The sequence below is a fragment of the Pseudoroseicyclus sp. CXY001 genome (assembly GCF_041714655.1).
Lineage (GTDB): Bacteria > Pseudomonadota > Alphaproteobacteria > Rhodobacterales > Rhodobacteraceae > Pseudoroseicyclus_A.
On sequence record NZ_CP168219.1, the window covers coordinates 3,390,001 to 3,472,838 of the forward strand.

At 71.8% G+C, this 82,838-nt stretch carries 68 protein-coding genes and 4 tRNA genes; 38 read left to right on the forward strand and 34 right to left on the reverse strand.

Going from position 1 to position 82,838, the window contains the following annotated elements; translation table 11 throughout:
• Positions 1 to 138 precede the first annotated feature (138 nt).
• Positions 139 to 762, reverse strand: coding sequence for a protein-methionine-sulfoxide reductase heme-binding subunit MsrQ (gene msrQ, locus ACAZ03_RS16575; protein WP_373355217.1), 624 nt, complete (start codon positions 760 to 762; stop codon positions 139 to 141).
• Positions 762 to 1,661 (reverse strand): protein-methionine-sulfoxide reductase catalytic subunit MsrP, encoded by a 900-nt coding sequence (msrP, locus tag ACAZ03_RS16580; protein ID WP_373355218.1) that lies wholly within the window; start codon positions 1,659 to 1,661, stop codon positions 762 to 764. The genes msrQ and msrP overlap by 1 nt, the downstream gene beginning before the upstream one ends.
• A gap of 182 nt (positions 1,662 to 1,843) precedes the next feature.
• On the opposite strand from msrP, the gene ACAZ03_RS16585 reads away from it, so the two are divergent.
• Positions 1,844 to 2,734 (forward strand): SPFH domain-containing protein, encoded by an 891-nt coding sequence (locus ACAZ03_RS16585; protein ID WP_373355219.1) that lies wholly within the window; start codon positions 1,844 to 1,846, stop codon positions 2,732 to 2,734.
• Between the two features lie 4 nt (positions 2,735 to 2,738).
• Positions 2,739 to 3,026, forward strand: coding sequence for an NfeD family protein (locus ACAZ03_RS16590; RefSeq protein WP_373355220.1), 288 nt, complete (start codon positions 2,739 to 2,741; stop codon positions 3,024 to 3,026).
• Here the strand turns inward: ACAZ03_RS16590 and ACAZ03_RS16595 are convergent.
• On the reverse strand, positions 3,023 to 3,931 hold the full coding sequence (locus ACAZ03_RS16595; RefSeq protein WP_373355221.1) for a M23 family metallopeptidase: 909 nt from the start codon (positions 3,929 to 3,931) through the stop codon (positions 3,023 to 3,025). The two genes, ACAZ03_RS16590 and ACAZ03_RS16595, sit on opposite strands and share 4 nt — an antisense overlap.
• A 103-nt stretch (positions 3,932 to 4,034) precedes the next feature.
• On the opposite strand from ACAZ03_RS16595, the gene ACAZ03_RS16600 reads away from it, so the two are divergent.
• On the forward strand, positions 4,035 to 5,117 hold the full coding sequence (locus tag ACAZ03_RS16600) for an AbrB family transcriptional regulator (RefSeq protein WP_373355222.1): 1,083 nt from the start codon (positions 4,035 to 4,037) through the stop codon (positions 5,115 to 5,117).
• Here ACAZ03_RS16600 and ACAZ03_RS16605 read toward each other — a convergent pair.
• Positions 5,114 to 6,352 carry a UbiH/UbiF/VisC/COQ6 family ubiquinone biosynthesis hydroxylase gene (locus tag ACAZ03_RS16605; protein ID WP_373357099.1) on the reverse strand — a complete coding sequence of 413 codons (1,239 nt, stop codon included), beginning with the start codon at positions 6,350 to 6,352 and terminating at the stop codon, positions 5,114 to 5,116. The two genes, ACAZ03_RS16600 and ACAZ03_RS16605, sit on opposite strands and share 4 nt — an antisense overlap.
• Positions 6,353 to 6,396: 44 nt before the next feature.
• Between ACAZ03_RS16605 and ACAZ03_RS16610 the strand changes: the two genes are divergently transcribed.
• The 3 genes from ACAZ03_RS16610 (at position 6,397) to ACAZ03_RS16620 (ending at position 12,442) form a co-directional block, all read left to right on the forward strand.
• Complete coding sequence (locus ACAZ03_RS16610; protein WP_373355223.1) at positions 6,397 to 7,710, forward strand: amidase; 1,314 nt, start codon at positions 6,397 to 6,399, stop codon at positions 7,708 to 7,710.
• A gap of 394 nt (positions 7,711 to 8,104) precedes the next feature.
• A complete protein-coding gene (locus ACAZ03_RS16615; RefSeq protein WP_373355224.1) occupies positions 8,105 to 9,283 on the forward strand; it encodes an aminotransferase class I/II-fold pyridoxal phosphate-dependent enzyme in 1,179 nt (392 codons plus the stop codon).
• 18 nt (positions 9,284 to 9,301) lie between these two features.
• Positions 9,302 to 12,442 carry a DNA translocase FtsK gene (locus tag ACAZ03_RS16620; protein ID WP_373355225.1) on the forward strand — a complete coding sequence of 1,047 codons (3,141 nt, stop codon included), beginning with the start codon at positions 9,302 to 9,304 and terminating at the stop codon, positions 12,440 to 12,442.
• 250 nt (positions 12,443 to 12,692) lie between these two features.
• Here ACAZ03_RS16620 and ACAZ03_RS16625 read toward each other — a convergent pair whose 3' ends face one another.
• The 5 genes from ACAZ03_RS16625 to ACAZ03_RS16645 all read right to left on the reverse strand — a co-directional run bounded on the left by ACAZ03_RS16625 (position 12,693) and on the right by ACAZ03_RS16645 (position 22,024).
• The gene (locus ACAZ03_RS16625; protein ID WP_373355226.1) at positions 12,693 to 12,881 is read right to left on the reverse strand and encodes a Trm112 family protein; all 189 of its coding nucleotides are present in this window, start codon (positions 12,879 to 12,881) and stop codon (positions 12,693 to 12,695) included.
• Complete coding sequence (locus ACAZ03_RS16630; RefSeq protein ID WP_373355227.1) at positions 12,878 to 13,519, reverse strand: LON peptidase substrate-binding domain-containing protein; 642 nt, start codon at positions 13,517 to 13,519, stop codon at positions 12,878 to 12,880. Before ACAZ03_RS16630 ends, ACAZ03_RS16625 begins: the two co-directional genes overlap by 4 nt.
• 27 nt (positions 13,520 to 13,546) lie before the next feature.
• Complete coding sequence (locus ACAZ03_RS16635) at positions 13,547 to 14,461, reverse strand: tetratricopeptide repeat protein (protein WP_373355228.1); 915 nt, start codon at positions 14,459 to 14,461, stop codon at positions 13,547 to 13,549.
• A gap of 76 nt (positions 14,462 to 14,537) precedes the next feature.
• Positions 14,538 to 16,607, reverse strand: a complete 2,070-nt coding sequence (gene pbpC, locus ACAZ03_RS16640; RefSeq protein WP_373355229.1) for a penicillin-binding protein 1C — start codon at positions 16,605 to 16,607, stop codon at positions 14,538 to 14,540.
• A complete protein-coding gene (locus ACAZ03_RS16645) occupies positions 16,604 to 22,024 on the reverse strand; it encodes an alpha-2-macroglobulin family protein (RefSeq protein WP_373355230.1) in 5,421 nt (1,806 codons plus the stop codon). Before ACAZ03_RS16645 ends, pbpC begins: the two co-directional genes overlap by 4 nt.
• A 298-nt stretch (positions 22,025 to 22,322) precedes the next feature.
• Between ACAZ03_RS16645 and pcaH the strand changes: the two genes are divergently transcribed.
• The 4 genes from pcaH to ACAZ03_RS16665 are packed head-to-tail and all read left to right on the forward strand — an operon-like array spanning position 22,323 to position 25,780.
• Positions 22,323 to 23,057: a protocatechuate 3,4-dioxygenase subunit beta gene (gene pcaH / locus ACAZ03_RS16650; RefSeq protein WP_373355231.1), complete on the forward strand. Its 735-nt coding sequence runs from the start codon at positions 22,323 to 22,325 to the stop codon at positions 23,055 to 23,057.
• Positions 23,057 to 23,656: a protocatechuate 3,4-dioxygenase subunit alpha gene (pcaG, locus tag ACAZ03_RS16655; protein WP_373355232.1), complete on the forward strand. Its 600-nt coding sequence runs from the start codon at positions 23,057 to 23,059 to the stop codon at positions 23,654 to 23,656. Before pcaH ends, pcaG begins: the two co-directional genes overlap by 1 nt.
• A 13-nt stretch (positions 23,657 to 23,669) precedes the next feature.
• Positions 23,670 to 24,512, forward strand: a complete 843-nt coding sequence (locus ACAZ03_RS16660; RefSeq protein WP_373355233.1) for a 3-keto-5-aminohexanoate cleavage protein — start codon at positions 23,670 to 23,672, stop codon at positions 24,510 to 24,512.
• Positions 24,509 to 25,780 (forward strand): lyase family protein, encoded by a 1,272-nt coding sequence (locus ACAZ03_RS16665; RefSeq protein WP_373355234.1) that lies wholly within the window; start codon positions 24,509 to 24,511, stop codon positions 25,778 to 25,780. Before ACAZ03_RS16660 ends, ACAZ03_RS16665 begins: the two co-directional genes overlap by 4 nt.
• A gap of 73 nt (positions 25,781 to 25,853) precedes the next feature.
• Here the strand turns inward: ACAZ03_RS16665 and ACAZ03_RS16670 are convergent, their stop codons facing one another.
• The 4 genes from ACAZ03_RS16670 to ACAZ03_RS16685 all read right to left on the reverse strand — a co-directional run bounded on the left by ACAZ03_RS16670 (position 25,854) and on the right by ACAZ03_RS16685 (position 30,239).
• The gene (locus ACAZ03_RS16670; RefSeq protein ID WP_373355235.1) at positions 25,854 to 26,264 is read right to left on the reverse strand and encodes a VOC family protein; all 411 of its coding nucleotides are present in this window, start codon (positions 26,262 to 26,264) and stop codon (positions 25,854 to 25,856) included.
• Positions 26,207 to 26,980 (reverse strand): metallophosphoesterase, encoded by a 774-nt coding sequence (locus ACAZ03_RS16675; RefSeq protein WP_373355236.1) that lies wholly within the window; start codon positions 26,978 to 26,980, stop codon positions 26,207 to 26,209. The genes ACAZ03_RS16670 and ACAZ03_RS16675 overlap by 58 nt, the downstream gene beginning before the upstream one ends.
• Before the next feature lie 369 nt (positions 26,981 to 27,349).
• Positions 27,350 to 28,948 carry a phosphoglycerate dehydrogenase gene (serA, locus tag ACAZ03_RS16680; protein WP_373355237.1) on the reverse strand — a complete coding sequence of 533 codons (1,599 nt, stop codon included), beginning with the start codon at positions 28,946 to 28,948 and terminating at the stop codon, positions 27,350 to 27,352.
• A gap of 136 nt (positions 28,949 to 29,084) precedes the next feature.
• Positions 29,085 to 30,239: a phosphoserine transaminase gene (locus ACAZ03_RS16685; protein WP_373355238.1), complete on the reverse strand. Its 1,155-nt coding sequence runs from the start codon at positions 30,237 to 30,239 to the stop codon at positions 29,085 to 29,087.
• A 230-nt stretch (positions 30,240 to 30,469) separates the two neighbouring features.
• On the opposite strand from ACAZ03_RS16685, the gene serB reads away from it, so the two are divergent.
• Positions 30,470 to 31,339 (forward strand): phosphoserine phosphatase SerB, encoded by an 870-nt coding sequence (gene serB, locus ACAZ03_RS16690; protein WP_373355239.1) that lies wholly within the window; start codon positions 30,470 to 30,472, stop codon positions 31,337 to 31,339.
• A 136-nt stretch (positions 31,340 to 31,475) separates the two neighbouring features.
• On the opposite strand, the gene ACAZ03_RS16695 is transcribed toward serB, so the two are convergent.
• The 3 genes from ACAZ03_RS16695 to ACAZ03_RS16705 all read right to left on the reverse strand — a co-directional run bounded on the left by ACAZ03_RS16695 (position 31,476) and on the right by ACAZ03_RS16705 (position 34,134).
• Positions 31,476 to 32,573, reverse strand: coding sequence for a site-specific DNA-methyltransferase (locus ACAZ03_RS16695; protein ID WP_373355240.1), 1,098 nt, complete (start codon positions 32,571 to 32,573; stop codon positions 31,476 to 31,478).
• A gap of 122 nt (positions 32,574 to 32,695) precedes the next feature.
• Entirely contained in the window at positions 32,696 to 33,304 is a 609-nt protein-coding gene (locus ACAZ03_RS16700; protein ID WP_373355241.1) for a ribonuclease HII, read from the reverse strand.
• 155 nt (positions 33,305 to 33,459) lie between these two features.
• Entirely contained in the window at positions 33,460 to 34,134 is a 675-nt protein-coding gene (locus tag ACAZ03_RS16705; protein WP_373355242.1) for a hypothetical protein, read from the reverse strand.
• Positions 34,135 to 34,316: 182 nt separating this feature from the next.
• Between ACAZ03_RS16705 and ACAZ03_RS16710 the strand changes: the two genes are divergently transcribed.
• The 3 genes from ACAZ03_RS16710 (at position 34,317) to ACAZ03_RS16720 (ending at position 35,676) form a co-directional block, all read left to right on the forward strand.
• A complete protein-coding gene (locus ACAZ03_RS16710; protein WP_373355243.1) occupies positions 34,317 to 34,595 on the forward strand; it encodes a hypothetical protein in 279 nt (92 codons plus the stop codon).
• Positions 34,567 to 35,271, forward strand: coding sequence for a transcriptional regulator (locus tag ACAZ03_RS16715; RefSeq protein WP_373355244.1), 705 nt, complete (start codon positions 34,567 to 34,569; stop codon positions 35,269 to 35,271). Before ACAZ03_RS16710 ends, ACAZ03_RS16715 begins: the two co-directional genes overlap by 29 nt.
• A gap of 81 nt (positions 35,272 to 35,352) precedes the next feature.
• Entirely contained in the window at positions 35,353 to 35,676 is a 324-nt protein-coding gene (locus ACAZ03_RS16720; RefSeq protein ID WP_373355245.1) for a hypothetical protein, read from the forward strand.
• A gap of 68 nt (positions 35,677 to 35,744) precedes the next feature.
• On the opposite strand, the gene ACAZ03_RS16725 is transcribed toward ACAZ03_RS16720, so the two are convergent.
• Positions 35,745 to 36,401: a L,D-transpeptidase gene (locus ACAZ03_RS16725; protein ID WP_373355246.1), complete on the reverse strand. Its 657-nt coding sequence runs from the start codon at positions 36,399 to 36,401 to the stop codon at positions 35,745 to 35,747.
• Between the two features lie 112 nt (positions 36,402 to 36,513).
• Positions 36,514 to 36,590 (reverse strand) — tRNA-Arg (locus tag ACAZ03_RS16730).
• 170 nt (positions 36,591 to 36,760) lie between these two features.
• Between ACAZ03_RS16730 and ACAZ03_RS16735 the strand changes: the two genes are divergently transcribed.
• Both ACAZ03_RS16735 and ACAZ03_RS16740 read left to right on the forward strand, forming a co-directional pair.
• Complete coding sequence (locus tag ACAZ03_RS16735) at positions 36,761 to 37,792, forward strand: LacI family DNA-binding transcriptional regulator (protein ID WP_373355247.1); 1,032 nt, start codon at positions 36,761 to 36,763, stop codon at positions 37,790 to 37,792.
• Positions 37,793 to 37,887: 95 nt separating this feature from the next.
• Positions 37,888 to 39,234, forward strand: coding sequence for a methyl-accepting chemotaxis protein (locus tag ACAZ03_RS16740; protein WP_373355248.1), 1,347 nt, complete (start codon positions 37,888 to 37,890; stop codon positions 39,232 to 39,234).
• A gap of 168 nt (positions 39,235 to 39,402) precedes the next feature.
• Here ACAZ03_RS16740 and ACAZ03_RS16745 read toward each other — a convergent pair whose 3' ends face one another.
• A complete protein-coding gene (locus ACAZ03_RS16745; RefSeq protein ID WP_373355249.1) occupies positions 39,403 to 40,191 on the reverse strand; it encodes an SDR family NAD(P)-dependent oxidoreductase in 789 nt (262 codons plus the stop codon).
• 131 nt (positions 40,192 to 40,322) lie between these two features.
• Complete coding sequence (locus tag ACAZ03_RS16750) at positions 40,323 to 40,883, reverse strand: YdeI family protein (protein WP_373355250.1); 561 nt, start codon at positions 40,881 to 40,883, stop codon at positions 40,323 to 40,325.
• A 268-nt stretch (positions 40,884 to 41,151) separates the two neighbouring features.
• On the opposite strand from ACAZ03_RS16750, the gene ACAZ03_RS16755 reads away from it, so the two are divergent.
• Entirely contained in the window at positions 41,152 to 41,535 is a 384-nt protein-coding gene (locus ACAZ03_RS16755) for an MAPEG family protein (protein ID WP_373355251.1), read from the forward strand.
• A 104-nt stretch (positions 41,536 to 41,639) separates the two neighbouring features.
• Here ACAZ03_RS16755 and ACAZ03_RS16760 read toward each other — a convergent pair.
• Both ACAZ03_RS16760 and ACAZ03_RS16765 read right to left on the reverse strand, forming a co-directional pair.
• Positions 41,640 to 41,715 (reverse strand) — tRNA-Lys (locus tag ACAZ03_RS16760).
• Between the two features lie 30 nt (positions 41,716 to 41,745).
• Positions 41,746 to 41,821 (reverse strand) — tRNA-Lys (locus ACAZ03_RS16765).
• Between the two features lie 88 nt (positions 41,822 to 41,909).
• Here ACAZ03_RS16765 and dapF point away from each other — a divergent pair.
• The 4 genes from dapF to ACAZ03_RS16785 all read left to right on the forward strand — a co-directional run bounded on the left by dapF (position 41,910) and on the right by ACAZ03_RS16785 (position 45,620).
• On the forward strand, positions 41,910 to 42,758 hold the full coding sequence (gene dapF, locus ACAZ03_RS16770; protein ID WP_373355252.1) for a diaminopimelate epimerase: 849 nt from the start codon (positions 41,910 to 41,912) through the stop codon (positions 42,756 to 42,758).
• Positions 42,758 to 44,008: a tRNA (N(6)-L-threonylcarbamoyladenosine(37)-C(2))-methylthiotransferase MtaB gene (mtaB, locus tag ACAZ03_RS16775; protein WP_373355253.1), complete on the forward strand. Its 1,251-nt coding sequence runs from the start codon at positions 42,758 to 42,760 to the stop codon at positions 44,006 to 44,008. Before dapF ends, mtaB begins: the two co-directional genes overlap by 1 nt.
• A complete protein-coding gene (locus ACAZ03_RS16780) occupies positions 44,008 to 44,607 on the forward strand; it encodes an FMN-binding negative transcriptional regulator (protein ID WP_373355254.1) in 600 nt (199 codons plus the stop codon). Before mtaB ends, ACAZ03_RS16780 begins: the two co-directional genes overlap by 1 nt.
• Before the next feature lie 413 nt (positions 44,608 to 45,020).
• Positions 45,021 to 45,620: a glutathione S-transferase family protein gene (locus ACAZ03_RS16785; RefSeq protein ID WP_373357100.1), complete on the forward strand. Its 600-nt coding sequence runs from the start codon at positions 45,021 to 45,023 to the stop codon at positions 45,618 to 45,620.
• A gap of 8 nt (positions 45,621 to 45,628) precedes the next feature.
• On the opposite strand, the gene ACAZ03_RS16790 is transcribed toward ACAZ03_RS16785, so the two are convergent.
• Both ACAZ03_RS16790 and ACAZ03_RS16795 read right to left on the reverse strand, forming a co-directional pair.
• Positions 45,629 to 48,130 (reverse strand): glycosyltransferase, encoded by a 2,502-nt coding sequence (locus ACAZ03_RS16790; RefSeq protein WP_373355255.1) that lies wholly within the window; start codon positions 48,128 to 48,130, stop codon positions 45,629 to 45,631.
• Between the two features lie 96 nt (positions 48,131 to 48,226).
• Positions 48,227 to 49,402 (reverse strand): polysaccharide biosynthesis/export family protein, encoded by a 1,176-nt coding sequence (locus ACAZ03_RS16795; RefSeq protein ID WP_373355256.1) that lies wholly within the window; start codon positions 49,400 to 49,402, stop codon positions 48,227 to 48,229.
• 212 nt (positions 49,403 to 49,614) lie between these two features.
• On the opposite strand from ACAZ03_RS16795, the gene ACAZ03_RS16800 reads away from it, so the two are divergent.
• From ACAZ03_RS16800 to ACAZ03_RS16835, 8 genes are all read left to right on the forward strand, one after another.
• Positions 49,615 to 51,141, forward strand: coding sequence for a hypothetical protein (locus ACAZ03_RS16800; protein WP_373355257.1), 1,527 nt, complete (start codon positions 49,615 to 49,617; stop codon positions 51,139 to 51,141).
• Positions 51,138 to 53,501 (forward strand): glycosyltransferase, encoded by a 2,364-nt coding sequence (locus tag ACAZ03_RS16805; protein ID WP_373355258.1) that lies wholly within the window; start codon positions 51,138 to 51,140, stop codon positions 53,499 to 53,501. Before ACAZ03_RS16800 ends, ACAZ03_RS16805 begins: the two co-directional genes overlap by 4 nt.
• A 3-nt stretch (positions 53,502 to 53,504) precedes the next feature.
• A complete protein-coding gene (locus ACAZ03_RS16810; RefSeq protein WP_373355259.1) occupies positions 53,505 to 54,293 on the forward strand; it encodes a class I SAM-dependent methyltransferase in 789 nt (262 codons plus the stop codon).
• A complete protein-coding gene (locus tag ACAZ03_RS16815) occupies positions 54,290 to 55,213 on the forward strand; it encodes a GNAT family N-acetyltransferase (protein ID WP_373355260.1) in 924 nt (307 codons plus the stop codon). Before ACAZ03_RS16810 ends, ACAZ03_RS16815 begins: the two co-directional genes overlap by 4 nt.
• Positions 55,214 to 55,216: 3 nt before the next feature.
• Complete coding sequence (locus ACAZ03_RS16820; RefSeq protein ID WP_373355261.1) at positions 55,217 to 55,636, forward strand: FdtA/QdtA family cupin domain-containing protein; 420 nt, start codon at positions 55,217 to 55,219, stop codon at positions 55,634 to 55,636.
• An 86-nt stretch (positions 55,637 to 55,722) separates the two neighbouring features.
• On the forward strand, positions 55,723 to 56,949 hold the full coding sequence (locus ACAZ03_RS16825) for a glycosyltransferase 61 family protein (protein WP_373355262.1): 1,227 nt from the start codon (positions 55,723 to 55,725) through the stop codon (positions 56,947 to 56,949).
• Positions 56,942 to 58,225, forward strand: coding sequence for a hypothetical protein (locus ACAZ03_RS16830; RefSeq protein WP_373355263.1), 1,284 nt, complete (start codon positions 56,942 to 56,944; stop codon positions 58,223 to 58,225). The genes ACAZ03_RS16825 and ACAZ03_RS16830 overlap by 8 nt, the downstream gene beginning before the upstream one ends.
• Positions 58,222 to 59,310, forward strand: coding sequence for a DegT/DnrJ/EryC1/StrS family aminotransferase (locus ACAZ03_RS16835; protein WP_373355264.1), 1,089 nt, complete (start codon positions 58,222 to 58,224; stop codon positions 59,308 to 59,310). The genes ACAZ03_RS16830 and ACAZ03_RS16835 overlap by 4 nt, the downstream gene beginning before the upstream one ends.
• A 128-nt stretch (positions 59,311 to 59,438) precedes the next feature.
• Here the strand turns inward: ACAZ03_RS16835 and ACAZ03_RS16840 are convergent, their stop codons facing one another.
• The 9 genes from ACAZ03_RS16840 to ACAZ03_RS16880 all read right to left on the reverse strand — a co-directional run bounded on the left by ACAZ03_RS16840 (position 59,439) and on the right by ACAZ03_RS16880 (position 68,226).
• Positions 59,439 to 60,812 (reverse strand): phosphomannomutase, encoded by a 1,374-nt coding sequence (locus ACAZ03_RS16840; RefSeq protein ID WP_373355265.1) that lies wholly within the window; start codon positions 60,810 to 60,812, stop codon positions 59,439 to 59,441.
• Between the two features lie 158 nt (positions 60,813 to 60,970).
• Entirely contained in the window at positions 60,971 to 62,008 is a 1,038-nt protein-coding gene (locus ACAZ03_RS16845; RefSeq protein WP_373355266.1) for a DUF2793 domain-containing protein, read from the reverse strand.
• A 205-nt stretch (positions 62,009 to 62,213) separates the two neighbouring features.
• The gene (locus ACAZ03_RS16850; protein WP_373355267.1) at positions 62,214 to 63,155 is read right to left on the reverse strand and encodes a hypothetical protein; all 942 of its coding nucleotides are present in this window, start codon (positions 63,153 to 63,155) and stop codon (positions 62,214 to 62,216) included.
• Positions 63,156 to 63,231: 76 nt separating this feature from the next.
• Positions 63,232 to 63,894, reverse strand: coding sequence for an acetyltransferase (locus ACAZ03_RS16855; protein WP_373355268.1), 663 nt, complete (start codon positions 63,892 to 63,894; stop codon positions 63,232 to 63,234).
• On the reverse strand, positions 63,891 to 64,985 hold the full coding sequence (locus ACAZ03_RS16860) for a DegT/DnrJ/EryC1/StrS family aminotransferase (protein WP_373355269.1): 1,095 nt from the start codon (positions 64,983 to 64,985) through the stop codon (positions 63,891 to 63,893). The genes ACAZ03_RS16855 and ACAZ03_RS16860 overlap by 4 nt, the downstream gene beginning before the upstream one ends.
• Positions 64,982 to 65,626, reverse strand: coding sequence for a trans-aconitate 2-methyltransferase (locus ACAZ03_RS16865; RefSeq protein WP_373355270.1), 645 nt, complete (start codon positions 65,624 to 65,626; stop codon positions 64,982 to 64,984). The genes ACAZ03_RS16860 and ACAZ03_RS16865 overlap by 4 nt, the downstream gene beginning before the upstream one ends.
• Entirely contained in the window at positions 65,623 to 66,234 is a 612-nt protein-coding gene (locus ACAZ03_RS16870; protein WP_373355271.1) for a WbqC family protein, read from the reverse strand. Before ACAZ03_RS16870 ends, ACAZ03_RS16865 begins: the two co-directional genes overlap by 4 nt.
• Before the next feature lie 283 nt (positions 66,235 to 66,517).
• On the reverse strand, positions 66,518 to 67,381 hold the full coding sequence (locus ACAZ03_RS16875; RefSeq protein ID WP_373355272.1) for a hypothetical protein: 864 nt from the start codon (positions 67,379 to 67,381) through the stop codon (positions 66,518 to 66,520).
• Positions 67,382 to 67,485: 104 nt separating this feature from the next.
• Positions 67,486 to 68,226: a hypothetical protein gene (locus ACAZ03_RS16880; RefSeq protein WP_373355273.1), complete on the reverse strand. Its 741-nt coding sequence runs from the start codon at positions 68,224 to 68,226 to the stop codon at positions 67,486 to 67,488.
• 126 nt (positions 68,227 to 68,352) lie between these two features.
• On the opposite strand from ACAZ03_RS16880, the gene ACAZ03_RS16885 reads away from it, so the two are divergent.
• From ACAZ03_RS16885 to ACAZ03_RS16920, 8 genes are all read left to right on the forward strand, one after another.
• Positions 68,353 to 69,171, forward strand: a complete 819-nt coding sequence (locus ACAZ03_RS16885) for an ABC transporter permease (protein ID WP_373355274.1) — start codon at positions 68,353 to 68,355, stop codon at positions 69,169 to 69,171.
• A 376-nt stretch (positions 69,172 to 69,547) separates the two neighbouring features.
• Positions 69,548 to 71,338 carry an IlvD/Edd family dehydratase gene (locus ACAZ03_RS16890; RefSeq protein ID WP_373355275.1) on the forward strand — a complete coding sequence of 597 codons (1,791 nt, stop codon included), beginning with the start codon at positions 69,548 to 69,550 and terminating at the stop codon, positions 71,336 to 71,338.
• A gap of 52 nt (positions 71,339 to 71,390) precedes the next feature.
• On the forward strand, positions 71,391 to 72,140 hold the full coding sequence (locus ACAZ03_RS16895) for a FadR/GntR family transcriptional regulator (protein ID WP_373355276.1): 750 nt from the start codon (positions 71,391 to 71,393) through the stop codon (positions 72,138 to 72,140).
• A gap of 548 nt (positions 72,141 to 72,688) precedes the next feature.
• Positions 72,689 to 74,518 (forward strand): ABC transporter ATP-binding protein, encoded by a 1,830-nt coding sequence (locus ACAZ03_RS16900; RefSeq protein WP_373355277.1) that lies wholly within the window; start codon positions 72,689 to 72,691, stop codon positions 74,516 to 74,518.
• A gap of 253 nt (positions 74,519 to 74,771) precedes the next feature.
• Positions 74,772 to 76,520, forward strand: a complete 1,749-nt coding sequence (locus ACAZ03_RS16905; protein ID WP_373355278.1) for a hypothetical protein — start codon at positions 74,772 to 74,774, stop codon at positions 76,518 to 76,520.
• Complete coding sequence (locus ACAZ03_RS16910; RefSeq protein ID WP_373357101.1) at positions 76,520 to 78,061, forward strand: heme biosynthesis protein HemY; 1,542 nt, start codon at positions 76,520 to 76,522, stop codon at positions 78,059 to 78,061. The genes ACAZ03_RS16905 and ACAZ03_RS16910 overlap by 1 nt, the downstream gene beginning before the upstream one ends.
• Positions 78,062 to 78,232: 171 nt before the next feature.
• The gene (locus ACAZ03_RS16915; RefSeq protein ID WP_373355279.1) at positions 78,233 to 80,203 is read left to right on the forward strand and encodes a M10 family metallopeptidase C-terminal domain-containing protein; all 1,971 of its coding nucleotides are present in this window, start codon (positions 78,233 to 78,235) and stop codon (positions 80,201 to 80,203) included.
• Between the two features lie 214 nt (positions 80,204 to 80,417).
• Positions 80,418 to 80,493 (forward strand) — tRNA-Thr (locus ACAZ03_RS16920).
• Positions 80,494 to 80,589: 96 nt separating this feature from the next.
• On the opposite strand, the gene ACAZ03_RS16925 is transcribed toward ACAZ03_RS16920, so the two are convergent.
• Complete coding sequence (locus tag ACAZ03_RS16925; RefSeq protein ID WP_373355280.1) at positions 80,590 to 81,762, reverse strand: hypothetical protein; 1,173 nt, start codon at positions 81,760 to 81,762, stop codon at positions 80,590 to 80,592.
• A gap of 229 nt (positions 81,763 to 81,991) precedes the next feature.
• Here ACAZ03_RS16925 and ACAZ03_RS16930 point away from each other — a divergent pair, with 229 nt between their 5' ends.
• Complete coding sequence (locus ACAZ03_RS16930) at positions 81,992 to 82,831, forward strand: hypothetical protein (protein WP_373355281.1); 840 nt, start codon at positions 81,992 to 81,994, stop codon at positions 82,829 to 82,831.
• Positions 82,832 to 82,838: the final 7 nt, after the last annotated feature.

Here is an 82,838-nt window from a genome sequence, read left to right on the forward strand (position 1 = left end):
CTGCGGCAGTCTCCGCAGATCCGCCGAGTCACCCCTCTCCCCCTGGAATCGCCCCGGAATCAGCAAGGGGCGAGGCCGTCGCCCCGCCCCTTTCCAGGCAGCTCCTTCGCGCGCGCACGCGCGAGCTATACTATGCGCTTAACTCGCCACCTGCCGGGCCACCGGTTTCGGCCGCTTCCTGGGTACGAGCCGCAGCCCCAGCAGCACCGCGATGATCCCCGCGTAGATGAAGGGCTCCCAGGGGAATCCCTTCACCAGCCAGATGAAGTGCACCGCCGCGAGGATCGCCGCCGGGTAGACCAGCTTGTGGAGCTGCCGCCATTTCGGCCCGAGCTTGCGGATCGAGAGGTTGTTCGACGTCACCGCCAGCGGGAGGAGCAGCAGGAAGGCCCCCATGCCGATGGTGATGTAGGGCCGCTTGAGGATATCCGCCCAGACCCGGCCGAGCGCCTGCACGTCGAGCAGGGCCCAGACGCTCAGATGCGCCAGCACGAAGAAGAAGCAGGTCACCCCGATCGCGCGGCGGAAGCGCAGGAGGTTGATCCCGGCGAAGCGGCGAAGTGGCGTCACCGCCAGCCCGGCGATCAGCAGCTGGATCGCCGTTTGCCCGTATTCACGCTCGAGCGTGTTGATCGGCTCGGGGCCGAGGCCCCCCGTCAGCCCCAGCCAGAAATACCAGGCGGCATAGAGAAAGCCGGCCACGTAGATGGCCCAGGGCGGCACGCGGCGGAGCCAGCCGTTGATGCGGTCGGAAAGGGTCATCAGAAGTTGACGTCCAGATCCATGCCCTCGTAGAGCGGCGCGACCTCGTCATAGCCGTTCCACATCAGCGTATCCTGCCGCGAGGCGAAGAGCCCGCCGCCGATCCTGCGCTCCGTCGCCTGGCTCCAGCGCGGGTGGTCATGGGTCGGGTTCACGTTGGAATAGAAGCCGTATTCCCGCGGGTTGATGATGTTCCACGTCGCCGGCGGCTCGTTTTCGACGAAGGAGATCCGCACGATGCTCTTGATCGACTTGAAGCCGTACTTCCACGGCACGACCAGCCGGATCGGCGCGCCGTTCTGCTTGGGCATGGGCTCGCCGTAGATGCCGGTGGCCAAGAGCGTCAGCGGATGCATCGCCTCGTCCATCCGGAGCCCCTCGACATAGGGGAAGGGAATGACCCCCCGGCGGACGCCCGGCATGTTCTCTTCCTGCACCGCTGTCTCGAAGGCCACGTACTTGGCCTCCGGCTTCGGCCCGAGCTTGGCGAGGAGGTCGGCGAGCTCCACCCCGTTCCAGGGCACGACCATCGACCATGCCTCCACACAGCGGAAGCGGTAGATCCGCTCCTCGGTGGTGAGGCCCGACAGAAGGTCGTCCAGCATGTACTCGCCGGGGTTGTCGCAAAGCCCATCGACTGTGATCGACCAGGGCGAGATGACCATCTCGTCCGCGTTGCGGGAGGGGTCCTCCTTGCCCGTGCCGAATTCGTAGAAGTTGTTGTAGCTGGTGATGTCCTCGATCGGGTTGGGCTCCAGCGCATCCTGCGCGGCGGCCCGCCCGGCCAGCGCGGCGGCGCCGATGCCGGCCGTTCCGGCCATGATCTGCCGGCGATTCAGCCAGAGCTCCTTCGGGGTGACATCGGCCCGCGTCATGTCGTTGGTCCAGCGATGCGCCATGAGATCCTCCTTGGTTCATCCACCATTACTGACGCAGGAACGTAGATCGTTACGAAGAATGTGCAGCTCTCACGAGGGCTTGAAGCGGCTGAAACCTCCCGGCCTGTGGCCTTTGGCGGCATTTTCCCCTTCCGCGGGGGGCGCCGGCGCTGTCATATGACGCAAAGAAGAGGAGAGCGGCGATGGATGACTTTCTCAACGCGACCGGCCTGACGGGCGGCTCCATCGTGGCGCTGCTGCTGGCGGTCTTCGTCATCATCGCGATCTTCCGCGGCATCCGCATCGTGCCGCAGTCGGAGAAATACGTGGTGGAGCGCTTCGGGCGGCTCCATGCGGTGCTCGGCCCGGGGATCAACTTCACCGTGCCGTTTCTCGACCGGGTGGCGCATCGCATCTCGATCCTCGAGCGGCAGCTCCCCACGGCGAGCCAGGATGCCATCACCTCCGACAACGTGCTGGTGAAGGTGGATACCTCCGTCTTCTACCGGATCACCGAGCCGGAGAAGACCGTCTACCGCATCCGCGACATCGACGGCGCCATCGCCACGACCGTCGCCGGCATCGTCCGCTCCGAGATCGGGCAGATGGAGCTCGACCATGTGCAGTCCAACCGCTCCGAGCTGATCGCCAAGATCCGCGAGCAGGTGCGGGCGATGGTGGATGACTGGGGGATCGAGGTGACGCGGGCCGAGATCCTCGACGTGAACCTCGACGAGGCGACCCGCGCCGCCATGCTCCAGCAGCTCAACGCCGAGCGCGCCCGCCGCGCGCTCGTGACCGAGGCCGAGGGCAAGCGCCGCGCGGTGGAGCTTCAGGCCGACGGCCAGCTCTATGCGGCCGAGCAGGAGGCCAAGGCCAAGCGCATCTCGGCGGAGGCGGAGGCCTATGCGACGCAGGTCATCTCCGGCGCCATTCAGGAGAACGGGCTCGAGGCGATCCAGTATCAGGTGGCGATCAAGCAGGTCGACGCGCTGACCGCCATCGGCAACGGGCCGGGCAAGCAGCTCGTCGTCGTGCCGGCCACGGCGCTCGACAGCTTCGCCGATGCCTTCCGCATGTTCCGGAAGGAGTAGCCCGATGATCTGGACATTGCCCTGGGTCTGGTTCGCGGCCGCGGTGGGCCTGGGGATCCTCGAGATCCTCGCCCCCGGCTACGTCTTCCTCGGCTTCGCCATCGGCGCGGCGGTGATGGGCCTGCTCGTCTGGCCGGACTGGAGCCTTGCAGCCATGGCCGCCGATTCGCTGCCGCTGGCGCTGCTCGCCTTCGCGCTCCTCAGCCTCGCCGCCTGGGTGGCGCTCCGCGCATGGCTGGGGGTGCGGAAGGGCCAGACCAAGGTCTGGGAGAAGGACATCAACGAGAACTAGAAGCGGATCCGGTCGTTCCGGGCGAGGAAGCGGCCCTCGAGCGTGATCGCGAGCGGCGCGCCGTCCCGCTCGGCATGGATGTGCAGATGCGGCTCGGTGGTGTTGCCCGAATTGCCGAGCTCGCCGAGCGGGGCGCCGACCTCCACCGCATCGCCCGTGGCCACCGCCAGCGAGCCCTGCCGCAGATGGGCGAGCACCACGGAGGTGCCGCCGCAATCGAGCGTGACGCTGTTGCCCTCGGGATGCTCCGCATCGGCGAGGGGCACCGCCATGTCCGGCGCCGTGTCGGAGGCCGCCACGACCTCGCCCGCGCAGGGCGCGACGACCGGCGTGCCGAAGCCGAGGTAGCGCGACGGGTCGGCGGGGCGCCAGCCGTCGGTGCGCAGGCCCGAGGGCCGAATGCGAATGATATCAGCCGCATAGGCCTGCCCACGATCCGGCCCGGGTTCCGCCAGCAGATGCATGTGGCCGTTGACCGCCTGCCGGCTGCCGCCGTTCTCGACGATGTAGAGCCCCCCCGGCAGCGGCGCGGCGAGGTCCACTACCTCCACCCCCTCGGGCGGGCGCTGGCCGGGCACCGCCTCGGCGATCTGCCCCGCGCCGTAGATGCCGAGCGCGATGACCGGCGCGAGCGCGACGGAGACCACCGGCCCCTCCGGCCAGAGCCCGCGCCGCGAGCGGGCGAGGCCGCGGATCGACAGGAGCAGCCAGGCGGCGCCGTAGAGCCACGGCACCCAGTAGGGCGGCATGGCGAAGGGGGCGACCATGGCGATGGCGGCGAGCGCCACGCCCGTCGCCAGCACCTGCAGCACCAAGGGCAGCCCGCCCCGCATCGGCCGGAGCCAGAGCCAGAGGAGCAGCCCCACGGGCAGCGCCACCTGCATCACGAAGAGAAACGGATCCATCGGCTCACCCCTGCCCCAATGTCGCCCCGGCCTAGGCCGCGGCTGACTTTGGGTCAAGCCACCCGGCTTGCCGCTCCCGCCCGGCGGGGCTAATCGGGGGGCCATGCCGCGCCGTCCGATCTCGCCCCAACTCCTTGCAAGACAAGCGCTTGCCCTCCTGATCGGCTATGCCTCCGCGCGGGTGGCGCTCTGGCTCTACCTGCCGCTCCCCTGGATGCTCGGGCCGATGTTCGGCTGCACCGTCGCGGCGCTCGCGGGGGCGCCGATCTCGGGGCCGAACCAGCTCCGCATGATTGTCATCCCGATCATCGGCGTGCTCCTCGGCTCGGCCATCACCCTGCCGGTGCTGCTCTCGATGCCCGGCTGGTGGCCGGCCTTCCTGGTCTTGGCGCCATTCCTCCTCGCCGCGCTCGCCGGCTCCTACGTCGTCTTCCGCCGCCTCGGCGGTTTCGACAGGTCGACGGCCTTCTTCTCGGCGATGCCGGGCGGGCTCAACGACGCCATGCTCCTCGGCGCCGCGGCGGGCGGCGACGAGCGGCGCATCGCGCTCGCCCATGCAACGCGCATCCTCGTCGTCGTCTTCCTCATCCCGCTCTTCTTCTCGCTGGTCTACGGCGCCACAGGCTCGGCCGGCGGCGGCAATCCGGCGCGGAACGTGGCGCTCTCGGCGCTCAGCCTCTCGGACTGGGCGATCCTCACCGCCGCCGCGGCGCTCGGCTATTGGGGCGGCAAGAAGCTCGACCTGCCGGCCTATGCCGTCATGGGGCCGATGATCGTCTCCGGCGCCGCGCATGTGGCGGGCATCGTCCATGTCGCGCCGCCGACGCAGCTCGTGAACCTCGCGCAGCTCGTCATCGGCGTGGTCATCGGCTGCCGCTTCCTCGGCACGACCTTCCGGGAGGTGAGCCGCGAGATGGCGGTGGCCGGCGCCTCGGCGGCGGTGATGATCGTCATCGCGCTCGCCTTCGCCGTACCGGTGGCGGCGATCATGCAGATGCCGGCGACGCAGGCCTTCCTCGCCTTCTCGCCGGGCGGGCTGGCCGAGATGAGCCTTCTGGCGCTGTCGATGGGGGAGGATCTCGCCTTCGTCTCGGTCATGCATCTGACGCGCATCGCGCTGGTCGTGGCCATGGCCCGGCCGATCTGGCGCTGGGTGGCGCGGCGCGGAGAGAAGGACGGCGCCTAGCGCATCAGGGGCGGCAGGTCGCCCGTCAGCCCGGCGGCCTCGCGCATCAGCGACCGGCGGAGCCCCGGCACCGCCGAGACGAGGCCGAGACCCAGCCCCCGTGCCGCGCGGAGCAGCGGATTGTCGTTCGAGAACAGACGATTGAAGCCGTCCGTCGCCAGCGCCAGCGCCTGCGTGTCGAATCCCCGCCAGCTCTGGTAGCGCGCGAGCGTCGCGGCGGCGCCGATATCCTCGCCCCGCTGCGCGGCGGCGGAAAGCACCTCCGCCAGCGCCGCAACATCGCGGAGCCCGGCGTTCAGCCCCTGCCCCGCCAGCGGATGCAGCCCATGCGCCGCATCGCCAACCAGCGCCACGCGGGGCGCGATGAAGCGCTCGGCCAGCGACAGGCCGAGCGGATAGGCGAAGCGTTTCGAGGCGAGGGAGATCTTGCCGAGATGGTCCCCGAAGGCGGGGCGGAGCGCGGCGAGGAAGGCCGGCTCGTCCATCGCCATCAGCGCCTCGGCGCGGGCGGTCGTCTCGCTCCAGACGATGGAGCTGCGATTGCCGGCGAGCGGCAGGATCGCCAGCGGCCCGCCCGGCATGAAGAACTGATGCGCGACCCCCTCATGGGGGCGCTCATGGGCGACAGCGCAGGTCACCGCGCTCTGCCCGTAGTCGGTGACGCGGCGCTTCAGCCCCGCGCGCTCCGCCGTGCCGCTCCGCCGCCCGTCGGCGCCGACGATCAGCGTGCCGGTGAGCTCGGTGCCGTCCTCCAGCGTGACGCTGGCGGTGCCGGGGCCGGCCTGCTGCGCCACCACGCGCACGCCGGCGCGATGCTCGATGCCGGCCGCCTCGAGCCCGGCGAGCAGCGCAGGGCGGAGGTGGCGATCCTCCACCATCTGGCCCATCGGGCCTTCCTCCAGCGCGCCGCGCTCGAAATGCAGCCAGAAAGGCCCGGCGCCCTCGCCAGCGACGCCGTCGGTGACCTTGATCTCCTCGATCGGCTGGGCCTCCGCCGCGACCGCGCCCCAGATGCCCAGCGCCTTGAGGAGCCGGACCGAGGCATGGGCCAGCGCATAGGCACGGCCGTCGAAGCCGGGGGCGGCGCGCGTCTCGGCCGGCAGGGCGTCGAGCACGACGGGCTCCAGCCCCGCCTTTGCGAGGGCCAGGGCCAGGGCCGGGCCGTTGAGACCGCCGCCGATGATGAGCGCGCGCTGCATGAGGGCGTTGTCGCGCCGCGGGGCCGCATTGTCCATGGGGGCCGGGGGCGCTAGCGTCGCCCCGGCGAAGGAGGCAGGCGATGCAGGCATGGCGGCAGATCAGCGCGGGCGCGCTCGGGCGGGCAATCGGGCGGGGCGAGATCGACCCGGTGGCGCTGGCGGAGACATTCCTCGATGCCGCCGCCGAGAGCCGCGACATCTACGCCCGCCTGACCCCTGACCGCGCCCTGGCGGAGGCGGAGGCGGCCTCCGCCCGCGCGAAGGCCGGCACCCGCCGCGGCCCGCTCGACGGTGTGCCGATCTCCTGGAAGGACCTTTTCGACAGCGCCGGCGTGGCGACGGAGGCGGGCACCGCCCTGATGGCGGGCCGCGTGCCGGAGGCGGACGCACCGGTCCTCGCCCGCGCCTCCGCCGAGGGGCTCGTCTGCCTCGGCAAGACGCATATGAGCGAGATCGCCTTCTCGGGCCTCGGGCTCAACCCGATCACCGCCACGCCGCCCAATGTGCATGGGGCGGAGCTGGTGCCCGGCGGCTCCTCCTCCGGCGCCGCGACCTCGGTCGCCTTCGGGCTGGCCGCCGGCGCCATCGGGTCGGACACCGGCGGCTCCTGCCGCATCCCCGCGGCCTGGAACGACATCGTGGGCTTCAAACCCCGCCACGGCGCGCTGCCGCTCACCGGCTCCGTGCCGCTGGCGGCGCGGTTCGACACCATCGGCCCGCTCGCCCGGACGGTCGAGGATTGCGCGCTCCTCTACGCTGCGATGGGCGGGCCGGCGGTGGACCTGACCGGAGCCTCGCTCAAGGGCCGGCGGTTACTGCTGGTGGAGACGGTCGTCGGCGAGGACCTCTCCCCCGAGCCCGCCGCGGCCCTCGCCGCGTCGGTCGAGGCCCTGCGTGCCGCCGGCGCCGAGGTCACCTCCGCCGCGCTCCCCTGCCTGACGGAGGCCTATGCGCTCGCGGGGCCCCTCTACACGGGCGAGGCCTGGGGCGCCTGGGCGCCGTTCATCGAACCGGCGCCGGAGAAGATGTTCCCCCAGATCCTCAAGCGCGTCTCCGCCGGCCGCGACGTGCCGGCCCATGCCTTCGTCGCGGGCTGGGAGCGGCTCCACGCGCTCCGGGCGGATTTCCGTGCGGCGACAGCCGGTTACGACGCGGTGATCTGCGCCAGCGCCCCGATCCTGCCGCCGGTGAAGGCGCGGTTGCTGGCGGAGGACGACTACTATGTCGAATCCAACCTTCTGACGCTCCGCAACACGCGGATGGCCAATCTCATGGGCCTCGCCTCGATCTCGCTGCCGACCGGCGCGCCCTCCTGCGGGCTCCTCCTCAATGCGCTGCCAGAGCGGGAGGGCCTCCTCCTCCGCCTCGCGGCGGCGGTGGAAGGCCTGGCGTAGGGTGGGTTTGTAACCCACCTTCCCCCTCACAGCTGGGCAAGTCGCCGCCGCGCGGGGCGAGCGCCGGCCCGTGGGTTGGCGCTCCTGCCGGTTCCGCATGGCACTTTATGGTGCCGCCACATCCCCGCTCCGACCTCATGCCCAGCCCCACCAGAGCGCCACCGGCGCTCGCCCTGCGCCTTCGGCGCGTACCGGGCGGGGGCACCGCATTGGCGCCGGAAAAGGGCGCAAGGCCGTAGGGCGGGCTTGAGCCCGCCACCCCCACACCCTTGACCCAAAAGCCACAAGGCCCCTTCCCCAACCCCGCGGCTCCCTTGGGAAATCTGGACATTGCGGCGGCGCGGCGGCTAGTCTGGCCCAAACGGGGCGAAAACGACCCCGACCTGAGGCAGTTATGGCATTTCCCGAGCGCTTTTCGCAGCTCCCTCCCTACGCGTTCCCGCGTCTGCGGGCGCTTCTCGACGGCCATGAGCCGGGCGATGCGCCCGTCGCCATGTCCATCGGCGAGCCGACGCATGCCATGCCCGATTTCCTCGCCGAGGTGCTGACCGCCAACCTCTCCGGCTTCGCGAAATACCCGGCCAACGAGGGCACGCCGGAGCTCCTTTCCGCCATTCTCGGCTGGCTCGCCCGGCGCTACGGCGCCGAGGCGCTGACGCCGGACAACCTCATCGCCCTCAACGGCACGCGCGAGGGGCTCTTCGCCGCCGGTCTCGCCCTCTGCCCCGAGGAGAAGGCCGGCGCGAAACCCGTCGTGCTGACGCCCAACCCCTTCTACCAGGTTTATGCCGTCGCCGCGCTCGCCGCCTCGGCCGAGCCGGTCTATGTCTCCGCCACGGAGGAGACCGGCTTCCTGCCCGATTACGCCGCCCTCCCGAAGGAGATCCTCGACCGCACCGCGCTCGCCTATATCTGCTCGCCCTCGAACCCGCAGGGCGCCGTGGCGGGGCGCGATTACTGGCGCAGCCTCCTTCAGCTCGCCGAGGCGCATGATTTCATCATCCTCGCCGACGAATGCTATTCCGAGATCTACCGCGACGCGCCGCCGACGGGCCTCCTCGAGGTGGCGCGCGAGGAAGGGGCCGACCCCGAGCGGGTCGTGGCCTTCCATTCGCTCTCCAAGCGCTCGAACCTCCCCGGCCTCCGCTCCGGCTTCGCCGTCGGCGGGCGGCAGGCCATCGCGCGGATGCGGCAATTGCGGGCCTATGCCGGGGCACCCCTGCCCCTGCCTCTGCAGGCCGTCTCCGCCCGCGCCTGGGATGACGAGGCCCATGTCGAGGCGAACCGGGCGCTCTATGCCGAAAAGTACCGCATCGCCGACAGGATCCTCGGCAAGCTCCCGGGCTACCAGCCGCCGCAGGCGGGCTTCTTCCTCTGGCTGCCGGTCGAGGATGGCGAGGCGGCAGCGCTGAAGCTCTGGCAGGAAACCGGCGTGACGGTGCTCCCCGGCGCCTATCTCGGCCGCGAGACGGCGGTGGGCAATCCGGGGCAAGGATACATCAGGGTCGCCATGGTGGCCCCGAAAGACGACATGCAGCGCGGGCTCCAGCGGCTCCGCGACTGCCTGGCATAAGAAAAGAGGCGAGGGCACATGGCGTATCAGGCACGGGGGCGCGACCCGCTCTTCGACAGCAACATGCAGGCCGCGATCGAGAGACGGGGCCGCGAGCTCATCGGCATCCTCGTCGCCGGCCTCGGTCTGGCGGCGGCCCTGATGCTCTTCTCCTATTCGCCCGACGATCCCAACTGGCTCGTCGCCTCCGACGCGCCGGTGCAGAACATGATGGGCCGCGTCGGCGCCTCGCTGGCGCATCCGCTCATGATGATCTTCGGCCGCGGCGCCTTCGTCCTGCCGCTGTCGCTGATCGTCTGGGGCATCCGCCTTGCCGGCCACTGGCGCGGGGAATGGGCGCTCTGGGGCCTGGTCTTCACGCCCTTCGCGGTGGCCATGGCCTCCATCTACGCCTCGACCCTCGCGCCGCCGACCACCTGGCCGCACCAGTTCGGCCTCGGCGGGCTCTTCGGCGACACGATCGACGCGGTGCTGCTCACCGCCCTACCCATCGGCGCGGGCGTCGGGGTCAAGATGCTGTCGCTCGTGACCGGCGTCGGCCTTCTGGCGCTCGGCGGCTGGGTGCTGGGCCTGACGCTGAGCGAGCTGAAGCTCGCCTGGCGGCTGTTCCTTTGGGGCCTCGTCATGCTCTACGCGCTGATCCTGCGCATCGCCGGCCAGGGCGCCGCCCTCGGCGTGCGCGGCCTCGGCGCCGCCGGCAGCCGCGCCCGCGAGGCGATGGTCGAGCGCCGCGAGGCCGCCCGCGCCCGCGCCGCCGAATGGCAGGAAGAGGAAGAGGCCGAGCGCCTCGTCTCCGACGCCCGCGTCCGCATGCCGCCCGCCCGCGCCCGTGACCAGAGCCGCGCCCAGGCCCGCGTGGTGCGCGCCGAGGAGTATGACGAGCCCGAGGTCGAGCCGGAGGACGAGGATCTCTATGAGGACGCCTACGCCCCGCTCATGCCGCCGCCCCGCCGCGGCGCCCTGACGGCAACGCCCGCCGGCCGGCAGATGCCCTCTCGCGCCGAGCCGCCGCTCACCGCGTCCCAGGGCCCGGCCCGCCCCAGCCTCGGCGGCGCCACCCGCCTCGGCGCGGCCCCGGCGCCTGCCGCCGCGGCCCCTGCCGCTGCCGCCGCTGCCACGTCCGGCGGCTTCCTCTCGCGCCTGCCCGGCTTCGGCCGGCGCGCCCAGGCAGAGCCCGAACCGGTCTATGAGGAGGAGATCCCCGAGGATCTCGACCCTGAGGATCGCATCCGCGCCCGCATCGCCGGCGCCATCCGTGCCCGCCGGGCCGCCGCCACACCCGCGCCCGCCCCTGCCAGGCCCGAGCGCCCCAAGGGCCCCCGGCCCCTGATCCTCAACCAGACCCCGGGCACCGGCGGCCCGCGCACCGAGCCACCGCTGATGGCCGGCGGCCGCGCCGCGCAGGCGGCCCAGCCCCTCGTCCTCGCCGCCGATGACGAGATGGTCCTGGAAGAGGATTGGGCGGAGGAATGGGCACCGGAAGACGAGATGCCCGCAACGCCGCAGGTCCTGCCCCAGGGTTTGCCCCAGCCCGAGCCCCGCGCCAAGAAGGTCGTCCAGCAGGCGCCGCGCAAGCCCGCGGCCCCCTCGACCCGCGCCCGCGCCGAGGCCCAGCCCGGCCTGCCGCTCGAGGACCGCTACGCGGATTACGACTACCCGCCGCTGAACCTCCTGCGCGATCCCGGCACCGTCCGCCGGCATCACCTCTCCTCCGAGGCGCTGGAGGAGAATGCCCGGATGCTCGAATCGGTGCTCGACGATTACGGCGTGAAGGGCGAGATCACCGCGGTGAAGCCCGGCCCCGTCGTCACGATGTACGAACTCGAGCCGGCGCCCGGCCTCAAGGCCAGCCGCGTCATCGGCCTCGCCGACGACATCGCCCGCTCGATGTCGGCCCTCTCCGCCCGCGTCTCCACCGTGCCCGGCCGCTCGGTGATCGGCATCGAGCTGCCGAACAACAACCGCGAGATGGTGCTCCTGCGCGAGATCCTCGCCCATCGCGATTTCGGCGACGGCAACCAGAAGCTGCCGCTCGCGCTCGGCAAGGATATCGGCGGCGACCCGATCATCGCCAATCTCGCGAAGATGCCCCACCTGCTCATCGCCGGGACCACCGGTTCCGGCAAGTCGGTGGCGATCAACACCATGATCCTCAGCCTCCTCTACAAGCTGACACCGGAGGAATGCCGGCTGATCATGATCGACCCCAAGATGCTGGAACTCTCCGTCTACGACGGCATCCCGCACCTGCTCTCCCCCGTCGTCACCGACCCCAAGAAGGCGGTCGTCGCCCTCAAATGGGTCGTCGGCGAGATGGAGGAGCGCTACCGCAAGATGTCGAAGATGGGCGTGCGCAACATCGACGGTTACAACGGCCGGGTCCGCGAGGCCCTCGCCCGCGGCGAGAATTTCGAGCGCACCATCCAGACCGGCTTCGACGAGGAAACGGGCGACCCGATCTTCGAGACGGAAGAGACCGTGCCCGAGACGATGCCCTATATCGTCGTGATCGTCGACGAGATGGCCGACCTCATGATGGTGGCGGGCAAGGAGATCGAGGCCTGCATCCAGCGCCTCGCCCAGATGGCCCGCGCCTCCGGCATCCACCTCATCATGGCGACGCAGCGCCCCTCGGTCGACGTCATCACCGGCACGATCAAGGCGAACTTCCCGACCCGGATCTCCTTCCAGGTCACCTCCAAGATCGACAGCCGCACGATCCTCGGCGAACAGGGGGCCGAGCAGCTCCTCGGCCAGGGCGACATGCTCTACATGGCCGGCGGCGGCCGGGTGAGCCGGGTGCACGGCCCCTTCTGTTCCGACGAGGAGGTCGAGGAGATCGTCACCTATCTCAAGGGCTTCGGCCCGCCGGAATACGTGGGCGGCGTCGTCGAGGGCCCCGACGAGAGCGACAGCAGCACCTCGATCGACGAGGTCCTCGGCCTCGGCGGCAATACCGACGGCGAGGATGCGCTCTACGACCAGGCGGTGCAAATCGTCGCCAAGGACCGCAAGTGCTCGACCTCCTACATCCAGCGCAAGCTGGCCATCGGCTACAACAAGGCTGCCCGCCTCGTGGAGCAGATGGAGGACGCAGGCGTCGTCAGCGCCGCCAACCACGTCGGCAAGCGCGAAGTGCTGGTGCCGGAGGTCCATTGAGAGCGGGGAGCCGGGGGGCCCCGCCCCCCCGGCGGCCTGAACGGCCGACTGCCCCCGCGCGTATTTGAGGAAAAGCGAGTGCGCAGGGGCTCCCCGCCCCCCATGTCTTTGCTCCCGGGCACCCTCGGGGGGAGTCGCCAAAGGCGACGGGGGGCAGACAGCCCCCCAAAACACGCTCTCCACCCGGGCACCGCCGCCCGCAGCAGCGCCCAAAATTCTTCTCGAAGAATTTTCTGGCCCCGCCGGGAGTTCAGTCCGCCTTGAGGTTCCGCGCCTCCTCGGCGAGCATCACGGGGATACCGCCGCGGATCGGATAGGCGAGCCCGATGGCGTGGGAGACGAGCTCCTGCCGCTCCTTGTCGTATTGCAGGGGCCCCCGCGTCTCGGGGCAGACGAGCGCCTCCAGCATCTTGGGGTCGAAGCCGGGCTCGCGGCTCATTGCAGCCGCTCCTCGCCCGAGGACCCGCCCTGCCCGCCCAGGAGCGCGAATTCGATCAGCGTCTGCAGCACCTGCCGCCGCTCGGTGAGGCTCGGCGCCTCGAGAAGCGCCTGCTTGTCCTCCGGCTCGAAGGGGCAGAGCATCGATAGCGCGTTGATCATGATCTCGTCCTCCGCCGCCTCCAGCGCGTCCCAGTCGGTCGAGAGGCCCTCGTTGCGGAAGAACCGCTGGAGGAGCCCGAGGAAATCCTCGCGGTCGAGCGCCGCGTCCGCCTCCGCCGGGCCGCGGTCGGCGCGGAACTCCGCCCAGTCGACCTCGGCGCGGCGGTAGGGCGTGAAGCTCTCCAGCTCTTCCGTGACGCGAAAGCGCGAGCGGCCGGTGAGGGTGATCATGTAGCGCCCGTCATCCGTCTCGCTGAAGGAGGTGACCCGCCCCGCGCAGCCCACCGCCTGCAGGCGGTCGTCGCGCGTCGGCTGGATCATCCCGATCAGGCGCTCGGGTGTCTTCAGCACATCGTCGAGCATCGCGAGGTAGCGCGGCTCGAAGATCTGCAAGGGAAGCCGGGCGCGGGGCAGCAGCACCGCTCCCGGCAGGGGAAAGAGGGCAAGGGTGCCCGGCAGGTCGGCGGTGCGGCTCATGGGCTGCAAGCTAGCGCGGTGGCCGGCTCAGGCAAAGATCATCGACGACAGGCGCCGGCGGCCGGTCAGAACCACCGGGTCCTTCGGGCTCAGCGCCTCGAAGATGGTGAAGAGCTGCGTCTTGGCGGCGCCGTCGTTCCACTCGCGATCCCGGCGGAAGAGCTCGAGGAGCTGGTCCACCGCCTCCTGCGTCTGGCCGGACGCGTGAAGCGCCGTCGCCAGATCAAAGCGCGCCTGATGATCGGCCGGATCGGCCTCGACCTTCGCCTTTAGCTCGGCGACCGGGCCGGCGCTTTCCGCCTGGCGTGCCAGCGCGATCTGGGCGCGGGCGGCCTCGATCTCGGGCGCGGCGTGGATGGCGGCGGGGGCGCCGTTCAGCACGGCCTCGGCCTGATCGAGCTCGCCCATCGCCACATGGCAGCGGATCAGCCCGCCATAGGCGGCGGCATTCTCCGGCTCTTCGCCGAGGATGGCCGCGAAGGTCTCCGCCGCATCCGTCGCGGCGCCCTGGGCAAGCATCTCCTCGGCGGCGGCGATGGCCTCTGCCAGCCCGTCGCCCTCGTCCTCACCGCCGGCGAGGCCCTTCAGCTTCTCCACGAACTTGTCGACCTCCGAGCCCGGCAGCGCCCCCTGGAAGCCGTCGACCGGCTGGCCCTGCCAGAAGGCATAGACGGTCGGGATCGACTGGACGCGGAGCTGCCCGGCGTAGCCGGGGTTCTGGTCGACGTCGATCTTTACCAGCTTCACCGCGCCCTTGGTCTTGACGACGGCGGCTTCGAGCGCCGGGCCGAGCTGGCGGCAGGGGCCGCACCAGGTGGCCCAGAAATCGACGATGACCGGCACCGTCTGCGAGGCCTCGACGACCTCTTTCATGAAGTTCGCATCGGTCCCCTCGACATAGGGGGAGGCGGCGGGTTTCGGCTCTTCGCCCAGACCAAGCATGGCAATCGCTCCCTTTCAGACAGCTTCGGCCCCTATATGTGCGCCCCGGCCCCGGGTTCCAAGCGGCAATCGGGGATCAGCGGAGCTCGATATGCGCGGTGGTGGAGCGGCCCTCGGCGTCGATCACCGTCAGCGCCGAGAAGCCGCGGCCGAGCTGCAGCGGCACGTCGCGGCGGCGGCTCTGGGCGATGACAGCGCCGTTGGCCAGCCAGGTGAAGGGTGCCGCCCCGTCTGAGACGCGGGCGATCAGCGCCTCGCCCTCCACCAGCGCGCCATCGGGCGGGAAGGCGATGCGCGGGCCCGGGTCGGGCGCGGCGGCGCCCGCCGGCGTGAAGCGGCGGAGGGGGGCGGGCAGGGAGGCATTGGCGAGGATCAGCGTCTCCGGCGGCGGCGGCGGCAGGGGGGTGCGGGCGCCCTCGATCCGCTCGAAAGCGGCGAAGAGCACGGGCGCCGCCCGCTCGCCGCCGAAGGCGCCGGGCACCGGCGTGCCGTCCGCCCGGCCCATCCAGACCCCGATGACATGCGCCCCGTCGAAGCCCAGCGCCCAGGCGTCGCGGTGGCCGTAGGAGGTGCCCGTCTTGAAGGCGATCTCCGCCCCCCGGATGCCCAGGGGGCGGGGCGTCTCGGAGAGGATATCCGCCACCTGCCAGGCCGCCGCCCGGCCCATCAGCTCGACGGGCTGGAAGCCGGGCGTGGGCGCGGGCGTGAAGCGCAGATCCACCCGGTGGCCGCCTTCGGCGAGCGCGGCATAGATGCCGGTGAGGTCGGTCAGCCTCAGCCCGAGCCCGCCCAAAGCGATGGCGAGCCCGGGGGCCTCGTCAATCGGCAGGCGCGGCGAGGCGCCGGCGCGGGTCAGCGCCGAATAGAGATGCTGGGGCCCCATGGCATCCAGCAGCGCCACGGCGGGCAGGTTGAGCGAAAGCTGCAAGGCCTCCCGCGCCGGAATGTCGCCCCGGAAGGCGCCGTCGAAATTCTGCGGCCGGTAGCCGGCGAAATCCATCGGCCTGTCGGAGAGGATCGTCTCGGGATGCGCGAGCCCCCGGTCGAAGGCGAGGCCGTAGATCAGGGGCTTGAGCGTCGAGCCGGGCGAGCGCAGCGCCCGGGTCATGTCGAGATAGCCCTCGCGCGTTTCGGCGCCGTAGCCGGCGGAGCCGGCGCTGGCGAGGATCTCGCCCGTCCGGTGGTCGGCGACGAGGATGGCGATCTGCTGGCGCTGGCCCGCCTCGCGGGCGGCACGGGCAGCGAGCGCCTCGATCCGGGTCTGGAGCCCGGCGTCGAGCGTCGTCTGGATCAGCTCGGCCAGCGGGTCGGCGGCGCGGGCCGTGTCGGCCAGATGCGCCGCCAGCATCGGAAAGTCGCGGCGCCGGTCGGGGCTGGGCTCGGTGAGCGCGGCGAGGCGCGCCTCTTCGGTGAGGATGCCGGCGCCCTCCATCCGCGCCAGCACCCGATCGCGCGCGGCGCGAGCGGCCTCGGGGTGGCGATCGGGCCGGCGGCTCTCAGGCGCCTGCGGCAGCGCCACCAGCAGCGCCGCCTCGGCCGGGGTCAGCCGATGCGGCGGCTTGCCGAACCAGGCGTAGGAGGCGGCGCGGACGCCCTCGATATTGCCGCCGAAGGGCGCGCGGTCGAGGTAGATCTGCAGGATCTGGTCCTTGCTCAGCCGCTCCTCCAGCGCCAGCGCCACGCGGATCTGGCGGAGCTTGCCCGTCAGGGTGCCGGTCGGCCCCTCCTCCAGAAGCCGCGCCACCTGCATGGTCAGCGTCGAGCCGCCGGCGACGAAGCGCTGGTAACGCAGCGCCTGCCAAAAAACCCGCGCCATGGCGACGGCATCGACGCCGCCATGCTCACGGAAGCGCTTGTCCTCGTAGCGGATCAGCATCTCGATATAGTCGGGATCGACGGCATCGAGGCTCACCGCCAGCCGCCAGCGCCCGTCGCCGACCGTATAGGCGCGCAGGAGCTCGCCCTGCCGGTCCACCACCTCCGCCGAATGCGTCGTCGCGAGCGGCGGCAGGTCGGTGGCGGCGACCCAGGCGTCAAAGCTGTCGCGCCCGAAGGCGGCGCCCCAGAGGAGCAGGGTCAGCGCGAAGAGCCAGCCGGCGCCGGAGCGCCCGGCCCCCCTCCCGCGCCGCCTGCCCGGGCCCCTCACTCGGCGACCGTCACCCGGCCCGGGTCCGACTGGGCGCGCATCTGCGGCCGGTACATGTCTTCGACGCTGGCGGCGGGGTGGTGGTAGGTGCCGGGGCTGACGGCGCGGGCGATATAGGCGAGCCGGAAGGGCTCGTCCGATCGCCAGTCCACCGCCGCGAGGAAGCGGTCGGCCCGGAACTGCGCGCTCTCCGCCGGGGCCGGCTCCAGCCAGTCGAGGCCGGAGATGTCGCCCGCCGAGATGAGGTTCGGATTGTCGATCTCGAACCCCGCCGGCAGCGGGTCATCGACCATCAGCCGCGCCTCCTGCCGGCCGAAGGGCGTCACGGTCAGCACCGTCACCAGCCGCGTGCCGCTCGCGACGCCGTCCGGCGAGGCGGGCTCGCCCTCCAGCGTGTAGTAGCTGCGGCTGATCGCATAGCCGTTGCCGCCGGCGCCTTCCGGCACCTCGGGCACGCCGAAGGTGGTGACCGTCAGCTCCGTCCCGGCCCCGCCGTTCGAAATCAGCACCGGCGGCGCCCCCTCGCCCGCCTCGCGGAGCCGCACGAGCGGCCCCTCGGGCGGGGCGCCATCCACCGTGATCCCGGTCTGGCGCAGGTCGTCGATCAGCGCATCGGCGGCGAGGAGCGACCAGGTCGCCTCCTGCGTCGAGGGCCGGCCGGCCGCCAGCGCGGCGGAGAGGCGCTGCTCCAGCGCCGCGCGGTCCACCGCTTCGCTGCCCGCCTCGACGGCCAGCGCCAGCACGGCGGCGACGTCGCGCCGGCCGGTGCCGTAATCCACCCGCCAGACCGAGGTCAGCGGGTCGGGCGGCAGCGTCACGATCAGGTCCTCCGCCCGGGCGAACATCCGGTCGGCCCGGAGCTGGTCGCCGTAGAAGGCCAGCGCCGCGCCGAGCTGGGCGGCGGCGAGCGGCGTGGTGAAGGCCGTGGCGCGCTCGTCGGCGAAGTAGCGGAGGTCACCGACCGCCGCCTCGCCCTCGCGCGCCAGCACCATCAGAGCATAGGCGATCTCCTGCCCGCCCGCCTCGAAATCGGGGGCGTAGTTCACGCGGTTGCGGAGGTTGTCCAAAGCCTGGCGCATCGCCAGCTCGGGCACCTCATAGCCCCGCCCCCGGGCGCGGGAGAGGAAATCGGTCACGAAGGCATCGAGCCAGAGGTCCCCCGAATAGGGGCCCCAGAGCCCGAAGGCGCCGTTCGCGGCCTGATTGCCCAAGACCTCGCGGATCGCCTCGGTGATCCGCTGGTTCACCTCGGGCGCCGAGGCCATGCCCATCGCCTCGGCCACATCGGCCATGTAGAGGAGCGGCAGCGCCCGCGCGGCGATCTGCTCGGTGCAGCCGTAGGGATAGCGGTCGAGCGCGGCGAGAAGGCCGGGCGCGTCGAAGCGCGCCAAGGGCCCGACGGAAAGCGTCGCCTCCCCCGTGCCGGGCAGGAAGCCGGCGAAGACCTGGTCATCGAAGGTGAAGGTCTCGCCCGGGCCGAGGTCGAAGCGCGAGATGCGCATCACCTCGGGGTCATGCGCCTCCACCCCCAGCTCCAGATGCTTCTCCAGCACCTCGCCGCCGGGCGTGGTGATGCGGATGTCGAGCGTGGCGAGCCCCGGCAGGCCGGCGGTGATCGTCACCGGCTGCACCCAGCGGCCGCCCTCCTCCAGCACCGCCGAGAGCGCGGTCGGGCCGGAGAGGTTGAGCCCGGTGGCGGAGAGCTCGACGATGGCCTCGCCCACCGGCCCCTCGGCATGGGTCAGCTCGATGAGGAGCCGCGAGGTGTCGCCGGGCGAGAGGAACCGCGGCAGCGTCGCCGCCAGCACCACGGGGTCGCGGACGACGACGTCGTCCGACGCCTGCCCCACGCCCTCGGCGCTCCAGGCCATGGCCATGAGTTTCACGGTGCCGTTGAAGGCCGGCAGGTCGAAACCGATCTCGGCCCGCCCGTCGGGCCCGACCTTCACCGGGCCGGCGAAGAAGGCCACGAGCTCTTCCGTCGGCGGCGGCGCCTCCGCGGCCATCGCCGCCGCGCCGTCCCCGCCGGAGCGCACGGTGCCGAGCGCGCCCTGCGTGCCGTCGATCAGCCGCCCGTAGAGGTCGCGGAGCTCGACGCCGAGCCGGCGCTGGCCGAAGTAATAGCCCGAGGGGTCCGGCGCCTCGAAGGCGGTGAGGTTGAGGATGCCGACGTCGACGGCGGCGAGCGTCACATAGGCCTCCGCGCCCGGGGCGAGCCCCTCCACGGTCACGTCGGTGGTCAGCCGCTCGCGGGGGCGCACCTCCTCCGGCACGTCCAGCGTGACGGTGAGCTGCCGGTCCCCCGGCGCGACAGTGGCATAGGCGATGCCCAGCGCCCGCGCCGGATTGTGGCCCGCGGCCACATCCATCGGGCGAAGGACGGAGGCGGAGACATAGGCGCCCGCGCCCCAATCTTCCGTCACCTCCAGCGGGATCAGCGATTCGCCTTCGGGGACCTCCACGGCCTCCATATGGACGACGCGGTTGGTGAGCACGGTCACCAGCGCCGTCCCCGCAAAGCGCGGCACGATCCGGAGATAGGCGGTGTCGCCGGGCACGTAGCTTTCGGCGTCGAGCGAGGCTTCCAGCACGTCGGGCGTGCCGGCATCGCCCTCGGGCACATACCAGCCGGCGTAGAAATCCATCGAGGAGGCGACATAGGCGCCGCCCGCCCGCTCGACGACGATCTCGAAGCGGCCCCAGGTGACGTCGGCCTCGACCTCCACCGGCGCCGCGCCGAGCCTGGCCTCGCCGGAGGCGACGCGCTCGCGGGTCGTCACCGGCTCCCAGTTCCACGAGCCGCCGAGGCGATACCACTGGTAACGCGTCCGCACGCGGTTGACCGTCCAGGTGACAGGCATCTCCTCCGGCGCCAGCTCGGGGCTGAGCCCGATCAGCGAGAAGCGGGCGGTGGAGCCCTCCTGCACCACGTCATCGCCGAAGGCCGGCTTGATGCCGATCATCGGCTGGTCCGGGAGGAGCGTGGCGCTGGTCCGCCGCTCCACCGGGCGACCGGAGAGTTCCGAGACGCGCGCCGTGACCGTCAGCGCCAGCGGCTGGCTGACGCCGGTGACCTCCGGCAAGCTCAGGTCGAGCCCCGCGCCGCCATCCGCCGCCGTCTGGCGGTTGCCGAAACTGGCGTAGCGCGTCTCGAAGGGGGCATCATAGAGGCCGAAGCGATAGCCGGGGAAGTCCGGCAGGCTGCTCCGGGCGGAGAGGACGATGTCGCCCTCGATGGGCAGATCGCCCGCCGGGGCGCCGAAGAGGTAATCGGCCTGCAGGTCGAGCCGCGGCGTGGCGCCGAGCGGCAGCACCTCCGGCAGGGCCAGTTCGAAATCGAGCCGCTCAGGCAGGAAATCCTCGACGAGGACGGAGGCAGAGGCGAGCGGCGGCGCCTCCATGTCGCTCTTCACCTCGATCCGCCAGGCACCGCGCGGCGCGGTGCCGGCGGTGGCGAGGCCGAAGACATGCCCGCCGAGGACCCCGCCGGCGGAGGTCTGGCGCGTATATTCCACCCCGTCGGGCCGGTAGAGTATCGCCGTCAGCGGCACGTCCGCGAGCGCCGCGACCTCTTCGTCGCGCATCAGCGCCGTCGCCCAGATGGTCTCGCCGGCATGATAGGCGCCGCGGTCGGTGGTCAGGAACGTGTCGATCGGCCCGGCCGCCTCGCGCCCCTCGACGCCGCGGTCGGAGAGGTCGAAGGCCGGATCCGTCAGCGACAGGAAGCCCATGTCCGCCTCGCCATGGCGGACGGTCACCAGCCCCGGCGCCGCGCTGCCCTGCCCGCGGACGAGCCCCGCCTCGAAGCGCACCACGCCATCCGGCCCGGTCACGGCCTCGCCCAGCACCGCATTGGCGCGGGAGAGGAGCTGCACCGAAGCCCCCTCCACCGGCCCCGCCGTCGCCAGCGAGCGCACGGCGACGGTCAGCCCGTCGCTGCCCTCCATCGTCGTCAGCCCGAGGTCGGAGAGGATGAACCATTGCGCCGCCGGCGGCGTGTCATAGGGGTCGGCCCCCGGCACGGCGGCGGTGAGCACGTAGAGCCCCGGCCCGTGCCCGGCGAGAGCCTCGTCCATCGGCAGGCGCGTCGTGACATCGGCGTTGAGCGGCATGTCGAGGGCGGCGGTGCCCTCCCAGATCTCGGTGCCGATCTGCTCCTGGAAATAGTCGACTGCCCAGGGCCCGAGCTGCTCACCGAAGTAATCCTCCTGCATGGCGCGGATGATGTTGCGGTCGGACACCGCGTAGAGCTTCAGCTCCGTCTCGGAGAGGTTCACGCTCTCCACCGGCAGCGCCACCTCGCCAAGGGCCGGCAGCACATAGGCGCGCGAGGGGAAATGCACGCCCGGCGAGCGGTCGCGCACGTATTGGGTGATCTCGACGGGGCGGATCAGCGTCTCGCCGCTCGCCGCCGGCAGGCCGGCGCGGAAGAGCAGCCGGTAGCGCTCGCCATGGGCCACGCCGTCCACGCAGACCTGCGGCCCCGAAACCTCGACGGTCAGCCCCGGATCGGGGAGCTGCACATAGGGCGCGTAATCCGTGCCGGCCTGCACCAGCGGCTCGGAGAATTCGGCGCAGATGCGGGGGCGGGCGGCGTCGCTTTCCACCGTCGTGTCCACGATGCGGAAGCCGTAGAGCCCGATGGCGCGGTCCAGCGCCTCCTCGATATCGCGGCGGGGCTGGATCTCCTGCGCGAGGCGGAGCGCGGGGATCATGTCGCGGCCGCGGCCGTCGTCTTCCAGCGCCCCGGCAAGGTCGAAGAGCGCCGCCACCTGCTCCGCCGGCCCTTCGGCGCGCAGATAGGCGTTGACGAGGGCCGGCACGGCGCGGCCGCGGGCGGTGCGGATCTGCGCGGCATCCTGGTCTTCGACGGTGCGCGACAGGTTGCCGTAGGCGAGCCAGAGGTCCGACCGATCCTCCAGCGACAGGGCGGCGCCGATCAGCCGGTAGCGGCTCAGCCCGCGCGGCTGCCGGTCGGCGGCGTCCAGCAGCTCCGTCACTGTCAGCCCTTCGGAGGAATGGTAGCGGCCGATCATCAGCGCGAGGTCATGGGCGGCGGCCAGCGTGCCCTCGCCGAGGAAGCCGAGGTCGACGGCCCGGGTCTCGGCCCGCAGGATCGCCTGCGGCGTGGCGGTGACGATATGGGCCGAGATGGCGCCGTCATAGGGCGTCGTCTCGCTGACGCCGCCCTTGAGGAAGCAGGAATTGTTGCGCTGGTTGAAGGTGAAGGCCTGGCACAGCGTGTTGCCGAGGCAGGCCGCCTGACAGGCATCGAGCGTGGTGTCGAAGATCTGCTGCAGATCGGCGCCGTAGAAATCCATGTTGCGCGACACGGCCGGGTGCCGCTCGGGCATCGCGTCCTGCGCCAGAGCCACGTTCGCAACCAGCATCAGGACGGCGGCCAGAAATCCACGCATGACAATTCCTCCCATCAATGCCGGCAGGGTCGCATGGCGCCCCGAGTCGGGCAAGCGACCGCTCGTGCAGCAAAGGTCGGGAATTCCCGCATTTCACAAGCCCCCGCGCCCCGGCCTCGCCCCGATCGCTCCTGCCCGTTGTCGCAGGGGGGGAATCGCCTCCGGCACCGGCGCCCCGGTGCCGCAGCGCGGGCACCCCCCTCCTGCGCCGATCCTCCCGGCCATTTGCACCCATCCTCCCTTGGCACCCCGCCCCTCGCCGCCCCATAAAGCAAAGCAGGGAGAGGAGGCCCGAGGGATGGACAGACGCGATCAGGGGCCGCTCGTGCCCCGCAACCGGGCGCTTCACCCGGTGCCCTACGACCCCGATTACAAGACCAGCCTGTCGCGGAGCCCGCGCTGGCCGCTCCTGTCGATGGAATCGACGCCGTCGGAAGAGACCGGCCCCCGCTTCGGCCATTCGCTCATCGGCCCGCTCGACAACAACCTCATCGCCAATTTCACCCGCGGCGAGAGCCTCGCCATCGGCGATCGCATCCTCGTCCACGGCCGGGTGCTCGACGAATTCGGCCGGCCCGTGCCGGAGACCCTCGTCGAGATCTGGCAGGCAAATGCCGGCGGCCGCTACCGCCATGTGAAGGATACCTATTTCGCCCCGCTCGACCCCAACTTCGGCGGCTGCGGGCGGACCCTCACCGACGAGAACGGGTACTACGAGTTCCTCACCATCCGCCCCGGCGCCTATCCCTGGCCGAACCGCGGCAATGACTGGCGGCCGATGCATATCCACTTCTCGATCTTCGGCCATTCCTTCGGGCAGCGGCTCATCAGCCAGATGTATTTCGAGGGCGACCCGCTCATCGACCATTGCCCCATCGCCGCCACGGTGAAGGACCGCTCGCAACTCGATCGGCTCGTCGCGCCGCTCGACTTCGCCAAATCGCGGCCGCACGACTTTCTCGCCTACAAGTTCGACATCGTGCTCCGTGGCCGCCGCCAGACGATGTTCGAGAACAAGCTGGAGGGCATGTGATGACCCAGAGCCTCACCAACCTGCAGGAGACCCCCTCGCAGACCGCCGGGCCCTACGTGCACATCGGCTGCATCCCCAGCTTCACCGGCATCACCACGATCTACCCCGAGGATCTCGGCCGCTCGCCGATCTCGGACGGCGCGAAGGGCGAGGTCATCACCATCCGCGGCGAGGTCTATGACGGCATGGGCTGGGCCTTCCGCGATGCGCTGCTCGAAAGCTGGCAGGCCGATGCCGCCGGGCTCTATCCGGGGCAGGAAGGCGCAGACCCCGCCGTCTCCGGCTTCTGCCGCTTCGCCGCCGACAAGGAGACGGGCGTCTTCGAGCTCGTCACGGTCAAGCCCGGCCCCGTTCCCGCCCGCGGCGGCGGCTTTCAGGCGCCGCATATCAGCCTCTGGATCGTCGCGCGCGGCATCAACATCGGCCTCAACACCCGCATCTACTTCGAGGACGAGGATAATTGGGACGACCCGCTCCTGTCGCGCATCGAGCAGCGGCCCCGGGTAGATACGCTTATCGCAACCAAGACAGGCGAATCCGAATATCGGTTCGACATCCGCTTGCAGGGCGAGGGTGAAACGGTGTTTCTCGATCTCTGAAGAGGAGAGAGACATGAGCGCCAAGCCCTGCATCATCTGCGTCGCCATCACCGGCTCGCTGCCCACCAAGGCCAACAACCCGGCGGTGCCGATCACCGTGGCGGAGCAGGTGGAGAGCACGCAGGAGGCCTTCGAGGCCGGCGCCACCATCGCCCATTGCCATGTGCGCAACGACGATCAGACGCCGTCGTCCGACCCCGAGAAGTTCGGCCGGCTCCTCGAGGGCCTGCGCGAGCATTGCCCCGGGATGATCGTCCAGTTCTCCACCGGCGGCCGCTCCGGCGCCGGGCAGGCCCGCGGCGGGATGCTGCCCCTGAAGCCCGACATGGCCTCGCTGACCGTCGGCTCCAACAACTTCCCGACCCGCGTCTACGAGAACCCACCGGATCTGGTCGACTGGCTCGCCTCCGAGATGCTGACCTACGGCATCAAGCCCGAGATCGAGGCCTTCGACCTCTCGCACATCGTCCAGGCGGCGAAGATGGCGGAGGACGGGCGGCTCGCGACCCCGCTCTATGTGCAGTTCGTCATGGGCGTGAAGAACGCCATGCCCGCCGACGAGCCGATCTTCGATTTCTACATCGAGACGCTGAAGCGCCTCGCGCCCGATGCCGAATGGTGCGCCGCCGGCATCGGCGCCAGCCAGATCACCATCAACGAATGGTCCGTCATGAAGGGCGGCCATGCGCGGACGGGGCTGGAGGACAACGTGCGCCTCGACAAGGGCACGCTCGCCGCCTCCAACGCCGCGCTGGTGAGCCGCGTCACCGAGCTCTGCGATGAGTACGAGCGCCCCGTGGCGACGTGGCAGGAGGCCCGCGCCATCCTCGGCCTGACCGAGAGCGTGCCCGCGTGATCGGCGCCCCGCTCGGCGCGCTCTTCGTCGAGGGCGAGATCGCCGGGCTCTTCTCCGGCGCCGCCCTGACGGCGGCGATGATCCGGGTGGAGGCGGCCTTGGCCGAGGCGGAGGCGGAGGCCGGCGTGATCCCGGCGGAGGCCGGCCGCGCCATCGCCGAGGGGCTCGCGGGGCTGGAGATCGACCCGGGCGCCCTCGCCGAGGGCACCGCCTCGGCCGGCGTGCCCGTGCCGGCGCTGGTCGCGGCGCTCCGGAAGGCGCTCCCCGAAGAGGCGGCGGCCTTCGTGCATTGGGGCGCCACCAGCCAGGATATCGTCGACACCGCGCTCGTCCTTCAGTACCGCGCCGCTCTGGGCATCCTCGAGGCCCGCGCCGCCCGGCTGATCGCCGTCCTCAAGGCCGCCTCCGAAGCCCATGCCGATCTCGTCATGGCCGCCCGCACGCGCAGCCAGGTGGCGACGCCGATCACCTTCGGTCTCCGCGCCGCGCGCTGGGCGCAGCCCGTCATCGCCGAGGCCGCCGCCCTCCCCGCGCTCCGCGCCCGGCTCACCGTGCAGTTCGGCGGCGCCTCCGGCGCCAACACCTCCGTCGCCCCGCATGGCCCCGCCGTCTCCGCCGGCCTCGCCGCCCGCCTCGGCCTGCCGGACAGGCCGGCCTGGCACACCGATCGCGGCGCCGTGCAGGCATTGGGCCAATGGGCCGCCCGGCTCGGCACCGGGCTCGCCAAGATGGCCGGCGACCTCATCCTCCTCGGGCGCACGGGTGAAGTGACCGCCGGCATCGGCGGCGGCTCCTCCACCATGCCGCAGAAGAGCAACCCCGTGGCGGCGGAGGCGATCCTGACGCTCACACGCCTGACGGCCACGCTCGCCCCCGCCCTCTCCGCCCCCCATGCGGAGGAGCGGGACGGCGCCGCCTGGGCGCTCGAATGGCTGACCCTGCCGCAGATGCTGGCCGATACCGGCGCCGCGCTCGCCCATGCGATCACGCTCGCCGAGACGCTCCGCCCCGACCCCGCCGCCCTCCGCACCCCGCTGGATGACGGCGCCGCCCTCGCCGAGGCCGCGAGCTTCGCCCTCGCCCCCCACCTCGGCCGCGCCGAGGCCCAGGCGCTGGTCAAAGAGGCGGCCGAGGCCGACGCCCCCCTCATCGAGGCGCTCCAGCGCCTCACCGACGCCCCCGTCGACTGGTCGGCCCTCACGCCAGAGGCGGTCATCCCCGCCTGCAAGGCCGCCGCCGCACAGGTCTTCGCGGCCGCCCGCCCCTAGCTCTCTCGCTTTTCTGCAAATACCGCGGGGGGAGTCGGCGGTTCAGGCCGACGGGGGGCAGCCGCCCGGCGCCTCACCCCTCCATCAGCTCCACACGGTTCCCGAACGGGTCCTCGGTGAAGATCCGCCGCCGCCCTTGGATGCTGTCGTCCGGCCGCACCGGGCGGCCCGCCGCCTCCAGCGCCGCCGCCAGCCGGCCGAGATCCGGCACCGCGAAGCAGGGATGCGCCTTCTTCGCCGGGGCGAAGGGCGCCTCGACCCCCAGATGCAGCTCCGCCTCCCCGGCCCTCAGCCAGAGCCCGCCGCGCCCGGCGAGCGCCTCGGGCTTGGCCAGCTCCTCCATGCCGAGGAGCGCCACCCAGAAGCCGCGGGCCAGCGCCTCCCCGCCTTCGGGGATGGCGATCTGCACATGGTCGAGCCGCCAGGTCAGAGCCAGCTCCCTGCCGGCTTCAGGGGTTGCCGCCCGTCCCAGGTGAGCAGCCACCAGGCGCCGTCCTCGTCCTGCATCGCAGGATAGAGCGGCCGCCCGAAGCCGGCGCCGCCGTCGAGATCGAGCCGGTTGCCGTAATGCGTCGCCTGTTCCAGCGCCGTATGGCCATGGACGATCAGCCGCCCGTGGTCGGTTGCATCGTCGAGGAAGCCCTCGCGGATCCAGATGAGGTCATCCTCCACCTGATCCGCCATGGCGACGCCCGGCCGTATGCCGGCATGAACAAAGAGGCAGCCCGCCTCCTCGTGCCAGAGCGGCAGCCCGGCGATGAACTCCATATGCGCCTCCGGCACGGCGGCGCGGGCGGCGGCGAGAAGCTCGGCGAGGCGCTCCGGCGGCACCGGGTCCATGCCGCGCTCGGCGATCTCGGCCATGCCCGGCGGGTCCATGTAGGAGGCGAGCGTCGGCCCGCCGCCAAGCGCCCGGTCGAGCCAGCCCTTGCCGGACTTGATGGCCGGGTCGTTGAGGTCCCCCTCCACGACGAAGCGCCGGAACATCCTGTCGTGATTGCCCTTCAGGCAGACCCAGTTGCGCCCCTCCTTGCGGCCCCCCGACAACCGGTCGAGGACGCCCTTCGAATCGGGCCCCCTGTCCGTGTAGTCGCCGAGGAAGATGATGCGGGCGTCCGGTCCGGCCTCCGCCTCGATCCGGGCGAGCGCCCGGTCGAGCTCTTCGGCCTGGCCGTGAATGTCTCCGATGGCGAACAGCATGGGCGCCCCCTTTCCCCGGCCGTGTGGCGGAAACCGTGCGGGGCTTCAAGGGAGGCGGGCCGCCGGGGCCCGCGCCCGCATAGTTCGCCCGAATTCCGGGCAGGTTTTCCGTCCGGAGATCGGTGCTGCACGCCGGTGCCGCGCAGGGCGAGCGCCGGCCCGGGGGGTGGCGCTCCTGTCCGTGCCGTATGGCACTTTATGGTGCAGCCACTTCCCCGCTCAGAGCGGCGGGCTGCCCCACGAGAGCGCCAGCCCGCGGGACGGGCCGGCGCTCGCCCTGCGCCTGCGGTACGTACCGGGCGGGGGCATGAGCCGGGCGGTTGCGCCACCGCCCCCAAAACGAAAACGGGGGCCGAAGCCCCCGTCCCGTCACTCCGCGATGTCGAATTCCAGCGCCTTCACCTGCTGGAACATCCCCGTGCCGCGCAGCTTGTCGAGCACCGCCTCCGGCACCGCCTCGTCGACATAGAGGATGGCGATGGCCTCGCCCTTGCGGGACGACCGGCCGAGCGTGAAGTTGGCGATGTTGACGCCGTTCGAGCCCATCGTGTTGCCGAGCGCGCCGATGATGCCCGGCTCGTCCTGGTTGGTCGTGTAGACCATGTGGCGGCCGATCTCGGCGTCTATGTTGATGCCCTTGATCTGGATGAACCGCGGCTTGCCGTCGGAGAAGATCGTCCCCGCCACGCTCCGCTCGCGCTTCTCGGTGACCGCCGTCACCTTGATGTAGCCCTCGAACATGCCCGACTGGTCCTGCCGGGTGGTGGAGACCTTCACCCCCCGCTCCTTCATCATGACGGGGGCAGAGACCATGTTCACCTCCGGATTGCCGCGCCGGAGGATGCCGGCGATGACGGCGGAGTTGAGCGCCGCGGCATTCATGCCCGAGACCTGGCCGTCATAGAGGATGTTGATCGCCTTCAAGGGCTCGTCGTTCATCTGGCCGACGAAATTGCCGAGGTGCCCGGCCAGCGCGATCCAGGGGCCCATGATCTTCGCCTCCTCGGCGGTGATCGAGGGCATGTTGATCGCATTGGTCACGGCGCCGGTCAGCAGGTAGTCCGACATCTGCTCGGCCACCTGCAGGGCGACGTTCTCCTGTGCCTCGGAGGTGGCGGCGCCGAGGTGCGGCGTCACCACCACGTTCGGCAGGCCGAAGAGCGGGTTTTCCTTCGCCGGCTCCTCCGCGAAGACATCGAAGGCGGCGCCGGCGACATGGCCCGACTTCAGCGCCTCGGCGAGCGCCGCCTCGTCCACCAGCCCGCCCCGGGCGCAGTTGACGATGCGCACGCCCGGCTTCAGCGTCGCGATCCGCTCGGCGGAAAGGATGTTCTTCGTCGCCTCGGTGAAGGGCACGTGCAGGGTGATGAAATCGGCGCGCTTCGCGAGCTCGTCGAGCTCGACCTTCTCGACGCCGATCTCCGTCGCCCGCTCCTCCGAGAGGAAGGGATCATAGGCCACGACCTTCATCTTGAGCCCGAGCGCGCGGGAACAGACGATGGAGCCGATGTTGCCGGCGCCGATGACGCCGAGCGTCTTGCCGGTGATCTCGGTGCCCATGAACTTCGACTTCTCCCACTTGCCGGCGTGGGTGGAGGCATTGGCTTCGGGGATCTGCCGGGCCACGGCCATCATCATGGCGATGGCATGTTCGGCCGTGGTGATCGAATTACCGAAGGGCGTGTTCATCACGATGATGCCCTTCTTCGACGCGGCCGGGATGTCGACATTGTCGACACCGATGCCGGCGCGGCCGATCACTTTCAGGTTGGTCGCCGCCTCGATGATCTTCTCCGTCGCCTTGGTGGCGGAGCGGATGGCGAGGCCGTCATACTGGCCGATCACCTCGAGGAGCTTGTCCTTGTCCTTGCCGAGCGCGGGCTCGAAATCGACCTCGATCCCCCGGTCGCGGAAGATCTGGACGGCGGCATCCGACAGCGCGTCGGAGATGAGAACCTTGGGAGCCATGATGGGGTCCTTTGCGGGCGCCGGGCTGACGCCCGGCCGAGAGGTGGGGAAGGAGCCGGGCTCACGCCCGGCCTACGATGTGATGATGCGGCGCCCCCGTAGGCCGGGCTTCAGCCCGGCCCTCCGGAGTGCGATCTCAGGCGGTCTCGGCGAGCGCGGCGATCTCTTCTGCGAAGGCCCAGTCGAGCCAGAGGAGCATCGCCTCGATATCCGCCGTCTCGACCGTGCCGCCGCACCAGATGCGCAGGCCCGGGGGAGCGTCGCGATAGGCGCCGACGTCGAGCGCCACGCCTTCCTTCTCCAGCCGCTTGGCGACGGCCTTGGCGAAGGCGGCGCCGTCCTCGATCCGCGAATCGGTGAACTTCAGGCAGACCGAGGTGTTGGACCGCGTCGCGGGATCCACCGCGAGGTTGTCGATCCAGTCACGGGCCTCGCAGAACTCCCAGATCGCCTTCGCATTGGCATCGGCGCGGGCCATCAGCCCCTGAAGGCCGCCCACGGATTTCGCCCAGTCCAGCGCCACGAGGTAATCCTCGACCGCCAGCATGGAGGGCGTGTTGATCGTCTCGCCGGCGAAAATGCCCTCGATCAGCTTGCCGCCCTTGGTCATGCGGAAGATCTTCGGCAGCGGCCAGGCGGGCGTGTAGCTCTCAAGCCGCTCCACGGCGCGGGGGGAGAGCACGATCATCCCGTGCGCCGCCTCGCCGCCCAGCACCTTCTGCCAGGAGAAGGTCGTCACATCGAGCTTGTCCCACGGCAGGTCCTGCGCGAAGGCCGCCGAGGTGGCGTCGCAGATCGTCAGCCCCTTGCGGTCGGCCGGGATGGCCGCGCCATCCGGCAGACGGACGCCGGAGGTCGTGCCGTTCCAGGTGAAGACGACATCGGTGCCGAAGTCGACCTCGGCGAAGTCGACGATCTCGCCATAGGGCGCGGTCTTCACCTCGGCGTCGATCTTCAGCTGCTTGACGACATCAGTCACCCAGCCGGCGCCGAAGCTCTCCCAGGCGACCATCGTCGCGGGGCGGGCGCCGAGAAGCGACCAGAGCGCCATCTCGACGGCGCCGGTGTCGGAGGCCGGAACGATGCCGATCCGGTATTCGGCCGGAATGCCCAGCACCTCGCGGGTCGTCTCGATGGCGGCCTTGAGCTTGGCCTTGCCAACGGCGGCGCGGTGCGACCGGCCCAAGGGGGCATCGGCGAGCGCGTCGAGCGTCCATGTCGGGGGTTTGGCACAGGGGCCGGAAGAGAAGCGCGGATTGACCGGGCGCGCGGCCGGCTTGGCATCAGCCATCTGGATATCCTCACAGATACATGCCCCTCGTTGGGGAGGGGTGTCCCGCCGCCGCAGATACGGCCCCGCTCCCGGCGCCACAAGCGGCAAAAGCGGGGGGCAGGGAGGATTCCGGCGCCGGGGGCGGGCCCCGCGTCCACCATCGGAAACTTCGTGAACGGAACGTTGCCGGGCGGCGCGCCGGCGGCTATCCCCGCCCCGGACCGAACCGCGCCCGACAGGAGGCCGCCATGCAGATCGCCGTGCTCATCGCCCGCCCCGGCGGGCTCGACCCCGCCCTCGCCGAGGCGCTCCGCTCCGCCTGGGGCGGCGCGCCGCTGCGCTGGCTGGCGCCGGGCGAGGCGGTGGAATTCGCGATTCCCGTCGCGCCGGGCAACGAGGCCGAGGTCTGGGGCGAGCTGCAGGGCCAGGGCGTCGACCTCGCGGTGGTCCCGGCGGAGGGGCGGCGGAAGCGCCTGCTCCTCGCCGACATGGATTCGACGATGATCGGCCAGGAATGCATCGACGAGCTCGCCGCCGAGGCGGGCGTCGGCGCGGAGGTCGCGGCGATCACCGCCAAGGCGATGAACGGCGAGCTCGATTTCGAGGGGGCGCTGCTGGCGCGGGTGGGTCTGCTGAAAGGCCTGCCGGAGGGGATCATCCCCCAGGTGCTCGAGCGGCGCATCACCCTGATGCCCGGCGGGCCGGCGTTGGTGGCGACGATGAAGGCGGCGGGCGCCCATGCCGCGCTGGTCTCCGGCGGCTTCACCGCCTTCGCGGAGCCCATCGCCGCCCGGCTCGGCTTCGACGAGGCCCGGGCCAACGGGCTGCTGGCGGAGGGCGGCCAGCTCACCGGCGACGTCGCCCGCCCGATCCTCGGCCGCGAGGCCAAGGTCGCGGCGCTGGAGGAGCTCGTCACCCGGCTCGGGATCGCCGAGGCGGATGTGCTCGCCGTCGGCGACGGGGCGAACGACCTCGGGATGCTCGGCCGCGCCGGCATGGGCGTCGCGCTCCACGCCAAGCCGGCGGTGCAGGCCGAGGCGCGGCTGAAGGTGAACCACGGCGACCTGACGGCGCTGCTCTACCTGCAGGGCTATGCGAAGGACGACTTCGCGGGGTGACGCGGCGCCGGCGCACTCCCTAAGCTGCGTTTCCCCCCACATGAAAAAACCCCGCGAGGCCATCGGGCCGCGCGGGGGAAGGAGGTGCCGGGCGACCCATGGGCCTCCGGCACTGGCGGTAACTTGTGAAAGGGGCTCAGGCCTCGCGCATCTCCGCGCGGATCTGCTGGCGCAGCACGTCGATCGGCACCTTCTGGCCGTCGCGCATGAAGTGCCAGTAGGTCCAGCCGTTGCAGGAGGGCGCGCCCTCGATGGCGGCGCCGACCTGATGGATGGAGCCCTTGGCCTCCGCCCCGATCAGCGTGCCGTCGGCACGGACCTTGGCGGTGGCGCCGCGCGGGCCGACGAGCTGCTCGCCCGGCCGCAGCATCCCGCGCTCGACCAGCACGCCGAAGGCGACGCGCGGCTCGGCGCGGCGCGAGGCGGTGACCTCCAGCGCCGAACGGTCGAACTTGCGCACCCGGGCGAGGCGCTTCTCGGCCACGCGGCGATAGGCCTCCTCGCGCTCGATGCCGATGAAGTCGCGGCCAAGCATCTTGGCGACGGCGCCGGTCGTGCCCGTCCCGAAGAACGGATCGAGCACCACGTCGCCGGGGTTGGTCGTGCCGAGGAGCACCCGGTGGAGCAGCGCCTCCGGCTTCTGCGTCGGGTGGGCCTTGTCGCCGTTGTCATCCTTCAACCGCTCATGGCCGGTGCAGAGCGGGATCATCCAGTCGCTGCGCATCTGGATGCCTTCGTTCAGCGCCTTCAGCGCCTCGTAGTTGAAGGTGTATTTCGCGCCCTCCCCCTTCGACGCCCAGATCAGCGTCTCATGCGCATTGGTGAAGCGCTTGCCGCGGAAGTTCGGCATGGGGTTCGACTTCCGCCAGACGACGTCGTTGAGGATCCAGAACCCCTGGTTCTGCAGCTCGGCGCCGAGGCGGAAGACGTTGTGATAGGAACCGATCACCCAAATCGCGCCATTGGGCTTGAGGAGCCGGCGGGCGGCGGCGAGCCACTCGCGCGTGAAGTCGTCGTAGATCTTCAGGCTGTCGAACTGGTCCCAGGAATCGTCGACCGCATCGACCTTGGAATTGTCCGGCCGGTGCAGATCGCCCCGCAGCTGAAGGTTGTACGGCGGATCGGCGAAGATCAGGTCGATCGAATTCGCCGGCAGCGCGTTCATCCGCGCCACGCAATCGCCATCCAGAATCGTGTTGAGCGGGAGCGCCGCAGCGCCCTTCATCATTCCCATGCCTCTGCCCCTAGACTGATCGGCGGATTTTCCGCTCGTTCTGCTCGAGGTCAAAGATGAGTCAGAGGCGATTCGCTGTCAAAAGCTTTTTTGAATCAAGCACTTGAGGCTAGGGCTTGCCACTATATCTGGTAGTCGAGCCGGAAGGACCGCCTATGATGCGGTGTCGGGCCCAGTTCGCGGATCGCTTGCTGATGCGCCTTTACCCCATAGCCGGCATTCCGCTCCCAGCCGTAGCCGGGATGCTGTTGCGCCAAATCCACCATGACCCGGTCGCGGTGCGTCTTGGCGAGGATCGAGGCGGCCGCGATGGAGAGTGAGCGCCCGTCTCCGCCGATGAGCGGCTCGCCCGGGCAGCACATCTCCTTCGGCAGGCGGTTGCCGTCGATGAGCGCATAGGCCGGGGCGCGGGCGAGCGCCGCGAGCGCCCGGCTCATCGCCAGCATCGAGGCCCAGAGGATGTTGAGGCTGTCGATTTCCTCCACGCTCGCCTCGGCGACGGCGAAGACCGCCGTCTCGCGGATGGCGAGGTCGAGCTCGGCCCGGCGGGCGGCGCTCAGCTTCTTGGAATCGTTGAGCCCCGGCGGGATCGCGGCGGGGTCGAGGATGACGGCGGCGGCGACGACCGGCCCGGCGAGCGGGCCGCGCCCGGCCTCGTCGACCCCGGCGACGGGCACTTGGCCGCGGGCGGTGATCGCCGTCTCGAAGCTGTAGTCGGGGAGGATCTGCATGGCCCCGTTCTGCCGCCGGAGGGCCGCCGGTTCAAGCGCCCCCAGAAAGGAAACCGGGGCGGAAGCTTTCGCCTCCGCCCCGCTCCCGAGGGCCGCTTTGCCCCGCGGGGACAGTGCGGGGTTTGGGCGCAGCCCTCCTGCTCGACCCGGAACGCCTACCGGGCCGAGAGCCGGTAGCCCTCTGCCCGGAGGCAGGGGACGTCAAAACCGCTGGCGAAACCGGAGCCGGTCTGTACGGCCGCCGCACAGGTCATCGGCAGCCGGTTCGCGAAGGCGTAATTGGCGGAGACGCAGTCTCCGTCGAGAAGCATGAGGTTGCCCGTCTGCGTCGGATAGCTGCGCAGGCAATAGCGCGGCAGCATGGCGCCGGTGGCGGGCGTGATCGCCGGGCCGCCCGGGGCGAAGCCGGGATTGACGCCGCCGTGGCCGAGCCCGTGGCCGTTGCCATTGCCGTTCCCGAAGCCGCCGCCCGGGCTGTTCACGTTGCCGTGGCCCTGCCCCGGGAAACCCTGGCCGGCGGGCCGCCCGTCGCCCCGGCCGCGGTCGATGACCGGCGCCGGGCGCGGCCCGGCATTGGCCTGATCGCCATCGCGCCGGTCGTGATTGGCCCGCGACAGCACATGCGCCGCGATGCCGAGCACGGCGAGCCCGATGAGGAGCTGCCCGGTCTCGTTGCCCTGCGCCTCTTCCGCCGGCCTCACGACGTTCTGCGCCTGCGCCGGCAGCGGCACGGCCAGCGACAGCGCGGCGGCGGCCGCGGCAAAGGTGCGGGTCAGGCGGGTGAGGCCCAGGCGGGGCAGTCCGAGGTGGGTCAGCGGCAGGCGGGTCATGGCGGCTCTCCTTGATGGGGGCGCCCATTGTCGGGGCGGGTCTTCGGGTCGGTCGCGATGTGGGGGCAAATTCGGCATCCGGGCGGTGACGGGCAATATCGCGGCGGCGCTATCCGATGACATCGGCGCCAAATCCCAATGGATATTGACTATCGGCCCCCGGGGGCGCGAGGGTCCCCCCTATGAAAGCCGCAGTCCTTCTCTTCCCGCTTCTGCTGCTCGCCGCTCCGGCCGGCGCGGCCTGCTACGCAGATTACAAGGCGAAGCAGGATGATCCGCTTCGACTGCACTACGGTGTTGCGGAAATCCGCGGAGCCTGCACGATAGGCGCCGCCGAGGGCGAGCTCCGCCCCCGGTTGGCTCAAGGCGGCTGGGAGTTGCTCACCATCCTCGGGCTCTTTGACGATTCGGGCCTTGGGGAGAGACGTGACAATGCCGGGAGATTCTACCTCCGCTACTGAGGCCCGCATTACCGGCAACCGCATCGTCTACGGCGGCATCGCCGGAATCTTCGCGGTGCTCGGCGCGGCGGCGCTGCTGCTCTTCCTCAATCTGCCGGATGCCAACGCCTTCAACGCACGGGTGGAGCGGCTCTTCATCGAGAATGCCGACCTCACCGGCCAGGCGGAGGTGAAGCTGCTCGAGATCCTCGCCCAGTCCGGCACGGCCTTCTCCGAGACGCTGTCGAGCTACCGCTTCGTCATCTTCGTGCTGCTGGTCTTCGCGACCGCCATGCTGGTGGCGGCGGTGGCCTTCCTGGTAATGCTCGTGGCGCTGACGCGGCGCATGGGCCAGATCGAGCGCAAGGGCATCGAGGTGAACTCGCTGCTCATCGCCCGGGCGCAGAACACGGTCTATCTCAACAACCTCGAATTCAAGCTGACGGGGGCGGCCATCGAGACGCTCTCCGTCCTCGCCGAGGCGCGGATGGACGATGACGTGCTTTCCGGCGCCGAGATCGAGGCCATGATCTCCGGCCGGAACCCCGCCGATTGCGACGAGGCGGCGGGCGCGACGCGGATCAAGCGCCTGCGCGACACGCTCGGCAACCAGATCGTCAGCGAGCTTCTGGTGAAGAACATCGCCCGCCGCGGCTACATGCTGGCCATCGAGAAGGACGTGATCCGCATGGTGTGATCTTTGGCCTGCCCGCCTCCGGCGTTGCGGTCGGGGTCAGGGAATGCAACGGTTTCCCCAATCGTTAAACAGGACCACCCCATGCGAGAGACATTCCTTACCCTTTGCCGTCTTCCGGCTCTGGCGCTCGGCGCCGGCCTCACCCTCTCCGGTTGCGTGGCGCTCGCGCCTGCGCCCGAACCGATGCCCGAGCTGCCGCCCGAGCCGGGCTCACAGCTTCCGCCGGAGGTGCGCGCCATCGTCAAGCCCGGGCAAGACCTCGCCTCGGCCTATCTGCGGCCCGGCGACAATTGCTACTGGTATACCTATTCGGGCCCGATCGAGACGACGGAGCTGCCGCTGCGCACCGTCAACGACAACCCGATCTGCCTGAGCCCCGGCTCGGTGCCTCCGCCCGCCATCTGACAGACCGGCCCCCGAGGCGCTCGCGCACCCCGGGGGCCTATCTATCGGGTCAGGGGACGGCCCGCCGATCAGCTCGGCGCGGTGACGCTGTCTTCGGCCGGATAAAGGATCGCCGTCGAGCCGACTTCCACGTTCGGATAGAGCAGGTTGATGTGCGGCATGACCATGCGCACGCAGCCCGAGCTGGCGCGGGTGCCGATCGACGTCGGGTGCGGCGTGCCGTGGATGCGCAGCATCGTGTCGCGCTCGCCCTCGTAGAGATAGAGCGCCCGGCTGCCGAGGGCGTTCTCCGGCCCCGGGGCCATGCCGTCGGCATATTGCGCATAGAGGTCGGGCTCGCGCTCGATCATGTCCTGCGTCGGCGTCCAGGTGGGCCACTTGGTCTTGCGGCCGATGCGGAAGGTGCCTGGCTCGTAGAGATTGCCGGCCCCGATGGCGACGCCGTAGCGCATCGCCGTGCCGCCCTCCTCGATATGATAGAGATAGCGCGCGACGGCATCGACATGGATGTCGCCCGGCGCCATGTCCCCGTTGGTATAGACCCGCTGCGGCAGCAGGCGCGGGTCTAGCCCCCAGGGGTTGGTGGTGGCCGGATCGAAGCCCGGCGGCGTCACCTGTGCGTCCCACTCCGCCTCCTGATCGGCGGTGGCGGCGAAGACCGGCGCGGCAATCGCACTGGAAAAAAGCGCCGTGGTGGTCGAAATGAAATGGCGTCTGGTCAGCATGGGCAATCCCCTTTCCGCTTGAACAAGTCTCAAGGGCGCGTGGTGTTCCTTCACGAGAGCGAGAAAACCGCAACGTCAGGGCGAAGGCTCCGGCACGGCTGAGGCGGGCGGCTGGTGACCCCGGCAGGACTCGAACCTGCAACCTATCCCTTAGGAGGGGATTGCTCTATCCAGTTGAGCCACGGGGCCTCCGGCCGCCTTCCTGCCCGCGGCGGGGGGCGAGGTCAACGCCGCATCGGCGGCGCATCCGGCGCTCACCGGGCAGGCATCCGGGCGCCTGCGACAGCGCGCCCCCGTATTTCCTTGGACAACGGCCCCCCCTGCGGCTAACCCATCGAAACCCTGAGGAGGGGGGATGGATGACCAGCAAACGGCCCCGGCCGCTGACTCTGCGCGACGTGAGTGAGGCCTCCGGCGTCAGCGAGATGACCGTCAGCCGCGTCCTGCGCGGCAAGGGCGACGTCTCCGAGACGACCCGGGCCAAGGTGCAGGCCGCCGCCAAGAAGATGGGCTATGTGCCGAACCGGATCGCCGGGGCGCTGGCCTCCAGCCGCGTCAATCTCGTCGGCGTCATCATCCCCAGTCTCAAGAACATGGTCTTCCCCGAGGTGCTCTCCGGCATCTCCGACCGGCTCTCCGGCACCGGCCTGCAGCCCGTCGTCGGCGTCACCGACTACCGGCCCGAGCAGGAGGAGAAGGTGCTCTTCGAGATGCTCTCCTGGCGGCCCTCCGGCGTCATCATCGCCGGGCTCGAGCATTCCGAGGCCTCCCGCGCCATGCTGGCCCGCGCCGGCGTGCCGGTGGTCGAGATCATGGATACCGACGGCGACCCGATCGACGCGGCCGTAGGCATCAGCCACCGCCGCGCCGGGCGCGAGATGGCCGAGGCGATCCTGAAGGAGGGCTATCGCCGCATCGGCTTTCTCGGCACCAAGATGCCGCTCGACTACCGGGCGCGGAAGCGCTTCGAGGGTTTCACGGCCCATCTGGCCAAGCAGGGCTACGAGATCGTCGATCAGGAATTCTACTCCGGCGGCTCGGCGCTCAAGAAGGGCCGCGAGATGACCGAGGCGATCCTGACGCGCACGCCGGGCATCGATTTCCTCTACTATTCCAACGACATGATCGGGGCGGGCGGGCTGCTCTACCTGCTCGAGAAGGGCGCCGACATTCCCGGCGACATCGGGCTGGCAGGGTTCAACGGCGTCGAGCTGCTTGACGGGCTGCCGCGCCGGCTCGCGACGATGGACGCCTGCCGCCGCGAGATCGGCGAGAAGGCCGCCGACATCATCGCCGCCCGCTGCGCCCTGCCCGACCCGCTGGAAGAGACCGGTCCGATCGTGACGCTCACGCCCACGCTCGACACCGGCGAGACGCTGCTGCGGAAGTGAGCGCGCCGCGGCGCCGATATCGGGCGCGCGTTAATTCTTCCGACATTCCTGCAGGCTAGTGATCCCCCATCACAGGGATGATGAGGGAACCGAGAGTGTTGAAACTCTGGAAATCGAGGCATGCCAAGGTCGACGCCGCCGAGGCGAATGCCGCAGCCGTCCTCGCCACAATCGACAGGACCCAGGCCACCATCCAGTTCGAGATGGACGGCACCATCATCCGCGCCAATGACAACTTCCTGAAAACGCTTGGCTACGCGCGCGAGGATGTGGTGGGCAAACACCACTCCATGTTCGTCGCGCCCGAGTTCGCGCGCAGCCCGGACTACCGGCAGTTCTGGGCCGAGCTCCAGGCCGGCAAGGCCTTCACCGATCAGTTCCCCCGGATCGCCAAGGACGGCTCGACCATCTGGATCCAGGCGACCTATGCTCCCTGCACGGCGGCGGATGGAAAGCGGACGGTCTTCAAGCTCGCGATGGACATCACCAGGCGGCAGCGGGGAATCAGGGAGATCGCGCGCGGCCTCGATCAGTTGCGCGAGGGCAATCTCAACCACCAGATCACCCCCTCCGGCGTCGAGGATGTCGATCTTCTCGGGGCGGCCTACAACCAGGCCGCCAGGCGCCTCTCCTCCGCCATCTCTGCGGTGAAGCAGGTCTCGGAAACCGTGCAGCGCACGGGCAGCGAGATCGGCCAGGCCTCGGCCGACCTCGCCCGCCGGACGGAGGTGCAGGCCGCGACGCTGGCAGAGACGGCGGCCGCCATCGAGGAGCTGACCTCCACCGTCCAGACCGCGGCGGGCAACGCCAAGAGCGTCGAGGCCTCGGCGCAGAGCGCCATGTCGACGGCGCGGACGGGCGGCGAGGTCGTGGGGAATGCCGTGCGCGCGATGGCGGAGATCGAGAAATCCTCCACCCGCATTTCTCACGTCATCAAGATCATCGACGATATCGCCTTCCAGACCAACCTGCTGGCGCTCAACGCCGGCGTCGAGGCGGCGCGCGCCGGCGAATCCGGGCGCGGCTTTGCCGTCGTCGCCTCCGAGGTGCGGTCGCTGGCGCAGCGCTCGGCGGATTCCGCCTCCGAGATCAAGTCGCTGATCAACGACAGCTCCGTCCATGTCTCGAACGGCGTCGACCTCGTCACCCGGGCGGGCAGCGAGCTGGAGCAGATCATCACGGGGGTGGAGGCCATCCACCTCAACATCGCCGAGATCGCCAGCGGCGCGGAGGAGCAGGCGAGAACGCTGAACGAGATCAACATCGGCGTCAGTCACCTCGATTCGATGACCCAGCAGAACGCGGCCATGGTCGAGGAATCGACGGCGGCCAGCCAGATGCTGGCCAAGGATTCCAGCGAGCTGTTGACCCAGGTCGCGACCTTCCGGACGGAGGGGGAACCCGTCGCGCCGCCGATCGCCCATCTGCGCCGCGCCTCCTGACGCAACCTGCGGAGGTCGGCACTCAGCCGGCAGGCGCCATGATGGGCGCCTGCCGCTGCGAGCTCTTGTGAGCGCGCGGCGGTCGTCATCGCGGCCCCCCCGCTCGGGGCCGCGCGACGGTGACACCGCCGGCGACAGGCCCGGGCGGCGCGCGGCCCGGGCCGCGCCTCATTTCCCCGCCGTCATCGCCGCCATCTTCCGCTGGATCATGCGGATCGCCCGCGCCGGCGCGATTCGCGACAGGGCCCAGAGGCTCCGCGCGTCGGAGCCGACGAGGATATGGAGCCGCCCGGCCGCCACCCCGTCGAGGATGATCTTCGCCGCCTCGGGCGCCGGCACGGCCTTGGAGGCCGCCGCATCGCCCATCGGCATGTCGAGCCCGGAATTCTGCACGATGTTCGTGTCGACGGCGCCCGGCATCACCACCGAGACGGAGACCGGCCCGTCCATCAGCTCGGCATAGAGCCCCTCGCTCATCAGCTTCACCGCGGCCTTGGTGGCCGAGTAGATCGTCTGCCCCGGGAAGGGGATGAAGCCGCCCATCGAGGCGACGTTGACCAGCCAGGACTTCGGCCGCGCCATCAGCGCCGGCAGGAAGGCCTTGGTCATCAGGACCGGCCCCATGAGGTTGACCGACACCAGCCGGTCGATCACCGCCATGTCCAGCGCCGAGACCGGCACGAAGGGCTGGATGATGCCGGCGTTGTTGATGAGCCCGTCGACCGGGCCGAGCGCCGCCTCGACCGCCGCCGGCAGCGCCGCCACCGCGTCGCGGTCGGAGATGTCGAGCGGATGGAGGCTCAGGCGGCCGGAGGCCTCGCCCAGCGTCTCCAGCCCCTCGCGGCGCAGATCCACCGCCGCCACTTTCGCCCCCTGCGCCATGAGCGCCCGCACCAGCTCGCGCCCGATGCCGGACCCGGCGCCCGTCACCACGAAGACCTTGCCTTGATACGTCATGAAATGCCCCTCTCCGCTATATTCCGCGGCCTTGATTCCACGCATGGCCCGGTGGCGCCATGATCCAGATCATGTGGCAGCGACAGGAGGCCGGAGGGCCGGGGCCCTCGGTGACCCGCAAACAAGCCCGCCTAGACGAGCTTCTCGCCCCGCTCGAGCTGCCCGAGGATCTTCTCCATCCGCCGCGCGCGGGTCTCCGGCTTCTTGGCCGAGGTCAGCCGGTAGTAGACGGCGAAATGGTTGCTGCGGCTCAGACCGTCGAAGAAGGCCTTCGCCTTCGGGCGGCTCTCCAGCGCGGCGAGGAAATCCGCCGGGATCTCCATCTCCGCCTGCCCGGCATAGGCGGCCTCCCAGCGCCCGTCGGCCTTGGCCGCCTCGACATGGGCCAGCCCGGCCGGCGACATCAGCCCCTCGGCGATCAGCCTGTCGACATGGGCGCGGTTCTTCTGCGACCAGGGCGACCGCGGACGCCGGGGCGTGAGGCGCTGCAGGTAGGACTCCTCGTCCAGCGGCTTGCGCTGACTGTCGATCCAGCCCCAGGCGAGCGCCGCGACGACGCAATCCTGCCAGGTGACGGAGGGCACACCGGAGCCGACCTTGTAGATCTTCACCCAGAGCTCGGTCTCGCTCTGGTGATGCGCCTCCAGCCACTGGAAGAGCGCCTCGCGGGAGGGGAAGGCCTGTTCGGTCATGGAACTCCTCGGCGGCATCGGCCCCGAGGCTGCCGGCATACGGTCGCCGCCGTCAAGCGCCGGGCAAGGCGGCCGGTGCTGAGCCCCGCCAGCGCGCAGGCTTCTCGCGCCGCGCGCCCGCCGCCGCCTCCAGGGCGAGGATGCGGGCGGATGTGTGGGCAGGAGGCCCTTGCGGCGGCGTGCGCTCTCCCCGAACAGTCCCGACCCGGGCCTACCCCGCATCCCTGCAAGGACGGGCCGCCCGCCGGCCTTCGAACAGAGGTTTTTGATGCCCCAGACACTCCTTCCCGTGACCTTCACCTATGTCAGCCTGCTCGCCATTTCGCTGATGGTCTTCACCGCCTGGATAGGGATCTTGCGCGGCAAGCTGCGGATCCTGCGCGGCTCGGGCGGAGACCCGATCCTCTTCAAGCGCATCCGTATCCACGGCAACCTGATGGAGACCGCCCCGACCTTCGGGCTCGTCATGGGCGCGGCCGAATACACCGGCCTCGGCGCCGGGTGGCTCTGGGCGGGGCTCGCCACCTTCCTCGCCGGGCGGGTGCTGCACTACGTGCTCTTCGACCACAGGGCGCGCGGCGCGGCGACCTTCCTGACGGTCGGGCCGGGCGTGCTCATGGGCTTCTGGCTGCTCGCGCAGGTCTGGCTATGAGCGCCGGCACCGGCGCTGAGGCGAGGGAAGACAGGCTCCGCCTCGCGAGGCAGATGCGCGACCGGCTCGCGGCCCGGCGGATGGAAGAGGGGGGAGGCGACGGGTGGTGAGCCGTGCAGGATTCGAACCTGCGACCCGCTGATTAAGAGTCAGCTGCTCTACCAACTGAGCTAACGGCCCGTGCCTTGGGTTTCGACCTCGAAGGTGTTGTGGTGAGCCGGTCGGGGCTCGAACCCGAGACCTACTGATTAAAAGTCAGTTGCTCTACCAACTGAGCTACCGGCCCACAACGCGCCGCTAGCTAGGAGATGGCCGGCCCCCCGTCAACCCGCAATTCGCTGGAATTGCCCGGCATCCTGAGCTAAGGCGCGGCCATGCGTGACCTGCCGGCCTCCGGCCTGCCCTTCGCGAAGATGCACGGGGCGGGCAATGATTTCGTCGTCATCGACCTTCGGGGTGTCTCGAGCCCCGCGGGCGCGGTGTCGCCTGCCCTCGTGGCGGCGCTCGCCGACCGGCATCGCGGCGTCGGCTTCGACCAGCTCGCGGTGATGACCGAGGCGCCGGGCGCCGACCTCGCCCTCACCTTCTTCAATGCCGACGGCTCGCTCTCGGCTGCCTGCGGCAATGCCACCCGCTGCATCGCGGCGGAGGAGATGGCGAAGACCGGCGCGGCGGCGCTGACGCTCCGCACCGGCTTCGGGCTCCTGCGCGCCGAGGCTCGGGCGGGCGGCGTCGCCGTCAACATGGGCGCGCCGAAGACCGGCTGGCGGGAGATACCGCTGGCGGAGGAGGCAGATACGCTCTCGCTGCCGATTGACGGCGCGCCGGTCGGCACCTCGATGGGCAATCCGCATTGCACCTTCTTCGTGAAGGATGCCGAGGCGGTGGACCTTGGCAACCTCGGCCCCGCCATCGAGCGCCATCCGCTCTTCCCCGAACGCACCAACGTGCAGTTTGTGAGCCTCCTCGGCGAGGATCGGCTGCGGATGCGCGTCTGGGAGCGGGGGACGGGGCTGACCCTGGCCTCCGGCTCCTCCACCTGCGCCGTGGTCTCCGCCGCGCATCGCCGTGGCCTCACCGGGCGCCGCGCCGAGGTGGTGGCCGACGGCGGCACGCTTGGCGCCGACTGGCGGGACGACGGCATCTGGCTGACCGGCCCGACGGCGCATGTCTTCGACGGGATGCTGACGCCGGCCTTCCTCGCCGCGGTGGAGACGGTCTGATGGATCGCGTCGCGCCCAAGTTTTCCACCCTCGGCTGCCGGCTCAACGCCTACGAGACCGAGGCGATGAAGGACCTCGCCAACCGCGCCGGCCTCGAGGGCGCCGTGGTGGTGAACACCTGCGCGGTGACGGCCGAGGCCGTCCGCAAGGCCAAGCGCGAGGTGCGCCGGCTGGCGCGCGAGAACCCCGGCGCCCCGGTGATCGTCACCGGCTGTGCCGCCCAGATCGAGCCCGAGACCTTCGCGGCCATGCCCGAGGTGACCTCCGTCATCGGCAATGCCGAGAAGATGCGGCCCGAGACCTGGGTGGGGCTGGCGACGGGGAAGACCGAGCCGGTCAAGGTCGACGACATCATGTCGGTGGAGGAAACCGCCGGCCATCTGATCGACGGCTTCGGCAGCCGCTCCCGCGCCTATGTGCAAGTGCAGAACGGCTGCGACCACCGCTGCACCTTCTGCATCATCCCCTATGGCCGCGGGAACTCCCGGTCGGTCCCCGCCGGTGTCGTCGTCGAGCAGATCCGCCGGCTGGCGGCGCAGGGCTACAACGAGGTCGTGCTGACGGGCGTCGATCTGACCTCCTGGGGCGCCGACCTGCCAGGCGCGCCGCGCTTCGGCGACCTCGTGATGCGCATCCTCAAGCTGGTGCCGGAGCTGCCGCGCCTGCGCATCTCCTCCATCGATTCGATCGAGGTGGACGAGAGCCTGATGCGCGCCATCGCCGAGGAGGAGCGGCTGATGCCGCATCTGCACCTGAGCCTGCAGGCCGGGGACGACATGATCCTCAAGCGCATGAAGCGCCGGCACCTGAGGGGCGACGCGATCCGCTTCACCGAAGAGGCCCGGCGGCTCCGCCCCGGCATCACCTTCGGCGCCGACATCATCGCCGGCTTCCCGACGGAGACGGAGGCGATGTTCGAGAATTCGCTGAAGCTGGTGGAGGACTGCGACCTGACGTGGCTCCATGTCTTCCCCTATTCCCCCCGCCCCGGCACCCCGGCGGCGCGGATGCCGCAGGTGCATGGTGCGGCGATCAAGGAGCGGGCGGCGCGGCTCAGGGCCGGCGGAGAGGCGGCCGTGCAGCGCCACCTCGCGGCGCAGGTCGGCACCGAGCGGCAGGTGCTGATGGAGACGCCGCATATGGGGCGGACGGAGCATTTCACCGAAGTGCGGGTGGCCGAGCCCCGCGCCGTCGGCCAGATCGTGCCGTTGCGGATCACCGGCGCGGCCGGCACGGAGCTGACGGCCTGATGCATCCCAACCCGGTCTTCCGGGGCCAGAGCGCCGCCGCCAATCTCGCCTTCGCGCGGGAGCGGGGCTTCGGCGTGCTGGCGGTGACGGTGGAAGGGGCGCCGCTCCTCTCCCACATCCCCTTCGTGATGCCCTCGGACGATCTGGTGGAGGCGCATCTTGTGCGCTCCAACCCCATCGCCCGGGCGCTGCTCACCGCGCCCTTGCCGGCGCGTCTCGCGATCCAAGGGCCCGAGGGCTACATCTCGCCCGACTGGTACGGGCTGGAGGATCAGGTGCCCACGTGGAACTACGTCGCCGTGCATCTGACCGGCCGGCTGGAGGCGCGGCCGGCGGAGGAGCTGCGGGCGCATCTCGACCGGCTCTCCGCCGCCTTCGAGGCGCGCCTGGCGCCGAAGCCGCCCTGGCTGGTCTCGAAGATGCCGGAGGAGCTGCTCGCCCGGATGATGCGGCAGATCGTGCCTGTCCGGCTCGCGGTGGAGGACGTGGACGGCACCTGGAAGCTCGGCCAGAACAAGCCGGAGCCGGCGCGGCTGGCAGCCGCCGAGGCGGTCGGCGGTGAGATCGGGGCGCTCATGCGGGAGCTGCCGGAGGGGTAGCGGGGGGGTGGGTCCCCTTTGGGACCTCACCGCTCGTCCCCCGCGCGGAATCAAGGCCGCAGGCCGCCGCGCGAGCGCCGGCCCGTCCCCGCGGGCTGGCGCTCTGGCTGGGCTGGGTGCTTCGCTGGAGGTGGGGAGGAAGGCTGCACCATAAAGCGCAAAGCTCCCGGCGTCGGGGCGCCATCCCACGGGCCGGCGTTCGGGCGTGGTGCGGGTTGAGAGCGGGGCGGTGGGTTGGAAACCCACCCTACGCGGGGGAGCGACCGTCGCGCCCCGCGTGGGCTGAGGGCTGGCGCAAGGGCGTGGAAAGGGTTGAGGGCGGGTCGCCCCCCACCCCCCCGGTGGACGCCGCCGCGCCGCTCGGGCACAACCTCTCCCGGGGCGCCCGCCCCGCCACTCCGGAGGACCCGATGCTGCAACTCGTGATGAGCCCCAATTCCCCCTATGTCCGCAAGGTGCGGCTCCTGATCCGCGAGGCGGGGCGCGAGGCGGAGGTCGAGGAGATCGCCGTCGCCACCAATGCCTACGACATCCATCCGGAGGTCGCCGCCGCCAACCCGCTCGGCCGCATCCCGGCGCTCCTGTGCCCCGAGGGGCCGGCGCTCTATGACAGCCGAGTCATCACCCGCTATCTCGACGCCAAATGGGGCCTGGGGCTCTATCCCGAGCCCCGGCTCTGGGAGATCCTGACGCTGGAGGCGACGGCCGAGGGCATTCTCGATAGCGCCGTGACCATGGCCTACGAGGTGCGGATGAAGGACGTGCCCTCCGAGAAATGGCTGGATGCCCAGTGGCACAAGATCGCCGGCGCGCTCGATGCCATCGAGAGCCGGTGGATGAGCCATCTCGCCGGGCCGCTCAACATGGGGCAGATCGCCGTGGCCTCGGCGCTCGGCTATCTCGACCTCCGCCACGATGCCCGCACCTGGCGCGAGGGCCGGCCGGAGCTCGCCGCCTGGGCCGCCCGCTTTGCCGAGCGGCCGGCGATGCAGGCGACGCTGCCCCCGGGCTAAGCGCCGGGCTAGGCGCCGAGCGCCGCCGCCAGCGCCTCTTCCGGCGCCTCGTCGGGGCCGAGCGGCACGGCGCGGCCGTTGGGCGCGGCGGCCACGGCGGCGCCCTGGGCGCCCAGCGCGAAAGCGGTGACCGTGAGGCCGGTCGCGAGCGCCTCGTGGGTGGTGTAGGAGAACGTCTCCGGCCAGATCGAGGGGATCAGCCATTCGGTGATTCCGTAGGTCGCGACCAGCCCGGGCAGGTCGTCGATGGCATAGCTGCCATGGACGATCACCGAGGCCGGCGGCGCATAGGCCGGATCCACCTTGCCGAGCACCACGAGCCGCGGCGCGCCCTCCCGCTTGGCGAGGGCGGAGATGACGGCGGCGCCCTTGTGATAGCCGAGATTGCCGAGCACGCCGATCACCCGCGGCGCCTCCGCCGCCGGCTCCGGCAAGCGGGCGACATCCGCCAGCAGCGCATGGGGCCGCACGCGGATCTTCTCTGCCGCGCCGGGATAGGCGGAGGCGACATGGGCGGCGCTGTCCTCCGAGAAGCAGGTCAGCACCTCTGCCCTGTCGATCAGCGCCCCCCAGGTGGCGCGCCATTTGGCCAGGCCGACGGGCTTGCCGTCGAACCCGCGGTAGGTGTGGGCGGCATCGGCCGATTCCTCCTCGCCGCCCGGCACGGCGCCGCGGAAGCGCCCGTCGGAGCCGAGGAGCGTGTAGGAGGGCGAGAGCGGGTAGAAATCGTGGAAGAGCACCTCGACCCGCGACTCCTCCGCCGCCGCGGCCATGGCGACCAGATCCCCCGGCAGCTCCATCACCCGCGAATCGCCGACGCCGCAGGAATAGACCACCTCGCGCCGCCGGATCGGCTCGAGCAGCCGGTGGAGCACTTGCGTCTCGTCGAGCGAGGCGGAGAGCATCCCGCGCGGGCTCATGACATCGACCATCCAGCGCCGCCCGCCGCCGACGCGGAGCACCACGGCGGGGCGGCCGGTCGCCTCCAGCTCTGCGGCGATCTTCGCCGAAAGCCAGTTCTCGGCGCCGCCGCCGATGGCATGGGCGAGGTAGATGGGCACCAGCGCGTCCTCGCCGGCCTCGGCGCGCGCATCGCTCCAGGCGCCGGCCCAGGCGAGCGCCAGGGCCATCCGGGCGGAGAGGAGCGGATCGGTCGCGATCCAGCGCTGCACCTCGGCATCATAGCCGGGGTAGCGCCGCTCGATCAGGGCATTGTTCTTCGCCACCAGCGCCAGCTTGGTCTCGGAACCGAAGCTCTCGCCGCCCCGATGCTCCACGAAAAGGCTGCCGAGCCCGATGTTCCGCCCGCCCTTGGCGGCGACCTTGCGGCACCAGTCGACCTCTTCGCCATAGCCCTTGCCGAAGGCGGTATCGAGCTCGGGTACCATCTGCAGGAACCGCCGGTTCATCGCCATGGCGAAGCCCATGCCCGTCGGCACCTCGGCGCTGGCGGAAGAGCCGGTGAGCGTCGCGGCCACCCGGTCGATCCGGTCGGCCATGCCGGGGATCAGATGCGTCTGCTTGCAGAGCGCGGGGGAGGAGAAGATCTCGGCATCATTGGCCATCGGCGTCACCGAGGCGACGCTGGCATCGGCGGTGATGGGGGCGAGGAGGCGGCTCGCCCAGCCCTCCGGCACGAAGGCGTCGGAATTGAGCAGCACCACATGCTCCCCACGCTCCGCCGCCCGGGCGAGCCCGCGGTTGACGGCACCGATGAAGCCGAGGTTCTCGGCATTCTCGATCAGCTCGAGGCGCGGCTCGCCCTCGGCCCGGGCGCGGAGCCACGGGCGGACGCGCGCGTCGGGCGAGGCATCCTCCACCGCGATCAGCCGGAAGGGCAGGTCGGTGTGGGTGAGGACACGCTCCACCACCTCCTCCAGAAGGTCGAAGGCGTTGTAGACGGGCAGGACGATGGAAATCGCCGTCTCCGCCGGGGCGCGGGTGGGGGCGCCCTCGCCAAAGACGTTGGACTCGAAGCCCAGCGCCACGGGGCGCAGCTCCAGCCCGAGGTTGGCCTTGATCCGGGCGCGGGCCATCTGGTCGCGGTAGGCATACCAGCGGAAGGCGGCGGGAGCGGAGCGCAGGACGGCGACCGCGAATTTCGCCATCAGCTTCAGCCGCGCGCCCATGCGGAAGGGGCTCGGCAGGGCGATGATCTGCGGCTCGGCGCTGCCGGCGGCATCGAGCTGCAGATAGGGCAGATGCCCGGGCGGCAGCGGCGCGCGCGGCACGATGAGGTCGAAGCCGACCTCGGGGCGGACGCCCTCTGCCTGCGCCACGTCATGGCGCGGCAGCGACGGCAGCATCGAGGCGCGCGACCGCCCGCAATGCAGCGTGACCTGCCCGGCCAGCGCCCAGCCGGCGACGCGCAGCCCGGCGCCGTTCAGCGCGATGACATCGACCCGCCCGACCGGCCGGCCGTAGGCGTCGAACATCTGGAAGCCTGAGCCCTCGACGTTGAAATGCGCCATCGCATAGCGGTCGAAGAGCGAAGAGAGGCGTCGGAGCATGGGGTCTCAGGATCCTTGGGGCGAAATATCTGGCTGCCCCCGGGCTCTTGCCGAGCCCGGGACGCAAGTCAAGGCGCGCGCCCGGATGCGCGTGTCCTAGAGCCGGTCGTAGACGCTCAGGAGGCTGCCGAAGATGCCGAGGATCGCCTGGGCGGAGGACAGCGGGCTTTCGGTGCCGTAGATCAGGTCGCCCGAATAGATGGGGAAGCGCCCGGCGGAGAAGAGCCCGTCGGCGCTCGTCAGGTCGATGGTGAAGACCACCCGCGTCACCGGCGGCCCGGAGCCGTCGGCGCGCACGGCCGAGGCCGGATATTCGCGCAGGATCAGGATGCCCTTCGGGTTCGCCCGGTTGTCGCTGACGCCGCCGACGATGGACATCGCCTCGAGCGCCGTCAGCTCGTCGCGGGGGAATTCGTGGCGCGACTCGCTCCCCGTGGCGCCGAGCGACAGGAAGTAGCGCTCATCCGCCGCCACCATCACCCGGTCGCCCCGGTGGAGCGTCGTGTCTAGGTTCGGCTCGGCATAGAGCCGCTCGACGGAGGTGCCATAGACGGCGCCGCCGCGCATGAGGCGGACCTGCGGATTGTGGATGGCATTGTGCACCCCACCGCCGGCGGCGAGGAGCTCGAGGATCGAGAAATCCTGATTGGGGATCGGGTAGGAGCCCGGGTTGGTGACGCCGCCGACGAGCGCCACGGTGCTCTGCGGCCCCTCGGTCATCTCGAGCTGCACCTGGGCATTGTTGCTGACGGCGGCGAATTCCTCCTGCACGCGGTCGCGGGCGTGGTCGGGGCTCATGCCGGCGACGCGGACATTGCCGATATAGGGCAGGAAGATCTCGCCGGCGGCGGAGACGGTGAGCTGCTGCATGGTGATCGCCCGCTGGCCGGGCGCGGTGAGCAGCGAATTCTCCTCCGCCGTCCAGATGGTGATCGCGAGCTGGTCGCCGGTGTCGATGATGCGGTTGGCGGGCTCAGGCTGGCGGGTGATCCAGTTCAGCCGCTCCTCCAGCGCCGGCCAGGCGGCGTAGCGCGGCAGAAGCGCGCGGGTCACCGGCTCGACGGAGAAGTCGCGGGGCGTGGCCTCCGCGCCGGTCTCGTCGGCGGAGGCGGCGCCGCCGGTCAGCGAGCCGTTGCCCAGCACCTCGGATTCGAGCCCGGCGCCCCGCGGCAGGGTGCATCCGGCGAGCAGGACGAGGGCGAGGCAGGCGGCAAAAGCGGCCGGAAGGGTTCGCCCGAGCCTCGGCTCATCGCGCCACGCGACCGTACCCATGCTGACCCCCCGTCGTCGACCTTGTCGAATCTTGTTGTCCGGGTGCGGCAGCTGCCCGGTTCGAAGAGGAATAGCTACTCTGCCGTCCGGGGGGAACACCCGCGGCACCGGCTGGGCCGAAATTGTGGCCTCCTTGCGAGATTGTGCCCGCCTGACTAGTAGGAGGCCTTGAAGCAAATGCGGGGAGCCCCGCCAGAAAGCGGGGATCACTTATGCGTCAACCGACCAGCGCAGAGAGCGGGGCCGGCCGCCGCGCCCTCGTGGTTCTGGGCATGCACCGGTCGGGGACGTCGATGATGACCCGCCTCCTCGCCGATTGCGGGGCGGAGCTGCCGCAGACGCTGGTCGGCGCCAGCCCGACCAATCCGGCAGGCCATTGGGAATCGCGGCGAATCGTAGATCTGAACGCGCGAATCCTCGAGACGCTCGGCCGCCACTGGCACGACTGGCGCGCCCTGCCGGAGGGCTGGCGCGCGCGGCCCGAAATGGCCGGCTTCGCCGAGGAGGCAGCGGCCCTGATCGCCGCCGAATACGGCGAGGCGCCGCTCATCGTCCTCAAGGATCCCCGCATCTGCCGGCTGGCGCCCTTCTGGTTCGACGTTCTCGAAGGGATGGGCATCGCGCCCCTGCCGCTGATGCTCCTGCGGCACCCGCTCGAGGTCGGCGCCTCGCTGGAAGAGCGCAACCGCCTGCCCGCGCAGATCGGCCAGCTCAACTGGCTCGCCCATGTGCTCGATGCAGAGGCGGCGACGGGCGAGGGCACCGTGCGCACCCGGGTGCTCGCCGATTACGACAGCATCGTCGGCGGCGGCGGGGCCGAGGTGCTGGCCCGGATGTCGGAGGCCTTCGGCCTCGTCTGGCCGGAACGGGCCGACCCCGCCGATACCGTCGATGCGCACCTGCGGCACCAGCGCGCCGACACGGGCGAGCCGCTCACCGGCAGGGCGGAGCTGCCGGTCTGGCTCGGCCCGGTCTGGGAGGTGCTGAGCCGCTGGGCCGACGGCGCGCCCCGGACGGCGGAGGACCGCGCCGTTCTGGACGAGGCCCGCGCCGGCATGGCGGCGGCGGAGCCCTTCCTCGGCGCGATCAGCCTCAGCGCCCGCGAGGCGCTGCTTTTCTCCGACAGGGTCGGCGCCGCCGAGGCGGCCGCCGCGCGCGCCAACGCCAACCTCGCCGCCGAGCGCGAAGAGCGAAAGGCGCTGAAGGCGGAGTTCGACGCCATCGCCCCCGAGGCGCTCCGCGCCGCGCAGGACCTGCGCGAGCTTCGGCCCCGCATGGAGGCGCTCTCCCGCCACCGCGACCAGCTCGAGGAAGACCTCGCCGGCCGCTATTATGAAATCGTTAACTTCTCTTCGCTTCTTTTGGAGATCGAGGAGGATCGCCGGATGATGGCCGAGCGGCTGGCCCGGGCGGAAGACCTGGCCGAACGCACAGAAAGTGCCGAGCGCACGCGCGACGAGATGCTCACCCAGGTCCGCCAGGCCGAGGTGCAGCGGCTTCTCTACGCCCGAATCTTCCGGGCGCTGATGGGCGCGGGCCTCGCTCAGAAGGTCAGCAGCGCGCAGCGGCTGAAGGCGGCGCGCACGGCGCTGGAAGAATCGGGGGTCTTCGACGAGGCCTTCTACCTCTCGGCCAATCCCGATGTCGCGAAATCCGGCATGGCGCCGATCGAGCATTACCTGCGCTACGGCCTGGCCGAGGCGCGGCCGCCGAATGCCGACCTGGCGAAACTGTCATGAGCAGCGCGCTCGCCCGGCTGGCCGGCGGCGGTGCGCCGCGCGGCATCTCCCCGGCGATCATGTCGCCGGACGATGCGGCGCTGATCGCCGCATCCGATCTCTTCGATGCCAAATGGTACGCCGCGCGCTACCCCGATATCGCACGGCTCGGGCTGACGCCGCTGGAGCATTACCTGCAGATCGGCGGCCGCGTCGGCCGCGATCCGGGGCCCAATTTCGACGGCGCCCATTACCTGAAGCTCTATTACGACGTGCGTCAGGCCGGGATGAACGCGCTCGTCCACTACCTGCGCTTCGGCGCGGCCGAGGGGCGCCTGCCCCGGCCGACCGACAGGGGGCCAAGCCAGCTTCCCGCCGCCGACCCGGATGCCGAGGTGGAGCTGAGCGGCGCGCTCGATCTCAATGCCGACTCGCCCGTCCTGCAGGGCTGGCTGGCGGCGCGGGGCGAGCCCGGCTCGCGCCGGGTGCGCGTGCTGATCGACGGCGAGGGCGGGAGCTATCCCGCCGATATCTTCCGCGCCGATGTGCGCGCCCGCGGCTACGGCACCGGGCACCACGGCTTCCGCCTGACCCTCGGGGCCCAGTATCTGCGCGGCCAGACCCACAACGTCGAGCTCTATGACGAAGAGAGCGGCCGCCTCGTCGAGCGGCGCAGCTTCGCCTGGTCGCGGCCGAAGCAGCGGTTCCGCTCCTTCGACGACTTCCTGCAGCGGAGCATGACGGAATCGCTGGTGAACGCGCCCTTCGAAGAGCCGCAGCGCCGGGTCTTCTCGCAGATGGATCGGCTCGCCGACCGCTTCGCCGCCGCCGCGCTCGCCCTGCCGGAGCGGCCGCGCATCTCGGTCGTCATGCCGGTCTACAACCGCGCCGGGATCGTCGGCGACGCCATCGCCTCCGTCCTCGCGCAGACCTGGCCGGAACTCGAGCTGGTCGTCGTGAACGACGGCAGCCGCGACACCTCGCTGGAGGTCGTTCGCGCCGTGGACGACCCGCGCGTCAAGATCATCGACCTCGGCCAGAACCAGGGCCATTCCGCCGCCCGCAATGCCGGCGGCCGGGCGGCGACGGGCGAATTCGTCGCCTATCTCGACAGCGACAACACCTGGGATCCGCGCTACCTCGCCGCCATGCTCGGCGCGCTGATGGAAGGCGGGGCCGACGCCGTCTATTCCGGCTTCTGGATCTGGCGCGGCGACGAGACCGCCCCCACCACCATGCGCTACGGCCATTACCATCGCGGCGCGCTCGAGAACCGCAACTTCGCGGATCTCAACTGCTTCATGCTCCGCCGGACCCTTCTGGAAAAGATCGGCGGCTTCGCCACCGAGCTCCGCCGTTTCGTCGATCATGACCTCGTGCTGCGCGCCGGCGAGGAAGGGCGGATGATCTCCGCCCCGCTCACGCTGGTGCATTACACGATCGGCCGCACGGACAATGCCGTCTCGGAAGATCCCGCGCTCACGCCCTTCCGTCGCAAGGTACAGGATCGCCTCGCCACCCGCCGCGCCGCCGCCCTCGCCAGGGCGCCCGTGGCGCTCGACCGGCCGGTCAGCGCCGTCATCCCCAACTGGCGCGCGCTTCCCGACCTGCGCGATTGCCTCGCGGCGATGGAGGAGTTGCGCGTGCGCGGCGACCTCGAGGTGGTCGTGGTCGACAACGATTCCGGGCCCGACACGCGCGAGTTCCTCCGCGCCCGCGCCGCCGAGGGGCGGCTCCGGCTGATGGAGAACGAGGCGAATTACGGCTTCACCTATGCGGTGAACCAGGGCGCCCGGCTCGCGCGGCCCGGCCGGGATCTGATGATCCTCAACAACGACGCGATCCTCGCCCGCAACGCCCTGCGCGAATTGCAGCGCGCCGCCGACACCCTGCCCGATGCGGCGATCACCGTGCCGCGCCAGCTTCTGCCGCCCTATCAGGAGACGATCCGCGCCCATATGCCGGAGGCCGACCGCACGGTCGCCTGCGACGTGACGCTCTCGGCCCATCACGACAATATCGTCGATGTGCCGATGCTGCATGACGGCGGCCCGGTGGAGCTGCGCTACGCCCCCTTCTTCGCCATCTACCTCAGGCGCGATGTCTGGAACCTGACGGGCCCGCTCGACGCCGAGCAGGGGCGGCACTATCGCTCCGACTGGCTCTATTGCGACCTCATCCGCCGGGTGCACGGCAAGCGCATCTGGTACGTCCCCGCCGCCTCGGCGGTGCACAAGGTTCAGGCGGCGACGGAGGAGCTGCGCCGCACGCGCGGCGGCGGCGGCGCCAGCTTCGACATGATGTTCCGCAAGAACCGGTGGGACGAGGCCACCGCCGCAGACCTCGGCTATCGCCGGCCGGTCTGGGATCTGGGGGACTGAGCCATGCCGCATCCGCCGCAAGCCACGGACGGGCGCGCGGCGGCGGTGGCTTACGGCGGCCTCACCTATGAGGATTTCCGCCACAGGGCGCGGGACGAGACGCTGAGCGAGACCGAAAAGATCGGCTCGCCCGACGCGCTCCGCGCCGGCTATACGGCCGCGATCCTGAAGGATCTCGTCGCCAAGTTGCCGGCGCTGCTGAGGGAGGGGGCGACCCTCGTCGACATCGGCGCCGGCTGCGGCGCGCTCACCCGGGCGCTGATCGCCGGCGCCGCCACCCGCGCCCAGCGCTACCTGGCGGTGGACAGCGCCGAGATGCTGGCGCTCCTGCCCGATGCCGCCGGCCTCGCCCGGATCCCGGGCCGCTTCCCGGAAGAGAGTCTCGCCCCCCTGAAAGAGGCGCTGCCGGAGCGCGGCGCCGATGTGGTGCTGGCCTATGGCGTCCTCCAGACGGTCTATCTGGATGGCAATCCCTTCGCCTTTCTCGACGCCGCCGCCAGCCTCCTCGCGCCCGGGGGGGCGCTCCTGATCGGCGATGTGGCGAACCACTCGCAGCTCCGCCGCTTCCTCGCCAGCGAGGCCGGCCGCGCCTATCACCGCGCCTATATGCGCACGGAGGCGCCGCCCGACCTGCCGCCCTTCGCGGTGGACCCCGGGCGGCTCGACGATGCCGTGCTCATCGGCCTCCTGTCCCGCGCCCGTGCGTCAGGCTTCGACGCCTGGCTCCTGCCGCAACCCGCCGCGCTGCCGGTCTCCAACCGGCGCGAGGATCTGCTGGTCGTCCGGCCGTGAGGGCCCGGGCCTATGCCGAGGCCGACGCGCCGGCCTGGGAGGCGGCGCTCCGGGCCAGCCGCAACGGCACCTTCCTCTTCTCGCGGCCCTACATGGGCTATCACGAGAGCCGCTTCCCCGATGCCTCGCTGCTGATCGGGCGGGAGGGGCGCCCGCCGGCGCTCCTGCCCGCCTGCGAGGCGGGGGATGCCGTCGCCTCCCACGCCGGGCTCTCCTATGGCGGGCTCGTGGTGCCGCCGGGCTGGGGCCTCGGCGAGGCGGAGGCGGCCCTGACGGAGGCCGCCGAGGCCGCGAGGGCGCGCGGCGCCCGGCGGCTGACCTATCGCCCCGTGCCCGCCATCTACCACCGCGCCCCGGCGGAGGAGGATCGCGCCGCCCTCGCCCGCCTCGGGGCAAGGCTGACGCGCAGCGATGCCCTCGCCGTCCTGCCCCCGGGCGGGCCGCCCCCGGCCTCCGCGCGGCGGCGCGACATCGCCCGGGGCCGGCGTGCGGGCATCACCCTCGGCTGGTCGGAGGAGTGGGAGGCGTACTGGGCGCTGCTGACCGCCCATCTCGGCATCCACCACGGGGTGGCGCCCGTCCACTCCCTCGCCGAGATCACGCTCCTCGCCGGCCGCTTCCCCTGGAATATCCGGCTCTTCACGGCCGCCCGCGCCGGGCGGCTCCTCGGCGGGCTGGTGCTCTACCGGGCGCCGCCCGTCCTCCACGTGCAATACGCCGCCGGCAACGACGAGGCCCGCGCCACCCGCGCGCTCGACGCCGCCTTCGCCGCCGCCATCGCCGGGGCCCATGCCGAGGGGCTGACCTTCGATTTCGGCGTCTCGTCCGGCCCCTCCGGGAGAGGCGCCGGCCTGCAGCGCTACAAGGAGAGCTTCGGCGCCCGCGCGGTGATGCAGGACACCTACGAGCTGGAGCTCTGAGGCATGGGGCTCGAGACCTGCCGGTTCGTCGAGATCCCCGCCGTGGTCGACACCCGCGGCTCCATCGCCATCGTCGAGGGCGGGCGCGACGTGCCCTTCGAGATCGCCCGCGTCTACCTGACCTTCGACATCCCCTCCGGCGCCCGCCGCGCCGGCCATGCGCATCGCCGGCTCTGGCAGCTCTACATCGCCGCCTCGGGCGCCTTCGACATCCGCCTCGCCGACGGGGCGGCGGAGCGGCTGGTCACCCTCCGCCACCCCCGCGAGGCGCTGCTGCTGGGGCCGGGGGTCTGGCGGGAGATCGAGAATTTCTCGGCCAATGCAGGTCTTCTGGTGCTGGCGTCCGAGCATTACGACGAGGCGGATTACGTGCGCGACCGGGCGGAGTTCGAGCGGCTGGCGGCGGCGGGGGGGCCGTGGTGAGGGCTCGGGCGGGGGCGTTTGGCGGGGGCCGGCCTGCGGCCGGCTTGGAGGCTCTGCCTCCAAACCTCCGAGGTATTTTCGGCCAGATGAAAGGGGATCCGGGAGGGGGGCTGCCGGACCTTGTGGGGCTTGCGCTCGCCGACCCCTGCAGTTGGGAGGCGATCAACGCCAAGGCGGCGCTGAACGAGCGGCTGGGGCCGAGGCGGGCCGGGGCGCTGCTGGCGGCGCGCGCGGGGGCGCGGGCCGGGGTTGGGGACCCGGGGCGCGCTTTCGATGCGGCAAGGGAGTTGCGGCTCTTCGCCGGGGCCGGGCCGGTGGCGGTCGCCGGGGCGCTGCTGCCGGGGCGGGCGCTCGGGCTCGCGGATCTCGGTGAGGGCCGGATCTTCGGGCGCTCGGCGCTGATCGAGGCGGGCGGGCGGGTGCTGGCGGAGCATCAGGGCGACGAGCTTCGGCGCCTGCCGATCCGGCCTCATGTCGACCCGCTGGTCACCGGCGACGGGCCGGGGGGCTTCCACTGGATGCTGCCGGGGGAGGATGCGCTGGCGCTCCCCGAGGCGCTCGCCCTCACCGGCCCCTTCGCCCCGGGCTGGGGGCATGCGCTGCTCGAATTCGCGCCGCAGCTCCTGCTCGCCGAGGCGCTCGGCCTGCCACGGCAGGTGCCCGCAATCATCGACGCCGGCCTGCCGGAGGCGCATCTGGCGCTCTTCCGCTGGCTGGCGCCGGGGCGGCGGCTGGTGCCGCTCGGGGCGGGGCGGGCGGCCCGGGTCGGGCGGCTCTGGAGGGCCAGCGCGCCGGATTACTGGCCGGTGCTCCGCCAGCCGGAGGTGCTCCGCGACCTCCGCCATTGCTCGATGAACCTCCCGGCCCTCGCCCGGCTGCTGGCCCTTGTGCCCCCGGCCGCCGCGACCGGCGAGCGGCTCTACCTCGCCCGCCCGCGCCACCCAAGGCTGGCGGAGCCGGAGGCCGTGGCGGGCTGGTTCGCCGCGCGGGGCTTCGCCGTGCTCCGCCCCGAGACCCTCAGCTTCGCCGAGCAGGCGCGCCGGGTCCGGGGCGCGGCGATGGTCGCGGGGGCGGCGGGCTCGCAGATGCTGCTGGCGCAGCTCTTCGGGCGAGCGGGGCAGCGGTGCCTGCTCCTCCATCACCCGGTGCTGGAGGAGACGCCCGCGCTGACGGCCGTGCAGGCGGCGCTCGGCCAGCGGGTGCGGGTGGTGACGGGCCGGCCCGCCGGCCCGCCGGCGCCCCTGCCCTACAATCAGCCGCTGACCTTCGCGGAGGATGACCTCGCCGCGGCGCTGGAGGCGCTCGATGGCTGACCTCGCCCCCCTCCTCGCCGATCCGGCGCTCGCCCCCCGCATCGCCAAGGCGCGGGCGGCGCCCTTCGGGATGGCCTCCGTCCTCCTCCGCCAGGCGCTGGTGGCGGCGCATGGGCGGGAAGGCCCGGGGCTGCACGAGGCGCTCCTCGGCGGGCCGGGGCGGATGGCGCGGGAGCGGCTGGCGGAGGCCGGGCTCCTCGGGGCGCTCGAGGCGCCCCGCCTCTTCGCGCCTGCCGCCCGGGTGCATGTGCCCGTCCCGGAGGGTGCGGCGCCGGGGCCAGGCTGGGAGGTGCGGGCGCGGGCGCTGGGGATCGGGCTGATCCGGGAGGCAAAAGTCCTCTCCGCCGCCGCCGGCATCCGCGCGGGCGGGCGGGTGCTGATCGATGTGCAGGAGGGCGAGGCGGGGCGCTACGAGGTGATCCCCGAGGCGGATCCCTGGACCTGGGATCGCCGCGAGGGCACGGCCGCCATGGGCCTGCCGCCCGGGCCGGTGGAGGAGCTGGACGAGGCGCTCCACCTTGCCGGGCCGATGGCGCTGGCCTGGGGGCACAGCCTCATCGACTTCGCGCCGAAGCTGCTCATGGCTGCCCGGCTCGGCGGCCCGCCGCCCGGCGCGCCGATGCTGATCGACGCGCTGGCGCCGGCGAGCCACGGGGCGCTCCTGCAGGCACTCGCGCCGGGGCGGCCGCTGGTGCGCGTGAAGCCGGGCCGGCCGATGCGCGTCCGCCGGCTCTGGGCGGCGACGACGCCGGAATACACGCCCGTGCTCCCCGCCCCGGGCCAGCGCTTTCCGCCGGAGGTGAACGCTCTCAATCCCGGCGCGCTGGCGGCGCTGCTGGCGGGCCCGCCGCCTCTGCCGCCGGAGCCGGGGGCGCCCCGCAAGGTCTATTACGACCGCGCGCCCCGCTTGACGCGCCAGCCGGAGGCCGCGGAGGCCATCCGGGCGCTCTTCGTGGCGGCGGGCTATGAGCCAGTGCTGGCGGAACGGCTGGAGCCGGCGGCGCAGCTCCGCCTCGCGGCGGGGCTCACGCATTTCGCCGGGCCCTGGGGGTCGAACCTGTTGATGCCGCTGCTTTTCGGGCGGGCGCAGGCGGAGGCGCTGATCCTCCACCCCGAGGCGCTGGAGGAGAAGGCGCTGATCCTCGCGGCGGCGGCGGCACGCGGCCGGCGGGTGCGGGTCGTCGCCGGGGCGCCGAACGGCCCCGCCGCCATCCCCGGCAATGCCGCCTATGCCGTGCCGCCCGAGGCGGTGGCGGCGGCGCTGGGGGCGACGTGACGGAGGTGCCCTTCCTCGACCTCGCCGCCGCCGTCCACGCCGAGCGCGCCGAGCTCGACGCCATCTGGGCGCGGTTCCTCGACAGCGGGCGCTTCATCCTCGGCCCCGAGGTGGCCCGCTTCGAGGCCGCCTTCGCCGCCGCCTTGGGCGTGGCGGAGGCGGTGGGCACCGGCAACGGGCTCGACGCGCTGGCCCTGGCGCTGGAGGCCGCCGGCATCGGGCCGGGGGACGAGGTGCTGGTGCCGGCCCATACCTTCGTCGCCACCTGGGCGGCGGTGCGGCTGGTCGGCGCCCGGCCCGTGCCGGTGGAGCCGGAGGGCGGGGTCATGCCGGAACCGGCGGCCTGGGAGGCCGCGCGGGGGGCTCGGACCCGGGCGCTTGTCCCGGTGCATCTCTACGGCGAAGTCACTGACATGACAGGCATCCTCGCAGCGGCCGGCGGCCTGCCGGTGATCGAGGATGCCGCCCAGGCGCATGGCGCGCGGCGCTTCGGCCGGGCGGCGGGAAGCTTCGGGACGGCCGCCGCCTTCTCCTTCTACCCGGCGAAGACGCTGGGGGCGCTGGGGGACGGCGGGGCAGTCGTGACCTCCGACCCCGGTCTCGCCACGCGGGTGCGGCGGCTGGGGAATTACGGCGGCACCGCGAAGCATGAGCATGAGGTGGCGGGGCGGAACTCCCGGCTCGACCCCTTGCAGGCGATGGTGCTGTCGATGCGGCTCGAGCGGCTGGGCGCCGCCGTCGTCGCGCGGGCCGCCGTGGCGGCGCACTATGATTCGGCGCTCGGCGGCATCGACGGGCTGCGGCTGCCGGTGCCTGAGGGCGAGCCCGGCTGGCATCTCTACGTGGTGCGCACGCCCGCCCGAGACCGGCTGGCGGCGCATCTGGCGGCGGCCGGCGTGGCCAGCCAGGTGCATTACCCGCGCCCCGTCTACCGCCTGCCGCCCTTTGCCGAGGGCGCCCCGCCGCAGGGCTCCCCGGCGGACAGGCTCTGCGCCGAGATCCTGTCGCTGCCCATCGGGCCGCACCAGACGGAACCGCAGACGGAGGCGGTGGTGACCGCCGTGCGCGGCTTCTTCGGCCGGTAGCTCAGCGGAGCGCCTGCGGCGCATTCCTTTGAGTGCGGTGGGGGCTTTGCCCGTCGCGATTGGTGCTTGAACCAATGGCGCACTCAATGGCGACCCCCCAGGATTTCTGGGAGCAAAGACTTGGGGGCTCAGACCCGCTGGCGGAGGAGCGCAAAGGCGCGCTGCATCAGGTCGCGGGCGGCCTCCGCCGTCTCCGCCTCGGCATAGACGCGGAACTCCGGGGCATTGCCGGAGGGGCGGAGGTGGAGGATCCGGCCCGAGCGCAGTGACAGGCGGAGGCCGTCCGTCGTGTCCATCCCGCTCTCCTCCTCCTGCAGCTCCGTCAGCAGCGCGCCGCGGGCGGCGGCGTCGGTGCGGAGGCCTTGCAGGAAGGCCTGGCTGCGGTCCGTCGGCATCTCCTGCAACCGGTCGGTCGCCGTGAAGCGGGCGGGCTCGGCGGCGACGCGGGCGGCGAGGCTTTGGCCGGCGGCCTTCGCGGCGGCGAGGGGCGCGATGATCGGCAGGAGCGCGTCGCGGGTCATCAGCTTCGGCAGCGGCCCGGCGGGGCCGGTCGCGTCGAAGCCGAGGAGGAGCCCGCCGTTCGCCTCGTAGCCGACGGGCGCGGCGGCGCCCTGCATCCCGGCGATGACATAGGGCGAGCCGATGCGGGTGCGGATCACCTGCCCGAAGGCGCCGCAGAGCTCGGCGCCGGTGTTGGAAGAGACGGGCGTCACCACCACCTCCGCGCCCAGCGCCCGGGCCGTGATCTGGCCGAGCACGTCGCCCGGGATCACCCGTCCCTCGGCATCGGTGACGAGCGGCCGGTCGCCGTCGCCATCGGTGGAGACGATGGCGTCGAAACCGCCCTCGGCCGCCCAGGCCCGGAGGCTCGCGCGGATATCCTCGGGGACGGCCTCGGTATCCACCGGGATGAAATGCTCGGCGCGGGCGAGCTCGGTGACCTCGGCGCCGAGCGCCGTCAGGCAGGAGGAGAGGAGGTCGCGGCCGACGGCGGAATGGGCGTAGAGCCCGATCCTCAGCCCCTCCAGCGCCGCGGGGCCATAGGCGCGGGTATAGCGCGCCAGATAGGCGCGGCCGGCGCCGGGGGCGGCGAGAGGCTCGGGGCCCTCGCCCTCGGGCGCGTCCGACAGCTCGGCGAGGATGGCGGCCTCGTCCTCCTTGGTGATCTCGCCCTCGGGCGTGTAGAACTTCAGGCCGTTCCGGTCGGCCGGGATATGGCTGCCGGTGACCATGATGGCGGCGGCGCCCGCCTCCATCGCCGCCAGCGCGAGCGCGGGGGTCGGCACGGCGCCGCAATCGGTGACGCGCAGGCCCATGGCCCGGGCGGCGCGGGTGACGGTGTCGGTGATCGCCGGGGAGGAGGGGCGGAAGTCGCGGCCGACATAGAGCCCCGCACCGGTGTCGCAGGCCCGGATGAAGGCGGCGACATGAGCGCCGACGAGCGCGTCGGTCAGCTCGGTGACAAGGCCGCGAAGGCCGCTCGTTCCGAATTTGGGTGGCATCTGGGGCTCCTCGCGGGGGGGTCGAGGGCAAGACGTAGGCTGGCCGGGCGGGGTGGTCCAGCGGGAAGGCGCGGCCCGGCGGCTGGCGGGAGCGCGGCAGGAGCGCGGGCGCCCAGGGGGGAGGCAGGCCTCAGACCCGCCCCCCGGAAAGCCCGCCCTCAGAACCAGCGGCCCACCGCCATCGCGCCGAAGGCGGTGGCCGTCCCCACCGAGGCCGTCGCCCTGAGGCATAGCTCCGCCGAACCCGCCGCCGCCGAGACCGGCGTCACCCAGGCGCCCGCTGCCGCCCCACCGCTCACCACCGGCGCCGCGACGAAGGCCTGCGGGAAGGTCCATGTCACGTCGGCGGAGCGGTAGAGCGCCCCCTCCGCGGTGCCGACCGCCGCCGCCGACAGATCGTCCCGCCAGCAGATCTGCGTGCCGTCGGCGAGGCGCGTCCAGCTCCCCGCCGCCGAGCTCCCCCGCTCGACCACGGCGCCGGTCGGCACCCCCGCCGCCTCCGAGACCGCCCCCACGACATTCGCCCGGGTATAGGCCAGCGCCCCGCCGATGGTCGCCCCGGCGAGCAACGCCGCGGCGCCGCTGCCCGAGACGCTGAGCGCCTGATGCCAGACCGAGCCGTCCGGGCTCACCTTCAGCGAGAAGGTGTCGGCCCCGGCGAGCCCCATCTCGGCATGGCCCGTCCAGCCGGACTGGAAGAGGAGGCTCGCCGTATCGCCCGCGCCCGCCTTGTTGACCTTCAACTGATGGCCGCCGCCCGCATGTGTGAAGAGCGCGGCATCGGAGGCCACCGCCAGCCGGTTGGTGGCGTTCCAGCTCGTGCCGATGCCGATCCCGTCGAGATTCTGGCTCTCCGGCTCGAAGGCGACCCAGGAGGAGGCCGCCCGCCGCCGATAGGCGCCGGCGCCCGCGTCCCACGCCAGCCACCCCTCCTTCGGCGGCACGAAGAGCCAGCCGCCGCCGGCGAAGATGGCGAGCCGCCCGGCCTGCCCCTCCCAGGCGCCGGACGCCCCGGCGCCGAGGGCATGGACCTCGCCTTCCGCCGGGTCGGCCGGCGGCTCGGTCGCGTCGAAGCTGGTGACGACCAGCGCCACCAGCGCATCGAGCATCTGCAGCGCCTCGTTATGGGTGACATGCTTCTGGGCCTGCGCCGCCTGCATGTAGGGGAGCTTCAAGCGGGGCGAGCTGTCGGGCATGGCGCCTCTCCTTTTGACGGGTCGCGGCGAGGGATAGGCGGGCGCGGTCACCACCGGGTGAGCCCACCGCGCGTTGCGCCCCCGCCCCCCCCGGTCGCCCCCCGTCTTTGCTCCAGGGAAATCCTCAGGGGGGAGTCGCCAAAGGCGACGGGGGGCGCGAGCGCCCCCCTCAGGCAAGGGAATGCGCCGCAGGCGCTCCTTTTGCTCAGAGGTCGAGGCTCGCCCAGCCGAAGCCGTGCCGCCCGAACTCCGCCCCGCAATAGAAGAGCGCGAAGCCCCCCTCGAGCGGCGCCACGGCGGCATATTCCTGCATCCCGAAGTCCCAGTCGCCCGGCGCCGGCGGCGGCGACAACGCAAGGGGTTCGGGCGCGGCGAGGAGCGTGTCGTCCTCGCCGAGCGGCACCTGCCAGAGCCGGTAGCCGGCGGCGCCGCCGGAGCGGAAATCGCCGCGCCCCCGGCGGGAGAAGATCATCCAGCGCTGCCCGCGCCGCCGGAAGACGAAGGGCCGCGTGAGGCCGGCGGCCTCTCCCTCCGGCCAGAGCGCCGGCCCCGTCCGGTGCCAGCGGCGCCCGTCGGGGGAGGTGACGGCGGCGATGCCATAGACGGGGTCGGGCGGCGCGCCCGCGACCTCCTCCCACCCCGTGCCGCTCATGTGCCAGCCGCGAAAGCCCGCGCCATCGGGCTCCACGAAGGGGGTGGAGGTGAGGACCGGGTCCTCCGGGCCCGCGGCGAGGACGGGGCCGGGGTCGGGCGTGAAGCTCACCCCGTCGTCCCGGCTCACCGCCCGGCCGATGGCGAGCCCGTAGGGCACGTCGCGGCGCAGGTGCATGCCGATGTACCAGGCGGTGAGCGCCTCCCCCTGAACCTCCCCCCGCACGAGGGCGGTGACGCATTGGCCGGCCGAATCGAAGGCGCCGTGCGGGCCGAGCTCCATCGCCGGGGTGGTGGAGACCGCCGTCACCGCCATGTCGGCGCCGGGGTCGACATCGACATGGAAGATCCGCGTGCGGTTCTCGCGGTCCCGCCCGCCGAGGAAGATCCGCCAGTGGCGCGGCCCCAGCACCAGCGGCGTCGGCTCTTGCGCATGGCTCTGCCAGAGCCCCGCGGGCTCCGGCGCGAAGACCAGCCCGCGGCGGCGCCAGATCATCGGATCGGCGCGGTGGCGCCCCGCCGGTGGCCCTCGGGGCCCACCGGGCACCGCCGTCCTTGAAGGCCACCCCCCGTCAAATCAGCCCCCTGAGCCGGGACGAGGGGAAGGGCTTCACCGGGCTCGCCGCCCCCGCCACCACCGTGCCATCGGGCAGGTCCTTCGCCACCACCGCGCCGTTCAGCGTCGCGCAGGCGCGGCCGAGCGTCACGCCGTGGACGATGCCGGTCTGCCCGCCGATATAGCTCTCCTCCCCGATCTCCACATGGCCGGCGATGGCCACCATGGAGGCGATGAAGCTATGCGCCCCGATCGTCGCATGGTGGCCGATCTGGTTCTGGCTCCAGATGATGCAGTTCGGCCCGATGCGCACGAAGGGCTGGATGACGTTGCCCTCCAGCACCACGCAGTTCTCGCCTATTTCCGCGCCGAGGATATGCGCCCCGGGGTGGAGGAAGCTGGCGAAGCCGTAGCCCCGCGCCTTGCCCTCGAGGTAGCGGTCGCGCCTTATGCGGTTCATCCGTCGGTAGGTCAGCGGCCCGAGGAGGAGCACCTGATCGGGCGGAAACACCGCCTCCAGCCCCTCCCAGGGCACGACAGGCAGGCCGCCCCGGCGCTCCTCCTGCCGGAAGGCCGCATCGAGCGTGTAGCCGACGATGCGGAGGTCGGAATAGGCGCGGAGGTAGACCTCGATCACCTCCGCCATGGCGCCGGTGCCGAAGAGGACGACATCCTTCATGCCGGCACCGCGGCGAGCGCCGCGCGGACCGGCGCAGGGCCCAGGTCATGCGCCATGGGCAGGCCGAGGAGCCGGGGCGCCAGCGCCTCCGTCACCGGCAGCGGGTCGGCGCCATAGCGGCCGAACCAGGGCTGGGCCGGCAGGCCCTCCTCGTACCACGCCCGCGTCTCGATCCGCGCGGCATGGAGCCGGGCGCGGAGCGCCGCGGCCTCCGCGCCGCTCCGGCACTCGAGCAGCGCATAGGCGGAGGAGATCTCAGGCCCCAGCCACAGCCGCCCCGGCAGCGGCGCCCCGTCGCGGTAGCGGCGGAGGGTCCGCGCGATCTCCGCCCGGCGGCGGGGCCAGAGGTCGAGCATCGCGAGGCCCACGGCTGCGTGATACTCGCTCATCTTGGCATTGGTGCCCGCCACCTCCGACCGCCGCCCGCCCCGGAAGCCGAAGTTGGCCACCTGCCGGAGCCGCCCCTGCGCCGCCGGATCGGCCCAGAGCACCGCCCCGCCCTCGCCGGTGGAGAAGACCTTCGTCGCATGGAGGCTGAGGATCGCGGGGAGCTTTGCACTCACCCGGGCGCGGCCCTCGGCATAGGCCTCGAAGGCCGCGGCGACATCGAGCACCACGGGGCGGCCGGCCTCCACCTGCAGGCGCTCCAGCGCGGCCATGTCGGGCGCGCGGCCGAAGGGCGCGACCGGCAGGATCAGCCCGACCTCGGCGAGGCGCGGATGGCGGGCGAGCTCGGCGGGGTCGGCGACCCATGTCTCCGCCGAGATGTCCACGAAATGAGGGCTGTAGCCGCACTGCTCCGCCGCGATGGCGGTGGCGGCGAAGGTGAAGGCGGGGATGAGCGCGAGCGGCCGCGCCGGCGTCGCCCGGCCGGCATGGGCGAGGATGGCGGCGGTGAGCGCCGCCGTGCCCGAGGCCGCGGTCGTCACCGCCCCGGGCGCCCCGAAGAGCGCCCCGAGCCGCGCCTCCAGCCGCTCCGCGAGGGCGCCGCGGTTGGTGTAGGACCGGCTCGCGTCGAGCTCGGCCAGATAGCGGGCGACGGCGGCGGCGCGGGGCAGCGCCGGGTGGAAGACCTGGAGGATGCCGCTCATGCCCCGGGCTCCCGGTGCAGATAGGCGGTGTATTCCCAGAGGTCGTAATCGTTGCGGAGCGTCACCCGCCGGCCGCCGAGCTTGAAGAGGAAGGCGAGTAGCCTGTCGGACGGCACGTGGAAGAGGTCGTCGCGGCGCCAGTCCACCACGGCGGACATGACGTTGAAGGCGATGCCGCCCTCGGCCCGCGCCCACATGGCGGCGACCATGGCCTGCAGGAAATCCCACATCTCCGCTTCGCCCACCCCCGCGCGGAGCGTGAAGAGCCCCGAGGCGACGACATGGTCGAAGCGCTCCTCCGGCGGGTCGGTCAGGAGGTCGGCCTGCAGGAACCGCCCGCCCGGGTTGCGCCGCCGCGCATGGGTCAGCGCGGCGGTGGAGAGGTCGAGCCCGAGATAGCCGGCGGGGCGCCGCCCCTCGCCCTCGAGCCACGACAGCAGCCCGCCGGTGCCGCAGCCGATGTCGAGCAGCCGCCCCGGCCGCCCGCCGGGCGCGACGCCGGCCATCACCGCGAAGCGGCGGCGCCGGTCGGCCTCGTTCGGCCAGCAGGCGCCGCGCGCGGTGTCGCCGTGGTTGGCGAGCGCGGCGTCGTAATGGGCGACGAGGGCGGCGGGGCTGCGGGTGGCGAGGGCCGTGATCACAGATCGGCCCTCAGCGCCGCGGCGGGGCGCGTCGCCAGCGATTCGAGCATGAGGCCGTGCGGGCCGGCATATGGCGGCAGGAACTCGAGGCGGATCCCGGCCGCCGCGAATTCCGCCGGATCGTAGAGCGCCCGGCCGCCGGGGAGGTTGAGATACGCCGTCGCGCCGAGCGCCTGCGCGAGCGCGATGATGCGGGCGGGGCCCGTGAGGGGGCCGGGAATCGGGATCGTCGAGGCCCGCCGGAAGGGTGTGGAAATGCCGAGGAGCCGGCAGACCTCGCCGAGCCGCGCCTCGAGCCAGGGCAGGACGAGCTCGGGGAGCGGCGCGCTGAGCCCCGGCAGACCCGCCACCCCCGGCACCTTCGCCAGCCGCGCCGACCAGGCCTCCTGCCCGCCTGGCGCGAGGCGAAGGGCGGAGATCGGCACCTCCCGCGGCTGGCGCGCCAGCGGCAGCGTCAGCCAGCGCCCGCCGGACAGCTCCGCCCGATGGACCCGCCCCCGGCGGGGGAATTGCACCGTATCGAGCAGCACGAAGAGATCCACCCGGGCGATGAGCCGGAAGTAGTTCATGTAGGGATAGAGATAGGGCTGCATGATCGCGACGCGCATCAGAGGCCCCCGGGGCGGGCGTCGTGGGTGCCGCGTGGGGGCCGGCACCCCGGGGTCGAACCCTGCCTCCGCCTTGGGGAGCCGATGGGGTGCGCGGCGACCGCCCGCCGGACATCGCAGGTCGTCCCGCCGTCCATCGGCCCGCCCTGGGTAGCGCCCCGGCGGCGGTGAAGACGAGCGCGCGCCCGCTCCAGCGCCGGGCTCGGGTCAAACCGACCAGTGCCGCCCTCCGCCCTTGCCCGCACACAGGCGACAGCCCGGACAGCCCCCCTCCTCCCGCCCATCACGCCACCCCGAGCAGGGCGTCGGGGGTGGCGAAGGCGCCGGTTGCCCGGGCCTCCGCCCGGGCCGGGGCGTCATAGCATTGCCGGGCGAATTCCTCCTCCAGCCGGCCCTCGTGCTTCAGCGCGATCCAGCGGCGCCAGTGCCAGGCGGCATGGCTCGGCACGCCCGGGCCGGCCTGGGCGAGCAGCGCCTCGGCATTGGCGATCTTGCGGGCGAAGCGGGGGAGCGAGGTGAAGGGCAGGTGGACGATGAGCGCGTCGGGTGCCGTCCCCTCGCGGAGCGCGCGGCCCGGCCTGGCGACGCCCCGGTGCCCGCCCATCGAAAGGCCGCTCACCGCCGCCGGGTCGGCGATGACCTTCGGCGGGAGGAGATGCTCGACCCAGCGGAGCGCGGCATCGCTGTCGAGCGCGCCGGCGGTCAGCGGCCGGCGGCGGGCGACGAGGTCGAGCTGGCGGAGCCCTCCATCCGGCGGCGCGAGGCCCTCCGGCCCCGGGGCGGCGTTGTAGCGCGGCAGGCGGACGAGATCATGCGCGGCGAGAAAGGCGGAGCGGGCAAGCGGGCCGCGGCAGACCAGCGCCTCGTCGGCATCGAGGAAGAGCACACGGTCCGGCGCCTCGCGGGCGAGGATCGGGGCGAAGAGCGGGCCGTCCATCATCAGGAGCCCCTCGTAAGAGGGCAACTCGCGGATCAGCCGGATGCGCGGGTCTTCGGCCGCGAGCGCGGCGGCGGCCTCCAGCGTGCCGTCGGTCGAGCCGTCGTCGAGGATGTCGACGCTGGCGATTCCCGCGCCCAGAAGGCTGCGGGCGGCGGTGCCGATCAGCCCCGCCTCGTCCTTCACGCCGATGACGGCCGCGATCTTCACGCGTAGCGCCCTCCGGTGGCCCCCGCTCCCGGCCGGGCCAGCGTCGCGCGCGGGCCCTCGCCCGCGCAACCCGCCATTTTGGAGGGGTCAGGCGCAGGCGCGCCTCAGAGCCCGAAGTCGGCGAAGAAGGCGAGGAGCGCCGCCGTCGCCCCCTCGGGCCAGGCCCCGCCGCCGGGCGAGCCCGTCTCGAAGCGCAGCACCACGCCGCCCGAGCAGGCGTAGCGGATGGCCGTCTCGCCCTCCGCCTCCGCCGCGTCGCAGGTGTTCTCCCGCGCCCAGAAGGCGCGCATCCGCTCGGGGGAGAGGAGCGCGCCGTCCCCCGCCAGCCGCGCCACGCCCTCCGCCCCGGCGATGGCGATGATCGCGGCGGGGGCGGCGGGGCGGCACGCCCTTGCGAGGGTTTCCGGCAAGGCGCTGGCGACGAGCCCGAAGGCCCGGAAGCTGCCGCCCGCCTCGCAGGCGAGCCGCTGGGCGACGATACCGCCCGCCCCCTGCCCCGCGGCGAAGGCCCGCGCCGGATCGGCGCCCCAGCGCGTCACCGCCTCGGCAAGGAGCGCCAGCGCGAAGCCCACCTCCTCCTCCCCCTCCTGCCAGCCCGCCCCCGTAGGCTCCGGCAGAAGGACGATGGCCCCCGCCGCCGCCCCGGCCGCCGCGAAGCCGGCGAGATCCGCCGCGCCCCCAGCGCCGGCGAAGGCGAGGAGGATCGGCGCCCCCGCCGGCTCCTCCGGCAGCGTGACGTCCACCTGCCGCGCCGCGCCGCCAAACGTGATCGTCAGCCCCTCCGCCCGCGCCAGGGGCGCGACGAGGAAGGCGCAAAGGGCGATGAGGATCAGGCGGGGGCGCATCGGAGCTCCTTCGGGGCGGGAGGGCGGCCCCTCAAGGGGTAGAGCCGCCGGCGCTGCCGGGCAAGCCGATGGCCATGGCCGCCGGCTTGCGGCATAAGGGCGCCGAAGCCTCCTTGCGATGCGACCATGACCGACCTCAGCAACGTAGATCTCTCGAAACTCCGCCCCGTGGCGCAGAACCTCCGCTTCTCGACGCTGCGGACGATCATGGCGCTGATCCTGCGGGAGATGAGCTCCACCTACGGCCGCTCGCCCGGCGGCTACATCTGGGTGATCCTCGAACCCGTCGGCGGCGTGCTGCTTCTGTCGCTGATCTTCTCGCTCGGCTTCCGCTCGCCGGCGCTCGGCTCGAACTTCGCGATCTACTACGCGACGGGGCTGCTGCCCTTCTCGATGACGCTGACGGTCTCCAGCAAGGTGCAGCAGTCGCTGGGATATTCCAAGCAGCTCCTCGGCTATCCGCGGGTGACGATCCTCGACGCCATGCTGGCGCGGTTCTTCCTGAACACGCTGACGCAGATCCTGACCTCGATGATCGTCCTCATCGCGATCCTGTCGATCTGGGACACGGGGACGATCCTCGACCTGCCGCCCATCGTTCTGGGCTATTCGATGGGCATGGCGCTTGCGATGGGGCTGGGCACGCTCAACTGCTACCTGATCGCCCGGCTGGCGCTCTGGCGCACCGTCTGGGCGCTGATCACCCGGCCCCTGGTGCTGATCTCGGGGGTCATCTTCCTGCATGAGGGGATGCCGGAGCCCTACAAGAGCTGGATCGAGTGGAACCCCTTCCTCCATGTCGTCGGCGAGGTGCGCCACGGCTTCTACTTCGGCTACGACGCCAGCTATGTGGACCCGGTCTATGTCTTCTCCGTCGCGGGGATGTGCTGGCTCGTCGGCTTCACGCTCCTGCGCCGCTATCACCGTGACCTGCTGGAGCGGTGACGTCGGGCCGGTGGGCGGTGGGTTGGAACCCCACCCTACGCCATGTGCAGTGGCGGGGGTGGCGGGCTCAAGCCCGCCCTACAGGTCTGCGCCCCCTCATCCGACATCGCCGCTGTTCCCCGCCCGGTGCGCGCCGCAGGCGCAGGGCGAGCGCCGGCCCGTCCCGCGGGCTGGCGCTCCGGTGGGGCCGGGCGCAGCCTGAGAGCCAAGGCGGCGTTGCACCATAAAGTGCGCCGCTCGACTGTCGGTGCGCCAACCCCCGGGCCGGCGCTCCCCCCGTGCGGCACCGTTGCGCCCGCCCCGCCCGCGCCCATCGCCTCCCCGTTGCCCCCGATTGTCTGACAATATAGCCTCGCCCCGAAACGAGGGGGCCGGGATGACCGACGACAGCAAGACCCTGCGCAGCCGCGCCTGGTTCGACAATCCGGCGAGCCCGGAGATCACGGCGCTCTATCTCGAGCGCTACCTCAACTACGGGCTCAGCCTCGAGGAGCTCCGCTCCGGCAAGCCGATCATCGGCATCGCCCAGACCGGCTCCGACCTCTCGCCCTGCAACCGGCACCATATCGAGCTCGCGAAGCGGGTCCGCGAGGGGATCCGCGATGCGGGCGGGATCGCCATGGAATTCCCCGTCCATCCGATCCAGGAGACGGGCAAGCGCCCCACCGCCTCGCTCGATCGCAACCTCGCCTATCTCGGCCTCGTCGAATCGCTCTTCGGCTATCCGATCGACGGCGCGGTGCTGACCATCGGCTGCGACAAGACCACGCCGGCGCTGCTCATGGCCGCCGCCACCGTCAACATCCCCGCCATCGCGCTCAGCGTCGGGCCGATGCTCAACGGCTGGTTCCGGGGCCAGCGCTCCGGCTCGGGCACGATCATCTGGGAGGCGCGGAAGCTCCTCGCCGCCGGTGAGATCGACGAGGCGGGCTTCATCGAGATGGCCGCCTCCTCCGCGCCCTCCGTCGGCTATTGCAACACGATGGGCACCGCCTCGACGATGAATTCCCTCGCCGAGGCGCTGGGCATGCAGCTTGCCGGCTCCGCCGCCATCCCGGCGCCCTATCGCGAGCGGGGCGAGATGGCCTGGCGCACGGGCCGGCAGATCGTCGAGATGGTGGCCGCGGGCCGCCGCCCGGCGGACATCATGACGCGGCAGGCCTTCGAGAACGCCATCGTCGTCAATTCCGCCATCGGCGGCTCGACCAATGCGCCGATCCACCTCCTCGCCATGGCGCGCCATGCCGGAGTAAACCTCTCCAACCAGGACTGGCAGGACATCGGCCACCATGTGCCGCTTCTGGTGAACCTCCAGCCCGCCGGCACCTACCTCAGCGAGGATTTCTTCCATGCCGGCGGCGTGCCGGCGGTGATCGGCGAATTGCTGGCGGCGGGGCTGATCCCGCATCCCGGCGCGCTGATGGCCGACGGGCGGACGATCGCCGAGGCCTATACCGGCCTCGCCAGCAAGAACCCCGATGTCATCCGCCCCGTCGCCGAGCCGCTGGTGGCGGAGGCGGGCTTTCTCAACATGACGGGCAATCTCTTCTCGAGCGCCATGATGAAGACCTCCGTCATCTCGCCGGATTTCCGCGCCCGCTACCTGTCGAACCCCGCGGACCCGGAGGCCTTCGAGGGCCCCGCCTTCGTCTTCGACGGGCCGGAGGATTACCACGCCCGCATCGACGACCCCGCGCTCGGCATCGACGGGACGTCGATCCTCGTCATGCGCGGTACCGGCCCGCTCGGCTATCCCGGCGGGGCGGAGGTGGTGAACATGCGCCCGCCCGCCTACCTCCTCAAGCAAGGGATCGAGGCCCTGCCCTGCATCGGCGACGGCCGGCAATCGGGCACCTCCGGCTCGCCCTCCATCCTCAACGCCGCGCCGGAAGCGGCGGCCGGCGGCAACCTCGCCATCCTGAAGGACGGCGACCGGCTGCGGGTGGACCTAACGACGCAGAGCGTGACGCTCCTTCTGCCCGAGGAGGAGATCGCCGCCCGCCGCGCAGCACTGGAGGCGGCCGGCGGCTACAAGAGCCCCGCCAGCCAGACGCCCTGGCAGGCCTATTTCCGCGCCCATGTGCGGCAGTTCGACGAGGGCATGGTCCTCGACATCGCGGACTTCCACGACGTCGGCAACCTCAGCCTGCCGCGGGACAACCATTGATGGCCGGGGCGGTGCGCGGCCTGCCGGCTCCGGCCCCGGGGCAGGCGCGCTGATGGGCAGCAGCTCGCCCGATCCGCTCTACCGCCGCACCGCGGCCCGCATCGCGGCGCTCATCCGCGCCGGCGAATGGGCCCCGGGCGCCCGGATGCCGCCCGACCGCGAACTGACGGAGCGGCTCGGCGTCTCCCGCGCCACGATCCGCGAGGCGATGATCGCGCTTGAGGTGCAGGGCCTGATCGAGACCCGCTTCGGCCATGGCGCCCGCGTCGCCGCGACCCTGCCGCCGGAGCCTGCCCCCGGCGGCGCCCCCGCCCCCGGCTTCTTCGAGCTGATCGACGCGCGGATGCTGGTGGAGGGCGCCGTCGCCGGCCTCGCCGCGACGCGGATGAGCGGCGAGAGCCTCTCCGAGCTCCGCGCCCTGGCCGAGGCAGTGACCCGCCCGGGCCTGACGCTGACGGAGATCGCGGCGCTCGACCGCGCCTTCCACGTCACCCTCGCCGCCGCCACCGGCAATTCGGTGCTGGCCGGCGTGGTGGAGGAGTTCTGGCGCCAGCGCGCCCAGTTCCCCCACTGGGCGCGGGCGCATAACTTCACGACCGATGCGGCGGTGGCCCGCTACATCCGCGACGAGCACCTCGCCATCACCGAGGCCCTCGCCAAGGGCGATGCCGAGGCCGCCCGAGAGCAGATGCAGCGGCATTGCCGCAACTTCGGCGCCTCCCTCCTCGAGAACTGGGAGCTCTTCGAGGAAACCGAGGAGCCGCCCCCAGACATCGCCGCGATGTTCACCCGCCCAGGGTGAGGCCCGGCTCCGCGGGCGAACGGCCCTCCGGTAGGGTGGGTTTTCAACCCACCATCCCCCCGGTGGCCGCCCGCACACCATGCGGCGGACCTTTGGCGCAAATGCCGCGCCCCGCCCCCGAACTCTGGCGCTCCACAATCCGACGGCGCCCCTCTCCGACATCCCCTCAACACTCCCCGCCCTGGGGGGAGAGGCACCCGCCCCCTCCCGCCCCGTCTCCCCCATCTTTGCTCCCGGGCATCCTCGGGGGGAGTCGCCAGAGGCGACGGGGGGCAGACAGCCCCCCGGTCCCCGGCCAGCCCGGGGCGATGCGCCCTCCGCCCGGGCCCAAAATTCTTCTCGGAGAATTTTTGCCGCCCCGCTCCCCCGGCGGCTCCTTGACCAAACGTCCCCCGCCGGCCAGACTTCCCCCCGCAACCCTTCAAGAGGTGCACCAAGATGAGAGCCAAGGCCTGACACCGCTCTAGCCGGCCCGGCTGGACCTGCCCCGCCAGCGGGGTGTGGCGCCGTGCCTGTCTCATCCGTCTCGCCCCCGAAAGGGCCATCCCATGTTCCGATATCTCGCGGATCTCGTCGATCCGTTCGCGCCCGATGCGCATGAAACCTCTGCCCCTGAAACCCCGCCCGCCCGCGTCTGGCCCTTCCTCAAGCAGGAGCTCCGGCCCATGCGGCGGGTCATGGCACTGTCGCTCCTCGCCACCTGCCTCTCCGTCGCCGTCGAGCTCTGGCTCGTCTGGCTCGCCGGGCGGATGGTCGACCTCGTCGCCACCACCCCGCGCGAGACCTTCTTCGCCGAGCTCGGCCCCCGGCTCGCCCTCCTCGCGAGCGGCGTGCTCGTGCTCCGGGCCCTCGCCGACGTCGCCAAAGAGGCCACGGACGACATCGCCTTCCGCCCCAATGCCGTCAGCCTGATCCGCTGGCGGGCGCATCGGCATCTCCTCCGCCAGCCGGTCGGCTGGTTCAGGGAGGAGCCCTCCGGCCGGCTCGGCGCCCGCGTCCGCGAGCTCGGCATCGCCGGGGCGGGGGTCGCCTATGCGGTGCTGCACACGCTCGCCTATGTCGTGCTCTACATCGCCGGCTCGCTGGTGCTGCTGACCTCGGTCGACCCGCGGCTCGCCTGGCCGATCCTCGCCTGGCTGGCGCTCTACCTCGCCCATATGGCCTGGGTCGTGCCGCGCTTCCGCGACAACACCCAGGCGTTCAACGAGGCGCTGAGCGGCCTCACCGGGCTCTTCGTCGACACCTATGCGAATATCGAGACGGTGAAGCTCTACTCCCCCGAGGAGGATGCCGCCGCCCGCCGCGGCTTCCGCGCCGCGCGGGCGACCTTCCTCGACGTGCAGCGGATGGAAGTGCTGATCAACACCGGCTCGTCGCTGATCGCGACGCTCCTCCTTCTCGGGCTCACCGGTCAGGCGATCTGGCTCTGGAGCGAGGGCGCGGCGGAGGTCGGGATCGTCGCGGCCAGCATCGCGTTGGCGCTCCGGCTCGGCAGCTTCGCCGACTGGATGCTGGACGGCGTCTCCTCGCTCTTCGGCTGGATCGGGGCGACGCGCGACGCGCTCTCCTCCATAGCCCGGCCGCTGGCGCTCAAGGACGCGCCGGGGGCGCCGGCGCTGGCGGTCCGCGGCGGAGAGATCCGATTCGACGCGGTCACCCACCACTACGGCCGGGGCACGGGCGGGCCGGAGGGGCTGAGCCTGACGGTGGCGCCGGGCGAGAAGCTCGGCCTCGTCGGCCCCTCCGGCGCCGGCAAGTCGACGCTCGTCTCCCTGCTCCTGCGCCACTACGACCCCGAGGGGGGCCGGGTGCTCATCGACGGGCAGGACGTGCGCGGCGTCACGCAGGCGAGCCTCCATGCCGCCGTGGCGCTGGTGGCGCAGGAGCCGGCGCTCCTCGACCGTTCGGTCGCGGAGAACATCGGCCTCGGCCGGGCGGGCGACCGGGCGGCGGTCGAGCGGGTGGCGGAGCAGGCGCGGGCGGCGGGGTTCATCGCGGGCCTGAGGGATGCCGAGGGGCGGCAGGGCTATGACGCGAGGGTCGGCGAGCGCGGCATCCAGCTCTCCGGCGGGCAGCGGCAGCGGATCGCGCTCGCCAGGGCGTTGATGAAGGACGCGCCTGTTCTGGTGCTGGACGAGGCGACCTCCGCCCTCGACAGCGAGTCGGAAGCCGCCGTGCTCGACACGCTCTATCCGATGATGGAGGGCAAGACGGTGATCGCCATCGCCCACCGGCTCTCGACCATCGCCCGGATGGACCGGATCGCCGTGGTGGACGGCGGGCGGATCGTCGAGACCGGGACCCATGCGGAGCTCCTCGCCGGGGGCGGCCTCTATGCCCGGCTCTGGGCGCGGCAGTCGGAGGGTTTCCTGCCCTGAGCGCGGCGCTGCGGGAGAGGGAGGACCGGGGGGATGTCTGCCCCCCGTCGCCTGAAGGCGACTCCCCCCGAGGATTTTCGGGAGCAAAGACGGGGGAGGCGCGGCTGCGAGCGGCAAGTGCCCCCCGAGAGGGGCCGGAAAGGCGTTTGCGGCGGTGCAGCGCTTGAGGAGCCCGGGTATGCGGACTAGGTTTCCGGGAGTGAGACAGGCGCCGGGCGGCCGGCGCCGCCTTGGCAGCGGGAAAGGGCGTGGCGTGGCACGATCGACGAAGAGCCGATCCGACAAGACGAACGCCGGGACGGAGCCGGAGAGCCCGGACAGCCCGGACATCTCCCCGAAGGAGAACCCCGTGCGCCCGCCCGAGCCCGACGAGGCGCCCCCCGCGACGCCGGAAGAGGCGCCGGACCTCGACCCGGACACGCTCCCCGAGACGCCGCCGGAGGATCCGGCCGATCCCGGCGCCCCGCCCGAATTGCCGGGCACGCCCGGCCCGGGGCAGGAGGCGCCAGAGACGCCGGCCGAGCTGCCGCCCGGCCCGTCCGAGCTGCCCGGCCCCGGGGCGATCCCCGGCGGGCCGGACGAGGCGCCGGATGAGGCGCCGACCGAACTGCCGGAGCCCCCGGACGAGACCGGCGCGCTCGCCGTCGCCGAGCGCGCGGCGCTGGCCGACTGGGGCCGGGTGCCGCCCGAGGAGGTGATCGACGGGGCAGAGGAAACCGGGGCGGAGCCGGACCCGGCGCCCGCCGACGAGACCCCCGCGCCCCCGGCCGCCATGGCCGCGGGCTCTGTCGCCGCGTCTCAGGTCAGGCCGGAGCCGGAGCCGGCCACCGAGCCGCGCGCGGCGCGTGAACCCGCCCCGGCCCCGACACCCGATCCGGCCCCCGCCCCCCGGCGGGGCGGCTTCGTGCCGCTGGTCCTCGGCGGCGCCCTCGCCGCGGGGCTGGGCTACGGCGCCCACTGGGCGCTGACCGGCCCGATGGCGCCGCCCGCAGGCGACGACCCGGAGCGCGCCGCGCTCGAGGAGCGGCTCGCGGCCCTCGAGGCCGACATGGCCGCCCTGCCCGCCGCCGCCGATGCGCCGGATCTCGCGCCGCTGCAGGCCGCCTCCGACGAGGCCGGCGCGCGGCTGGACGGGATCGAGACCGAGCTTTCCGAAGGGCTGGACGCGCTGGAGGCCCGCATCGCCGCCCTCGAGACCGCCCCCGCCGGCGGCACCGGCACCGGCGACGCTGGGATCGTCAGCGACGACCTGCAGGAGGAGCTCGATTCGCTCCGCGCCGAACTGACCGCCCAGGCGGAGCGCTTCGGCGCCCTGGCCGACGACGCCGAGGCGCGCATCGCCGCGGCGGAATCCGAGGCCGCGGCGCTTCAGGCCGAGGCGGAGGGCCGCGCGGCCCGGGCCGCCGCCATCGCCGCCCTGTCGCGGCTGGAGGCGGCGCTGCAATCCGGCACGCCCTTCGAGGCGGCACTGGCAGAGGTGCAGGCCACCTATCCCGGCGAGATCCCGCAGGCGCTCGTCACCGCCGCGCCCGACGGCGTACCGACGCTCGCCGCGCTCCGCTCCAGCTACCCGGCCGCCGCCCGCGCCGCGCTGGCGACGGCGCGCGAGGAAGGCCTATCCGGCGAGGAGGGCGGGCGCGTCACGAATTTCTTCCGCTCGCAGCTCTCCATCCGCTCCACCGCGCCGCGCGACGGCGAGACGCCGGATGCCATCCTCAGCCGCGCCGAGGCGGCGCTGTCGGACGGGCGGCTGAACGATGCGTTGGCCGAGCTCGGCGCCCTGCCCGAGGTCGTCCGCGCCGAGATGACCGACTGGCTGGCCGCCGCCGAGCTCCGCTCCCGGGCGCTGGCCGGGGCGGAAACGCTGGCTGCGGGGATCGGGGGCAGCGCCGGCGAGGCGGCCCCTGAGGCGGCCCCGGAAACAGCCCCGGCCCCTGAAGACGATTCCGCCGCCGATCCCGGCGACGGCAGCGATGGTTCCCCGACGGGAGAAGGTGAATGATGCTCTGGTCCCTGGTTCGAATCCTCCTTTTCATCACCGTCGTCCTCGGGCTCACCTGGGGGGCCGTGCGGCTTCTGGAGGTCTCCGGCCAGGCGGTCATCACGCTGCCGGGCATCGAGTTCACCCTCACGCCCCTGCAGATGGTCATCGGCCTACTGGCCTTCGCCGTCGCGCTCTGGCTCCTCGCCAAGGCGCTGGGCTTGCTCATGGCGTTCCTGCATTTCCTCAACGGCGACGAGACGGCGGTCTCGCGCTACTTCTCGCGCGGCCGCGAGCGGCGGGGCTTCACGGCGCTGGCCGACGGCATGGTGGCGCTCGCCTCGGGCGAGGGGCAGCTCGCCCTCACCAAGGCCCAGCGCGCCGAGCGCCTGCTCGACCGGCCGGAGCTGACCAACATCCTCACCGCACAGGCGGCGGAGCTCTCTGGCGACCGCTACACGGCGGAGGAGACCTACAAGAAGCTCCTGACCGACGAGCGCACCCGCTTCGTCGGGATCCGCGGGCTCATGAAGATGCGCCTCGCCGATGGCGACAGCGAAACGGCGCTGAAACTGGCCGAGAAGGCCTTCGAGCTGAAGCCGCGGCACGAGGAGGTGCAGGATACGCTCCTGCGCCTGCAGGCCGAGAGCCACGACTGGGCCGGCGCCCGCACGACGCTCGGCGCCAAGCTGAAGAGCGGCGCCCTGCCGCGCGACGTCTACAAGCGGCGTGACGCCGTGCTCGCGCTTTCCGAGGCGCAGGAGGTCTTCGCCGACGACAGCTCCATCGAGGCGCGCGAGGCCTCGATCGAGGCGAACCGCATGTCGCCCGACCTCATTCCCGCCGCCGTCATGGCGGCTCGCGCCTATCTGAAGGCCGGCAACAAGCGCTATGCGACGCGGGTCCTGCGCAAGGCCTGGGAGGTGCATCCGCATCCCGACCTCGCCGCCGCCTTTGCCGAGATCGAGCCGGATGAGACGCCGGCCGCGCGGCTCAAGCGCTTCTCGACCCTCACCCGGGCGCAGACCTCGCATCCCGAGACCAAGATGCTGCTCGCCGAGCTCAACATCGCGGCGGAGGACTTCCCGGCCGCGCGCCGGGCGCTGGGCGATCTGCCGACGACCGAGCCCACGGCGCGGAACCTCGCGCTCATGGCCACGATCGAGCGCGGCTCCGGCGCGGAGGACCGCGTGGTGCGCGGCTGGCTGGCCAGGGCCGTCACCGCGCCGCGGGGGCCGCAATGGGTCTGTGAGAAGTGCCACAAGATCCATGCGCACTGGACACCCATCTGCGACAATTGTGGCGGGTTCGACACGCTTGCCTGGGTCACGCCGCCCCGCGAAGAGATCGTCATGCCCGGCGGTGCCGACATGACGCCGCTCCTCGAAGACCGCCCTGTCGCCAGTGCGGCAGCGGCTGCCGAGGAGGCCGCCCGGCCCTCCGAGGGCCCTTCCCTGCTTGAGGAAGACGTGACCGGCGACATGGACCCGGACGCGATGGACAACGCGGATAATGCCGCCACGGAACCCACCCAGCCAGACGAGCAGTCAGCAAAAAAATAAATCTAAATAGATAGATAAGCCAGGCAACTTCTCTTTTTGATACCGCATTTCGGTCGGGAAATCGCTCTCATTCTTGAACGATTTATTGACCCAATGGCCCCAGTGAAGGGGCCGTGACGACGTCGCAGGTCCGTCGCAGGCGGAGCTCTGTCGAGCAATCGGAGGAAGAACATGGCGACCAAGCAAGACCAGCAACTCGCGAACTATCTCGTGTCCGGCTACTGGCAGGCCGTCGGCAGCGTGCCGCACCACTTCAAGAACCCCGGCAACGTCATCACCTATGACACCTCCGGCCTCTCGGCGGCGGGCAAGGCCATGGCGGCAGATGCGCTCGAGGCCTGGTCACTGATCGCCAACATCACCTTCCGCCCCGCCGGCGGCAACGCCGACATGCGCTTCAGCAACAACAGCAACGGCCCGGTGACGAACGCCACGTTCACCACCGACGGCGCCGTGCAGAACGCCACCGTGACCGTGCCGGCCAGCTTCCGCGAGGCCAACGGCTCCAACACCGGCGATTACGGCTTCCAGACCTACATGCACGAGATCGGCCATGCGCTCGGGCTCGGGCATCCCGGCCAGTACAACCAGAGCGCCAGCTTCGGCAGCGACGCGAAGTTTCCCAACGACAGCTGGCAGACGACCGTCATGTCGTATTTCTCGCAGAGCCAGAACAGCTTCACCGACGCCGACCGCGCCGTCGCGGTGACCCCGATGCTCGCCGACATCATCGCCATGCAGGCGATGTACGGCCCGCAGACGGGCGGCCCGACCGCCGGCAATACCGTCTGGGGCGTCGGCGCGAACACCGGCACCTATCTCGACGCCTTCTTCGCGCATCGCGAGGGATCGCCGACGAAGAACGCCTTCGCGATCTACGACACCGGCGGGCGCGACCACATCAACTTCTCCGACGACCGGGCGGACCAGGAAGTCTCGCTGTCCTCGGGCGTCTATTCGGATGTCTACGGACTCGTCGGCAACATGGTCATCGCGCCGGGCACCACGATCGAGATCTATACCGCCGGCTCGGGTGACGATTCCATCACCGGCACGGCGGCGGCCAACACGATCAACGGCAGCGGCGGCAACGACGTCATCGACGGCGTGGCCGGCCGCAACAAGCTCGACGGCGGCGCGGGGCATGACACCGTGCTCGGCGGCGGCACGCACGACATCATCTATGGCGGCGGCGGCAATGACGTGCTGGCCGGCGACAACGGCCGCGACCGTCTGGAAGGCGGGGCCGGCGATGACGAGGTGAAGGGCCAGAAGGGCTTCGACACGCTCTTCGGCGGCGCCGGCGAGGACAAGCTCTACGGCGATTCCGGCAATGACCTGCTCTTCGGCCAGAACGGCGACGACACGCTCGCCGGCGGTACCTTCGACGACCGGCTCGAGGGCGGCGACGGCGCGGATGTGCTCTTCGGCGGCGGCGGCAACGACAAGCTGTTCGGCGGCAATGACGACGACGCCATCTTCGGCGGCTTCGGGGACGACCTCGTGCTCGCCGGCAATGGCGACGACCTCGCCAATGGCCAGGCCGGCGACGACAAGCTGCGCGGCAGCCTCGGCTTCGACTACCTGCGCGGCGGCGCCGGTGACGACCTGCTCGACGGCGGCGCCGCGCGCGACACCGCCTTCGGCGACACCGGCAACGACTCGCTCTTCGGCGGCGAGGGCAGCGACCTTCTGAACGGCGGCGCGGGGGATGACCTCCTCGGCGGTGGCGATCAGGACGACGAGATGTACGGCGCCCGCGGCAATGACGAGCTCTTCGGCCAGGACGGCGACGATTCGCTCTTCGGCAACGACGGCAACGACATGCTCAACGGCGGCGACGGCGAAGATCGGCTCGACGGCGGCTCCGGCACCAACGAGCTCACCGGCGGGGCCGGCGCGGACGCCTTCGTCTTCACCGACGGCGGCACCGACACGATCACCGACTTCAGCGACAACGTCGACACGATCTACATCGACCGCGACCTGCTGAGGGATCCCTCGATGTCGGAACGCGAGCTCGCCAAGTCGGCCACCACCGACCAGGGCGGGATGACCCTGGCGTTGGCGGACGGCCACAGCATCCGCATCGAGAATTTCTACGAGAGCGACGCGCTGGCGGACGACCTCGTGCTGGTGTGATCGGCACCTCCCGGGGCCAGGCGCCCCGGGGCCCCGATCCTCTCGCAATCCCGATCCGGCCGCGGCCCGCCCGCGGCCGGATTGCCGCTTGGCCCCCGCCGGACGGGCGGCCCCGCTGCGGCGACACGGCAAGGCGAAAATGCGCTTTCCCCGCCCGATGGGCGATGTTATGAGCCGGCCGCGCGCGGCCCGTTCGGCGGGGCCCGCGCGACATGCCGGTGTAGCTCAGTTGGTAGAGCACGTCATTCGTAATGATGGGGTCGGGGGTTCGAGTCCCTTCACCGGCACCACCCCACCCCGCAGCGACCTTCCCCGCCAGACGGGGCACCGGATGGGTGGATGCGCGGCCCGGGCCCTCGACGGAGGCCCGCCCGCCGTTCCGCCGCTCAGGCCTCTTCGCGCCAGGTGATGTAATCCGCCGGCTCCGGCCGGGCGCTCATCAGGCCCTGCTCCGCATCCCAGCTGAAGGCCCCGCGGCCTTCCACCGGATGCCGCCAGACGCCGAAGAGCCCTTTCGGCTCCGCCCAGCCGAGCGGCGCGCCGATCGCCTCCTCCGCCGCCTTCACCGCCGCCGCCCAGCTCCGCGCCGTCGCCGGCGCGTGGATCTCCGAGACGGAGGCCCAGGGCTCGCCACCCCAGCCGCCGTTCCAGCGCTGGATCGCCTGGCCGATGCGCCGCTGCAGCGCCCGCCCCGGCGAGGCATTGTCCGCCGCGACGAGGGCCGGCAGCCGTCCGGTCGAGACCAGCGCCGACAGAAGCGCCACAAGCGTGCCGGCATTGCACTCGGGCTGCGAGATCGCCCAGAGCACGGCGGAGAGCTGCTCCTTGTCGTCCGGGTCCATGTCGGTGGCGATGTTGTGCCAGAGCACCGGATCCGCCTCGACCTCGTCCATGAGGAAGCCGAGCAGACCGTGCGGCCCGGTCGACACGCGGCCGTGGCGCCGCCAGGCCGCGAGCGCCTCCGCCGAGGCGGCGCGCTCGCGCTCGAAACGGGCGCGGGCGGCCGCGATCTCTGCCGCGCGCTGCCGCAGGGCGCGGATGGGGGCCGGATCCGTGAGCTCGGCGAAGAGCAGCTCCGCCTCGCCCTCGGGCGCGGTCACGGCGCGCAGCACGACCCAGAGCGCGACGAGCTCGGCATCCGTGAGCCGGGCGATGTCGCGCACGCCGCAGCGGCGGAGCCCGCCGCGCACGATATTGGCCAAAAAGATCTGCCGGGGGATCGGCCCCTCGCGGCAGGTGTCGGGCGCGGGGAGCCGCGCGAACTCGGCAAGCTCGGCCTCGAGCGCCTCGCGCTGCGGCATCCCCGCCTCGCCCGGGCGGCGCCCCCGCCGTGGGTTGACGCCCGTCCCCCGCCAGAAGCGCCGCAGCCGCTCGCGATGGTGCCAGAGCGCCACCGGCAGGGCGACCAGCGCCAGGATCATCAGCCAATGCGGCAGGTCGTCGTGGCGCAGGATGCCGACGATGCAGCCGGTGATGAGGGCGGCGAGGATCGCGGCCAATGCCAGGGCTGCCAGCGTCGCGCGGTCTGACCTCGGCCCCTTGCCCATGCGCCCCGCCATCAATGCTCCTCCTCGGGTCGAAACCTCTTTTTTGAATTGAGGCGGAGACTGGGCGCCGATGTGGCCAAGTCGATGACCTTTCCATGGTCTTACCGCGGCGTCATCCTTTTGATGAAAAGCCTTTGAAAACTCGAGCGAAAGGCCCTTCCTCGACCATATTTCAGTAAGCCTCCTTAGGGATCTCCTACTCGATGGTCCGCCCGGGTTGTTCGTCTGGGTGAGGTGGGAAATGGGGTTCGTCGAGATCGGCCGTGTGGCCTGGCTCGAGGGAGACGCGACGCAGAGGCATCTGCTCGGCATCTCCGACATGTGGATCGAGCAGGGGGCGGCCGGCCCCATGCTCTACACGATCAGCGAGGCCGGGCAGATGCTGGCCTCCTTCTCGCTCACAGGCAGCGCGCCGCGGCTGATCGACAGGGCGGCGATGCCCGCGGGGCCGGCGCTCGGCGTCGATACCGAGGTCTCGCTCATCGAGGCGGGCGGCAAGACGCTCGCCTGCGTCACCGGGGTCGCGGGCCGGCCTGCCTGGCTCACCGCCACCGGCGATGAGGGGCAGATCAAAGGCTATGGCGGCGATCCCTTCGCCGCCCTGCCGGATGACGCGGCCCAGATCCTGGTGACCGATGTCGGCAGCCAGAGCTATGCCTATGTGCTCCGCCCCGGATCGGACAGCATCTCGGCCTACCGGATGGCGGCCGACGGCAGCTACAGCGCCGTCTACACCCCCGCCCCCGAGCGCCCCACCTCGAGCGGGCCGGGCCTCAGCGACCTCGCGACGCTGGAGCTGCACGGCAAGACCTGGCTGGCGGGCGCCAGCACCGATCTGGATGCGCTGGTGCTCTTCCGCGTGGCCGGAAACGGCGTGCCGGTAGAGACGGACCGGGTGTGGAACCTCACCGGCATCGGGCTCGACACGCCATCGGCCGTGGTGACCGCCGTGGTCGGCGGACATGGCTATGCGGTGATGGCCTCGTCGAACACCTCGTCGATCACCGTCGCCGAGATACTCGCCGACGGCACGCTCAAGGTCACCGATCATGTGCTCGACAGCCTGAACACCCGCTTTTAGACCGTCT

What these genes read in the sequence shown, in the direction of transcription:
- msrQ (WP_373355217.1), bottom strand. Translation starts at nt 762, where the DNA reads ATGACCCTTTCCGACCGCATCAACGGCTGGCTCCGCCGCGTGCCGCCC.
- msrP (WP_373355218.1), bottom strand. Translation starts at nt 1,661, where the DNA reads ATGGCGCATCGCTGGACCAACGACATGACGCGGGCCGATGTCACCCCG.
- ACAZ03_RS16585 (WP_373355219.1), top strand. Translation starts at nt 1,844, where the DNA reads ATGGATGACTTTCTCAACGCGACCGGCCTGACGGGCGGCTCCATCGTG.
- ACAZ03_RS16590 (WP_373355220.1), top strand. Translation starts at nt 2,739, where the DNA reads ATGATCTGGACATTGCCCTGGGTCTGGTTCGCGGCCGCGGTGGGCCTG.
- ACAZ03_RS16595 (WP_373355221.1), bottom strand. Translation starts at nt 3,931, where the DNA reads ATGGATCCGTTTCTCTTCGTGATGCAGGTGGCGCTGCCCGTGGGGCTG.
- ACAZ03_RS16600 (WP_373355222.1), top strand. Translation starts at nt 4,035, where the DNA reads ATGCCGCGCCGTCCGATCTCGCCCCAACTCCTTGCAAGACAAGCGCTT.
- ACAZ03_RS16605 (WP_373357099.1), bottom strand. Translation starts at nt 6,352, where the DNA reads ATGGACAATGCGGCCCCGCGGCGCGACAACGCCCTCATGCAGCGCGCG.
- ACAZ03_RS16610 (WP_373355223.1), top strand. Translation starts at nt 6,397, where the DNA reads ATGCAGGCATGGCGGCAGATCAGCGCGGGCGCGCTCGGGCGGGCAATC.
- ACAZ03_RS16615 (WP_373355224.1), top strand. Translation starts at nt 8,105, where the DNA reads ATGGCATTTCCCGAGCGCTTTTCGCAGCTCCCTCCCTACGCGTTCCCG.
- ACAZ03_RS16620 (WP_373355225.1), top strand. Translation starts at nt 9,302, where the DNA reads ATGGCGTATCAGGCACGGGGGCGCGACCCGCTCTTCGACAGCAACATG.
- ACAZ03_RS16625 (WP_373355226.1), bottom strand. Translation starts at nt 12,881, where the DNA reads ATGAGCCGCGAGCCCGGCTTCGACCCCAAGATGCTGGAGGCGCTCGTC.
- ACAZ03_RS16630 (WP_373355227.1), bottom strand. Translation starts at nt 13,519, where the DNA reads ATGAGCCGCACCGCCGACCTGCCGGGCACCCTTGCCCTCTTTCCCCTG.
- ACAZ03_RS16635 (WP_373355228.1), bottom strand. Translation starts at nt 14,461, where the DNA reads ATGCTTGGTCTGGGCGAAGAGCCGAAACCCGCCGCCTCCCCCTATGTC.
- ACAZ03_RS16645 (WP_373355230.1), bottom strand. Translation starts at nt 22,024, where the DNA reads ATGCGTGGATTTCTGGCCGCCGTCCTGATGCTGGTTGCGAACGTGGCT.
- pcaH (WP_373355231.1), top strand. Translation starts at nt 22,323, where the DNA reads ATGGACAGACGCGATCAGGGGCCGCTCGTGCCCCGCAACCGGGCGCTT.
- pcaG (WP_373355232.1), top strand. Translation starts at nt 23,057, where the DNA reads ATGACCCAGAGCCTCACCAACCTGCAGGAGACCCCCTCGCAGACCGCC.
- ACAZ03_RS16660 (WP_373355233.1), top strand. Translation starts at nt 23,670, where the DNA reads ATGAGCGCCAAGCCCTGCATCATCTGCGTCGCCATCACCGGCTCGCTG.
- ACAZ03_RS16675 (WP_373355236.1), bottom strand. Translation starts at nt 26,980, where the DNA reads ATGCTGTTCGCCATCGGAGACATTCACGGCCAGGCCGAAGAGCTCGAC.
- serA (WP_373355237.1), bottom strand. Translation starts at nt 28,948, where the DNA reads ATGGCTCCCAAGGTTCTCATCTCCGACGCGCTGTCGGATGCCGCCGTC.
- ACAZ03_RS16685 (WP_373355238.1), bottom strand. Translation starts at nt 30,239, where the DNA reads ATGGCTGATGCCAAGCCGGCCGCGCGCCCGGTCAATCCGCGCTTCTCT.
- serB (WP_373355239.1), top strand. Translation starts at nt 30,470, where the DNA reads ATGCAGATCGCCGTGCTCATCGCCCGCCCCGGCGGGCTCGACCCCGCC.
- ACAZ03_RS16695 (WP_373355240.1), bottom strand. Translation starts at nt 32,573, where the DNA reads ATGGGAATGATGAAGGGCGCTGCGGCGCTCCCGCTCAACACGATTCTG.
- ACAZ03_RS16700 (WP_373355241.1), bottom strand. Translation starts at nt 33,304, where the DNA reads ATGCAGATCCTCCCCGACTACAGCTTCGAGACGGCGATCACCGCCCGC.
- ACAZ03_RS16705 (WP_373355242.1), bottom strand. Translation starts at nt 34,134, where the DNA reads ATGACCCGCCTGCCGCTGACCCACCTCGGACTGCCCCGCCTGGGCCTC.
- ACAZ03_RS16710 (WP_373355243.1), top strand. Translation starts at nt 34,317, where the DNA reads ATGAAAGCCGCAGTCCTTCTCTTCCCGCTTCTGCTGCTCGCCGCTCCG.
- ACAZ03_RS16715 (WP_373355244.1), top strand. Translation starts at nt 34,567, where the DNA reads ATGCCGGGAGATTCTACCTCCGCTACTGAGGCCCGCATTACCGGCAAC.
- ACAZ03_RS16720 (WP_373355245.1), top strand. Translation starts at nt 35,353, where the DNA reads ATGCGAGAGACATTCCTTACCCTTTGCCGTCTTCCGGCTCTGGCGCTC.
- ACAZ03_RS16725 (WP_373355246.1), bottom strand. Translation starts at nt 36,401, where the DNA reads ATGCTGACCAGACGCCATTTCATTTCGACCACCACGGCGCTTTTTTCC.
- ACAZ03_RS16735 (WP_373355247.1), top strand. Translation starts at nt 36,761, where the DNA reads ATGACCAGCAAACGGCCCCGGCCGCTGACTCTGCGCGACGTGAGTGAG.
- ACAZ03_RS16745 (WP_373355249.1), bottom strand. Translation starts at nt 40,191, where the DNA reads ATGACGTATCAAGGCAAGGTCTTCGTGGTGACGGGCGCCGGGTCCGGC.
- ACAZ03_RS16750 (WP_373355250.1), bottom strand. Translation starts at nt 40,883, where the DNA reads ATGACCGAACAGGCCTTCCCCTCCCGCGAGGCGCTCTTCCAGTGGCTG.
- ACAZ03_RS16755 (WP_373355251.1), top strand. Translation starts at nt 41,152, where the DNA reads ATGCCCCAGACACTCCTTCCCGTGACCTTCACCTATGTCAGCCTGCTC.
- dapF (WP_373355252.1), top strand. Translation starts at nt 41,910, where the DNA reads ATGCGTGACCTGCCGGCCTCCGGCCTGCCCTTCGCGAAGATGCACGGG.
- mtaB (WP_373355253.1), top strand. Translation starts at nt 42,758, where the DNA reads ATGGATCGCGTCGCGCCCAAGTTTTCCACCCTCGGCTGCCGGCTCAAC.
- ACAZ03_RS16780 (WP_373355254.1), top strand. Translation starts at nt 44,008, where the DNA reads ATGCATCCCAACCCGGTCTTCCGGGGCCAGAGCGCCGCCGCCAATCTC.
- ACAZ03_RS16790 (WP_373355255.1), bottom strand. Translation starts at nt 48,130, where the DNA reads ATGCTCCGACGCCTCTCTTCGCTCTTCGACCGCTATGCGATGGCGCAT.
- ACAZ03_RS16795 (WP_373355256.1), bottom strand. Translation starts at nt 49,402, where the DNA reads ATGGGTACGGTCGCGTGGCGCGATGAGCCGAGGCTCGGGCGAACCCTT.
- ACAZ03_RS16800 (WP_373355257.1), top strand. Translation starts at nt 49,615, where the DNA reads ATGCGTCAACCGACCAGCGCAGAGAGCGGGGCCGGCCGCCGCGCCCTC.
- ACAZ03_RS16805 (WP_373355258.1), top strand. Translation starts at nt 51,138, where the DNA reads ATGAGCAGCGCGCTCGCCCGGCTGGCCGGCGGCGGTGCGCCGCGCGGC.
- ACAZ03_RS16810 (WP_373355259.1), top strand. Translation starts at nt 53,505, where the DNA reads ATGCCGCATCCGCCGCAAGCCACGGACGGGCGCGCGGCGGCGGTGGCT.
- ACAZ03_RS16820 (WP_373355261.1), top strand. Translation starts at nt 55,217, where the DNA reads ATGGGGCTCGAGACCTGCCGGTTCGTCGAGATCCCCGCCGTGGTCGAC.
- ACAZ03_RS16825 (WP_373355262.1), top strand. Translation starts at nt 55,723, where the DNA reads ATGAAAGGGGATCCGGGAGGGGGGCTGCCGGACCTTGTGGGGCTTGCG.
- ACAZ03_RS16830 (WP_373355263.1), top strand. Translation starts at nt 56,942, where the DNA reads ATGGCTGACCTCGCCCCCCTCCTCGCCGATCCGGCGCTCGCCCCCCGC.
- ACAZ03_RS16840 (WP_373355265.1), bottom strand. Translation starts at nt 60,812, where the DNA reads ATGCCACCCAAATTCGGAACGAGCGGCCTTCGCGGCCTTGTCACCGAG.
- ACAZ03_RS16845 (WP_373355266.1), bottom strand. Translation starts at nt 62,008, where the DNA reads ATGCCCGACAGCTCGCCCCGCTTGAAGCTCCCCTACATGCAGGCGGCG.
- ACAZ03_RS16850 (WP_373355267.1), bottom strand. Translation starts at nt 63,155, where the DNA reads ATGATCTGGCGCCGCCGCGGGCTGGTCTTCGCGCCGGAGCCCGCGGGG.
- ACAZ03_RS16855 (WP_373355268.1), bottom strand. Translation starts at nt 63,894, where the DNA reads ATGAAGGATGTCGTCCTCTTCGGCACCGGCGCCATGGCGGAGGTGATC.
- ACAZ03_RS16860 (WP_373355269.1), bottom strand. Translation starts at nt 64,985, where the DNA reads ATGAGCGGCATCCTCCAGGTCTTCCACCCGGCGCTGCCCCGCGCCGCC.
- ACAZ03_RS16870 (WP_373355271.1), bottom strand. Translation starts at nt 66,234, where the DNA reads ATGCGCGTCGCGATCATGCAGCCCTATCTCTATCCCTACATGAACTAC.
- ACAZ03_RS16880 (WP_373355273.1), bottom strand. Translation starts at nt 68,226, where the DNA reads ATGCGCCCCCGCCTGATCCTCATCGCCCTTTGCGCCTTCCTCGTCGCG.
- ACAZ03_RS16885 (WP_373355274.1), top strand. Translation starts at nt 68,353, where the DNA reads ATGACCGACCTCAGCAACGTAGATCTCTCGAAACTCCGCCCCGTGGCG.
- ACAZ03_RS16890 (WP_373355275.1), top strand. Translation starts at nt 69,548, where the DNA reads ATGACCGACGACAGCAAGACCCTGCGCAGCCGCGCCTGGTTCGACAAT.
- ACAZ03_RS16895 (WP_373355276.1), top strand. Translation starts at nt 71,391, where the DNA reads ATGGGCAGCAGCTCGCCCGATCCGCTCTACCGCCGCACCGCGGCCCGC.
- ACAZ03_RS16900 (WP_373355277.1), top strand. Translation starts at nt 72,689, where the DNA reads ATGTTCCGATATCTCGCGGATCTCGTCGATCCGTTCGCGCCCGATGCG.
- ACAZ03_RS16910 (WP_373357101.1), top strand. Translation starts at nt 76,520, where the DNA reads ATGCTCTGGTCCCTGGTTCGAATCCTCCTTTTCATCACCGTCGTCCTC.
- ACAZ03_RS16915 (WP_373355279.1), top strand. Translation starts at nt 78,233, where the DNA reads ATGGCGACCAAGCAAGACCAGCAACTCGCGAACTATCTCGTGTCCGGC.
- ACAZ03_RS16925 (WP_373355280.1), bottom strand. Translation starts at nt 81,762, where the DNA reads ATGGCGGGGCGCATGGGCAAGGGGCCGAGGTCAGACCGCGCGACGCTG.
- ACAZ03_RS16930 (WP_373355281.1), top strand. Translation starts at nt 81,992, where the DNA reads ATGGGGTTCGTCGAGATCGGCCGTGTGGCCTGGCTCGAGGGAGACGCG.